General features: G+C 56.4%; 101 protein-coding genes and 1 tRNA gene (1 of these 102 running past the window's edge). 35 read left to right on the forward strand and 67 right to left on the reverse strand.

The window, feature by feature from the left end:
• Positions 1 to 335, forward strand: a 335-nt coding sequence (locus FPY71_RS18610) for a hypothetical protein (protein WP_210246317.1), incomplete at its 5' end; no start/stop codon positions are given.
• A 441-nt stretch (positions 336 to 776) separates the two neighbouring features.
• Positions 777 to 1223 (forward strand): DUF3597 domain-containing protein, encoded by a 447-nt coding sequence (locus FPY71_RS16195; RefSeq protein WP_149301381.1) that lies wholly within the window; start codon positions 777 to 779, stop codon positions 1221 to 1223.
• A gap of 22 nt (positions 1224 to 1245) precedes the next feature.
• On the opposite strand, the gene FPY71_RS16200 is transcribed toward FPY71_RS16195, so the two are convergent.
• Genes FPY71_RS16200 through FPY71_RS16210 form a run of 3 tightly spaced genes read right to left on the reverse strand, consistent with a single transcriptional unit; the run spans position 1246 to position 2262 of the window.
• Positions 1246 to 1590 carry a hypothetical protein gene (locus FPY71_RS16200; protein WP_149301382.1) on the reverse strand — a complete coding sequence of 115 codons (345 nt, stop codon included), beginning with the start codon at positions 1588 to 1590 and terminating at the stop codon, positions 1246 to 1248.
• 60 nt (positions 1591 to 1650) lie between these two features.
• Positions 1651 to 2061 carry a DoxX family protein gene (locus FPY71_RS16205; RefSeq protein ID WP_149301383.1) on the reverse strand — a complete coding sequence of 137 codons (411 nt, stop codon included), beginning with the start codon at positions 2059 to 2061 and terminating at the stop codon, positions 1651 to 1653.
• Positions 2062 to 2085: 24 nt separating this feature from the next.
• Positions 2086 to 2262 carry a YegP family protein gene (locus FPY71_RS16210; RefSeq protein ID WP_149301384.1) on the reverse strand — a complete coding sequence of 59 codons (177 nt, stop codon included), beginning with the start codon at positions 2260 to 2262 and terminating at the stop codon, positions 2086 to 2088.
• A 255-nt stretch (positions 2263 to 2517) separates the two neighbouring features.
• Here FPY71_RS16210 and FPY71_RS16215 point away from each other — a divergent pair, with 255 nt between their 5' ends.
• Positions 2518 to 3204, forward strand: a complete 687-nt coding sequence (locus FPY71_RS16215; RefSeq protein WP_149301385.1) for a FadR/GntR family transcriptional regulator — start codon at positions 2518 to 2520, stop codon at positions 3202 to 3204.
• 60 nt (positions 3205 to 3264) lie between these two features.
• Here the strand turns inward: FPY71_RS16215 and FPY71_RS16220 are convergent, their stop codons facing one another.
• The 5 genes from FPY71_RS16220 to FPY71_RS16240 form a co-directional block, all read right to left on the reverse strand.
• Positions 3265 to 4437: a beta-barrel domain-containing protein gene (locus tag FPY71_RS16220; protein WP_149301386.1), complete on the reverse strand. Its 1173-nt coding sequence runs from the start codon at positions 4435 to 4437 to the stop codon at positions 3265 to 3267.
• Entirely contained in the window at positions 4434 to 6539 is a 2106-nt protein-coding gene (locus FPY71_RS16225; RefSeq protein WP_149301387.1) for an ATP-binding cassette domain-containing protein, read from the reverse strand. Before FPY71_RS16225 ends, FPY71_RS16220 begins: the two co-directional genes overlap by 4 nt.
• Entirely contained in the window at positions 6536 to 8059 is a 1524-nt protein-coding gene (locus tag FPY71_RS16230) for a TolC family protein (RefSeq protein WP_149301388.1), read from the reverse strand. The genes FPY71_RS16225 and FPY71_RS16230 overlap by 4 nt, the downstream gene beginning before the upstream one ends.
• Positions 8060 to 8297: 238 nt before the next feature.
• On the reverse strand, positions 8298 to 8741 hold the full coding sequence (gene cueR / locus FPY71_RS16235; RefSeq protein ID WP_149301389.1) for a Cu(I)-responsive transcriptional regulator: 444 nt from the start codon (positions 8739 to 8741) through the stop codon (positions 8298 to 8300).
• Between the two features lie 25 nt (positions 8742 to 8766).
• Positions 8767 to 11013, reverse strand: a complete 2247-nt coding sequence (locus FPY71_RS16240) for a heavy metal translocating P-type ATPase (RefSeq protein WP_149301390.1) — start codon at positions 11011 to 11013, stop codon at positions 8767 to 8769.
• Between the two features lie 158 nt (positions 11014 to 11171).
• Between FPY71_RS16240 and cls the strand changes: the two genes are divergently transcribed.
• On the forward strand, positions 11172 to 12584 hold the full coding sequence (gene cls, locus FPY71_RS16245) for a cardiolipin synthase (RefSeq protein ID WP_246160640.1): 1413 nt from the start codon (positions 11172 to 11174) through the stop codon (positions 12582 to 12584).
• A gap of 18 nt (positions 12585 to 12602) precedes the next feature.
• Here the strand turns inward: cls and FPY71_RS16250 are convergent, their stop codons facing one another.
• Genes FPY71_RS16250 through bcsN form a run of 5 tightly spaced genes read right to left on the reverse strand, consistent with a single transcriptional unit; the run spans position 12603 to position 21297 of the window.
• Positions 12603 to 14693, reverse strand: a complete 2091-nt coding sequence (locus FPY71_RS16250; protein ID WP_149301391.1) for a tetratricopeptide repeat protein — start codon at positions 14691 to 14693, stop codon at positions 12603 to 12605.
• Positions 14690 to 15748, reverse strand: a complete 1059-nt coding sequence (locus tag FPY71_RS16255; RefSeq protein ID WP_149301392.1) for a family 8 glycosyl hydrolase — start codon at positions 15746 to 15748, stop codon at positions 14690 to 14692. The genes FPY71_RS16250 and FPY71_RS16255 overlap by 4 nt, the downstream gene beginning before the upstream one ends.
• Complete coding sequence (locus tag FPY71_RS16260) at positions 15745 to 18063, reverse strand: cellulose biosynthesis cyclic di-GMP-binding regulatory protein BcsB (protein ID WP_149301393.1); 2319 nt, start codon at positions 18061 to 18063, stop codon at positions 15745 to 15747. Before FPY71_RS16260 ends, FPY71_RS16255 begins: the two co-directional genes overlap by 4 nt.
• Positions 18060 to 20249, reverse strand: a complete 2190-nt coding sequence (gene bcsA / locus FPY71_RS16265; RefSeq protein WP_149301394.1) for a UDP-forming cellulose synthase catalytic subunit — start codon at positions 20247 to 20249, stop codon at positions 18060 to 18062. Before bcsA ends, FPY71_RS16260 begins: the two co-directional genes overlap by 4 nt.
• A gap of 43 nt (positions 20250 to 20292) precedes the next feature.
• Positions 20293 to 21297 (reverse strand): cellulose biosynthesis protein BcsN, encoded by a 1005-nt coding sequence (gene bcsN, locus FPY71_RS16270; protein ID WP_149301395.1) that lies wholly within the window; start codon positions 21295 to 21297, stop codon positions 20293 to 20295.
• 399 nt (positions 21298 to 21696) lie between these two features.
• On the opposite strand from bcsN, the gene tal reads away from it, so the two are divergent.
• Positions 21697 to 22653 (forward strand): transaldolase, encoded by a 957-nt coding sequence (gene tal / locus FPY71_RS16275; protein ID WP_149301396.1) that lies wholly within the window; start codon positions 21697 to 21699, stop codon positions 22651 to 22653.
• Between the two features lie 67 nt (positions 22654 to 22720).
• Here the strand turns inward: tal and FPY71_RS16280 are convergent, their stop codons facing one another.
• From FPY71_RS16280 to hslU, 3 genes are all read right to left on the reverse strand, one after another.
• Positions 22721 to 23722, reverse strand: a complete 1002-nt coding sequence (locus FPY71_RS16280) for a DUF1402 family protein (protein WP_149301397.1) — start codon at positions 23720 to 23722, stop codon at positions 22721 to 22723.
• 122 nt (positions 23723 to 23844) lie between these two features.
• The gene (locus tag FPY71_RS16285) at positions 23845 to 24984 is read right to left on the reverse strand and encodes a PQQ-dependent sugar dehydrogenase (protein WP_149301398.1); all 1140 of its coding nucleotides are present in this window, start codon (positions 24982 to 24984) and stop codon (positions 23845 to 23847) included.
• 66 nt (positions 24985 to 25050) lie between these two features.
• Positions 25051 to 26358, reverse strand: a complete 1308-nt coding sequence (gene hslU, locus FPY71_RS16290) for an ATP-dependent protease ATPase subunit HslU (protein ID WP_149301399.1) — start codon at positions 26356 to 26358, stop codon at positions 25051 to 25053.
• Between the two features lie 221 nt (positions 26359 to 26579).
• Between hslU and FPY71_RS16295 the strand changes: the two genes are divergently transcribed.
• Positions 26580 to 27302, forward strand: a complete 723-nt coding sequence (locus tag FPY71_RS16295) for a helix-turn-helix transcriptional regulator (RefSeq protein ID WP_149301400.1) — start codon at positions 26580 to 26582, stop codon at positions 27300 to 27302.
• Positions 27303 to 27312: 10 nt separating this feature from the next.
• Here the strand turns inward: FPY71_RS16295 and coaA are convergent, their stop codons facing one another.
• From coaA to hisB, 7 genes are all read right to left on the reverse strand, one after another.
• Positions 27313 to 28269 (reverse strand): type I pantothenate kinase, encoded by a 957-nt coding sequence (gene coaA, locus FPY71_RS16300; protein WP_149301589.1) that lies wholly within the window; start codon positions 28267 to 28269, stop codon positions 27313 to 27315.
• Positions 28270 to 28273: 4 nt separating this feature from the next.
• Positions 28274 to 28594 (reverse strand): phosphoribosyl-ATP diphosphatase, encoded by a 321-nt coding sequence (locus tag FPY71_RS16305; protein WP_149301401.1) that lies wholly within the window; start codon positions 28592 to 28594, stop codon positions 28274 to 28276.
• A 4-nt stretch (positions 28595 to 28598) separates the two neighbouring features.
• Positions 28599 to 29372 (reverse strand): imidazole glycerol phosphate synthase subunit HisF, encoded by a 774-nt coding sequence (hisF, locus tag FPY71_RS16310; protein ID WP_149301402.1) that lies wholly within the window; start codon positions 29370 to 29372, stop codon positions 28599 to 28601.
• A gap of 111 nt (positions 29373 to 29483) precedes the next feature.
• Positions 29484 to 30236 (reverse strand): 1-(5-phosphoribosyl)-5-[(5-phosphoribosylamino)methylideneamino]imidazole-4-carboxamide isomerase, encoded by a 753-nt coding sequence (gene hisA, locus FPY71_RS16315; RefSeq protein WP_149301403.1) that lies wholly within the window; start codon positions 30234 to 30236, stop codon positions 29484 to 29486.
• Position 30237: 1 nt separating this feature from the next.
• Positions 30238 to 30891, reverse strand: coding sequence for an imidazole glycerol phosphate synthase subunit HisH (gene hisH, locus FPY71_RS16320; protein WP_149301404.1), 654 nt, complete (start codon positions 30889 to 30891; stop codon positions 30238 to 30240).
• A 5-nt stretch (positions 30892 to 30896) separates the two neighbouring features.
• Positions 30897 to 31343, reverse strand: coding sequence for a DUF2628 domain-containing protein (locus FPY71_RS16325; RefSeq protein WP_149301405.1), 447 nt, complete (start codon positions 31341 to 31343; stop codon positions 30897 to 30899).
• Complete coding sequence (hisB, locus tag FPY71_RS16330; protein WP_149301406.1) at positions 31344 to 31952, reverse strand: imidazoleglycerol-phosphate dehydratase HisB; 609 nt, start codon at positions 31950 to 31952, stop codon at positions 31344 to 31346. It lies immediately after the preceding gene.
• A gap of 151 nt (positions 31953 to 32103) precedes the next feature.
• Between hisB and hslV the strand changes: the two genes are divergently transcribed.
• Positions 32104 to 32688: an ATP-dependent protease subunit HslV gene (hslV, locus tag FPY71_RS16335; RefSeq protein ID WP_149301407.1), complete on the forward strand. Its 585-nt coding sequence runs from the start codon at positions 32104 to 32106 to the stop codon at positions 32686 to 32688.
• 127 nt (positions 32689 to 32815) lie between these two features.
• On the opposite strand, the gene FPY71_RS16340 is transcribed toward hslV, so the two are convergent.
• Both FPY71_RS16340 and FPY71_RS16345 read right to left on the reverse strand, forming a co-directional pair.
• Positions 32816 to 32891, reverse strand: a tRNA-Ala gene (locus FPY71_RS16340).
• 138 nt (positions 32892 to 33029) lie between these two features.
• Positions 33030 to 33437, reverse strand: coding sequence for a TIGR02300 family protein (locus FPY71_RS16345; protein ID WP_149301408.1), 408 nt, complete (start codon positions 33435 to 33437; stop codon positions 33030 to 33032).
• A 269-nt stretch (positions 33438 to 33706) separates the two neighbouring features.
• Between FPY71_RS16345 and aroA the strand changes: the two genes are divergently transcribed.
• The 4 genes from aroA to FPY71_RS16365 all read left to right on the forward strand — a co-directional run bounded on the left by aroA (position 33707) and on the right by FPY71_RS16365 (position 38921).
• On the forward strand, positions 33707 to 35059 hold the full coding sequence (gene aroA, locus FPY71_RS16350) for a 3-phosphoshikimate 1-carboxyvinyltransferase (RefSeq protein ID WP_149301409.1): 1353 nt from the start codon (positions 33707 to 33709) through the stop codon (positions 35057 to 35059).
• Between the two features lie 401 nt (positions 35060 to 35460).
• Positions 35461 to 36087 carry a (d)CMP kinase gene (gene cmk, locus FPY71_RS16355; RefSeq protein ID WP_149301590.1) on the forward strand — a complete coding sequence of 209 codons (627 nt, stop codon included), beginning with the start codon at positions 35461 to 35463 and terminating at the stop codon, positions 36085 to 36087.
• Positions 36088 to 36391: 304 nt separating this feature from the next.
• Positions 36392 to 38107: a 30S ribosomal protein S1 gene (gene rpsA, locus FPY71_RS16360; RefSeq protein ID WP_149301410.1), complete on the forward strand. Its 1716-nt coding sequence runs from the start codon at positions 36392 to 36394 to the stop codon at positions 38105 to 38107.
• A 190-nt stretch (positions 38108 to 38297) separates the two neighbouring features.
• Positions 38298 to 38921 (forward strand): GNAT family N-acetyltransferase, encoded by a 624-nt coding sequence (locus FPY71_RS16365; RefSeq protein WP_149301411.1) that lies wholly within the window; start codon positions 38298 to 38300, stop codon positions 38919 to 38921.
• A gap of 72 nt (positions 38922 to 38993) precedes the next feature.
• Here FPY71_RS16365 and FPY71_RS16370 read toward each other — a convergent pair whose 3' ends face one another.
• The 7 genes from FPY71_RS16370 to FPY71_RS16400 form a co-directional block, all read right to left on the reverse strand.
• Entirely contained in the window at positions 38994 to 39617 is a 624-nt protein-coding gene (locus FPY71_RS16370) for a ribonuclease D (protein WP_149301412.1), read from the reverse strand.
• A gap of 186 nt (positions 39618 to 39803) precedes the next feature.
• Positions 39804 to 39953: a DUF1127 domain-containing protein gene (locus tag FPY71_RS16375; protein WP_149301413.1), complete on the reverse strand. Its 150-nt coding sequence runs from the start codon at positions 39951 to 39953 to the stop codon at positions 39804 to 39806.
• 206 nt (positions 39954 to 40159) lie between these two features.
• Positions 40160 to 40996, reverse strand: a complete 837-nt coding sequence (locus tag FPY71_RS16380; RefSeq protein WP_149301414.1) for a glycine betaine ABC transporter substrate-binding protein — start codon at positions 40994 to 40996, stop codon at positions 40160 to 40162.
• 61 nt (positions 40997 to 41057) lie between these two features.
• Complete coding sequence (locus FPY71_RS16385) at positions 41058 to 41900, reverse strand: ABC transporter permease (RefSeq protein WP_149301415.1); 843 nt, start codon at positions 41898 to 41900, stop codon at positions 41058 to 41060.
• Positions 41837 to 43120, reverse strand: coding sequence for a quaternary amine ABC transporter ATP-binding protein (locus FPY71_RS16390; RefSeq protein ID WP_149301416.1), 1284 nt, complete (start codon positions 43118 to 43120; stop codon positions 41837 to 41839). The genes FPY71_RS16385 and FPY71_RS16390 overlap by 64 nt, the downstream gene beginning before the upstream one ends.
• Before the next feature lie 233 nt (positions 43121 to 43353).
• Positions 43354 to 44388, reverse strand: a complete 1035-nt coding sequence (locus FPY71_RS16395) for a GlxA family transcriptional regulator (protein ID WP_149301591.1) — start codon at positions 44386 to 44388, stop codon at positions 43354 to 43356.
• A gap of 83 nt (positions 44389 to 44471) precedes the next feature.
• Positions 44472 to 45563, reverse strand: a complete 1092-nt coding sequence (locus FPY71_RS16400; RefSeq protein ID WP_246160641.1) for a glycosyltransferase family 4 protein — start codon at positions 45561 to 45563, stop codon at positions 44472 to 44474.
• A gap of 71 nt (positions 45564 to 45634) precedes the next feature.
• Between FPY71_RS16400 and FPY71_RS16405 the strand changes: the two genes are divergently transcribed.
• Positions 45635 to 46813, forward strand: a complete 1179-nt coding sequence (locus tag FPY71_RS16405; protein ID WP_149301417.1) for an NAD-dependent epimerase/dehydratase family protein — start codon at positions 45635 to 45637, stop codon at positions 46811 to 46813.
• Between the two features lie 72 nt (positions 46814 to 46885).
• On the opposite strand, the gene hmuQ is transcribed toward FPY71_RS16405, so the two are convergent.
• Both hmuQ and FPY71_RS16415 read right to left on the reverse strand, forming a co-directional pair.
• On the reverse strand, positions 46886 to 47215 hold the full coding sequence (gene hmuQ, locus FPY71_RS16410) for a heme-degrading protein HmuQ (RefSeq protein ID WP_149301418.1): 330 nt from the start codon (positions 47213 to 47215) through the stop codon (positions 46886 to 46888).
• 101 nt (positions 47216 to 47316) lie between these two features.
• Complete coding sequence (locus FPY71_RS16415) at positions 47317 to 49440, reverse strand: TonB-dependent hemoglobin/transferrin/lactoferrin family receptor (protein WP_149301419.1); 2124 nt, start codon at positions 49438 to 49440, stop codon at positions 47317 to 47319.
• A gap of 224 nt (positions 49441 to 49664) precedes the next feature.
• Here FPY71_RS16415 and hemP point away from each other — a divergent pair, with 224 nt between their 5' ends.
• The 8 genes from hemP to FPY71_RS16455 all read left to right on the forward strand — a co-directional run bounded on the left by hemP (position 49665) and on the right by FPY71_RS16455 (position 56961).
• Entirely contained in the window at positions 49665 to 49847 is a 183-nt protein-coding gene (hemP, locus tag FPY71_RS16420; RefSeq protein ID WP_149301420.1) for a hemin uptake protein HemP, read from the forward strand.
• A 10-nt stretch (positions 49848 to 49857) separates the two neighbouring features.
• The gene (locus FPY71_RS16425; RefSeq protein ID WP_149301421.1) at positions 49858 to 50784 is read left to right on the forward strand and encodes a heme/hemin ABC transporter substrate-binding protein; all 927 of its coding nucleotides are present in this window, start codon (positions 49858 to 49860) and stop codon (positions 50782 to 50784) included.
• A 26-nt stretch (positions 50785 to 50810) separates the two neighbouring features.
• The gene (locus FPY71_RS16430; RefSeq protein WP_188052389.1) at positions 50811 to 51881 is read left to right on the forward strand and encodes a FecCD family ABC transporter permease; all 1071 of its coding nucleotides are present in this window, start codon (positions 50811 to 50813) and stop codon (positions 51879 to 51881) included.
• Positions 51881 to 52666, forward strand: a complete 786-nt coding sequence (locus FPY71_RS16435) for a heme ABC transporter ATP-binding protein (RefSeq protein ID WP_149301423.1) — start codon at positions 51881 to 51883, stop codon at positions 52664 to 52666. The genes FPY71_RS16430 and FPY71_RS16435 overlap by 1 nt, the downstream gene beginning before the upstream one ends.
• A 117-nt stretch (positions 52667 to 52783) precedes the next feature.
• Positions 52784 to 53611 carry a lytic murein transglycosylase gene (locus FPY71_RS16440; RefSeq protein WP_246160643.1) on the forward strand — a complete coding sequence of 276 codons (828 nt, stop codon included), beginning with the start codon at positions 52784 to 52786 and terminating at the stop codon, positions 53609 to 53611.
• A gap of 141 nt (positions 53612 to 53752) precedes the next feature.
• A complete protein-coding gene (locus FPY71_RS16445; RefSeq protein ID WP_149301424.1) occupies positions 53753 to 54019 on the forward strand; it encodes a hypothetical protein in 267 nt (88 codons plus the stop codon).
• A gap of 256 nt (positions 54020 to 54275) precedes the next feature.
• Positions 54276 to 56450 carry a malate synthase G gene (locus tag FPY71_RS16450; RefSeq protein WP_149301425.1) on the forward strand — a complete coding sequence of 725 codons (2175 nt, stop codon included), beginning with the start codon at positions 54276 to 54278 and terminating at the stop codon, positions 56448 to 56450.
• A gap of 106 nt (positions 56451 to 56556) precedes the next feature.
• Positions 56557 to 56961, forward strand: a complete 405-nt coding sequence (locus tag FPY71_RS16455; protein WP_149301426.1) for a VOC family protein — start codon at positions 56557 to 56559, stop codon at positions 56959 to 56961.
• Between the two features lie 186 nt (positions 56962 to 57147).
• Here FPY71_RS16455 and FPY71_RS16460 read toward each other — a convergent pair whose 3' ends face one another.
• On the reverse strand, positions 57148 to 57921 hold the full coding sequence (locus FPY71_RS16460) for a L,D-transpeptidase (RefSeq protein ID WP_188052391.1): 774 nt from the start codon (positions 57919 to 57921) through the stop codon (positions 57148 to 57150).
• Between the two features lie 252 nt (positions 57922 to 58173).
• Between FPY71_RS16460 and FPY71_RS16465 the strand changes: the two genes are divergently transcribed.
• From FPY71_RS16465 to FPY71_RS16485, 5 genes are all read left to right on the forward strand, one after another.
• Positions 58174 to 58680, forward strand: a complete 507-nt coding sequence (locus FPY71_RS16465; protein WP_149301427.1) for an MmcB family DNA repair protein — start codon at positions 58174 to 58176, stop codon at positions 58678 to 58680.
• Between the two features lie 102 nt (positions 58681 to 58782).
• Complete coding sequence (locus FPY71_RS16470) at positions 58783 to 60537, forward strand: alkaline phosphatase (RefSeq protein WP_149301428.1); 1755 nt, start codon at positions 58783 to 58785, stop codon at positions 60535 to 60537.
• Positions 60538 to 60615: 78 nt separating this feature from the next.
• On the forward strand, positions 60616 to 61071 hold the full coding sequence (locus FPY71_RS16475) for a hypothetical protein (RefSeq protein ID WP_149301429.1): 456 nt from the start codon (positions 60616 to 60618) through the stop codon (positions 61069 to 61071).
• Positions 61072 to 61076: 5 nt separating this feature from the next.
• Positions 61077 to 61763 carry an ABC transporter ATP-binding protein gene (locus FPY71_RS16480; RefSeq protein WP_149301430.1) on the forward strand — a complete coding sequence of 229 codons (687 nt, stop codon included), beginning with the start codon at positions 61077 to 61079 and terminating at the stop codon, positions 61761 to 61763.
• A complete protein-coding gene (locus tag FPY71_RS16485) occupies positions 61760 to 63010 on the forward strand; it encodes an FtsX-like permease family protein (protein ID WP_149301431.1) in 1251 nt (416 codons plus the stop codon). The genes FPY71_RS16480 and FPY71_RS16485 overlap by 4 nt, the downstream gene beginning before the upstream one ends.
• A 169-nt stretch (positions 63011 to 63179) precedes the next feature.
• Here the strand turns inward: FPY71_RS16485 and FPY71_RS16490 are convergent, their stop codons facing one another.
• Complete coding sequence (locus FPY71_RS16490) at positions 63180 to 64643, reverse strand: NAD-dependent succinate-semialdehyde dehydrogenase (protein ID WP_149301432.1); 1464 nt, start codon at positions 64641 to 64643, stop codon at positions 63180 to 63182.
• Positions 64644 to 64659: 16 nt separating this feature from the next.
• Positions 64660 to 65862 carry an iron-containing alcohol dehydrogenase gene (locus FPY71_RS16495; protein WP_149301433.1) on the reverse strand — a complete coding sequence of 401 codons (1203 nt, stop codon included), beginning with the start codon at positions 65860 to 65862 and terminating at the stop codon, positions 64660 to 64662.
• 165 nt (positions 65863 to 66027) lie between these two features.
• Here FPY71_RS16495 and FPY71_RS16500 point away from each other — a divergent pair, with 165 nt between their 5' ends.
• Positions 66028 to 66369, forward strand: coding sequence for a hypothetical protein (locus tag FPY71_RS16500; RefSeq protein WP_149301434.1), 342 nt, complete (start codon positions 66028 to 66030; stop codon positions 66367 to 66369).
• 40 nt (positions 66370 to 66409) lie between these two features.
• Here FPY71_RS16500 and FPY71_RS16505 read toward each other — a convergent pair whose 3' ends face one another.
• A complete protein-coding gene (locus FPY71_RS16505) occupies positions 66410 to 66985 on the reverse strand; it encodes an ActR/PrrA/RegA family redox response regulator transcription factor (RefSeq protein ID WP_149301435.1) in 576 nt (191 codons plus the stop codon).
• Positions 66986 to 67191: 206 nt separating this feature from the next.
• Positions 67192 to 69633 carry an ATP-dependent helicase HrpB gene (gene hrpB / locus FPY71_RS16510; protein WP_149301436.1) on the reverse strand — a complete coding sequence of 814 codons (2442 nt, stop codon included), beginning with the start codon at positions 69631 to 69633 and terminating at the stop codon, positions 67192 to 67194.
• A 151-nt stretch (positions 69634 to 69784) separates the two neighbouring features.
• Here hrpB and FPY71_RS16515 point away from each other — a divergent pair, with 151 nt between their 5' ends.
• A complete protein-coding gene (locus FPY71_RS16515) occupies positions 69785 to 70543 on the forward strand; it encodes an SDR family NAD(P)-dependent oxidoreductase (protein ID WP_149301437.1) in 759 nt (252 codons plus the stop codon).
• Between the two features lie 65 nt (positions 70544 to 70608).
• Here the strand turns inward: FPY71_RS16515 and FPY71_RS16520 are convergent, their stop codons facing one another.
• The 6 genes from FPY71_RS16520 to FPY71_RS16545 all read right to left on the reverse strand — a co-directional run bounded on the left by FPY71_RS16520 (position 70609) and on the right by FPY71_RS16545 (position 79022).
• A complete protein-coding gene (locus FPY71_RS16520) occupies positions 70609 to 71205 on the reverse strand; it encodes an HdeD family acid-resistance protein (RefSeq protein ID WP_149301438.1) in 597 nt (198 codons plus the stop codon).
• Positions 71206 to 71545: 340 nt separating this feature from the next.
• Entirely contained in the window at positions 71546 to 72136 is a 591-nt protein-coding gene (locus FPY71_RS16525; protein ID WP_149301439.1) for a class I SAM-dependent methyltransferase, read from the reverse strand.
• A 27-nt stretch (positions 72137 to 72163) separates the two neighbouring features.
• Positions 72164 to 72880 (reverse strand): class I SAM-dependent methyltransferase, encoded by a 717-nt coding sequence (locus FPY71_RS16530; RefSeq protein ID WP_246160646.1) that lies wholly within the window; start codon positions 72878 to 72880, stop codon positions 72164 to 72166.
• Between the two features lie 197 nt (positions 72881 to 73077).
• On the reverse strand, positions 73078 to 74226 hold the full coding sequence (gene dnaJ / locus FPY71_RS16535; RefSeq protein ID WP_149301440.1) for a molecular chaperone DnaJ: 1149 nt from the start codon (positions 74224 to 74226) through the stop codon (positions 73078 to 73080).
• A 285-nt stretch (positions 74227 to 74511) separates the two neighbouring features.
• Entirely contained in the window at positions 74512 to 76443 is a 1932-nt protein-coding gene (dnaK, locus tag FPY71_RS16540) for a molecular chaperone DnaK (RefSeq protein WP_149301441.1), read from the reverse strand.
• Between the two features lie 293 nt (positions 76444 to 76736).
• Positions 76737 to 79022 carry a transglycosylase domain-containing protein gene (locus FPY71_RS16545; protein ID WP_149301442.1) on the reverse strand — a complete coding sequence of 762 codons (2286 nt, stop codon included), beginning with the start codon at positions 79020 to 79022 and terminating at the stop codon, positions 76737 to 76739.
• Positions 79023 to 79260: 238 nt separating this feature from the next.
• Between FPY71_RS16545 and FPY71_RS16550 the strand changes: the two genes are divergently transcribed.
• Positions 79261 to 80520: a hypothetical protein gene (locus tag FPY71_RS16550; protein ID WP_149301443.1), complete on the forward strand. Its 1260-nt coding sequence runs from the start codon at positions 79261 to 79263 to the stop codon at positions 80518 to 80520.
• Positions 80521 to 80593: 73 nt separating this feature from the next.
• Here FPY71_RS16550 and FPY71_RS16555 read toward each other — a convergent pair whose 3' ends face one another.
• The 11 genes from FPY71_RS16555 to polA all read right to left on the reverse strand — a co-directional run bounded on the left by FPY71_RS16555 (position 80594) and on the right by polA (position 92631).
• The gene (locus FPY71_RS16555; RefSeq protein ID WP_149301596.1) at positions 80594 to 81928 is read right to left on the reverse strand and encodes a bifunctional folylpolyglutamate synthase/dihydrofolate synthase; all 1335 of its coding nucleotides are present in this window, start codon (positions 81926 to 81928) and stop codon (positions 80594 to 80596) included.
• Positions 81929 to 81956: 28 nt separating this feature from the next.
• Entirely contained in the window at positions 81957 to 82829 is an 873-nt protein-coding gene (gene accD / locus FPY71_RS16560; protein WP_149301444.1) for an acetyl-CoA carboxylase, carboxyltransferase subunit beta, read from the reverse strand.
• A gap of 65 nt (positions 82830 to 82894) precedes the next feature.
• Complete coding sequence (gene trpA / locus FPY71_RS16565) at positions 82895 to 83728, reverse strand: tryptophan synthase subunit alpha (protein WP_149301445.1); 834 nt, start codon at positions 83726 to 83728, stop codon at positions 82895 to 82897.
• 8 nt (positions 83729 to 83736) lie between these two features.
• A complete protein-coding gene (gene trpB, locus FPY71_RS16570) occupies positions 83737 to 84957 on the reverse strand; it encodes a tryptophan synthase subunit beta (RefSeq protein ID WP_149301446.1) in 1221 nt (406 codons plus the stop codon).
• Positions 84954 to 85628: a phosphoribosylanthranilate isomerase gene (locus tag FPY71_RS16575; protein WP_149301447.1), complete on the reverse strand. Its 675-nt coding sequence runs from the start codon at positions 85626 to 85628 to the stop codon at positions 84954 to 84956. The genes trpB and FPY71_RS16575 overlap by 4 nt, the downstream gene beginning before the upstream one ends.
• Positions 85629 to 85700: 72 nt before the next feature.
• Positions 85701 to 86456 (reverse strand): M48 family metallopeptidase, encoded by a 756-nt coding sequence (locus FPY71_RS16580; RefSeq protein ID WP_149301448.1) that lies wholly within the window; start codon positions 86454 to 86456, stop codon positions 85701 to 85703.
• A gap of 108 nt (positions 86457 to 86564) precedes the next feature.
• A complete protein-coding gene (locus tag FPY71_RS16585) occupies positions 86565 to 86984 on the reverse strand; it encodes a DUF2852 domain-containing protein (protein WP_149301449.1) in 420 nt (139 codons plus the stop codon).
• Between the two features lie 133 nt (positions 86985 to 87117).
• A complete protein-coding gene (locus FPY71_RS16590; RefSeq protein WP_246160694.1) occupies positions 87118 to 88548 on the reverse strand; it encodes a polyhydroxyalkanoate depolymerase in 1431 nt (476 codons plus the stop codon).
• Positions 88549 to 88676: 128 nt separating this feature from the next.
• Complete coding sequence (locus tag FPY71_RS16595; protein ID WP_149301451.1) at positions 88677 to 88976, reverse strand: DUF1330 domain-containing protein; 300 nt, start codon at positions 88974 to 88976, stop codon at positions 88677 to 88679.
• A gap of 23 nt (positions 88977 to 88999) precedes the next feature.
• Entirely contained in the window at positions 89000 to 89701 is a 702-nt protein-coding gene (pyrF, locus tag FPY71_RS16600; protein WP_149301452.1) for an orotidine-5'-phosphate decarboxylase, read from the reverse strand.
• Positions 89701 to 92631, reverse strand: a complete 2931-nt coding sequence (gene polA / locus FPY71_RS16605) for a DNA polymerase I (RefSeq protein WP_149301453.1) — start codon at positions 92629 to 92631, stop codon at positions 89701 to 89703. The genes pyrF and polA overlap by 1 nt, the downstream gene beginning before the upstream one ends.
• Positions 92632 to 93222: 591 nt before the next feature.
• On the opposite strand from polA, the gene FPY71_RS16610 reads away from it, so the two are divergent.
• The 4 genes from FPY71_RS16610 to FPY71_RS16625 all read left to right on the forward strand — a co-directional run bounded on the left by FPY71_RS16610 (position 93223) and on the right by FPY71_RS16625 (position 96939).
• Positions 93223 to 94623 carry a dipeptidase gene (locus FPY71_RS16610; protein WP_149301454.1) on the forward strand — a complete coding sequence of 467 codons (1401 nt, stop codon included), beginning with the start codon at positions 93223 to 93225 and terminating at the stop codon, positions 94621 to 94623.
• A 140-nt stretch (positions 94624 to 94763) separates the two neighbouring features.
• Complete coding sequence (locus tag FPY71_RS16615; protein ID WP_149301455.1) at positions 94764 to 95399, forward strand: CDP-alcohol phosphatidyltransferase family protein; 636 nt, start codon at positions 94764 to 94766, stop codon at positions 95397 to 95399.
• Positions 95396 to 96010, forward strand: a complete 615-nt coding sequence (locus FPY71_RS16620) for a lysophospholipid acyltransferase family protein (protein ID WP_149301456.1) — start codon at positions 95396 to 95398, stop codon at positions 96008 to 96010. Before FPY71_RS16615 ends, FPY71_RS16620 begins: the two co-directional genes overlap by 4 nt.
• A complete protein-coding gene (locus FPY71_RS16625) occupies positions 96001 to 96939 on the forward strand; it encodes a phosphatidate cytidylyltransferase (RefSeq protein ID WP_149301457.1) in 939 nt (312 codons plus the stop codon). The genes FPY71_RS16620 and FPY71_RS16625 overlap by 10 nt, the downstream gene beginning before the upstream one ends.
• An 11-nt stretch (positions 96940 to 96950) precedes the next feature.
• On the opposite strand, the gene FPY71_RS16630 is transcribed toward FPY71_RS16625, so the two are convergent.
• The gene (locus FPY71_RS16630) at positions 96951 to 97262 is read right to left on the reverse strand and encodes a hypothetical protein (protein ID WP_149301458.1); all 312 of its coding nucleotides are present in this window, start codon (positions 97260 to 97262) and stop codon (positions 96951 to 96953) included.
• Between the two features lie 428 nt (positions 97263 to 97690).
• On the reverse strand, positions 97691 to 98209 hold the full coding sequence (locus tag FPY71_RS18790) for a serine acetyltransferase (protein ID WP_149301459.1): 519 nt from the start codon (positions 98207 to 98209) through the stop codon (positions 97691 to 97693).
• Between the two features lie 189 nt (positions 98210 to 98398).
• Here FPY71_RS18790 and FPY71_RS16640 point away from each other — a divergent pair, with 189 nt between their 5' ends.
• On the forward strand, positions 98399 to 98854 hold the full coding sequence (locus FPY71_RS16640; protein WP_149301460.1) for an Lrp/AsnC family transcriptional regulator: 456 nt from the start codon (positions 98399 to 98401) through the stop codon (positions 98852 to 98854).
• Between the two features lie 169 nt (positions 98855 to 99023).
• Positions 99024 to 102503: an indolepyruvate ferredoxin oxidoreductase family protein gene (locus FPY71_RS16645; protein ID WP_246160650.1), complete on the forward strand. Its 3480-nt coding sequence runs from the start codon at positions 99024 to 99026 to the stop codon at positions 102501 to 102503.
• An 86-nt stretch (positions 102504 to 102589) separates the two neighbouring features.
• Here the strand turns inward: FPY71_RS16645 and FPY71_RS16650 are convergent, their stop codons facing one another.
• The 9 genes from FPY71_RS16650 to FPY71_RS16690 form a co-directional block, all read right to left on the reverse strand.
• Entirely contained in the window at positions 102590 to 103024 is a 435-nt protein-coding gene (locus FPY71_RS16650; RefSeq protein WP_188052392.1) for a MarR family winged helix-turn-helix transcriptional regulator, read from the reverse strand.
• 124 nt (positions 103025 to 103148) lie between these two features.
• Positions 103149 to 104228 (reverse strand): DUF1513 domain-containing protein, encoded by a 1080-nt coding sequence (locus tag FPY71_RS16655; protein ID WP_246160652.1) that lies wholly within the window; start codon positions 104226 to 104228, stop codon positions 103149 to 103151.
• Between the two features lie 3 nt (positions 104229 to 104231).
• Complete coding sequence (locus FPY71_RS16660; protein WP_246160665.1) at positions 104232 to 105326, reverse strand: imelysin family protein; 1095 nt, start codon at positions 105324 to 105326, stop codon at positions 104232 to 104234.
• A complete protein-coding gene (locus FPY71_RS16665) occupies positions 105323 to 106906 on the reverse strand; it encodes a di-heme oxidoreductase family protein (RefSeq protein WP_149301463.1) in 1584 nt (527 codons plus the stop codon). Before FPY71_RS16665 ends, FPY71_RS16660 begins: the two co-directional genes overlap by 4 nt.
• A 40-nt stretch (positions 106907 to 106946) precedes the next feature.
• Complete coding sequence (locus FPY71_RS16670) at positions 106947 to 108224, reverse strand: imelysin family protein (protein ID WP_149301464.1); 1278 nt, start codon at positions 108222 to 108224, stop codon at positions 106947 to 106949.
• A 300-nt stretch (positions 108225 to 108524) separates the two neighbouring features.
• Complete coding sequence (locus FPY71_RS16675) at positions 108525 to 109067, reverse strand: invasion associated locus B family protein (protein WP_149301465.1); 543 nt, start codon at positions 109065 to 109067, stop codon at positions 108525 to 108527.
• Between the two features lie 98 nt (positions 109068 to 109165).
• Complete coding sequence (locus FPY71_RS16680) at positions 109166 to 110209, reverse strand: NAD(P)-dependent alcohol dehydrogenase (RefSeq protein WP_149301466.1); 1044 nt, start codon at positions 110207 to 110209, stop codon at positions 109166 to 109168.
• Between the two features lie 25 nt (positions 110210 to 110234).
• Positions 110235 to 111905, reverse strand: coding sequence for an alpha/beta hydrolase (locus FPY71_RS16685; protein ID WP_246160667.1), 1671 nt, complete (start codon positions 111903 to 111905; stop codon positions 110235 to 110237).
• Between the two features lie 46 nt (positions 111906 to 111951).
• A complete protein-coding gene (locus FPY71_RS16690) occupies positions 111952 to 113616 on the reverse strand; it encodes a thiamine pyrophosphate-dependent enzyme (RefSeq protein ID WP_149301468.1) in 1665 nt (554 codons plus the stop codon).
• A gap of 311 nt (positions 113617 to 113927) precedes the next feature.
• Between FPY71_RS16690 and FPY71_RS16695 the strand changes: the two genes are divergently transcribed.
• Positions 113928 to 115343: the 5' portion of an acyl-CoA carboxylase subunit beta gene (locus FPY71_RS16695; RefSeq protein ID WP_149301469.1), read on the forward strand. The gene runs 117 nt beyond the window's last position; only the first 1416 of its 1533 coding nucleotides appear in the window; it begins with the start codon at positions 113928 to 113930; the stop codon falls past the right edge of the window.

Genomic DNA, 115343 nt, shown 5'->3' on the forward strand with positions numbered 1-115343 from the left:
GCTCAACAAGCAGCGGCCTAGTTCCACAAGCAGCGCCGCGCCACAACCATCTGAAGCGTCAGCCGCGACCACGTCACCGGCAAATGCGCGCAGCCATCCTTAGATGGTTGCCTGCAGAGCCGTTGGCAAAGCACACCACAAAACCGCCCGGCAGAAAAACTTTGGGCTGGAAGAACCAAAGACACGTCCTCTCAAAACTGGGCGGCAACTCGGTCATACATGATGACGCTCAGCGCGCTAAAGCTATTCCCAGTGGAACGCCAAAACCCGACGACCAGACGCACTCTCCAGCTCAGATGACAGCCAGCGCGGTGCAGTTACCTGATTGGCTATGAGCGAATGGGCAATGTCAGGGAAAGTGCCACTCACGCAGGACCCAACGCCCGTCGCGATATCCGTCCGGCATGTTCCCCTCAGAGCTGTGCCTAGCCTTCGCCAAGCCACACAGTCAGACCCACTTCCTGTGTAATGGCAAACCCTCAAGCGTCGCAGGCAGCAATGCCGTAGCCCGCAGACCACGCCGCGTGACTATGACATCACACCAGAAATGTCGTAAACAACTTCCAGACATGCATACGCCCAGAGGCCGGCAGGATGACGATTCGATCCATCCGCCCAGTTGTCAGTGGTTCACCTGCCATGGCCAGCCATGGAGCCGAACCTACCAGCGGCATCGAAACTCTACCTCGTTCGGTTCCATTAGAGGCGAAGACCCTTGTCCCGGTCATTCCTCGGCCTACTATATCTGGGAACCCAACTTTGGCCGGAGATAACCAATGGGAATTTTTGATCGCATCAAGAATGCAATTTTCGGCGAGGCGCAGGCCGCTCCGGCGGAGAGTGCAGAGACCGCTGCTCCGGTTGAGCACACAACCAGTGCCCCTGCCGCCTCTGCAGCCCCGGCTGGCTTGTCCCCGGCATCAAGCGCCAGCGTTGCTCCTGATGCGATGGCAGCAACACCCGCAGCAGTCGATGTTTCTGCAATAATGGATCAAGCAGTCGCAAAGAGTGGGCAGAAGCTGGATTGGCGCCATTCGATTGTCGATCTCATGAAGGCGCTGGGACTGGACAGCAGCCTGACTGCCAGAAAAGAGCTCGCGTCCGAGTTTAATTACACAGGCGATATGTCAGATTCTGCGACCATGAATATCTGGCTTCATAAGGTTCTTTTGAAAAAGCTGGCTGAAAACGGTGGCACTGTTCCAGCCGAACTTCTGGACTAGGAAGACGAAAACGATAACGCGCTCACTCTGACGGGTCGAGCGCGTCATCCAACTGCCTGTGTTCCAACAGGTTATGATCTCTTCCCAGATAGCTGATGACATTTTCAACCAGCTCTATTGTGTAACGCAGCACGTCAAGCGGATCGATGCTCAAACGTCCGGCTTCGACGGCATGAACAAGCGCCTGCAGCAAATCTGCCTGCCACCCAAGCACCAGCTCGGCATCAACGTGATTGTCTATGCGCGCGTCCATAAGGGCGACAAACAATTCCCCGAGTTTCTCGGTGTCTTGCGCTGACAGTTCCTTCAAATTCCGGGTTTCAATAAAGTCATTGAGGATTCCGGCTATGATTGCTGCTCTTGTCAAATTGCCCTCCGGAGCCTTCGGCCCGAAGGTGTGTTGATCATCATCATGCCGGTCTCAATTTCAGGTTGCATCCATGCGCCGTGATTCTGCTGCGAGAACGGCGACCACGAGAAGACCACCAATCATTCCGATATGTTCCATTGCTGTGTGAAAAGCGATGGTTTTTGCAGGCTCATCGGTAATAGACCAGAAATGGTGCACAAGTGGTATGGTCAGCGCGGTGAAAATTCCCAGAGCACCCGCGCCAAGCCACGTCAAGCGATTAAGAATGATCAACGCTGATCCGACAAGCTGGACGACAATCACCGAAATACCGATTGCCTCGGGCGGATAAAGCCCGAATAATGCCATTTCGTTAACGGTGCCAGTAAAGTCAAAGAGCTTTGCCAGCCCGCTTGCCCAGAATGGAAAGGTGAGCACGATTCTTGCCAGCAATGCCATGGCAGGAGAACGAAGAACGCATTCGATCATCTTGCGCTGCTTTCAAAAAGAAACCTATTCCAGGTCTTCCACTGGCGCATCGGCTACATATTTTCTGATGGATTCAATAGAACGATGAGCCCCAGCCTTGGATGCATAACCTTCCGTAGAAAAAATAATCTCGGAATTATATTTGAAGCGAACCCGGAACTCGCCTTTACCGTCCTTATAAACTTCGAATTTGTGTGCCATGGTGTCCCCGCCCATTTAACTACAGGTATATATTTGAACGAGCACAGCAGCTTGTCAATTGCAGCGGTGGTGGAAGCTTTACCGATAAGGATATACGACCCCTGTCTTTTGACTGAAAATACAATGTGCTGAACCAAAGGAGAGTTGGATCAAATTGATCCCGAACATTCTTTTGCATCATTGGATTAAGTTCATTGGACAAGCAGGGTGCATTTACTGCAAAGCGAAGCCAGTCAATTTATATCGGACGCTCACATGTCGAATTCGATTTCCCAGACTGACGCTAGGCGACTCTATCAACAAGTTGCAGATCAGATCCGATCGCTCATCCAGGAAAAGGGCATCGAAATCGGCGGTCGTCTGCCGCCTGAAAGGGACCTTGCCCAGCAACTTGGCGTGTCGCGGCCTTCTCTGCGTGAAGCGCTGATTGCTTTGGAAATAGAGGGCACAGTTGAGATTCGAATGGGATCCGGCATCTATTACCTTGGCGAATCGAGCCAACCGACCAGACAGTATGGAGACAGCCCATCCGAATTGATGGAGGCAAGAATAGCGATAGAAACCGCAACAGCCTCAATGGCCGCTGCTCGCGCCGACGCCGCGGGAATAACCCGTCTGCGTGAGATACTGCGCCAGATGGAACTGGAGCTGGATGCGGGCAGAGCGCTTCTGGAGCTCGATCGGCGCTTTCATATTGAGATTGCAGTTCAGTCCGGCAATCCGGTCCTGGCCCGTCTGGTTGGCGAGATTTTCGAATCCCGCTTCAATCCTCTGTCGATACAGCTGCGGGAGCATTTCGACAATGATCAAAGCTGGCGCGCGGCATTCGTCGAGCATGGCCTGATTCTGGAAGCTATCGTGACAAAGGATGCTCTGCGAGCTTCTTCGCAAATGGCGGCCCATCTTCTGGCTTCCGGTCGGCGCTGGGAACGCGAGGCATAACCAGTCCCGCCGGATTGAAGAAGAGGGGGCGCAGAAACCACGCCCCCTTTGTGCGAAGGATTACTTTTCCTGCATGGCGCCACTGAAGGCGCGTACAATCGGCTTCAGCAGATAGCGCAGAACTGAGCGCTTGCCGGTCATGATATCAACCGTTGCTGTCATGCCCGGCTTGACGATGATCTGAGAACTTTTGGGGTTCTGCGACTGGTCGGCATCCAGAAGAACATGAATTCGGAAGTAAGACATGCTTTGCCCATTGGGCGCTGTGTCAGTTAGCGTGTCCGGGCTGATAAGCGTCAATTTGCCCACCAGCGAGCCATAAATCGAATAATCAAATGCATCGATCCGGACAATCGCTGGCAAGTCGAGTTTAAGGCTACCAACCTTTGTAGGGTCCACCTTGGCTTCAATCATCACGCCGCCATCAGATGGCGCAATCTGCATCAGCTCATCGCCGGGGCGCAGCACGCCACCCACCGTATTGATCCGAAGAAATTTGACCACGCCGTCCAGAGGTGCCTTCAGATCGGTGTGGCGCAGAATATCCTGCCGCTCATCAATCTTGTAGGCTGTGGAAGAAAGCTCTTCTTCAAGCTTGGCCACCTCGGCCCTTGCTTCCTGCACGGACTTGTTTTTGATTTCCGTCAGCTTGCCCTCAAGCTCCAGCACTGCGCGTTGCGCGCGCAGAAGGTCAAGCTTGCTGACATCGCCATCCTTCAGCAGCGCTTCGGTCATGCGCAGTTCTTCAACTGACATTTCCAGCGCCTGTTCCAATGTGCTGATGGAATCATCCAGGGCAATCTTGCGCTGCTCGAACAATCGCCTCTGGGAGTCTACAAATTCAGGATATTCCTTGACGGATTCCTCAAAAATCAGCGGCCCACTCACAGCTTCCGCCCGGGCACGGGTCAAAGCCGCCCGCAATGCTGCGCGGCGCGCCTTGCTCTCTTCGTATCCTGCGTTCGCCCTGCCGCGTTCCAGCACAGCAAGCTTTTGCCCGGCTTTTACAAACTGCCCTTCCTGAACAAGAATTTCAGAAACGACGCCGCCATCTACGGATTGAACGATCTGTGTCCGTTCATTGGGAATGATCTGACCGGTCGTTCGCACGGCTTCGTCGAGTTCAAAAACTGACGCCCATAAAACAAACAGAATCAATCCGGCCGCCAGAAGAAGCGACATCGGAAATCTGCGCTCTTTGGCATCATAGCTGCTGCTTTGTGCCCGGCTCATGCCGTTGCCCTTTCCTGAGTGGGTTGACCTTGGCTTTGTGCCATCTGTTGCAGATGCTTCAGCACAGCATCGCGCGGGCCATCAATGACGACGCGGTTGTTGTTGATCACCATGAGGCGAGACACCAAAGCCAGCATTTCCTGCTTGTGGGTAACGAGGATCATCGTGTCTTCAGCGCGCATGGAACTGCGCAGAGCCTGCAGCACAATTTCCTCTGACGCCTTGTCGATTGAGGCAGTCGGCTCATCCAGCAGCCAGATGCTGGGTTTGCGCAGGAAAATGCGAGTGAGGTTGACCAGCTGGCGCTGTCCGCCGGATAGGCCAATACCGCCTTCAAAAATTGGCTGCTGCAGGCCTTTCGGGTGCGAAGAGATGACAGAGCTCATCAAACCGGTGGCCCGCGCGGCTTCCATCACCACGTCATCGCCCGGATCCATCAGACCCAGCACAAGGTTTTCGCGCAAGGTGCCGGAGAACAGGCGACCTTCCTGTTGAAGATAGCCGATATTGTCAGCAAGAATCGGCTTTGACAGGTGCGAGAGATCGACATCATCCAGAAGAATTCTGCCGTTATGCGGCTTGTACATTCCGCTCAGCAGCCGCAACAGCGTTGTTTTTCCCGAGCCGATGGGACCAATGACGCCAATTTTTTCGCCCGCTTTGATTTCCAGCTTCTCCATCTGAATGGCAACCCGGTCGCCATAGTTGGAAGCGACATTTTCAAAGCGGTAATTGCCTTTGATGGATGGCAGGATGACCGGATGATCTTCTCCGTCGTGATCATCTTTGAGCGCCCAGAACCGGTCCAGACCCTGCAAAGCGGCGCGTACGTTTGACCATTGGACAAGCTGTGCCGGAATTGCGGCAACCGGTGCCAGCGCACGTCCGGCCAGGATGGAGCAGGCAATCAGGCCGCCCATTGTTACATGCCCGGTGCTGACGAACAGGGCGCCAGTGGCAACAATGCCGATGTAACACATCTGCTGAAGCGCGGCCGCCAGATAGGAGGCGTGCTCGGAAACATGCCGAATTTCAAGCTCGCTCTGCCGGGCATCATCTGTCACGCTCAGCCATCGAGACAGCATGCGCCAGCCGCCCTGACCGGACTTGATGGTTTCCGCGCCTTCGATGGATTCTACCAGCAGACCGTTTTTCAGATTGCTGGCATTGTTGGCAGCGCTGGCCAGCGCATCCATGCGTTTGCGATAGTAAAAGCCGATGCCCAGGCTGACCACCAGCATGAACAGCGGAATAAGGGCTATCCAGCCAACAATGGTGGCAATAATCAGGATGAAAAACAGCGCGAAAGGTGCGTCCACCAGCAGGTACGAGGCAACTGTTGTCAGAAACGCTCGCACGGACTCATAACCGCGCAGCTGCGCCGCGAGAGATTCAACGCTTTTTGGCATCTGGTCCAGGCGAATGGACAACAGCCGCATGTAGACAGCGCGGGTCAAATGCTGGTCCACAAGGTCCACAAGCCGCTCATAGGCGGCAGACCGGGCATATTTTGCCGCCAGTTCAAAGATAATGGCAGCGAAGACGCCTATGGTCAGAACCATCAGTGTTTGCGAAGCACCCGTCGGCACCACCCGGTCATAGACCTGCATGGAGTAAAACGACGTGGCGATGGCAATGAGGTTGATCAGAATGGTGCTGAGCATGATATCGCCCAGCGTTTTCCAATGGGAGAACACTTCGTCGCGGATCACATGAAAGATCGGACTTTTCGAAGCGCTGAACGGCTTTGCCAGGCGCATGCGGAAAATTTTTGCAGCAGGGTCTGGCTCCCAGACAACTTCTGCCCAACTCTGTTTTTCCAGGTCCACACGCTCTGTGACCCACTGACCCATGGCATTCTGGCCGCGCAGAAGCCGCCAACCTTCTGCGTCATGGATCAGTGCCGGCAGTGCGGCTGGATCAGGCGCGGTCAGGCGCTTGACCTTGGGCAGATGCATGCGCTTGGCAATTGCCTGCAACTGCTTCGCCGGTTCAGGGCTCGACTCTTCGGCGGCACTGACAGCTTCTGTCAGCGCCAACCTGTCAACAACTTCGCTTTGCAGCGCGGCAATGCGGGCCAGACTGGGAACAAGGGCGCTCACGAACGCTCACCTTTCGGGGTTGAAGTTTGGGGCTCAATGCCCTGTGCCAGAATCTTGAGTCGCCATTTCACGACAACGGCCGTTGCCTGTGCTTCCGCAAGCTGGGTTTTCATGTCCATGTGCTCGCGCGCGGCATTCATGACGTCGAGCCAGGTTTTGCGACCGGCAACAAATTGGCGGTCCCATGATTCCTTGGTCAGTTCGGTCGAGTTGACGGCGCTGATCAGGGTCTGGATACGGCTGTCAATCGAGCTGGCGATAACAATGTCGGAGCTCATCTGCTCAACCAGCGCCAGCTCACCGCTGCGAATGCCAAGCTTTGTGGCATCCCTTTGGTACTGCGCGCCCTGAATACCGGCAATGGATGAAAGTCCTGCGCCAAATTGCGTCTGAACACCGAGGAAAAATCTGTCAGCCGGTTCGTCGACCTGGCTGTAAAGATTTCCGTATTGCCGCTCGGCTCGCAAAAAAACCTCCGGCGACAGAACAGAGCGTGCCCGAGCCACGTTTTCGTCGGCTACGCGGACTTCCGCTTCCAGTTTCTTCAGCAACGGGCTTCCTGCCCGGGCGCTCGAAACCATTTCCAGACTGTCTGCAGGATTGAATGCCGGTGCTGGCGCATTTTCGCTCAACAGGGCTGACGAAATCGGTACGCCGGTCAGCTGGCTCAGGGATGCCAGAGACGTCTGTTCCTGTTGTTCCAGAACGGCAATGCTGACCAGCAACTGGTCGGTGCGGCTTTGCAACAGCACAAGGTCGCTTTCAGCGGATGCGCCAGCTTCAATACGCCTTACAATCTGCTCTTCCAGCGATTGATAAATTTCCTGAACGTCGTACATGGCTTGCCGCTTGAGCCGGGAGCCAAGCCACTCGCCATAGCGCTGAACAATGCCAAGGGCGACGCCCTGTCGCTCATTTGCGGAATCGGCGGCCGAAACATCAACGGCAGCTTGCGCGCGCCGGAAGTTGGAGACATTGCGTCCGCCCGCCCAGATGGGTTGTTGCAGGCGCAGCACGGTAACGGTGTCATTGCCCCTCATGGAAGGGTCATCGCTAAATGGCGCGTCTTCCAGCGTTACGGACGGTGTTGCGAAAAACTGCCAGCGGGCCGAATCCACTTCGGTTCTGGCCACATCTGTCATTCGCTCCTTGACCTTGAGCGAAGGGTTTTCCAGCATTGCAACGTCTATCAGTTCCTGAATGCCATACCGCCCGTTGGCCGGCTTTCGAACCGCATCGGTTTTCGCCGGTGCATTTCCTGCAAAGCTGGTTGTCTGCAGAAGCTCGTTAAACGCTGCCTGTTCTTCGGGAGAGCGTTCCGGTGGCGGCGGTGTTTTGTCCTTTCGCAGGCTACCAATAAATTTGACCGGCTTGCTCATCACCTCATTGGATTTGAGCGATGCGAGTAAATCGGGCTTCAGGGAGTCCAGCTTGAGGGAGTTGGCCTGACATCCTGTCAAAATCGCCAGAAGGACGATCATTGAAGGTGCCGCCAGCAAGGTGCAGCACTTATGAGCCACTTCGAATAATCCTATGTCCTGAAAATAACATCATATAGTTTATATAGTGAAAAATTTAAAAAGCGTATACGTTTTCCTTTGCAAATCAGCCCTTACGGCCTGGTTCGAGGATGCTTAAAAAGCGCAAGTCAATTCATACACCTATAAAATATGATGTAAACTATAAAGGATATATTTCAGCGCGGCAATAAGCCTTCTGCGTGTGGCGCCGCAGAGTATCAGCCCGCAGTGGTTGGTTTCAGCTGGAGCGGATACGGTTAACGGTTGCGTCTTTCAAGCCGGCTGTTCTTCCGGTTTCAGAGGCCAGATCGTATAAAATCGGGCAGTCTGGCCGGTCATCGCCGCAGCATTTGTCCGCCAGATCTCGCAACAGATCGACCATGGCCTGCATCTGACTGATTTTTTCTTCCAATTCGGCGATATGCGTTCCGGCAATCTGTTTTACATCGCGACTCGGGCGCGTTTTGTCCTGCCACAGCATCAACAACTCGCCAATATGCTCAATCGAAAAGCCAAGATTGCGCGCACGGCGGATGAATCCGAGAAGGTGGATGGTGCGAATATTGTAGATCCGATAGCCCGACGGACCGCGTTCCACCGGGTTGATCAGGCCGATTGACTCATAATAGCGGATCATTTTTGCCGAGACGCCAGAAGCCTCGGCTGCCTCTCCAATGTTCATGTTGCCGCTCCTGTTGTGTTCGTTTTTATGTTGGACGGGGTTGAAACTTGTTGAGTCGCAATGCGTTGCCAACAACAAACACGCTGGATAGCGCCATGGCGCCCGCGGCCAGAACTGGCGAAAGCAGCGGTCCGCCAAACGGATAGAGCAGCCCGGCGGCAACCGGAATCAAAGCTGCGTTGTAGGCAAATGCCCAGAACAGATTCTGGCGAATATTGCGCATAACTGCAGCGGAAAGCTCGATGGCATTGGAAATTCCGGCCAGCCCCGGCGACATCAGCACGACATCAGCGGCCTCTATTGCAATGTCGGTGCCCCCACCGACAGCTATGCCGACATCGGCCTCTGCCAGTGCTGGGGCATCGTTGATTCCATCGCCCACAAAAACGACTTTACCGTTTTCCTGCCGCAGTCTTTTAACTGACACCGCCTTGTGCGCGGGCAGAACCTCCGCTTCCACCAGGTCGATGTTCAACTGATGTGCAATGGCCTTCGCCGTTCGGCGGTTGTCGCCGGAAATCATCGCTACCTTCAGTCCCTCGCCATGCAAGCGGGCCACCGCCGCGCTGGCGCTCTCCTTGAGGCGATCTGCGACAACAATCAGGGCTGCTGGTCGGCCATCGATAAGCGCATAGATCGGGCTTTTGCCTTGATCCCCCATAATTGCGGCACGTTCGGCAAATTGCGAGAGGTCCGCGCCTTGCAAGGCCTGGAATGAGCCGACATGCACGTGCTTGCCGTCCACATTGCCCGAGACACCGCGGCCGGGATCAGCCAGAAATCCGGAAACCGGTGGCAGTTGCAGATTTTCACTCAAAGCGGCGGACACTATGGCACGGGCCACCGGATGCTCGGATTTTCCCTCAAGCGCGGCAATCAGTGCCAGAACTTCTTGCCGGTCAAATCCTTGTGCCAGAACAAGATCCGTCAATTCCGGCTGTCCCACGGTCAAGGTTCCGGTTTTGTCAAAGGCAACGATCCGCACATTTTCCAGGCTCTGCAAAGCCTCACCCCGGCGGAACAGTATTCCTGATTCTGCGGCCCGGCCTGTACCCGCCATAATGGATGTTGGTGTTGCCAGACCCATGGCGCATGGGCATGCGATGATCAGCACTGCCACGGCATTGACCAATGCAAGGGAAATCGATGGGCCGAATATCAGCCAGCAAACAAAAGTCAGCATCGCAGCGGCAATGACTACAGGCACAAACCACATGGTGACCTTGTCAACCAATGCCTGAATGGGCAATTTGCCACTCTGAGCGTTTTCAACCATTTGCACAATTTGCGAAAGAACCGTATCGCGGCCAATGGCCTGCGTGCGCACAGTCAGTGCTCCATTGCCGTTGATCGTGCCGCCCACCACGGAGGCATCAATCTCCTTGGCCACAGGTTCCGGCTCGCCGGTGATCATCGATTCATCAATAAAGCTGGAGCCTTCCACGACATGTCCGTCGACCGGAATTCGCTCACCCGGCCGCACTTCAACCAGATCGTCGATCATAATTTCTTCGAGCGGCAGACTCACGAATTTGCCATCACGAAGCACTCTGGCCTGCCTGGGTTGCAGCCCTACGAGCCGTTGAATAGCCGCAGATGTCCGTCCTTTGGCGCGGGCTTCCATGTATCGCCCTACCAGAACCAGAGTTATAATGACGGCAGCAGCCTCGTAATAAACAAAGACCGTGTTCTGCGGCAGAATTTGCGGGGCGAAAGTGGCGGCCAGGGAATAGGCATAGGCCGCGCCGCTGCCCAACATCACCAATGAATTCATATCAGGCGCACCGCGCATCAGGGCCGGCGCGCCGATGCGGAAAAACCGCCGACCCGGCCCGACCAGGATGAGGCTGGTCAGCACCCATTGAAACAGCCAACTGGTTTGCATGCCTATCCTGTCGTGAACAATATGGTGCAGGGCGGGCCACATATGACCGCCCATTTCCAGAATGAACACCGGCAATGCCAGAACAGCAGAAACCATTGCAGCGCGCCGAAGTGCTGCGGTTTCTGCTTCCCGCTCCCGGGCAATGCCGTCGTCAGCGAGGTCGTCCACCAGACGCGCTTCATACCCGGCATGGCGCACTGCCTCCACCAGACCATCAGCCTGCGCGCCGGATGTCAGAAGAATATGAGCTTTTTCTGTTGCCAGGTTCACACTGGCCTGCAGCACTCCCGGCACCGTGCGCAAGGCACTTTCCACCCGTCCCACGCAGGAAGCGCAGTTCATGCCGGATATTTGAAGGTCTATTGTGTCTGCCGTTTGCCCGCGCATTGCCAACCTCGTTTCATTCACGGACTATGTAGGGCTTCCAATGATGGTAAGGTCAAGCGCAATAGTTTTATCATTATCGACGCGGTAACGGTCGCAATCGGGACAATGCTGATTTAACGTTGCCAACCAACAGTTCAGTTTCGGAAGTGCGGCACATTTTGGACAATCTACCAACTCTCGGATCTCTTTATCTGCTGGCGGAATGGCTGGTGCGCATCATCATGCTGGGTGTCGCACCCATGCGGCGTTCTCCAGATGCCGCCAGAAGCTGGTTGTTGCTGGTATTTTTCCTGCCGGTCGTGGGCCTGATCCTGTTTCTGCTGATTGGCCGGCCAAGTTTTCCGCCTTGGCGCGGCGCGCGTTTTGCCAGAGCTGAACAGGGCAAGGATCGTCTGGTTGAGCGGTTGCGGCCGCTTATCGCGTCGGGGTTGCCGCGCCGGGAAATGGAGCTGACCAGCCTGGCAAACCGCGTCGGCGCTTATCCTGCCGTTTCCGGCAATCAGATCGAGTGGCTGGAAGATTATGACGCAACCATTGACCGGCTGGTGGCGGATATCCAGGCTGCACGCCGGGAAGTGAACATTCTCGTCTATATTTTCGCAAATGACAGCACAGGCCAAAAGGTCATTGATGCGCTTGCGGCGGCCGCGGCCAGAGGGGTGACCACAAGGGTTCTGATAGATGCTCTTGGCTCTCGCAGATGGATGAAGGACACACTGAAGGCCCTGCGTGCAGGGGGCGTTGACGCAAGGGAGATGCTGCCGCTCCGGCTTTTGCACGATCGAACCCGCGGCGACATGCGTAACCATCGCAAGCTGTATCTGATCGATGGCGAAATTGGCTATGCCGGCTCGCAGAACATTGTTGCGCGCGACTTCAAGCCGGGCGTTGTCAATCGCGAGCTTGTTGTTCGCATAACGGGCCCGGCGGTTGCCGAAATGTCGGCGATTTTCCATTCCGACTGGTACCTGGAAACTGAGGAAGCCCTTCCGGAACCGGACATTTCGCCACCGCATGAAAATGGCAGCATCGCCCAGCTTCTTCCTTCCGGGGCAGACTATCCGGTGGAAGGCTTCGAGACGTTGCTGGTGTCGCAAATCAACTCGGCACGGTCCCGCGTTATCATCACCACACCATACCTCATTCCAGATGAGGCGCTGATGAATGCGCTGCGCACCGCCGCTTTACGTGGTGTGGAAGTGCATCTGATTGTGTCACTGATTGCCGATCAGGTTCTGGTGGGACTGGCCCAGCGTTCCTACTATGCGCAGTTGATCCGGATCGGCGTGGAAATTCACCAGTATCGTGACTACCTGCTTCACGCCAAGCATATCAGTATTGACGGCAGGGTGGCCATTGTCGGCTCCAGCAACGTCGATATACGCTCGTTTCAGCTGAATGCAGAGGTCAGCGTGCTTTTGTTTGATGCCGAAGACGTCGCGGGTCTGGAAGCAATTCAGGATGCGTATATGGCCAATTCGGAACGGGTTGATCCGAACGAGTGGCAAAACCGTCCACGCATTCGCAAACTTCTGGAAAACTGGGCGCGCCTCATCAGCCCGCTGCTTTAACGGTTTTGTAAAGGTGGTCTACTGCGGTGTCGGGTTCATAGCCTCATTCACCGCAGCCAGGCCTCTCACGCCCTCGCGGTTGCCAACAGCAGCAATTGCTCGGAAGATCTGCCTTGCCTCGGGGTACCGCCGCAGTTTCATGTAGGAATAGCCACGCAGCACCATCAAATCGATTGGCTCGGGAACAATCCGGTTGCGCTGGTCCAGCACCATCAGGGTTTCAACGGGCCGGTCTGCATCAAAGAAGCCGGTGGCCCTCTGCGACAGGATCGCACTTTCAAGCTCCAGCCGCCGGTTCTGCGGCTGAGGAGCCTGGGAGGCGGCAGCCGACGCCCTGTCAACCAGCCCAAGGCGAAGATAAGCCAAAGTGAGACCGTAAGCAGCGTCTTGCCGAATGCTTGCGTCAGCCGTTGTTTTCAACGCAACGTCGAATGCCGGTGCGGCTTCCATCGGCCGGTTGGCGCGCATGAGGCACCAGCCACGGTTCAGAGCTGGCCGGGCAGCAAGACTTTCGGGCGGTATGAATGTCTGACATCCGGCATTGCCCGTATTTCCTGTTGGCGCCGCCCGCGTTTGTCGGGCAGCCGGGGCAGGCGCTGGTGCCGGATCTGGCGTTGCAGCGGGCGCAGCGGCAACAGGCGCGGGTGCGTAGGATAGGGCAGGCGAGGCGGGCGGAGGGGTGGGTGCAACTGGTGTGGAAGAAGCAGGCTGTGCCTCGCTCCAGTCCGTGCCGATATTTGCAATTCGCTCTGAACGCCCGGCCCAGGCGCGTTGAATAGCGGTCAGTCCGGCCTGATTGCCCAGCCTTTGATAGGTCAGCGCCAGCCCAAAGGCTGCCAACTCACCATCGGGCCGCCATTCAAGGCTTGTGCTGAACCACTGACCGGCAGTCTGAAACTGGTTTAATGCATAGGAATACCAGCCCAGCTGCTCTGCTGTGGCAGCGTCTTTGGCCTCGGCTACTTCCTTGACCATGTTGGCCAGAACGGGGGCTTCCAGAAAAACCGGCGGTTCTGTTGCCAGAAGATTGGCAGACGCAGCCAGATAAACTGCCCGGTCCTGTGGTGAAAGTGAGCTGTAAGGCCGCATGGTGGCTTCAGCCTCGACAAACTGTCGAAGGCCGATCAGCGACAGGGAAAGTCCGCGCGCAGCCTCGTCTGTGCTGTTGCGCTGACCTGCCAGTTCAAACCATTTTCGGGCGTCGGAAAAATCGTCATGCTGGAAGAAATACCAACCCAGCAAGAGCGGATCTGTATCCGTGTCTGCCTCTTCTGCCAGCTTTTCCAGCAAAGCTATGTCAGCGGGTGTGGCGTTGACGTCGCTATCCGCACCACCTGACGCAATTTTCTGCCGCACAATGTCGCCGCGTATTGCGGTGAATTCGCCGACACCATCGGGGCCTGTGCGCTCGAGGGTCAGGAGCTGGTTTAACTCCTGCTCTGACAGCAGTGGCAAGGCCATCTGCACGGTGGCTGCACGTTCCTGCGGATTTTCGCAGTTTGTCAGAATATAACGAAATGCATCCACAGCGCGACTGTCCCGGCCAGTGCCGGCAAAGGCTTTGGCAACGCGCCAGAGCACATCCACGTCTCCACATGTCAGCAGTTCGGGGTTTTCTGCCCCCAGCCGCACGACGGTCTCGTTCTGCTCCAGATCAGAGGCATTGATCAGCCTTTGCCTGGCATCCGCTGTGTCAAGCCGCGTAACAAGATCGGCAGGCGGTTGCCAGCCGGACTGCTGTTGCTGCCTTTCGGCAATGGCTTGCCGCGCCTCAGCGTATTTTCCTTCAGAATATAATTGCCACAGGCGGTCCAGTTGCGCATCGCTGGGCGCTGGAAATGCGGAAGGGTCGGCGGGAGGCGTCCAGTTAGGATAAAGTGATTTCAGCCGCGCAATCTCTGCCTGAAGACGCTGAGTGTCGCCTTGCCTGGCGAAATAACGCAGGGCCGTCTCATCAACCGTGACGGGGGCGGTTTGACTGGCGCCCGTGGGTGCTGGTGGGGCTGCTGTCTGAGAATCTGCCGAGCCAACCGATAAATAAAGCCCGGTGCCGAGACCCACAAAGGTCAGGACGCCAATGGCGGTGCTGGATAATCTGCGGCCTTTCATGGCAGACACTCCGGATAACGACTGACAGCAGAAGAAAGCGCCAGCAGATGCAGGGAAGAGGGATAATACAGCGTAGGCTGGAAATTCATAAACTCTTCGGGGAGTCTGGTTCCGTGCAGAACGCAATCAGCCAGCGCTGGAATGATACGGTAGCCAACATCGTTCAGCGTTTCGGTTACACTGTCTGATGTCAGATCTTTCAACACAACATTGCCATCCGGCGCCGTCATGGCTTTTCGCATTCTTTCCAGAAGTTCCGGAGACTGAATGTCACCACGTATCATATAGAGAGGGATACGAACGGCGTTGTAACCGAATTCGTCCTTGAAGCCCTTTGCCGAGCGCACGCGTGCGGCAATGGAAAGCCATTCGGGTGGCAGGTCACGATACGGGGTCATTGTTTTTTCGAGAAGTGCGATGCCGCTGGCGGAAACCGCCTGCCAGTCCGTTTCGGGTGCCAACTCGGCCAGAACCGGAAAAGCCTCAAATATCCAGTATGACAGGTTCACAACCGGTCCGTCGGGTCTGGCGGCCGCATCATAACCCGCATTGCCGGGCAACAGAACAGGCATGCCCTGCTGTTGTACGACCAGCTTGCTGCCGATTGCGCTGGCCAGTTCCCGCGCGGCCGCGGTCAAATCCGTGCGTTTCCACTGCTCGCCGGCAAGGCCCAGCGCATAAGCGATCAGTATGTCGCCATCCGTGGCGTTGTTCGGGTCTGTTACATGTGGCTTGGCGTTGGGGTCCCAGCGCCACATCACCAGCCCGTCATCGCGAAGCATCAGTTCTGTGCGCGTGAACGACCAGATCCGATCAAAATCTGTCTGCTTGTCGGCCAGAACGGCAAGCAACATGCCATAGCCTTGTCCCTCGCTGTGACTGATCTGGCCATTGGCGGTATCCACAACCCGCCCATTGGGCTGCACGAATGCATCCTGGTAAGCGCTCCACTGTTCATCCGTCACCGACGCGGCCAGTGCCGTGCCGCATATCAGGGTTGCCATTACCACACCCACGCGCAAAGCCCAGGCGACAGGATGCTGCCAGACTGTCATGTATGTCTTCCCAAACCTCGGGTCAGCAGCGTTGTGGCTATGCCCAGAACGATAAACAGAACCACCAGTACCAGAGTGTAGAACAGAATATTCTCGGAAAATGCGTTGGCGAAAATCAGACGCAAGTTGGAATAGGTCAGTGGCTGGGTGACAACGTAGCGAACGTTGGTCAAGGGCACATGATCGAATTCCTGACTTTCCAGGTTGTAGGAAATTGCCCGGCCTTGAAGTCCATGCCAGTTCTGCAACTGAACCAGCTTTTCCATGCCGTCCTGAATTTCTTCAACCTTGGGTGCAGTCACGACCAGCCATGCACCGCCATCATTGGGGCTTTCGCCCTGCGCAATAACCAGACCGCTTTGCGGATTTGGCGTAAATGGCTGGTCAGACCCCGGCATCAGCCGCAGCGCTTCAAAGGACAGGCCGAAACTGTCGGACAGCCAGTTTGTCAGTCTTTCCAGTGGCAGGTACCAGTTGGAGCCGACTTCGTTGCTCCAGCGGTTGATAGCATCCTCTGTCATACGTGAGGTGCCTGCCTGCGTCGAAGGTTCACCCCAGCTTGTCAGGTTGGTGGCAGTTACGCCCACCGCTGGCAGAACGGAAGACGGAAGCTGCTGCAGCGAGCCGATGAAAATGGCATCTCTGTCGGTCAGATTGGCCACTGGCACATCGGTATCAATATCGATAATGCGCCCGCCGGCCATAGCAATCTTTGAAATAAGGCTGGCGGTGGCAGACAGGACTTGAGGGCTTGAACGGTCGATGACAAGCGGCAATTTGTCGATTTGCCGGTTGTACGGGAAGCCCGTGCCGCGCATCGCGCCAAGATTGGGACGTGTGCCAATGCGGGCAAAATCGGGCATGACGAAGCGTGATGTATCGAACAGCGCAAACCGCACAGCATTGGAAGCCGTTGTGCCCGGTGCACATACGGTATCCTGCTCTGTCAGCAACACTGCTTCCAGCGTAATTTCGTTAAGGCCGGGCACAAAATGCTGCATGGTTATCTTAACGGGAAGCTGGCGCAGAACCTCGCCCTGCCGGGAGCCCAGAGGCACGGTCGTGGCCATATTGCCATTGACATAAATGTCGAAATGGCTGCCGGGCAGAATCTCCTGTGAATAGGCTGCATCCAGCAGCAACTGTGCTTCTCCATATGCCTTGGCATAAAAATCCGAGGGCACGCCGATATTGAAGCCGGTTCTGAAGCGTCGTCCTGAAAATTCGGACGTTGCTACGCCCGCAGATGACAGCTCGACGCTGGATTGGCCAAGAAGAAACGGCGCATCAGGCGCAGACCAGGAACTGTTGGACAATGTTGTCCGACGTATTGAAATTGGCCGGCGGTTTGGCGTCGTGACTTGCTGTACGGCCTGCCCGACATCGGCCCATGTCGGGCCCGTTATGATCAGAAGCGGCGATGTGCTGCCCTGCACGGCGGAAAATTCAATGGTTGGAGCGCTTCTTGCCTGCGGTGGCAGCTCGGGAATCAGGGTTGCCAGTCCGTCCGCGGTGCCAAACAACACGGTCAGTCTGCCGGGGCCCTCTGCTGCCGTCACCTCGTTGACAATGCGCGTCGACTGGCTTGGTTCACCGATCAGCAGTGCCAGACCTTGCGAAAGCTCAAGCAGCGGCAATGTCGCCAGGTTCTGCTCGGCTTGCGGAATAACGATGGTGATCTCGCTGCGCCCGGTGCTATCCACACCCACGGCACGCACATCGTCCAGTCTGCGCGGCCGGTTAGCGTCGCTGTTGGCAAAACGCAGATAGGTATTTTCCGGTGCAATTTCTGCCCACAGATCATAGGTGGAAGAAATGCTGCAATCTGTGCGATGGCGCAAAGACGAGTCGAAAGCGATGGTGTTGATGCCGGGCTTCAACACACCCGGCCCCAACGTCACCAGAACGTCCTTGATATTTTCAGAGGCGTTCGCTGCTTCTTCGGAAACCACAGTGCCGTTGATGGATACCCGCAGCACGGAAACTTCCGGCGCAACAAAAATTGCATTCAGATAGCCAAAATTCAAAGTGGCCGGTGATTCAGCCTGCTCCGGCGTCAGGTAAAATGTCCAGACGTGCCGGTCCATCTCTCCGGCGAGGGTCAATTGCTCAAAAGGAACCAGAAACCGCCGTGCGTCCTGAACGGGTGTGGGGGGCGGGGCAACGGTTACCGGCGCCGACGGCGGCGGCGTTTGTGGCTCTGTTTCTGCGGGCCGTTCGCCGCTCATGTCGAAAGGTGAGGACTGTGCCAATGCGGGCAGCGACAAGGCGCAGACGACAAACAAGGTGCCGAGTTTCAGAAGACGCCGGCTCATTGGGTTCGGGCCTGCAACTTTGCAGCATCCTTGCTGCTGCGTCCGCGTTCCTTGAACAGGTAGTAAAGCCCTCTTTGCGTTTGGAACAGAGCTATTTTCAGGAAGTGGAAAGTGCCGCGTATCACGCCGGGATTGGTGCGACGCTCGGCCTGCAGGCGCGCCCATTGGTCTGAACTGGCAAAAACCAGATCGGCTATCAGGTTGTGATCGGTCGCATGCTTGGGCTCGAAAAGGCAGCCGATGATGACATTGTTGCCCGCCTGTTCAATGTTTCGAACGCTGATTGGCAGAGCTGGTTCGCCAATGTCTCGGGCCGGTTTGAAATGCAGAATTGCATCGCTTGTTGTGGACGCACCTGCCGGCAACTGGCCGAAAAGCCTGACACGAGCGCCTGAAACGGACACATCCTCAATCGTGCCTGGCAGCGTTTTCCCGGCAAAATCAACATCGCAACGACGCTTGACGTTGATGCGCTGGGTCTGGCGCTTCGACGAGCGTTCAGACACGACGCCGAGCGCACAACCCGCGATAATCAGGTTCAAGAGGTTCCATCCACCCACAACCAGCGTCAGGTCGGCACGGTATGGCTCGGCATAAACACGGTATATGGTAACGCCAACAGCAATCAGCAGAATGAAGAATATGATGAAGAATGGCAGGCCGATTTCGGAAAGCCGGCTGTTGTTGATGGACTCATCCTTGGCGGTGACTTTGAACGTCGGCTTGCTGGGATTGAGCACGACCGATACTACGGCCGGCAGCAAGTGCACGGTCTGAACATATTCATACAGTTCGGAAATCCACGGCCAGCGATAGCGCCCGTACATGTAGTTCTGCATGACAAGATTCACGGCCATGTAGGTGAGGGTATAGGCCAAAAATTCCCCGCCTGATGCGGTGAAGATCTGCAGATCAAAAAACAGGTAGAACAGCGGAGCAATCAGAAAGATCGCCCGCGGAAACGGAAACAGCCAGAACAGTGTCGAGGATGTGTAGCAGAGGCGCTGTGGCAAAGAGAGCCCGCGCTTGAGTGGGGGGAAGCGATACCGCAGAATCTGCATCATGCCCTGTGCCCAGCGGGAACGCTGGCCGATAAAGCTGGCAAAGGTTGCCGGCTGCAGACCAGCGATCAGCGGCTTGTCGACATAGATGCTGTTCCACCCGCGTGCATGCAGTTCCACCGCGGTTTCACAGTCTTCTGTAATGCTGACACCGGAAAATCCACCGGTCGTTTCCAGCGCCGCACGGCGTAGCACCGCCGCAGAACCGCAGAAAAACGCAGCGTTCCATTTGTCCAGCCCACGCTGAATAACGCCATAGAACATCTCGTTTTCAGACGGCATGTGGTTGAACGTGCGCAGGTTGCGCTCAATCGGATCGGGATTCAGGAAGAAATGCGGGGTCTGCACCAGAAACAGTTTTGGATCTTCGCGAAAATAGCCAACTGTTTCCTTCAAGAAATCCCGCGCAGGAGCGTGATCAGCATCGAACACCACAATCAGCTGGCCTTCGGAATGGGCCATGCCATTGTTCAGATTTCCAGCCTTTGCGTGCTGGTTGCGCTCGCGCGTCAAATAGCGAGCGCCAAGATCTGCGCACAGTTTCTGCAGCCGGACATAGCGCGCTTCTGCAATCTGTGATGTTTCCGGGTCGTCGGAATTTCGCTTTTGCAGCGTTCCGCCGTCATCCAGCAACCAGACCGTCATTTTTTCCGGCGGATAGTCCATTGCCAGACAGGACGCCAATGTGTTGGCCAGCAGCTCTGCATCTTCATTGTAGGTTGGCACATACACATCAACTGTCGGCAACAATTCCGCAGGTTCTGCCTGGCGCGGTGGCCGTGGTGGCAAAGGCACGGAAACCACGAACAGGCTGAGAAACAGCATGAAAACGCTGTACATTTCAGCAAGATAGACAAGAAGGCCGGGTATGAAATTTTCGAGCTGATTGACGGGAGGCAAAGTGCTGGTTGTGCGCCAGTACACATAGCGAAGAACCACCGAGGTGCCCAGAGCCAGCGCCACCAGTCGCCAGCCGCCGTGGAGTTTCAGCGCTTTGATAACTGCCATTATGGTCAGCACAACGGCCACAGCAATCAGCTGCGTTTCCACGCTGACAGGCAGGGTAACAATCGTCAGCGCCAGAAATGCTGATATGACCCACAGGATGAAGGCGGCCACTGTCATGGAGTGACATCCCTTGAGAGTTTTATGGAGCATTCACCGCAGGTCAGTTGCATTCGACGCTGTCCCCACTCGCGCTGGGCAGGCACAACCTTGCAGCGGGCCTCGCATTGGTCGTTGTCGGCGGAGGTGGCGGTGCAGCGGCGGCCGGCTGCGGCGCCGCCGGGGCAGATGCTGCCGGTGGCAAAGGCACCGCTGGCCCGGTTGGTTGTGGCAGAGGCGCGGGGGTTACCGTCTGTTGCGCCGGTGCGCTTCTGGCTGCGGCGCGGCGCGCAGGCTGTGCCGGGGCGGCCACCGGGGCAGGTTCGGCATTGGGCAGCACTGAATTGAACCCACCGCCCGCAACCGGGAAGATTGGCTGACCAGACTTGCCCAGTCGTTCGTCGGGTCCCATCGGGTCACCGTAGGGGTTCCACTGAAAATTTCCGATAAAGGCGTTGATGGTAAAGCCATACATATATTGCAGAAGCTGCTCTTCGCTCTGATTGGGCGAACACAGGCGCATGCGAAGCTGTATGGTTCCCCGGGCACGCATGATCAAAGTCGTATTGTCGGTCCCGGTAATACGCTGCCATGTATAGATGCAGACATCGCCGGAACCTGCGCGTCCAACCGCATAGGAAAACGGGCCATACTGGTTCTGAACATAGGCACCGGCCTGGCGCATCGGAACACCGGGCAAAGCGGCATGAATTTCCTTCACAACCTCGGAAGATCGCAAGGGCTGATCGGAAAGTGTTGAGTCGTTTGCACCAGGGGCAGCAATACCGACCGGGGTGAAGAGGCTGACATTGATGTAGTTTTCGCCAGACTGTCCACCCTCTGCCGCCAAAATGATTTTCTGCTCTGTGGCGTTGCTGTAGCGCCGTTCCACCACACTCAGCATGGCGGGGCCGCCTGGGGCAGGGGTTATGAAAGCGCCTTCGGGTGGTACATAGCGATAGCTGGAGGCCAGTTCCGGCGTGGTCGTGGTGCACCCGGAAAGCATGGTGATTGCGCCAAGCAGGCAAAGCGCGGTCTGGTGCCATGGTTTAAGAGAATGCCAGCTCACGATGCTTTTACTCTCCTGTACGCGCTGCTCTGTGCGGACAATCCTTCACTATCAAGGGTTGCCAAAAAACCAAACCGGACACCCAAAAGGGGTACAAAGACCATGTATTTCGTGTTGTTGGCGTATAGTCTAGGTGTAAATTCCTGTCAGATGAAAAATACCAGTAGTTGTGCTATTGCTGACACGCACCCGGTAGGACCGATTCCAGGAAAAATTTTGGCGGTGCGGCCACTGAGGTGGTTCTGGCGGTTCCATTTGCAGACGCTATGGAATAAACCATGACAAGCAAATCTGGGGAGCGATTTCGCGTCCGAAATTGCAACTGGGCAACAAGATAGTGCCATTTTTAGCGGTATTCGAAAAATGGTCGCGATGTGATTTACGAAGGCACGAAATTCCATGACCAACAAGCTTGAACAACTGCGTGCAATGACAACAGTCGTTGCTGATACCGGTGATATTGAAGCGGTGCGCCGCCTGCAGCCGGTTGATTGCACGACCAACCCGACACTGGTGCTCAAAGCGGTTGCGCTGCCACAATTTGCAGACGCGCTGGATGAGGCTGTGCAGTGGGGCAAAGCCCAATCCCTGAAAGAAGATGCGCGCGTTGCCGCGGTTGCAGATCGGCTGGCAATTTCTGTTGGTGTTGCTCTGTCCCAAATCGTACCAGGTCGCGTTTCAACCGAGGTTGATGCAGACCTGTCTTTCGATACGCAAGCTTCCATTGCCAAGGGGCGGGAAATCATAGCCGCTTATGAGGCGCGCGGTGTTTCACGAGACCGCATTCTGATCAAGCTGGCGTCCACATGGGAAGGCATTCGTGCGGCAGAAGTTTTGCAGGGCGAAGGGATCGACTGCAACATGACGCTGATTTTCAACGCCCCGCAGGCAATTGCCTGTGCAGATGCCGGCGCATTTCTGATTTCGCCTTTCGTTGGCCGTATTCTGGACTGGCACGTCAAGCATACAGGCAAGACATTCACACCGGAGGAAGACCCGGGCGTGATCTCGGTTCGCAATATCTACAACTCCTTCAAGGCGCACGGCATCAAGACCGTTGTCATGGGCGCATCGTTCCGTTCGGCCGGCGAAGTCGAGGCACTGGCCGGCTGTGACAGACTGACAATCTCGCCAGCATTGCTGGATGAGCTTGCCAAGGATGAAGGCAAGCTTGAGCGTCGCCTTTCGCCGGACACATCGGGTGATGTGCCAGCGCGCAAAAGCTATGATGAGGCTGCGTTCCGCTGGGCTATGAATGAAGATGCCATGGCCACGGAAAAGTTGTCAGAAGGCATTCGGTCTTTCGCGGCCGATCTGGCCAAGCTGCGCAGCCTGGTGGCTGAGCGCCTGGCCTGAAATGAAAGAGGCGCTTTCGTTTGGTGACGAACGCGCCTTTTTTGAATGGCCTTGATGAAATGTGAGTTCAGGGCCGCGCTGCGGCAGAACCGAACAAGGCCCGGAGCTGAGCTTCTTTTTCGTTGACCAGCCAGCCATAATAATTCTCTTCCGGCAGGCGTGGCGCCTGCCGTGACGTTGCGCGTTGCCGGTTTTCCCGCGCCAGAGCCGCCGCCCGCCCGGCCGGATTGCCAACATTGTAAAGCGTGGCAACGACACCCGGATTCCTGGAAATATCAAACCGGGCGATATCGCGATAAGCCTTGATGGATGTGCTGATGACGGCGGCCATATAGGCCAGGGTTTTATCGGGGTCCATGATCGCTGCATAAACCTCGGCAGCGTTCGCCGGGTCCAGCTCTTTATAACCTGACGTTCTGTTCACAACATCCGACACGGACAGGGCGGTGAGTGGACTCAGCTGGCCCAGGCCGAAAGTCTGGCCGGCATAGTAGGGCTGGAAGAATACAACCGCAAAACGCTGGTCCGGAAAAGCCAGTCCGTCGACAGTACGGCCGCGATAATTGGCTTCGAAAACAGTTTCGCGGCAGGACCAGCGCCCGGCATCGGTTTTGGCGCTGTCGCACTCCTGAAATGCTGGTCTGCTCAGCAGCTCTGCAAGGGAAAGGTTTTTATATCCAAAGCGAAGATCAGATTTCAGATAGGCTGCCGCTTTGACATAATAGGTCTGCAACCGGTCCAGCGCATCAACATTATAGGTGTGCTCGCCAACCAGCGAGCCGGCAATATGAACCGGGTCGATGCCGTATTGCCGGGAAACCGCAGCTATCTTGTTGCGAAGGGCAGTGTCTGTCTTCAACAAATTATAGATACGATTGTACTTTACCTCAAACGTCGAATTGAGCTGATCTGTGCGGCGGTAGGAGCCGCTGGGAACCGGCGGTTGCTTGGCATGCCGGTTACCGGGCGGTGTCATGTCCAGGGCATAGACATTCGAGGTTGCAAAAAGGCACAGGGCCAGAAGGCAAATACGAAACAGCCCCAAGAGCTGGCATTGGGTGGCAAACATTGAAAACCGCTGGCAGAATTTCCGACGCCGTAGCAATATGCTGGCACTGACAGAAATTCCCTAGCATGTATCGTTGTTGACGTTCAATCTCCGGTTTTCGATATATCCCACCCAGCACAAGCTTAGGGAGCAGAGCGCAATTGCAAAATTGAGCCGGGGCCACCGCGTTGCTCGGCAATTGCATAGATGCTTCCGTCGGGCGCAATCGTGACATCGCGAACGCGCGTTTCCAGCGGAATGCGCTCTTCCGTCACGACCTTGTTATCCTGCACATGCAGCACAACAATTCCGCGCGAAACCAGCCCGCCGATCAGAAAAGCGTCATTCCATTCAGGGAATTCGTCGCCCTGATAAGCCACCATACCGGATGGGCCGATGACCGGTGTCCAGTAATAAACCGGCGGCTCCATGCCGTCCGCGGCAGTCTGCCCGTCGCCAATTTTTGCGCCTGAATATTCCAGACCATATGTGACAATGGGCCAGCCATAGTTCAAACCGGCCTGGGGCTGGTTCAACTCATCTCCGCCACGCGGCCCATGCTCGACGATCCACAAGTCTCCATCGGCATCAATCGTTGCCGCCTGGGTGTTTCTGTGGCCGTAGGACCAGATTTCAGGCAACGCACCTTCAGTGCCGATGAAAGGGTTGCCATTTGCCGGCTGACCATCCGCGGTAATGCGGAAGACTTTGCCCAGTCCACTGCCAAGCTCCTGCGCCTGTCCACGCACCTGGCTGTCGGAGCGGTCTCCTACGGTTACAAAAAGATTGCCATCGGGAGCAAACACCAGACGGGAACCGAAATGCGCATTGCCTCGGTATGCGGGTGTCTGGCGAAAAATAACCTGCACATCCTGCAACTGGCCGCCATTGTCGTTCCGGTCCAGACGGGCTTTGGCCACAGTGGTTCCGTTGCCGCTTTCCCGAGGTTCGGAATAGGAAAAGAAGACCGTGCTGTCGTTGGCAAAATCGGGACTGAGAGCCAAATCCAGAAGCCCGCCCTGTCCGCGGGCATCGACTTCCGGCACACCGTCAATCTCAACCACGGGTTTTCCGCTGGTGCTGACAATCAGCATCTGGCCGTTTTTGGCCGTCGCCAGAAGCTCACCATCGGGCAGAACTTCCAGTGCCCACAGGGCTGGCAGATCGTCCGCAACGACATTCACCGCTACGCGGGAGCTGACGTCGGGGGCTGGTGCATCTGAATTGGAAAAGGCAGGTGCGCACATCGCGCCTGATAGAAGAAGCAGTACCAAAGATCGCATGATTGTTTTCAAGAGTGCTTTCGCGGTGCGTAACCGCGAGAGCACCCAACTCCATGTTTGTCGGGGCTACAGGATGTAACTGGACAAATCCTTGTTGCCGGCAATGCCATCCAGCGCCTTGCGAACATACTCGGCATCAACAACATGCGTTTCGCCACCCTTATCCGGGGCCTCGAATGAGATATCGTCCAGCACGCGTTCCATGACAGTTTGCAGCCGCCTTGCGCCGATGTTTTCGACAGTCGAATTTAGGGAAACGGCCAGATCAGCAATGGCATCAATTGCATCATCGGTGATCTCAAGCTGCACGTTTTCCGTTAGCATCAGGGCAATATACTGCTTGATCAGCGAAGCTTCCGTTTCCGTCAGGATGCGCCGGAAGTCGTCTTTTGTCAGGGCCTTCAACTCAACGCGAATTGGCAGGCGCCCTTGCAATTCGGGCAGAAGATCCGACGGTTTTGAAACGTGAAATGCGCCGGAGGCTATGAACAATATGTGATCTGTTTTGACCGGACCGTGTTTGGTTGCGACGGTCGTTCCTTCAACCAGCGGCAAAAGATCGCGTTGCACGCCCTCCCGGCTGACACCAGCACCCGTACCACCTTCACGATTAACCACTTTGTCGATTTCATCGAGAAAGACGATACCGTTGTTTTCAACCGCGGCTATGGCGTCGGCAACCACCACTTCGCTGTCGAGCAGCTTGTCAGATTCTTCCGCAATCAGCAGCTCGTAACTGTCCTTGACAGACGTGCGCCGTTGCTTGGTGCGGTTCCCCAGCGCTTTGCCGAACATGTCTGAAAGGTTCAGAACCCCGATATTTGCGCCAGGCATGCCGGGAATTTCCATACCGCCCATCGGGTTGGAATTGTCGGCCAGTTCAACTTCGATTTCTGTTTCATCCATTTCGCCCGCGCGAAGGCGCTTGCGAAAACTGTCTCTGGTCGCGGGGGAGGCGGTTTTGCCCACCAATGCGTCCAGCACCCGCTCTTCAGCGCCATGGTGCGCCTTGGCGCGCACTTCCTCGCGCTTTTTCTCGCGGACCAGCCCTATGCCGATTTCCACCAGATCGCGCACAATCTGTTCAACGTCGCGCCCGACATATCCCACTTCGGTGAATTTCGTCGCTTCCACCTTGATAAAGGGCGCGCCCGCCAGTTTGGCCAGGCGACGCGAAATTTCGGTCTTGCCAACGCCGGTCGGTCCTATCATCAGAATGTTCTTGGGCATGACCTCTTCACGCAACGCGCCGGTCAATTGCTGCCGACGCCAGCGATTGCGCAGAGCCACGGCAACAGCGCGCTTTGCTTCATTCTGGCCAATGATGTGGCGGTCGAGTTCCGAAACGATCTCGCGAGGGGAAAAGTCAGACATGATCTCTTTTTCTAAGTCTGCGGTATGGCTACCGTTGATTACCGTATTACTAGATGGGAATAGCCATTGGCGTTCGCCACCCTCTCAACTCACTGACGTGAAAAGTTGGGTATGAACATCATTATCTGCCCGCAGCATGGTTACGCCGCAATCCCGATTTCGGCTAGTTTCGTAACGACAGTGATTTGGCATGTTCCGGCCATTTCCTTTACTGGGGTGACATGGCAGCTGAAGGACAAACCGTCTGGAGCCTTCTGACAGGTGTGCAACAACCTGTGGCTGAAACACGGCTTCAGGATCTGCTGACCTGCGTCGCGTCGCTTTACGGATATTCACATGCCGGATTTGTCACGCTGGATCGTGCTGGCAGTGAGCTGGAGCTGATTTTATCCAACTGGGATGAAGACTTTACCGCCGCGTATGAAGCACAGCATCTCAACCGCTATTCACCGATTGTGCGCGCGTTGAAGGCAGATCCCGAACCATTTGTATGGACGGTTGAATCGCTGTTTGGTTACGATCCGACAGAGCCTGAAACTTTTGAAGGGCCGGTGCAGTTTCTGCTGGGAGAACAGCTATGTGGCGGCATGTTTCTACCAGTCCACGGTTTGACCGGTTTTTGTGGTGCCATCAGCTTTCTGGGCGGGCGCAGTTCTCCCTCTACAGCAGAAATCAACGAGATGCGCTGCGCCGGATTTGCCTTGTTCGGAATGCTGGCGGCATTTCGGTTTGAGGAAAACCGACTGAACAATCCGTTGTCCCAGCGCGAAAAAGACTGCCTGAAACTGGCAATGCTTGGCAAAACCTCGTCAGAAATCGGCTCGATGATCAGCCTGTCAGAATACACTGTTTCCCAGCATTTGGCATCGGCGACCCGTAAAATGGGGGCTGCGAACCGCACCCATGCCGTGGCAATGGCGGCCCAGCTCGGATATCTCAGCTGAACGATTTCGGTTAAAGTTTGCGCAGAGCCACCTGTTCCACCATGTGGTTGCCGCCCTTGCGCAAAATCAGGTCGGCGCGCGGCCGGGTCGGCAGAATATTCTCATACAGGTTGCGGGCGTTGATATTGGTCCACAGCGATCCGGCAATAGCCATGGCCTCGTCTGTGCTGGTCTTGGAATATCGGTGAAAAAACGAGCCCTGCTGTCGGAAAGCGGTTTCCCGAAGGCGCATGAACCGCGAAATATACCATCGCCGCAAATCTGCCTCGTCAGCATCGATGTAGATGGACAGGTCAAAAAAATCCGAAACAAACGGCACCGCTTTGCCGTCTTTCGGCATTTCGCGAACCTGCAGAACATTCAGGCCTTCGAAAATCAGAATGTCCGGCCGGTCAACGGTGATGAATTCATTTGGCACGACGTCATAGACAAAGTGCGAATAGACTGGTGCACGGACTTCCGGTGCGCCAGCCTTGATGTCGGACAGGAATCGCAGAATTGCCGCCACATCATAGCTTTCAGGAAAGCCCTTGCGCTGCATCAACCCTTCAGCTTCCAGCACGGCATTGGGGTACAGGAAGCCATCAGTTGTAACCAGATCGACCTGCGGTGAATTGGGCCAACGCGCCAGCAGTTCTTTCAAAATACGGGCCGTGGTGGATTTTCCAACGGAAACAGAACCGGCTATGCCGATGATAAACGGGGTTTTGCGGCTGTCTGGCTGGCGAAGAAACAGTTGACGCTCGCGAAACAGCGTCTGCATGGATTCCACGTGCGAGGCCAGCAAACGCGAAATAGGCAGGTAAATCCGCGCGACCTCATCCAGGTCAATCGTGTCGCCCAGCGAACGCAGACGTTGCACCTCTTCTTCACCCAGGGTCAGCTGTTCGTTGGCACGAAAGGCTCCCCATTCCTGCGCGGAGTAGAAGCGGTAGGGCGACAGGCCGGAAGAGGATATCTTGTCCATGAGTTCAGGCGCCACGGCTGGCCTTTTCCTGCAGCCCGGTTACAGCAGTGCGGCGTTGAAGTTCGGCCTCGACAGTGGCCAGCGGAATGCCGCGCAGGTGCAGCAGAACAAGCAAATGGTACAGAAGGTCACACACTTCGCCGGTCAGTGCCTCATCGCCTTCCGACAAAGCGGCAATGATGGTTTCAACTGCCTCCTCACCCAGCTTCTGGCTGACTTTCGGCAGGCCTTTCTGCTTCAGAAGCGCCGTATAGGATCCGGTTTCACCCGAATTGGCCCGCTCTGCAATAATGGCTTCCAACTGTCTGAGGGAAAAATCTGCCATAGTTTTATCCATCCAGCCGCATGGCCAGCCCGGCAGCTGCCATATGCGCCTTGGCCTCACTGATTGTGTATGTGCCGAAGTGGAAGATCGATGCGGCCAGAACAGCAGAGGCGTGTCCATCCCGAACACCCTGGACCAGATGATCAAGGGTGCCAACTCCGCCTGATGCGATAACCGGCACGTCAACGGCATCGGCTACCGCTTTCGTCAGTTCGATATCAAAGCCAGAGCGGGTGCCATCCCTGTCCATTGAGGTCAGCAGAATCTCACCCGCGCCGAAGGCGGTGACTTGCCGGGCAAAGTCCACGGCATCAATGCCGGTCGCCTGCCGCCCGCCATGGGTGAAAATCTCCCAGCGCGGCGTGGCGGCCTCCACCCTTTTGGCGTCGATAGCCACGACAATGCATTGATTGCCGAACTTATCCGCCGCCTCTGCCACAAATTCCGGCCGCTTAACCGCCGCGGTATTGATGGCCACCTTGTCAGCACCGGCCAGGAGAAGCCGGCGGATATCGGCAACTTCGCGCACGCCGCCGCCAACCGTGACCGGCATGAAGCAGGCTTCCGCAGTGCGGGCAACCACATCCAGCAGGGTCTGCCGATTGTCTGAAGATGCGGTGATATCCAGAAAACACAGCTCATCCGCCCCGGCGGCATCATAAGCGCGCGCCGCTTCCACCGGATCACCGGCGTCAATCAGGTCAACAAAGTTCACACCTTTGACCACCCGACCGTCCTTGACATCAAGGCAGGGGATGATGCGTTTTTTCAGACTCACCGTCGGGGTGCTCCCGTCATCAGCAATTTGCACAAATGTGCATATGCGCCTTCAAGGCGATGTTTCGCAAGTTTTGTTAAAGCGTCGTGTTGCCGCTGAAACGCAACCGGTTCACCGGGAAATGGTCTGGCGATAGGAAAGAAGCTCCAGCGCCGCCGCAACGTCAATCCGGCCATCATAAAGCGCGCGACCTGAAATTGCGCCTTCCAGTCTGGACGCTTCGGGAGACGCCAGCCGCACAATGTCCTCCATGGAGGCAAGCCCGCCAGATGCAATCACCGGAATTGAGATGGCATCCGCAAGGGCAATGGTCGCATCCCAGTTGATTCCGGCCAGAATGCCGTCGCGGTCGATATCGGTGTAAATGACGGCGCTGACCCCGGCGTCTTCAAACGCCCTGGCCATTTCCGTTACGCCCAGTTCAGACGCCTGCGCCCAGCCCTCAACCGCAACCTTACCGCCCTTGGCATCAATGCCCACGGCAACACGCCCTGGAAACTGCGCCGCAGCCTGGCGCACCAGCGCCGGATCCCGCACAGCCACTGTGCCCAGAATCACGCGGGCCAGCCCTTTATCCAGCCAGCCAGCCACTGCGTCCATGGTGCGGATGCCTCCGCCCAGTTGAACCGCCATATCGGCGCCAACCGCAGCAAGAATTGACTCGACGGCATCGCCATTCACCGCTTGTCCGGCAAATGCTCCGTTCAAATCCACCACATGCAGTTTCTTGAAGCCCATATCCCGAAAAGCACGCGCCTGCGCCGCCGGATCGCCGTTGTATACGGTGGCTTCTTCCATCAGCCCCAGTTTCAGGCGCACGCAAGCGCCGTCCTTCAGGTCAATTGCCGGGAATAATTCGGGCATGTCATGGCTTCCATTGCAAGAAATTGGCAATCAGCTTCAGGCCCAGAGCCTGGCTCTTTTCCGGGTGAAATTGGGTCCCGGCCATATTGTCTCTGGCGACCATAGCCGTAACGGGCCCACCATAGCCCGTCGTGGCTACAACCTGTTCCGGCCTTTTGGCAACAAGCTGATAGGAGTGAACAAAATAAGCATGCAATCCATCCGGCCCTGTCGCAATGCCGTCCAGCAACGGGTGCGGAGAATCAGGGTCAATGGTGTTCCAGCCGATCTGGGGAATTTTCAGAGAAGTGTCATCCGGCGTGATGCGCTCGACATCGCCCGCAATCCAGCCAAGCCCCTCTGTTGTGGTTTTCTCAAGCCCGCGATCTGCCATCAGTTGCATGCCGACACAAATGCCCAGAAATGGCCGCCCGGCAGTTTCCACCGTCTCACGCAGGGCCTCAACCATACCCGGAACCTCATCCAGCCCCCGGCGGCAGTCGGCATAAGCGCCGACACCGGGCAGAACGATGCGGTCGGCTTTGCGCACAAATTCGGGGTCGCTGCTCAGGCTCACCTTTGCAGAAACACCGCTATCAGTTGCGGCGCGTTCAAATGCCTTTGCAGCCGAGCGCAGGTTGCCCGAGCCATAGTCAATAATCGCAATGGTCTGCATGAATATCAGGCTCCTGGCACATCCAGCAGGCTTTTTGCAGCCATGCGACGCAGGTGAGAATTGTCCACTGCCGATTCCGGCACAATCGGTGCCGGCAGGTTGCTGAAATACTGGATCTCCGCTTCTTCCAGACTGTCGGCATAGAGAGTTGCGCTTTCGCGAAAGCCGCGCCTGCGCAGTTTTGCAATGCGCCAGGCAGGGCCTTCGAGGGCAACCGCAAGGCCGAGGGTCAGTACGGCAAGCTGGGCGGCCAGCATTTCACCCGTCAGGCGGCCGGCAAGCGTCAGCGCGCCCACAGCGATGAAGTAAGCCGCGCTTGCCAGCCACAGCCGATGCACCAGCAGCCATATCAAGGGAAATATCAGAGCCAGCCACCGAAACCGGTCAGCGACAAATGTTGCGCTGTCCGGCCTCGCGGTATTTCCAGGCGTTAAAACAACATAGCGGGTCATTCAGGCCAGCATACCTTTGGTAGAGGGAACCCGGTCGCTTTGCCGGGGGTCTACCTCCAGCGCAGTGCCAAGCACCCGTGCCACAGCCTTGAAACAGGTTTCGGCAATGTGATGCGAATTGTCACCATACAGCGTTTCAATGTGCAGCGTCAGCCCCGCATTCTGGGCAAAGGCCTGGAAAAACTCCCGCACCAGTTGAGTGTCGAATGTTCCAATTTTTTCAGTTGGAAATGTGGTGCGGAACACCAGAAACGGCCTGCCGGAAACGTCAATTGCTGCGCGTGTCAGGCATTCGTCCATAGCAAGATCCAGCGATGCATAGCGCTTGATTCCGCGCCGTTCGCCCATGGCCTTGCGCACAGCTTGCCCCAGCGCAATGCCGACATCCTCCACCGTGTGGTGATCATCAATATGGGTGTCACCCTTGGCTTCGACCGTGATGTCGATCAGAGAGTGCCGCGCAAGCTGGTCCAGCATATGATCGAAAAAACCCACGCCTGTAGCAATGTCGGACCGGCCCAGACCGTCCAGTTCCACATTGACGCGGATGGCTGTTTCATTGGTGCTGCGTTCAACCGCGGCCACACGCCGTTCTGCCGTTTCACCCATCAGGTCCATCCTGTCAAAAACTCAACCTCGTAACCTGCTATAAGCGCATATCGCGTCGAGATAAAAGCCACCCCTTTGCGACAAGCGCAATTTGATCCCATATGAATGCTCAAGCCGGACACCGGCGAGCAAGTTTAAAGGGTTAAGACGAATGAATTTCGAGCGGCACGATCCGGCCACGATTTATGGCACCACAATTGTTACTGTTCGCAAGAATGGCAAAGTTGTTGTTGCTGGAGATGGCCAGGTATCGCTGGGCAATACTGTGATGAAGGGCAACGCGCGCAAAGTACGCCGAATCGGCAAATCCGGTCAGGTACTTGCCGGATTTGCCGGTGCGACAGCAGACGCATTTACTCTGCTGGAGCGGCTGGAAAACAAGCTGGAACAATATCCGGACCAGTTGATGCGCGCATCGGTGGAACTGGCCCGCGACTGGCGCACAGACCGATATCTGCGCCGTCTGGAAGCCATGATGATTGTGGCGGATAAGAATGTGACACTGACACTGACCGGTACAGGCGATGTGCTTGAGCCAGAGGGCGGCATTATCGCAATCGGATCGGGCGGCAACTATGCATTGGCCGCTGCGCGTGCCCTGGCTGACACGGACTTTTCTGCAGAAGAAATTGCCCGCCGCGCTATGCGCATTGCCGCAGAAATCTGCATCTACACCAATGAAAATCTGGTTCTGGAAAGCCTGGATTCAGATCAGCCTGCTGGCGCAGCAGTCTAGTCGCCGCCAAAGCGGTTGATTGCCTGCATCGATTCGGTTCGCCTGCAGCTTTGTGACCACGCTCTGGAGCAGGGCGAAGAAACAGCAAGGGCTGATTTCCCAACGGAAATCAGCCCTTGAAGAAAACTGGTGGAGCCAATCGGGATCGAACCGACGACCTCTTGAATGCCATTCAAGCGCTCTCCCAACTGAGCTATGGCCCCGCACCGCTTTCGAGGAAATCACTTTCCTGCGGCGTGTGGCGGGTTCGTATTGGAATGCCGTCAGAAGATCAAGCTCTATTTCGAGATTTTCACCACTGACGGCATTTGCAGGTCTCAGATCACGCGTCGCGTGTCAGATCAAACGTCGTCTTCGTCGTCGCGGCCGCCACCGATAATGTCGGCCATATCGTCATCCTCGTCCTCATCATCTTCGAGGAACGTGGAATCATCATCGTCGTCGCCAACTTCAAGGTCGTCATCATCGCCGTCAACGTCCGGCAGATCATCCTTGCTGTTGTCGTCGTCTTCCAAATCGTTGAGTGATACGGTTTCATCATCGGTTTCAATGACTTCCGTATTATCGGTTTCAGTATCCTCTGTCTTTTCGGCAACCCGGCGCGACGGTGCGGGCTTGATTGCTTCAAAAAACGACAGCGGATAGGTTTTGCCGGTAAAAGGCGAAACGATCGGATCCTTGTTCAGATCATAAAATTTCCGGCCCGTCTCGGGGCAGACCCGTTTGGTGCCGAGTTCTGGTTGCGCCATTCTGACCTCTTTACAATCGGTTTTGGATGAACCGGATCGGCCGGCTCCGTGCATGAACCGGCGTGACTGACAAGAAAAATATCCTTGCAATTTTCGTCGGAAAAATCGGTTGGTCCCTTACGGCCTTGCTGGCGTCTTGTCAAAGTCTGATGCACAAACCGCGAAATGCGGGTGACGTGACGTGACGTTGCATGATAACGCGGTGCAGTTGCCCAAGGTTGAAACTTTGGCAGAAAATTTCAAATGATGCAGGCTCTGGAAGGTGTGAAATGAGTGGACATGCAGGCAAGCCAAGACCGGTGCAAAGTGCGCGCAATGGCGCATTGAAGGGCACTGTAAGGATGCCGGGTGACAAATCCATTTCCCACCGGGCATTTTTGTTCGGTGCACTGGCATCGGGGCGCACCAGGGTAACCGGCCTTCTGGAAGGTGAGGATGTGCTGGCCACCGGCAGTGCGATGCGGCAGATGGGCGCGGTTATTGAGCGTGACGGGGAAAGCTGGGTCATTGACGGTGTGGGCAACGGCGCCTTGCTGGAGCCCCGCAACGTGCTGGATTTCGGCAATGCGGGCACGGGCTCGCGCCTGACCATGGGCCTGGTTGGCACCTATGATTTCACGTCTGTTTTCACGGGCGATGCCTCGCTTTGCTCGCGCCCGATGGGCCGGGTGCTGGATCCGCTGCGCCAGATGGGAACGCAGGTTCTGGCCTGTGCGGGTGACCGGCTGCCTCTGGCGATTCGCGGCGCGCGCGTGGCAGCGCCAATTACCTACCATGTGCCAATGGCTTCGGCTCAGGTTAAGTCCGCCGTGCTTTTGGCCGGGCTGAACACGCCGGGAGTGACCACTGTTGTCGAAAAGGTGATGACGCGTGACCACACGGAAAAAATGCTGGAGGGTTTTGGTGCCAGCATCAATGTTGAAGTTGACGCAATGGGCGTTCGCACAATCAGCCTTACCGGGCAGGGCAAATTAAACGCCGTCAGTGATTTCGTCGTGCCGGGCGATCCATCATCCGCGGCGTTCCTGATTGTTGCGGCGCTCATTGTGCCTGATTCGGACATTGTGATTGAAAATTCGCTGATGAATCCGACGCGCACCGGTTTGATTGAAACGCTGCGGGAAATGGGCGCAGACATCGAGGTTCTCAACCCGCGATTGGCGGGTGGTGAAGATGTGGCGGATCTTCGGGTGCGGCACAGTGAGCTGAAGGGCGTTATCGTGCCGGAAGAGCGCGCGCCTTCGATGATTGATGAATATCCGGTGCTTTCGGTTGCTGCGGCATTCGCGACGGGTGAAACGCGCATGACGGGTCTTGACGAGTTGCGCGTGAAAGAAAGCGACCGGCTGGCGGCTGTGGCTGCCGGGCTGGCAGTGAATGGTGTTCCGCATGTGGAGGGCAAGGACTGGCTGACAGTGACCGGTACTCCGGGTGGCCGTGGGATTGGTGGCGGCCGTGTGGCCACGCATCTCGATCACCGCATTGCCATGAGCTTTCTGATTTTGGGTCTAGCCAGTGAAAAGCCGGTGGCGGTGGATGACGACCGGATGATCGCAACCAGCTTTCCGGAGTTTTCCGGGCTGGTCGAGCGGCTCGGTGGCCATATAGAGCCGGCAGGATAACAGACACGATGAACAACGGATTTTGGTTGCTGGCTTTCGCGCTGGTATTTTTCGCACCATTATCCTTCATTTATGGTCGCCATGTTGCCGGCTCTCTGCACCAGAGAGGCGGTAACCTGCTTGTGGCGGGCCTGCAAAAGTTGCTGGCGCCTGCTGTTTTCGGCACAGCAATGCTGTACAGGCTGATCGCACCTGGAACGAGCCTGGAACCACGGGATATGGCAACGGGCTGGGCTACGCTGGACGCGGCCTTGTCGATAGTGTCTGCAATCGGTTCGGTTGCAGCCCTGGTGTTTTTCATAACCGTGCCTTTTGTTCTGGGCCGGTTGTTCGGGGTTATAGCTGCCTGGTGCGGCTTGTTTCGCATCGGGCAATCTGCCCGGCAGGGTGAAGGAGGCTGGATGCCACTGACAATTGCCATTGATGGCCCTGCCGCCGCGGGCAAAGGCACGCTGGCGAAGCGACTGGCGGAGCATTACAGCCTGCCTTATCTGGACACCGGCCTTTTGTACCGGGCTGTCGGCAAGCTGGCGCACGAGCAAGGCATCGATCTGGATGACCCGGAGGCAACAGGTGCCCTGGCGGCAAAGCTGGACACCAGCCATCTGGATGACGGGTCCCTTCGCGGCCGTGAGGCGGGTGAGCTGGCCTCCCGCGTGGCTGTGCATCCACAAGTGCGCAATGCGTTGATTGCATTTCAGAAAAACTTTGCGGCACGACCAGACGGCGCGGTGCTGGACGGGCGCGACATCGGCACGGTTATTTGTCCGGAGGCGCGGGTGAAGATTTTTGTCACCGCCTCACCGGAGGTTCGTGCGCGGCGGCGCACAGACGAACTGGTCGCCAAGGGTCGGCACGTGGATTACGATACGATTCTGGCTGAAGTGCGTGAACGCGACACGCGGGATGCAGGGCGCGCGACAGCACCGCTCAAACCGGCAGATGATGCTCACTTGCTGGATACAAGCAAAATGGATATAGAAACGGCATTCCGTGCGGCTTGCGAGTTGATCGACCGCGCCGCATAATGGGGTTTGAAAGGCTTTTGCGCCCTTCTTCCGCCTTATACCCGCGGAATACAGCAGCTTTGTTGGCACATTCAGTCTTTCTGCAAAGGCTAAAATGCCGGCCTTTCTGTTCCTGATCACGAAATTAATATTGCCGGCGTCCGGTCTGTTCGCGCCAGATGGACAAGATGTTCAACCAGATGTCTTGCCCATGCTTTCCCTGTCAGCCTCAGGCTTCAGGAAAGCAGGATCGGTCGCAGGTAAACGCAAACACCAACCAATTGGCGCGTGCCTGCCTTTACGGGCAGGTTTCCAAGGAGAACGAATGTCCAACGCACAAGTGTCGCGCGATGATTTCGCCGCGCTCCTCGAAGCTTCCTTCCATGAGCATGATGTCGCCGAAGGCGCCGTGGTCAAGGGAACGGTAGTTGCCATCGAAAAAGACATGGCTGTCATTGACGCCGGTCTTAAGGTGGAAGGGCGGGTAGCCCTTAAAGAATTCGGCCTGAAGGGCAAAGACGGCGAACTGAAAGTCGGCGACGTCGTCGAAGTTTATGTCGAGCGCATTGAAAACGCTCTGGGCGAAGCCGTCCTTTCGCGCGATAAGGCGCGCCGTGAGGAAAGCTGGGTCAAGCTTGAAGCCAAGTTTACTGCCGGCGAAAAGGTTGAAGGTCAGATCTTCAATCAGGTCAAGGGCGGCTTTACGGTCGATCTGGATGGCGCAGTTGCCTTCCTGCCGCGTTCGCAGGTGGACATTCGTCCAATCCGCGATGTTGGTCCTTTGATGAACAGCCCGCAGCCATTCCAGATTTTGAAGATGGACAAGCGTCGCGGCAATATCGTTGTTTCTCGCCGCACCGTTCTGGAAGAGAGCCGCGCCGAGCAGCGCTCTGAAATCGTTCAGAACCTTGAAGAAGGTCAGGTTGTTGACGGTATCGTCAAGAACATCACCGATTACGGCGCGTTCGTTGATCTGGGCGGCATTGACGGCCTGCTGCATGTCACCGACATGGCATGGCGTCGTGTTAACCACCCAAGCGAAATTCTGCAGATCGGCCAGTCGGTCAAGGTGCAGATCATCCGTATCAATCAGGATACGCACCGCATTTCGCTGGGCATGAAGCAGCTTGAGTCTGATCCTTGGGAAGGCATTGGCGTTAAATACCCAATGGGCTTCAAGGTTTCGGGTCGCGTTACCAACATCACTGATTACGGTGCATTTGTTGAGCTGGAGCCAGGCATTGAAGGTCTGATCCACGTTTCGGAAATGAGCTGGACCAAGAAGAACGTTCACCCAGGCAAGATCCTTTCCACCTCTCAGGAAGTGGAAGTGGTTGTTCTTGAGGTTGATCCGGTCAAGCGCCGCATTTCTCTGGGCCTCAAGCAGACCCTGCAGAACCCTTGGGAAGCGTTCCGTGACCAGTTCCCGATCGGCGCGATCGTCGAGGGTGAAGTCAAGAACAAGACCGAATTCGGCCTGTTCATTGGCCTTGATGGCGATGTTGACGGCATGGTTCACCTGTCGGATCTTGATTGGAACCGTCCGGGCGAACAGGTCATCGAAGAGTTCAACAAGGGCGACATGGTCAAGGCCCAGGTTCTTGACGTTGATGTTGAGAAAGAGCGCATTTCGCTTGGCATGAAGCAGGTTTCGGGCGATCCGTTCGTCAACGCTTCGGAAGCCGGCGATATTCGCCGCGGCGCGATTGTCACTTGTGAAGTGACAGCGGTTAATGAAGGCGGTCTGGAAGTTCAGATCGTTGACACTGACCTGACATCGTTCATCCGCCGTGCGGATCTGGCTCGGGACCGCGACGATCAGCGTCCAGAGCGCTTCAGTGTTGGCCAGAAGGTTGATGTGCGCGTGACGCAGTTCGACAAGAAGGCACATCGCATTGGCGTTTCGATCAAGGCATTGCAGATCGCTGAGGAAAAGGAAGCCGTTGCTCAATACGGTTCCTCTGACTCGGGCGCATCGCTGGGCGACATTCTTGCCGCAGCCATGAAGAACCGCGAAGATGGCGAAGGCGAAAGCGAGTAAGCTTTAGCTCAACCAGCTCAATATTGGCCCGTGGCGATCAATCGCCGCGGGCTTTTTTCTGCTCTGACAGGTCTTGAACAGCTCAGGCAGAAGATGCATTGCCGGAATTGCCCTCAGACGTTTTTCGTGGTTTGAAACATTGACCCGGGCAATTGGGCAGCCAAAGCAGCACTGTGAAAAAGGTTGGCGGATGACGAATTGGAACGAGCGTTTCGAAACCATACCGCGCGGAAAAATTGCAGCGGTCGCGACATCCATGGAATTGCGAATCCGTCCCAATCTGCGCCCGGAACGTGCAGATGCACCGGGCCATATCCGGCCTGTGCAAAAACCGGATATTGACTGGTATCTGGAAGTCTACCGGCGGGTGGGCGCAGACCATCTCTGGTTTTCCCGGCTGTTCATGGAGCGGGAAACCCTGGCGGCGGTGCTGGATGATTCCGCAACCTATGTTGCGGCGTTGACCATCGATGGCCGGGACGAGGGGATGCTTGAGCTGGATTTTTCAGAGGATGACATCTGTGAGATCAAGTATTTTGGTGTCACCCGGCTGTTGCAGGGAACAGGGGCGGCGCGTCGGCTGATGAACCACGCCATTACCGTGGCGTTTGACCGGGGGGTCAGCCGAGTGTGGCTGCACACCAACACTCTGGACCACCCGAATGCCATGAGCTTTTACCGCCGCACAGGCTTTGTCGCCTATGCGCAGCAGATAGAGATAGCGGATGATCCGCGGTTGCGCGGTGTTCTGCCAATGAATGCAGCACCGCATGTTCCGATGTTTCCGATCGAAGGCTGGCGCGACGAGGATTGATGAATTTCCGCAGAAACGGACTGGTTTCAATGGCTGACCGATGTGACGAAGCAATGAGCTGAAGCTTCGTCCTTACCGCGTGACCGAGTGGGAGAAGATATCTTCCTCTTCCCAGCCGAGAAGATCGAGCCTGGCACGGGTTGGCAGGTAGGCGAAAGAGGAGCGGGCTATATCCAGCCGGTCTTCGCGCTCCAGCTTTTTCAGCAGCACGCCCATCAGGTCATGCAGGTATAAAACGTCGGATGCAGCATATTCCACCTGAGCAGGCGTCAAGGTTTCGGCAGCCCAGTCAGAAGATTGCTGCTGCTTCGACAGGTCAACCCCGATCAGCTCTTTTGTCAGGTCTTTCAGACCGTGCCGATCGGTATAGGTGCGTGTCAGGCGCGAGGCAATCTTGGTGCAGAAAATCGGCGAGGTCATCACGCCAAAAGCGTGAAACAGCGCGGCAATGTCAAACCGCGCATAGTGAAAAATCTTCACCTTGTTAGGATCAGCCAGAAGGGCGGTCAGATTGGGCGCTTCCCGCTGGCCTTTGGCGATTTGCACAATATCGGCTGTGCCATCGCCGGGCGAAAGCTGCACAACGCACAGCCTGTCTCGCCGCGTATTCAGGCCAAGCGTTTCTGTGTCGATGGCAATAGCACCGGTGTAGCGGGAAATATCGGGCAGGTCGCCCTTGTGAACACGGATCGTCATAAACAGGCTTTCGCGGCAAATCGGGAACTTCACGATCTACAGCATCCTGCGTGATCCGTCACCCCGCCGTTTGCGGGCCAGGCGCTGCAAAGAAAAAGGGCAATGCGTCAGTTCGCATCGCCCTTTCGAAACAGGCTGTTGCCTGCAGTGTCAGATGCAGTGGGTGCCCACTGCTGGCCGGAGTGATTAATAGCGGCCAAATGCCACCGCACGGTTAATGTCGCCACGGTTGATGCCGATGTCGGCAAGCTGGCGGTCATCAAGTGCGGACAGTTCATTAATCACGCGCTGACGCGTGCGGTAGGATTTGAAGCGGTTGGTGATCTGCGACAGCATGATCTTTACTCCCAGTTGCGTTGAATTCGATAGGCATCATATAGACCTGCTACCTGCACATTAGGAGAGCAATTGCTGCACATCTGTTGTGCATCCTGTGCATGGGAGCGCCATAGAGCCGTCACGATTTCATGGTGAGTAAAGGGATTCGCCACCGGATGCATCGCGGTGCACATCCGGTGGCATTATGCTCAAATCACAAGCATTTATTTGCCGGTCCACTGGGCAATGATATCCGGATTGGCTGCAACCCATTCACGAGCGCTTTCTGCCGGGTTTTTGCCTTCTTCATTCTCCAGCATCAGCTTCTGTTCGTCTTCCAGCGTCAGCTTGAAGTTTTTCAGAATGGCGTGCACTTCAGGCATTTCAGTTGCCAGATCTTTGCGGGCCACGGTGTTCACCGTTTCTTCCCCGCCGAATGAGCCCTTTGGATCATCAAGATATTTCAGGTCCCACCGGCCGAACATCCAATGGGGTGTCCATGTCGTTACAACAATGTCCTCGTTACGGTCGATGGCGTCTTTCAGCGCCGCCGTCATGGTTGCGTCGGAACCATCCATCAGGTTGACCGAAAGATCATAGTCTTTGATCGCCTGTTCGGAAGCCTGCATCAGGCCAGCGCCGGGGTCGATGCCAATCACCTGATTCTCAACCAGATCGGCCTTGTCCTTCAGCTCTTCAATTGAGGTGATGTCGGTATAGGCAGGCACGGCCCAGCCGATCTTGGCGCCTTCAATATTCGGGCCAATCAATTCCACCTGGTCCTGCAGCTCATCATAATAGGCCTTGTGGGTTACTGGCAGCCAGGCCGCAACCATGGCATCAGCCTCACCTGTCGCAACGGCTTGCCACATTGCGGCAGCAGGCAACGGTGTCATGTTGACAGTGTAACCTTCGTCTTCAAGAACTGCCGCCAGAATATTGGTGGCCACCACCGCATCCGACCACTCGACATAAGCCAGATCGACGGTGCCCGATTGTGCATTTGCCGAACCGGTAAACGCCGCTGAAGCCAGCAGAATGGTGCTCAACATACGAATCATGGTTGTTTCCTTTTCGTGGTCAAAGATTTGTTTGCGGCAGCGCATTCACGCTGCCAAATGTTCAACTGGGCCGGGCGCGGTGCGCCATGGCCTGCGTGATGCGGTCCAGCACAACGGCGACAATGACAATGGCTATGCCTGCCTGAAAACCTGCACCGGCATCCAGCCGTTGAATGGCGCGCCAGACTTCGCGGCCAAGGCCGCCAGCGCCGATCATCGATGCAATCACCACCATCGACAGTGACAACATGATGGTCTGGTTTATGCCCGCCATAATGGTGGGCAATGCAAGGGGAAGCTGAACCTTGAACAGCTTCTGCATGGGGGTGGAGCCAAATGCGTCAGAGGCCTCGATCAACTCACGCGGCACCGAAAGAATGCCAAGAGCAGTCAGCCGGATGACCGGCGGCATCGAGAAAATGATCGTGGCAAAAACCGCAGATACCGAGCCAAGCCCGAAAAACGGAATGGCGGGAATGAGATAAACAAAGCTTGGCATGGTCTGCATCATGTCCAGAAGCGGACCAACAAGCTTCCAGACCCGTTTGGAAAGCGCGCAGATGATGCCGATTGGTATGCCAATGGTCAGCGCGGCCAGCGTTGCCAGCAGAACCAGAACAATGGTTTCCATAGTGGCCTGCCACAGCCGCAGGTTCCACAGGAACAAAAATCCGGCCAGGGAAAGCAGACCGACACGGCGGCCGGCAAGCCACCACGCAAGCAAAGCAATAACGGCGATCACCAGCAATGGTGGTGCCGATGTTAACAGCGCTGTGCCATTTTCAATCCATCCACGAACGATGCGGCTTGTGCCGCGCGTCACGTCGGAAAAATTTGTGGTCAGCCAGCTGAGGAGCTCGTCACTGTATCGGTCCAGCGGGAATTTGGGGACTGTCCAATCCATGGCGTCTCTCCAGTCAGTTCGTGTGTTTCTGCAATTCCGGTTGAACCTGAAATTGCACGTAAGGCCGCACTCTGAGTGATCAGGCCGAGATAGCGTCCGTCATCGTCCACAACGGCAATGCCCTCCGGCTCCTGCGCCAGCTTCGGCAGCACTTCTTTCAGAATTGTGCGGGCAGGTGCGGTTTGCACACCGCGAAGCATGAGGCTGGCAAGGGGCATGTTCTGCGATGTTGTTGCAGACAGCGCATCGCGGGAAACGCGCCCCACCGGCATGTTTCTGTCGCAGGTTACAATAAAGCCTTGCCCCTCCTTATCCTGAATGATCGGATAAGCCTCGCAAGCTTTGGATTGCTCAAACAGCCCGGGTATTCCGCGGCTGGCCAGATATCCCAGCGTTACAACCGATGAAACATCAATATGCTCGACAAAGCGCCGGACATAGTCGCCCTGCGGATTGAGAAGTATTTCCTCCGGATAGCCACTTTGCACAATGGCCCCATCCTTCATCAGCACGATGCGCCCGCCGAGGTGAATGGCCTCGTCCAGGTCGTGGCTGACAAAGACCACGGTTTTTTTCAAATTTCGCTGCAATGTGCCAAGCTCGTCCTGCATGTCCCGGCGAATAAGCGGGTCCAATGCCGAGAACGCCTCATCCATCAGAAGAATATCGGCGTTGACCGCCAGTGCCCGAGCCAATCCGGCGCGCTGCTGCATGCCGCCTGAAAGCTGACCCGGCAATTTGTCTGCCCAGCCTTTCAGGCCAACCAGCTCAATGGCTTCCAGCGCCTTTTGCCGCCGGATCTTACGCGCGACACCCTGAACTTCCAGGCCATATTCGACATTTTCGGCAATGGTGCGGTTGGGAAACAAGGCAAAATGCTGGAAAACCATGCCGAATTTTTCCCGGCGAAAGTCCACCAATTGCTGTTTCGTCAGGGTGGTCACTTCGGTGCCATCCACTTTGATGGACCCGCTGGTCGGCTCTATCAGCCGGTTGATACAGCGCAGCATGGTGGATTTGCCGGAGCCGGAAAGGCCCATGACCACCAAAATTTCGCCTTCATTGACAGTAAAGCTGACATTGTCGAGGCCAAGAACAGCGCCTGTCTCGTCATGGATTTCATCTTTACCGCGGCCAGCTTGCAGAAGCTTGAGACCTGCCTGGGCAGACTCGCCGAACAGCTTGATAATATTTTCGACGCGGATGCGTTCTTTCGTCATCGATGCTCCGTCGTTGCCGATAACAATCTCTGAAATGAGAAATGCGACCGATGGCTGGAGCAATTTCAAAAGATATGCGCTGCGGTTTTGCGCAGAAATTGCAACCAGTGCTCTAGGGGATCGTGACGGGAAGCCCGTCCGATAACGATGCCAGAACGGACACGGACAGGTATAAACCCGACAGAGGATAGATGAGCGTGCTTTAAATGCTCACAGGTAGGAAGTAACCTTCGCTACTGCACAAAATGCATATAGTCAACCGCTGAGGGATTGTGCAGTGCGCCTCTTTCCGCAGCACGTATGTCTCTGGGGGCAATTCCAAAGAACTGGCGAAATTGTCTTGCAAAGTGTGCGCCGTCGCAAAAACCTGCTTCACCGGCGATTTCCGTTACACTTTTTCGCGTTGTCTCCAGCAGACGTTTGGCATAGCGAAGCCTCAACTGCCGATAGGCAAGAGCAGGGCTCATTGCCAAAGTTTCATGAAACAACCGCTCCAACTGCCGGGTGGAAAGTTGCAGGCGATTGGCAATCACTTCCATCGAAAGCGGCTGCGCAACATGCTGGTCCATCATCAGAATGGCGCGACGCACCCGGTCGTCGGCAATGTCCTGAACAGCGGAATGCGGCTGCGCATCGGTTCCGGCGCGAGCATTTTGCAATTGCAGCACATGCAAGCCTTTTTGTGCAGCCTGCGGACCCAAATGCCGTTCCACCAGACAGGCTGCCAGATCGGCCACTCCGCTGCCGCCCGCACAGGTGATCCTGTCGCCATCTTCGATAAAAAGCCGGTCGGCCGTTGGCTGCTGGTCTGGGAACTCTGCTTCGAAATCAGCAAAATGGTACCAGGAAACGCAAGTGCGCCGCCCTTTCATCAATCCCGCTCTGGAAAGGATGAAGGATCCGGTGCACACGCCAATCAGCGTTGCCCCTGCCGCTGCCGCGGATTTGAGGTACTGCACAGAAAGCGGGTCAAGCGCTTCTCCGTTATGCAACAATCCGCCCACCACAACTATATAGTCAAATTGTGCGGGGTCGGTCAGCGGCGCAGTGCGCAGAATCTGCATGCCGCAGCTTGCCCGGATCGGCTCGGATCGGGCCGACATCACGCTCCAGCTGCAACGAATCTGCCGTGAGCGGTCGCCGTCATCTCCTGCAAGCCGCAGCACATCCACGAACAGAGATAAAGCAGACAGGGTAAAATGGTTTGCCGGCAAAAAACCGACCCGGAGAGCCGGTCGCTCGACAAAGCGCCTTGTGTTGGCTGTCATTTGAGAAGGCATAGCCGGACCTCGCACTGCCATTTTCAGACATCATTGCGCGATTGGCGGCAGATTTCCAGCCTGGAATGACTCTACTCTGCTGCCCTCATCTCGCCGTGACCAGCATCAGCCCATTTTTCTTTGGGAATGGTCATCAGATTGGTGCGAAACTGGGCCGTGCATTCCTGCCATGAAAAGCCTTCCGCGAACTTGCGGCAGCCTGCACGGTCGATTTTCAGAGCTTCCAAAGCGGCGCTGCGCAAATCTTCCGAAAGAACACCATGCGGTGATTGGCCGATAATGTCGGCGGGGCCGGGCACAGGAAACGCCGCAACAGGTGTTCCACAGGCCAACGCTTCAAGAATCACCAGCCCGAATGTGTCAAACCGCGATGGAAATACAAAAACATCAGCGGCGGAAAAATGCCGTGCCAGATCCTCGCCGGTGCGATAGCCAGTGAAATGGACTGCTGGATATCTGGTTTTCAGTGCTCCAAGCTGCGGCCCATCGCCGACGACCAGTTTTGTGCCGGGCAAATCCAGATCAAGAAACGCCTCCAGGTTTTTCTCCCGGGCAACGCGGCCCAGATACAGAAATATCGGGCGTGGCAAATCCAGAAAGTCCTTGTCGAACTGCGGGTCATCGCGACAGGGGTAAAAGGCCTTGGCATCGACCGCGCGGCCCCATGCCGCGATGTTGTGAAAACCACGCTCATCCAGCTGTTCTTCCAGCGTTTTTGTCTGCACCATGATGCGGTTGCCACCATTGTGAAACCAGCGCTGGACCGCATAGGCGAAGTCGATGCCACCGCCGATGCGCTTTTCCAGATAGTCACCATATTTGGTGTGAAACGATGTGGTGAATGGCAGTCCGCGTTTGCGGCAGTAATTTCGTGCTGCCAAGCCAATCGGGCCTTCCACAGGCACATGAATGGCGTCGGGCTGATAGTCCTCTATGATCCGGCCAATCTTGTGCCCGGGTGCCACCGCCAGGCGCACTTCCTTGTATCCCGGTGCAGGAACAGTGGGAAACATTCCGGGTTCAATAATTTTCACATCATCGCCACCTTCCCGCAACAAGCGGGCGGTAGTGTCGAAAACCCGCACCACACCGTTGATTTGCGGATGCCATGCATCGGTTGCGATCAGAATGCGCATGTTTTTACGACCTTTCAGTTCAACCATTGCGTTGTCGTATTGGTGGAGAATGCTACATCAGGTTTCAGCGGTGTGAGTTTTATGGAGCCGGGAATCACATGAAGGTTATTGTGCTTGGGGGGGATGGCTTTTGCGGATGGGCAACAAGCCTGCATCTGGCAGCAGAAGGCCATGAAGTTACTATTGTTGATAATCTGGTTCGCCGCCAGACCGATGTGGAACTTGGCGTCCAGAGCCTGACCCCGATCCGTTCGATTGAGGAGAGACTGGCCGCCTGGCGCGAAACCCGAAACGCCCCGATCGACTTTGTGCAACTGGACGTTGCCAAAGACTATGACAGGTTGGAGGCGCTGTTTGCGAGCATTCAGCCGAATGCGATTGTGCATTTTGCCGAACAACGTGCAGCGCCGTATTCCATGAAATCGCCTCGGCACAAGCGTTACACCGTGGACAATAATGTCAATGCCACGAATGCTGTCCTGTGCGCGATGGTTGAGGCGGTTCCCGATGCTCATCTGGTTCATTTAGGGACCATGGGGGTCTACGGCTACGGCAAGTCGAAAGGCATGACCATACCGGAAGGTTACATTGATGCGACGTTGCGCTCTCATGGTGCGCAGGCCGATGTCGAAATTCTGTATCCAGTTGATCCCGGTTCAATTTACCACATGACCAAGACACTGGATCAACTTCTCTTCCTTTACTATGCGAAGAATGACAGTTTGAAGATAACCGACCTGCATCAGGGAATTGTCTGGGGAACATCCACACCCGAGACTGATCTGGATGAGCGGCTGGTCAATCGTTTCGACTATGATGGTGACTATGGCACCGTGCTGAACCGGTTCTTAATGCAGGCGGCGATTGGCCATCCGCTCACGGTGCACGGCACGGGCGGGCAGACACGGGCCTTCATTCATATTCGGGATACAATTCAATGTATTGCGCTGGCACTCAAATCACCGCCGGAGCGGGGAGAGCGGGTGCGAATCATGAATCAGATGACGGAAACGCACCGGGTGCGTGACCTTGCCGCGCTGATTGCCGGGCTGACCGGTGTTCCGGTGGAGCAATTGGACAATCCGCGCAGGGAAATGCCGGAAAATGATTTGAAAGTTGCCAACAATTCGCTGTTGAAACTGGGGCTTGAGCCGACGCGACTGTCGCAGGGGCTGCTTTCGGAAGTTGTCGAGGTTGCCACCCGGTATCGCCACCGCTGCGATACAAGCAAGATTGTCTGCTCAAGCCTGTGGGTCAGGCCACAGGCAGCGGAGTAGGCGGATTGAATAAAATGGCCGGAAAGCGATGAGCTTTCCGGCCGGATAATTCACAGAAAAGTGCGTTTCAGTTCAGGCAGCGGCCTTGGCGCGCTCAATGGTCTGAATAACCTCAAATCCTTCAAACTCCGGATGGCCGGCAAAAAGCGGCTTGGACGAAGGCGCGCCGCGATGAGCGGTGCGGAAGGCTTCGGACTTGGTCCAGTTTTCGAAATCCGCCTTGGTGGCCCAGATGGTGTGAGACGAATACAGGGTGTAATCGTCGCGCTCAGGGCCTCTCAGCAGGTGAAACTCCACGAAACCCGGCAGGTCGGCCAGTTGCGAGTCGCGGTTGAGCCAGACGGCTTCGAAATCTGCCTCCGAGCCTTTGTTGACCTTGAAGCGATTCATGGCGATGAACATTGATGAAACTCCAGTTAAGCTAGCGTGTTGAAAGCCATTTCTGTTTGTATGCATTTGAATGGAAATGGCTTTGTTTCTGGTTCTGGCGAAATTTTCCGAACTTACTTCTTTGGTACGCCCAGCTTGAAGCTGACGCCAAACTTCGCTTCGAAACCCGGTGCGGCGGCCACATCGATGCTTGGGCCACCAGTATACTGCACATAGTCAAGGTCGAAGACATTTTTCAACGAAACGTCAAATCGTGTGTCTTCATTGGGTTCGTAGGCCAGGAAAAGGTCTACAAGATTGTAGGTGGAAGTGGCCATGGCCGGATCGCTGACATCGTTGACGCTTTTGGCATTAACCCACCGCCAGCGTGCGCCGTACGACAAACGGTCTTCGAGCGCGCGGAAGCCGATTGTCGTGGCCACCGTGGCAGGGAAAATACTGTCCAGCGGGTTGCCGGTTTCCTTGTCTTCGCCTTGCGTGTAGGTGCCTGCAACGCTGGTGAAGCCCCAGCCCCAGTCATAAGCGGCTTCAATTTCGGCACCGCGAATGCGCGCTTCATTGATGTTGACATAGGTTACCGCGTCCATCGGCAGACGGGCAAAGCAACGGCCGAATGGCCCAGGCGCAACACATGGGTTCAGCACACCCGGCCGGTCAATCGACTCCATGTCGATGAAGTCGTCCACATCATTCTGGAAAATGGCAAGCTTGGCGCGGAATGCATCGCCGTCCTGCAGAATATCATCATAGGAAAGGTTGATACCACCTTCCCAGGTGCGGCCAACTTCCGGCTTCAACGCCGGGTTGGGCAGAAACTCGAAGGCAGCCGGCGCTGGATGGAAGCCGGAAACCAGGGCTTCGGAAAGCGTGGGCGCGCGCAGCCCCTCTGCATAGAGGCCATAAACCTGAAAGCCCTGAATCGGGGTTACGCCAAGGCTGACTTTTGGAGAAAACCGCTCTCCCTTATTGTCGGGATTGGCCGCGCTTGAAAGGTCATAATGGTCGAAGCGACCACCGACCGTGAAGTCGATGAGGTCTTCATACTCAAACAGTGCCTGCACAAAGCCGCCATACAAAGTGCGCTCACCCGCCGGGTTGAACAGCGGTGTTGTGTCATAATCACTGGAGGTTTTTACATTGTCCTGAAACGCGTCCACACCGTAAGTCAGTGTTGTGCTGACGGTCGGCGACACATCGAATATCGACGAATTGTAGACATCAAACCCCGTGGTGGCGATGTCGACGGCGCGCCGATCGCCGGAACCATCCTGCAATTTCTGCCGGTAGTCCGTTTCGGTGCGATAAATGTTCAGGTTCAGGTCGACAAGCTGGGAATCAACGGGGTTGAACGTGTAGCCCAGCCGGTAGATGCTGTTGGTCACGTCGGTGTCACGTGGATCGCCACCGGCAGTCGCGGAATCAAATGTCGTGTCGTAGAGAATGCCGGCCAGTTCAAACTGGTGGCCCTCGGCTGGGCGGAAACGGGCCTTGAGCAAACCGCTCTGCACGTCAAAGCCGCTGTTGTCCACGGTGTTTCCCGCACCGTCATTGTAGTCGTTGTTCCGGCGCAACGCGAAGGCGCCGTAGATATCGGCATTGTCTGTCAGATAAGTGCCGGCCTCCAGATTGACCAGGCCGTTTGGCCCGTTGGTGCCGATGGTCGTGCCAAACCGCATGGCGGACTGTTCGTCCGGGTTCACCAGATCGTCAATACCCAAGGTGCGCATGGCAACTACGCCACCAATTGCGCCTGAACCATAGGCATTGGCAATCGGGCCGCGGATAACATCCACCCCTGCCAGAAGCGAGGGCTCAACATAGAAAGAGCCGCCCGCATTGTGCCCTGTGACCTGAAAGTTCTGGCGCGCACCGTCGATCATGACATTGACCCGGCCCGAATCCTGCAGGCCGCGGATATTGACCGAGGTTGCCGGGTCATCATCATATGGCGCAACAGACACGCCGGGAATGGTGGCCAGAACCTCATCAATCCGGTTCGGGTTGAAGCGCTCTATCTCGCTGCGCGTAACAATCGAAACGCCACCCAGAGTTTCAATCGGGCTTTGCAGACGGCGGTCTGAAAGAACGGAAACTTCATCCAGTTCAATCGTGCCGCTTGCGGCGCTGGGCGTCGCCACAGCCTGCGCCTGAGCATAAGCGGCGGGTGTCAGAGCCAAAGAGGCGGCGGTGAGCAACAGGGCGCGATAAAGCGCCTGAACGCGATTTTTGCACAGCATGACAGAACTTCGTTTTTCGAGTGAAGGGCTGGCTGGCGGATCGCGATTTTTAGCTGGCGACTCTTGCTGGCTGGCCACTATGAGAAATTTTTAATAGCGACTTGCCAGCGCTAAATATTATGATATTCGCAGTCAACTTTAATTCGCTAATTCAGCCAAGCGAACGTCATGAATGCGGCTTTGGCGCAACAGTTCGCCGGCCGGTATCGAGCGGGGATAACGCTATGACAGACGGGGATTCCAGGAATTTGCCATCACGGCAAAGCAGCCAGTTGGCCGGTTCCGACTCACAGCCGATTGACAGCCAATTGCTGTTTTCCAAAGGCCGTGAGGTTTTGATTTCGCATGAAGACAGCCTTTACCGGCTGCGTTTGACATCCAACAACAAGCTGATTTTGACCAAGTAGGGGTGGTTCGATGCGACACAATCCTGTTTCCCTGCTGTGCATGGCATGGCTTGTTCTTGCCGGTCCGGCCGCTGCTGTCGATGTGCAGGACGCCCATGATCGTGCGGTGAGCGTCACTGACGCTTCGCGCATTGTTTCCATTGGTGGTCCGGTGACAGAAATTCTCTACGCGCTCGGCGTAGGTGACAATGTGATTGCGCGCGACACCACATCGGTGTTCCCTGCCCAAGCACTGGAAAAGCCTGATGTCGGATATATGCGTGCCCTGTCGGCTGAAGGCGTGCTTTCGCTTGAGCCGACGCTGGTTCTGGCGGTTGACGGCTCCGGCCCGCAAGATGTGATCGAACAGCTCGAAGGCGCACAAGTTGCCTTTGTGAACATTCCCGACAGTCCTTCACCACAGGGCGTGGCAGACAAAATTCGCGCGGTGGCCCTGGCCGTGGGCAAGGTTGCCGAAGGTGAACAACTGGCACAGGCCGTGCTGGCTGATTTCGCCGCGCTGGATGAGGCGCTGAGCAATGTAGACAAGCCCGCGCGCGCCATATTTGTTCTGGGAATAACAAGCGGCTCGCCAATGATCGGCGGCACTGGCACATCGGCCGACGGTGTGTTGAAGCTGGCGCGCGCTGAAAATGTGTTGTCAGACATGAACGGCTTTAAACCCGGCTCTCCGGAGGCCATTCTGACAGCGCAGCCGGACGTTGTGGTGACCATGAACTCGCAGGCGCACGGGCTGACGAAACTGTCGGAAAACCCGGTATTTGCAGCCACGCCAGCCGGTCAGAACGAACGGGTCATCGGCATGGATGGCAGCTACCTGCTCGGCTTTGGCCCCCGGGCTGCGCATGCCGTGCGGGATCTGGCAGCTTCGCTCTATCCGGATATCAACATTCCGCAATTGCCGGACCGGCCATGGGTTGGGCCGATTGCTGAATGAGCGCGTCGACAGCAGGACAGCCGCAAATGACCACGCTCACCATTGCCGGAGATCGCACTGGGCTTGGCCGCCTGGTGATTATCATCTGCGCGGTTCTAACGGTGGTTTCCGCCTTGGCGTCATTGGCACTGGGCGCAGCCGGTATGAGCGTTGCCGATGTGCTGCACGTTCTGCAAACCGGCATGTTTGGTGACCGGGCAACTCTCAGTCCGGCGGCCGCGGCCATTGTGCTGGATATCCGTCTGCCACGGGTGTGCATGGCGCTGGCTGTGGGTGCGGCTCTGGCCCTGTCGGGTGCCATGATGCAGGGGCTTTTTCGCAATCCGCTGGCGGATCCGGGGCTGGTTGGTGTTTCCTCCGGCGCAGCGCTGGCTGCTGTCACCATTATCGTTCTGGGCGCCCATCTTGCCCCCGTGCTGCCGGAATTTCTGATGCGGCATCTTTTGCCCTTTGGCGCCTTTGCCGGAGCCATGGCGTCCACTGCGCTGATATACCGGCTTTCCACCGTGGATGGGCGCACATCAATTGCCACCATGCTGCTGATTGGCATTGCCCTGGGCGCGCTGGCCGGCGCCATAACCGGCATTTTGACCTTCATTTCTGACGATCAGCAGTTGCGGCAACTGACGTTCTGGTCGATGGGCGGTCTAAGCGGTGCCACTTGGGGCAAACTGCTGGCGGTTCTGCCTTTGATGCTGCCGGCATTTCTGGCTGCACCGTTTCTGGCAAAAGCGCTCAACCGCATGGCGATGGGAGAGTCGGAAGCTTTTCATCTGGGTGTTTCCGTGCAGTGGATGAAGCGGATCTGCATTCTGATCATTGCGGCAGCCGTCGGCTCTGCGGTTTCAGTGTCCGGCACAATTGGTTTTGTCGGCCTGGTCGCCCCACACCTGATCCGCACACTTATCGGACCTGACCATCGTTCATTGTTGCCGGCAGCGGCCTTGTTTGGTGCAGCATTGCTGGCAGCGGCAGACCTGGTGGCTCGCACCATTGTTGCGCCTGCCGAATTGCCGATCGGCATATTAACCGCGATCATTGGCGCTCCGTTTTTTCTTTACCTTTTGATGGGTCGTCGAAAAATGGGTCTGATGTGATGCTGGCTGCCAAATCGTTGCACAAGCGGCTGGGCGAGCGAGACATTCTTGCCGATGTCAGCGTTACGGTCCGGCCCGGTGAATTTGTTGCCATCATCGGCGCAAATGGCGCGGGCAAATCGACATTGATGAAAATTCTGTCGGGTGAACTCGCTGCCGACAGCGGTACGGTGCATTTGCTGGGTGAGGATGTTGCATCCACGTCGGCATCACGACTGGCGGCCATGCGTGCGGTCGTGCCACAATCTGCCGAAATGGCTTTTCCCTTCACCGCCTATGAGATTGTTAGGCTGGGCGCTGAGGCGGGTGGAGCATTGAACGCACAACACCCGCAAATCTGCCTGGCTGCGCTGGAGCAGGTGGACCTTGCAGCGATGGCCGGGCGCCTGGTGCCGACCCTGTCGGGAGGCGAGGCGCAAAGAGTCTATCTGGCCCGCGCCATTGCCCAGCTCATGGCAATGAAGGGAGCCCAGAGGTTTCTTTTCATGGATGAACCAACATCCAGTCTCGACCTGCAACACCAGGTTCACGCCATTCGCATAGGGCGAAAACTGGCAGGGCAGGGCGTGGGGGTTCTAGCCATTCTGCACGATCTCAACCTTGCATCGCTGGCGGCAACGCGCATCGTGGCACTTTGTGATGGCAAGGTTATTGCCGACGGTGAACCGGCAAAGGTGGTCGACGACACGCTGATCCGCCGTCTTTACAACATTGATATTGGCGTTAACGCCACACCCGGACCTGACAAACCGTTTGTTCTGCCGCAAGCCGCCACTGAAAGGTGAGCGCCTGCATGGCGCGGAATTAAACTCTCACGGTTTCGTGTAATGCACCGAATTTAAAACTTTTGGTTGTATTTACCGTCGATAATGCAATCTGAGCATTGGATTCAGAAGACGGGAATGACAAACATGTTCAAATGGGTAAAGCATATCTGCGCGAGCGGTATTCTTGCATCGGCGCTGATCGCCAGCCCCGCATTGGCGCAAAGCTGCGGTAATGATGCTTCCGGTTTCAACAATTGGCTGGCCGCTTACAAAACCAACGCCCCTGCCAGGGGAATTTCCAACCGCACAGCCAATGCGGCTTTGAACGGCGTGACCTACAATTCGGAAGTCATTCGGCTGGATCGCAATCAGCGCTCATTCCGACTGTCGCTGGACGAGTTCATGAAGCGTCGTGCGCCACCCTCATTTGTGCAGCGTGGCAAATCCATCATGCAGCAAAATGCCCGGCTGCTGAACGCGATTGAAAAACAATATGGCGTGCCAAAGGAAATTCTTGTCGCCATCTGGGGCATGGAAACCGGTTTTGGCGCCAATTCCGGCAACATGAATATTTTCCGGTCTTTGGCGACGTTGGCTTATGATTGCCGCCGGTCGGAATTTTTCACCGCTGAACTGGATGCCGCGTTGATGATTGTCCAGCGTGGTGACAAACGCCCAGAAGACATGAAGGGCGCATGGGCAGGCGAAATTGGTCAGACGCAGTTTCTCGCAACCAATTATCTGAAATATGCGGTGGATTTTGATGGGGATGGCCGCCGGGATCTGATCCGCTCCCGGCCGGATGTTCTGGCATCCACTGCCAACTTCCTGCGGCAGCATGGCTGGCGGCCAGGGGCTGGATACATGGAAGGCCAGCCCAACTTCGCCAGGCTGCGTGACTGGAACCGGGCCGGTGTCTACCAGAAGGCGCTTGCGCTTTTTGCCAGCCAGCTTGCTCAATAGCGACACGAAACTTTTCTGACGACAGGCGGTGACGAAGTTTTGACTAAAAATGCGAATTTTTTTCGCATTCAAGTCAACTTTTCACCGCCTTCGCGCGTTGTCCTACACAATCTAGTCTATTGTCGTATTCAGGATGAACCTATGTCGGATCAAGTAAAATTTTCGATGACACCCGCTATAGAAAGTGATTTTGCAACGCTTGATACTCTAACGCATGCTGCCGATTGTCTCAGAGACCGGCATTCGGAAGCAGCACTGCTCGTCGACAAGGCGGCAGAAAAAATTCTTCGCAAAATAGAACTGGCTTGCGAAACACTTGGTGTAGAGCTGGAGCGTCTTCCGGCCGTTCAGGAACGCCGTGGCCTTTCGCTCGTGTCCATTAATTCTGCCATCAGCGCAGACAGATAAGATCGGGCTTGAACTTGTTTCCTTTCAAGCCTCCTCTGCCGAGGGCAGCCTTTTGCGCTCAGCGGCAAAACTGGTTCCTGAGCCTGATCGCCTGATGGGGCGAGCATTGTTCTGGAACATTTCCATGTCTGCGAATTTTCGTGTTTGACAATCCCGGCGCTATGTCGGAAGGGCTTTCCTTCAGTTTCAAGTGCAACAGCCTTTCCCGGCCAGTCGGGTGGGTGGGGGCCGTGTTGCAGTGCGGAGGCGAATATTCATGTCGAACTACAGCGATGTTGCAGGTTTGAAGGTTGCTCAAGAGCTGAAGACCTTTGCCGAAACAGAAGCCCTGCCGGGAACAGGCATCAGCGCAGATGCTTTCTGGACCGGGCTTGCAGCGATTTTGAATGACCTGGCCCCCCGCAACAAGGAATTGCTGGCTGTTCGCACCGACCTGCAAAAACAGGTTGATGCCTGGTGCCGCCAGGCAAAGGGTGGAGCTGTGGATGGAGAAGCCTACGAGAAATTTCTCCGTGAGATTGGTTACATTGTTGCGGAAGGCGGCGCGTTCAGCGTTGAAACCGCCAATGTGGATGCTGAAATAGCCTCCATAGCCGGGCCGCAGCTTGTGGTGCCCGTCATGAATGCGCGTTATGCGCTGAACGCTGCCAACGGCCGCTGGGGTTCGCTCTATGACGCGCTGTACGGCACCGACGCAATCAGCGAGGCGGATGGAGCGGAAAAGGGCCGGGGCTACAATCCAAAACGCGGGGAAAAGGTTATTGCCTGGGCGCGTGATTTTCTGGATCAGTCGGTGCCGCTAGCCAATGCATCCTGGAAGGATGCGCAAGGCTTTTCAATTGCAAATGGCACTTTGACGGTTGCTCTTGCATCCGGCAGCACCGGGCTGAAAAGCCCGCAGCAATTTGCCGGCTATCGCGGCACGCCTGATGCCGCAACCAATCTGCTGTTCGTGACCAATGGCCTGCACAGCGATGTGGTCATCGACCGCACATCCACCATTGGTGCTGGCGATGCAGCGGGCATTAGCGACGTTGTGCTGGAAAGCGCTGTCACGACAATTCAGGATTGTGAGGATTCAGTCGCTGCGGTTGATGCCGAAGACAAGGTGGTTGTTTATCGCAACTGGCTTGGCCTGATGAAGGGCGACTTGTCGGAAACCTTCGAAAAAGGCGGGCAGACGGTTAACCGTACGCTCAACCCGGACCGGGAATATGTTGCGCCCAATGGCGAAAAGCTTGTTCTGCCTGGCCGTTCCCTGATGCTGATCCGCAATGTCGGTCACTTGATGACCAATCCCGCGGTGCTGCTGGCTGATGGGTCGGAAGCGCCGGAGGGCATCCTGGATGCAGTTTTCACATCCCTGATTGCCATGCATGATCTGAAAAGAAGCGGAGCCGTCAATTCTCGCGCCGGCTCTGTCTACATCGTCAAGCCAAAGATGCACGGACCTGACGAAGTGGCGTTTTCAGACCAGTTGTTCAGCCGTGTGGAACAATTGCTCGGGCTTTCGCCCAACACCCTGAAAATGGGCATTATGGACGAAGAGCGCCGCACGACGGTGAATTTGAAGGAATGTATCCGCGCCGCCAAAAAGCGCGTTGTGTTCATCAACACCGGTTTTCTGGACCGCACGGGTGATGAGATGCATTCCTCGATGGAACTCGGGCCGATGATCCGTAAGGGCGATATGAAAGCATCGACCTGGATCAAGGCCTATGAGGATCGCAATGTCGATACCGGTCTTGCCTGCGGGTTGAAGGGCCATGCACAGATTGGCAAGGGAATGTGGGCGATGCCGGATCTGATGGCGGCGATGCTTGAGCAGAAAATCGGCCATCCCAAAGCCGGCGCCAACACAGCATGGGTTCCTTCTCCCACTGCCGCAACGTTGCACGCCACCCACTACCATCAGGTTTCCGTGGCAGATCGGCAGGCAGAACTGGAGGGCAAAAGCCGCACCACTCTTGCCGATATTCTGACAATTCCGGTTGCCGTTCGGCCAAACTGGACACCGGAAGATGTGCAGGCCGAACTGGATAACAATGCGCAGGGCATACTGGGCTATGTTGTGCGCTGGGTTAACTCCGGCGTTGGTTGTTCAAAGGTGCCGGACATCAACAATGTCGGCCTGATGGAAGACCGGGCGACCTGCCGCATTTCGTCGCAGCACATGGCCAATTGGCTGCATCATGGCGTGGTCACCGAGGCTCAGGTGCTGGAAACAATGCAGCGCATGGCCAAGGTTGTTGACGAGCAGAACGCGGGTGATGACAGCTACGAGCCGATGGCACCGAACTACGATCAGTCAATTGCGTTTCAGGCTGCGCTTGATCTTGTGATCAAGGGGCGGGAACAGCCGAATGGCTACACGGAGCCGGTTCTTCACCGTCGCCGCCTGGAAAAAAAGGCGCAAGCGGCTGGCCTCTGAAGTGTTGCGCCGCCGTAGAAGCGAAATCGCTGCAACGGCACAAGAGCATTGAGCCTTTGCAGTAATTTGAGTTACCCTCTCTGCCATAATTGGTGGGGAGGGTATTATGAATGTTAAGATCATTCCGACACTGCGCTACAGAGATCCGCAGACAGCCATAGACTGGCTGACGGAAATTCTGGGCTTCTCGGCAGAAATGGTGATGGAGGATGAAGACGGCGCGATCGCTCATGCCGAACTTTCCTTTGATGGCAGTATGATCATGCTGGGCGCGGTGCGGGATGACGCATTTGGCGAAACGCAGGTCACCCCGGATGAGGCGGGTGGTGTAACGCAAAGCGCCTATATCATCGTTCAGAACCCCGATGCTCTCTATGAGCGTGTGGTTGCTTCTGGCGCGGAAGTAGTGTTCCCACTGCACGACAAACCCTATGGCAGCCGCGAATTTTCCTGCCGGGATTTTGAAGGGCATTTGTGGAATTTCGGAACCTACAATCCCTTTGTATCCTAGGGAGTTTCAGGCAATCCTTCGATTGCCTGAGATTTGGCTCTTTGTCCGTCGCTGAAACGGAAATGATTCAGCGGCAACCGCTTCATGCAGTTTGCCGGGTATAAAAATAGCCGGACACCTCCCCCGAAGTGCCCGGCTATGGCGGTCCCCCGCCTTGAAACTGTCCAGCCTTGCCAGAACCTGCGTTTAGCTGGCCTTGCGCTGCTGGCTTTCGGCAACGCGCTTCTGCTTCAGCGTTTCGCCCGGCATCAGAACAATGACCCGCGCCTTCAGCGGCACACGCTCATAAAGATCAAGCGCATCCTGATTCATCAGCCGGATGCAGCCGGAGGATACGGATTTGCCTATCGACCACCATTCCGGCGTGCCGTGTAGACGGTACAGCGTGTCCTTGTTGCCCTGCCACAGGTAAACCGCGCGTGCCCCAAGCGGGTTCTGCAGGCCAGGATTCATGCCCACTTCATTGCCATAGGGAGCCAGTTCCGGCCGCCGCTCGATCATTTCCTTGGGCGGAAACCATTTTGGCCAATGCTGCTTGTCGCGCACATAGGCTTCACCAGACCAGGAAAACCCGGCCTTCCCGATGCCGATGCCGTAACGCATGGCTGTGCCGCGCGATTCAACGACGTAAAGAAAATGGCTGCCGGTATCGACAATAACGGTACCCGCCGGAAAGCCTTCACCGTTGTAGACCACGCGCTGACGCAGAAACTTCGGGTCAATTTTCTCGACCGGAATGGCTGGCAGGTTGAAGCCACCATCCTGAACGGCTGCGTAGCTCAGTACATCAACCGGCCCGAGCGGTCCGCCAGAAAGCACCGAATTTTCCGAAGCAAAGGCCGTCGCTACAGGAGAGCCGCCGGGATTGATCGAGGCACGATCGCCCGTCGTGTTGCAGCCTGCGAGCCCAAGGGCCATGAAGGCAACGGCCAGCGGGAGAAAGACTTGACGTGAATACATTAAATTGGGTCCAAAACTGGCAGCCGGCAGGCTGGAATCAGGCGATTCGGCGCTTACCTGATGATTTATCGATAATTTGTTCGAATGGCCCTGACAATTGGTTCATTGATAACCGAAGATGGTTAACGAACTCTTGTTGCACCTGGGGCACAGCTTGGAATAGCGTGCAACATGACCGGTTTTGCACGGCTGTTCTGTCATGTGCTGCGAAATGGGTGCCAAACTCTTCCTGCCAAGCAATGGACGCTGACTATGCCGATTGTCTCCACGCAAAGCTATGAACCGCTGATAGATGGGCGGCAGTCGGCGCGGGCTATGCGGGTGCGCCGCGGGGTGCAACGTTTGATGAATGCGCAGGGACTTTCATCATTACCGGAAGTTGCGCTGACATCCGGCCGCCGGGCAGACCTCCTGTGCCTCGATGCCCGGGGCGAATTCTGGATTGTGGAAATCAAGACCTCGATTGCTGATTTTCGAATGGATAGAAAGTGGCCGGATTATCGCCAGCATTGTGACCGGCTGTACTTTGCCACCCATCCGGAGGTGCCGCAGGACATATTTCCGCAGGAATGCGGCCTGATTGTTTCCGATGGCTACTGGGCGGAAATTGTTCGAGAGGCCCCGGAGCACAAACTGGCTGGCGCCACACGCAAGGCACTGACCTTGCGGTTTGGCCGACTGGCAGCCGACCGTTTGCAAACTGCGGAATGGGTGGCCAATCCATTCATGACAGATTTGCCCGACGACACGGCAGTGTGAGTGATGGCGAGCTTATTGCAATTGTAACTTCCGGTTCAACTAAATGTCATGGCGCGGGTTTATGGGAGGGGCGCTCCTTTCAAGAAACCCTGCGAGTTCACCATGAAAAAACTGCTTCTTTCGCTCACTGCTGCCACCATGCTGGCAGGCCCTGCCGCGGCGGCCACACTCTATCCGCTTAACCGCGCAACCATTCTGGCCGGATCGCCCTTTGACTTTAAAGTCGAACTGGACGGTGTGCATCAGGCGGGGGATGTCACAGTGACTGTCAACGGCAAGCCCTATGCCGAAGTGTTCGGCAAGGAAGCTGAGTTTGTCGCGGAAGAAAAAGATGCAGATGACGCCGTTCTGGGCTCGGCGCTGCTGTTGCGCGACCTGATTATCGAAGATGCTGGCGATTACACGGTGGAGGTTTCTGCCGGGTCCGAAACGGCTTCGGTGACTTGGGAAGTTTACGGCACTGCCAACGAACCGGCCGTCAAAAACATCATATTTCTGGTAGGTGACGGGCTGTCCGTTGCGCACCGCACCGGCGCGCGCATCATGTCAAAGGGCATGAGCGATGGCAAAGCCAATGGTCGTCTGAACATGGACGAACTGGACCGCATGGCGTTTATCGGTACATCGTCCACCAGCTCCATTGCAACCGACAGTGCAAACACTATGTCGGCTTATATGACGGGCCATAAGTCCGCTGTTAATGCGCTTGGTGTTTATGCAGATCGCACGCCAGACAGCCTGGATGATCCGAAGGTTGAAACATTGGCAGAGGCGCTGCGTCGCCAGACCAACAAAGCCATTGGCGTGGTCACGACATCAGAGTTGCAGGACGCGACACCGGCGGCTGTTGCGGCACACACCCGCAAGCGCGGCGACAAGGCCGAAATCACCGCCATGTTGTTCGATGCCGGCCCCGAGGTTCTGATGGGCGGCGGCTCTGCCTACTTCCTGCCGCAGCAGACACCCGGTTCCAAGCGCAAGGACGATAATGATTATGTCACCATGTTCCGCGACGCTGGCTACCAGCTCGTTCTGGACAAGGAAGAGCTGGCAGCGGCAGGCGATGCTGACCAGAAATTGCTGGGCCTGTTTCACACCGGCAATATGGACACCACTCTGGACCGCGAAATGCTGAAAAAAGGCACAGTCGACAAGTTTCCGGCTCAGCCCGGCCTGGTCGCAATGACAGAAGTTGCGCTTGATCGTCTGTCCAAAAACACTGCCGGTTTTGTGCTCGTCGTCGAGGCTGCCAATATCGATAAAATGTCGCACCCGCTGGATTGGGACCGCGCACTTGTTGATACGATCGAGTTCGACAAGGCCATCGGCGTTGCCCGCGAGTTTGCTGCCGAAAATCCCGACACGCTGATTGTTGTCACGGGCGACCACACGCATGGCGTGTCGATTATCGGCACGGTGGATGATGAAATTGCGGGCGATGACATGCGCGAGAAGGTCGGCACCTATGCAGATGCCGGATTCCCTAATTACACAGACGAGAATGGCGATGGCTATCCGGACAGGATTGACCCTACGCGTCGTCTGGCAATGTTTGCCAACAACCACCCGGATTATTACGAAACTTTCCGCCCCAAGCTGGATGGCCCTTTCACCCCGGCCATTCAGAACGAGCAGAAACAGTATGTTGCCAACGAAGCCTATAAGGACGTTCCGGGGGCAGTGCTGCGGGAAGGCAATATTCCGCGCAGCGGCGACAGTGGCGTGCATGCGGTAGACGATGTTGTGCTGCAATCGACCGGTCCTGGCTCGGAAAATTTCCGTGGTTACATGGAACAGAGCGATGTTTACCGGGTCATGGCCGATGTTCTGGCGCTTGGCGTCAATCAGAAAAACTGACGCGGATTGAAAAGAGGGGGCGACGGTGCAAACCGTCGCCCCTTTTCGCAAATGCATTGTTAGGAAATCGGCACGGTGATGACGGCATATCTGACACGCAGAGCAGCACTTGGGTTGATGGGTGCTGTGCCACTGGCTTGGGCAGGAGTGCCTGAAGCAAAGGCCAATTCACAATTGGGGTTTGACGAGCTTTATGCCAGCTTTGGCGTGCTGGGCCTGGAGTTTTCAGAAAAGGTCAAGCAGTTGTCGGGTCAAACGACCTCGATCGCGGGATTTATGGCGCCGCCGCTGAAGGCAGAGTCGGATTTTTTTGTGCTGACAGAAATTCCCATGGCGCTCTGCCCTTTCTGTTCAACCGACGCAGATTGGCCGGACAACATTCTGGTGGTGTATCTGAATCGCCAACAGACCTTTGTACAGTTCAACCGCCCTATTGAGGCTTCCGGGGTGCTTGAATATGGGCCATGGCGTGATCCGGATACGGGCTTCCTGAGCCTGTTGCGGTTGCGGCAAGCCAGTTTCAAAGAGGTCTAGGGCCGATGCTGGGGCTGGAAATCGATGGACTGGAAATGCGATTTGCCGGCATGAATGCGCCAGCATTGTCCGTACGGCATCTGGCAATCGCGCCGGGGTCGCGCGTTGCAATAACCGGGCCGTCAGGATCTGGAAAAAGCACGTTTGTGAACGCCATCACCGGGCTTGAGCGCGTGGTGCATGGAACGGTGCGGTGGAATGAATGCAATCTGGCAACCCTGCCGGAACGCAAGCGTGATCAATGGCGTGGCGCAAATATCGGCCTTGTCATGCAGGAATTTCATTTGTTTCCCGGTCTTTCGGCAATGGAAAATGTGCTGCTGCCCGCCCGACTTGCAGGCGTGATGTCGGGTGGGTTGAAGGAAACAGCCTTGGGCCTTCTGAGTAAGGTGCGCATCAACCGGCCTTCGCAACTGGCAAATGGCCTGTCGCGCGGGGAAATGCAGCGTGTGGCGGTTGCCAGGGCTTTGCTGCGCAAGCCAGGAGTTGTGGTTGCGGATGAGCCAACCGCCAGTCTGGACAGCGAAAGCGGGACGCTGGTGGCGGATTTGCTGCTGGAGCTGACCGCAATCAATGGAACTACATTGATTGCTGTTTCGCATGATGACCGTCTGGTGCAGCGGCTGGACCGGCATTTGCGCATTCAAGACGGAGTTTTTGCTCCGCAAGGCGAGCGGGTGGCCGCAGAATGATGGGTTTTATCGGAGCTGATCTTCGACGGCACTGGGCTGGCAGTCTCGTGATAGTGCTGCTGGTTGCTCTTTCCGTTGGGCTAGGTGTCGCCGTAACGTTGCAGGAGCGTGCCCTTCGCCTGGGAAGTGCCCGTGCGGCAGACAAGTTTGATATTGTGGTCGGTGCACCGGGTAGCGATACGCAACTTGTTCTCTCTACGGTGTTTTTACAACCATCGCCTTTGCCACTGGTCGATGGCCACGTATTGCATGATCTGACGCAAGATCAGGGTGTCGCAATGGCCGCTCCCGTTGGCTTTGGTGATTCCTATCGCGATTATCCGATTGTTGGCACCACAACGGCGCTTGTCTCCGTGCTTGCCCCGCAACTTGCCGAGGGTCGGTCATTCGCAACACTGGGGGAGGCGGTGATTGGTTCGTCCGTTGCGCTGTCGGGCAGCACGGTTACGCCGATCCATGGTGCGGCGGGGCTGCCGGGTGAGGCTCATGCCGAGGTTGAATACACGATTGTCGGCCGCATGCCAGAAACCGGTACGGTTTGGGACCGGGCTATTCTGGTGCCGATTGCCTCTGTTTGGGCTGTGCATGGCATGGGTGAGCATAACCATGACCATGATGAGCACAGCCATAACGAAGCCAGTCATGAAGATGGGCATGATCATGCCGGCTTTGACCCGGCTGCGCCAATCAATGAAAGTTTTTCTTCCTACAGTGCAGGGGTTCCGGCAATCGTCGTTCGCCCAACCTCCATTGCTGATGCCTATCGGTTGCGGCAAAGCTACAGAAATGGCGAAACACAGGCAGTGTTTCCGGCAGAGGTCCTGACCCGGCTATATGCGACATTGGGAGATGCCAGAACCGTGCTTCTGGCAGTAACAGGGGTAACACAGGGTATTGTGGCCGCGGCACTGGTTCTGGTGGCGGTTTTGCATATTGGCCAGCGACGGCGGCAGATTGGCGCGCTTCGAGCTTTTGGCGCACCCGCACATGCAGTCTTTGCGCTGATATGGGGTCAGCTTTCCATTCTTGTTCTTGCCGGAATTGCGCTTGGGCTGTTGTTGGGCTGGCAAGGTGCGCAGCTTATGTCTTCCGTCTTTGCAGCGCAGAACGGTATGAGGCTGCCAATAGAATCGCACCGGGAAGATTTCCGCTATGTTCTGCTGCTTGTGACGTTCGCGGGCGTCATTGCTGCGGTGCCATCAGTCCTGGTTTACCGGCAGTCGCCGGCAGAAGCGCTGCGGTCATAGGCTTTTTACGTGTTCTTCAATCAACCGTAACGCTCCAGCACTTTCTGGCGCACTGTACTGCCTTTGAAGCGGGTCGGTTCAACCCGATATTCCAAGCGGGAATACGGCAGGCGGAGCCTTTTCCAAATGCACGAGAGTGCGCAAAAGGCCCTGCCTTGCTTCTGAGCCCTTAGAACTCGACGGCGTAATATTTCGCTTCCATGAATTCCAGAATGCCCGTTACACCGCCTTCACGGCCAAGCCCGCTCTGCTTCACGCCGCCAAATGGCGCCGCCGGATCTGACATCAGGCCACGGTTAATGCCCAGCATGCCAGCCTCAACATCTTTGCCGACCCGCATCGCGCGTTTCAGATCACCGGAATAGATATAGGCTGCAAGACCATACTCCGTATCGTTGGCAAGGCCGATTGCCTGTTCCTCGGTTTCAAACTTGTAGACCGGAGCCACCGGACCAAATATTTCCTCGTGAGCGATTGCGGCGTGGACCGGAACGTTCTGCAGCACGGTTGGCGGGTAGAAATAACCACTGCCGGGCAGGGGTGCGCCACCCGTCGTGGCCTGCGCACCAAGCTTGATCGCATCTGAAACCAGCTGATCGATTTTCTGCACTGCCTTCTGGGTGATCATCGGACCGCATTGCGTTTCAGGATCATAGCCAGTGCCAATTTTTAGCGCGGCCATCCGCTCGGTCAGGCCCTTCACAAATGCATTGTGAATGCCCGCCTGTACGTAAAAGCGGTTGGCTGCGGTGCAGGCTTCACCCGCATTGCGCATCTTGGCCACCATGGCACCATCAAGTGCCGCTTCCAGATCAGCATCGTCAAACACCACAAAGGGGGCATTGCCACCCAGTTCCATCGAGCAACTGACCACAGTTTTTGCCGCTTCTGCCAGAAGCACTCTGCCGATGCCGGTTGAACCAGTGAAAGACAATTTGCGAACGCGTGGATCAGCCAACATGGCATTGGTGACGCGGCCGGGTTTGGTGGTGGTGAGCACATTGACCACACCAGCAGGCACGCCTGCTTCCGCACCAAGCCGTGCCATGGCATAGGCAGTCAGCGGCGTTTCCGACGCCGGTTTGAGAATGACGGTGCAGCCGGCAGCCAGTGCCGGGCCAATTTTGCGCGTTGCCATGGCGGCAGGAAAATTCCAGGGCGTGATCAGGACGGAGATGCCAATGGCCTCGTGGTCAACAAGAATGTTGTGCGAGCCTGAAGGTGTGTGCCGATACTCGCCCGGAATTTGGGTTGCCTGCTCGGCATACCAGCGAAAAAACTCGGCAGCATAGGCCAGTTCGCCGCGGGCATCAGGCAGCGCCTTGCCATTTTCCAGCGATATCAGCGTGGCCAGTTCTTCGGCGTGGTCGCTCATCAAGTGAAACCAGCGGCGCAGTATTTCGGCCCGCTTGCGAGGTGGAGTTGCACGCCAGCCCGGTGCGGCCGCTTCAGCAGCGTCCACGGCGCTCAACGCATCCTCAACACTCGCATCGGCAACCTCTGCAAGTACATTGCCGGTGGATGGGTCAATGACCGGAATTCCGGAACCCTTATGCCATTTGCCGGCAATATAGAGGCCGTTCGCATGGAGGGCAGGGTCGCTGTAGCCGGAAAGTTTCGTATGCAGAGTCATAGATTCGGTCCTTGGACTATTTATCGAGCAGGGAGGCGTCGCCTTTGAAGGCGGCAGTGACGAGTTTGCGCATGTCAGGCAGAGGCAGGGGGCGGGGATTGTTCTGGATAAGCCGCGCAATGCCGCAACTCTGTTCGGCAACCCAGTCAATGCTGCCTTCATCCAATCCGAGATCACGCAGCGTTGGCGGAATGCCGATTTTCGCCAGCAGCGCTTCCACAGCGGGTATCACCTCATCGGCACTGCCCAAGCCGGTCACGCCGGCAATCCTGGCAAGTTCCGGCGCAATGGCTGGTGCGTTCCACCGCATGACATAGGGCAGCATGCACGCAACGCCGGCACCGTGCGCGGTGTGGGTAAGAGCGCCAACGGGGTACTGAATCGCATGTGCGGCCGCAACGCCTGCGACGCCGAAGGCAAGGCCCGCAAGTGTGGCGCCCATCATCACCTTTTCGCGCGCCTCACTGTCCTTGCCATTCGTGCAGGCGGCTTCCAGACCCTGCCACAAAAGTGAAATTGCCTGCAGAGCGAACTGGTCGGACATGGCGTTTTTGCCGATGAAAACCCGCTCCTGCGAAAGTCCGGCGATTGGTTCGCGACGCAGCGTTGTCAAAGCTTCAATAGCGTGGGTCAGCGCGTCCGCACCGGCAATCGCTGTCAGGCCGGGAGGGCAGCTCAGAGTCAGATCAGGATCACAGATCGATGCAGTGGGAATAATGTACGGGCTGGAAATTCCAACCTTGAGGCTGCGCTCCGCATCCGACACCACTGCCACAGGAGTGACCTCGGACCCTGTGCCTGATGTGGTGGGAATGGCGATGATCGGCATGACCGGCCCGGGAACATTGTATTCGCCGTAGTAATCCTGCGGTCGCCCGCCATGTGTCAGCAGCACGGCAATGCATTTCGCCATGTCGAGGCAGGAGCCACCTCCAATGCCGATGATGAGATCAGGCGCAAAATTGCGCGCTGCGTTGCTGCTGGCGATTGCTGACTCCACCGGAACATCCGGCAGGGTCGAGCTGTCGACCCGGGTGGCCAAGCCTGCGTCTTCCAATTGCTGCACCATTGCCAGAAGGTCCGGGTCAGCGGCAAGCCTTTCATCGGTCACCACCAGCGCACGTTGTCCGAGCTTTGATGCGATGAGACCAAGAGAACCTCGTTGGCCAGAACCGAAAATCAGCTCCCGCGGTGCTCTCATGGTGCCGAATAGCGTCATGCCGAACCTCTCCTCTGCCGACTCAGGATTCTGCTGACACTGACAAGAATTTCCGCCGGATATCAATGGAATCGTATACGATATCGTATTTGTCCAGGTATTCTATCGGCAACAGCTTCAGCTATGTCAACATTGAACCCGACAAATTCCAAGTGGCAATAAGGAGTGCATGAAAAGCAGGATAAGGTGGACCCGGAGAGCCTGGTCGGCAATCAACATTTGATAGTGCGCAGCGGCTCCGCGGCCCGGCACGATGCCTGCCTCAGTAAAATGCCCTGTTCAAAAATTTCTCAGACAAATGCCCATTCTCACAATGGGATACTGCCGATAATGGAATTGCCCGAACAGTCTGTGCAGAAAGCAATGAATTGGCACATTTTTCGGCCGCTATCAAAACGCGCGTCAGAAACGGTGGCTTGGCATTTCATGCCATGTTTCATCACATGGACCGTTCAAGCAGCCAACTGCTTTCAGTTTGAGCGCGAATTTTTTGTAAAAGGCGGTTGAACCAAGGGCCACGGGTGGGCTGACCGCCAGAGCAGCCCGCCTAACGCGGAGCGTTTTTGGCCAGGATCCGTTGCAAAGTCCGGCGATGCATGGATAGCCGGCGGGCGGTTTCCGAAACATTGTGGCCATACAACTCGAAAATGCGCTGAATATGCTCCCAGCGAACCCGGTCGGCCGACATGGGATTGTCCGGCGGCACAGCGCGGCTTTCATTATTCTGCAGCAATGCCGACAAAATATCATCCGTCGATGAAGGCTTGCACAAATAATCAACAGCGCCTTTCTTCACCGCCGACACAGCTGTCGCGATGTTGCCATAGGCGGTCAACACAACAATACTGGCCGTCGGGCGTTTTTCATGAAGCGCAGTCACCACTTCCAGGCCGCTTCCATCCGGCAGACGAAGATCTACCAATGCAAAACCGGGTGGCGAGGTCGTAACCTCGGCCATAGCGTCGTGCAGGGTAGACACCAGCCTCGGATGAAAACCGCGCTGTTCCATTATGCGGCCGAGTCGCTGTGCGAAACCGTGATCACTATCCACGATCAGCATCGAGGGATCGTTCCCCGGAATTCGCAGCGGCCGCGTTTCGGTGATAGGTGTCTCTAGATTCATCCATACGGTCTCCCGAGCAATTGTGCTGGGTACAACGAACGAATGTATCTAAGGGTTGCGAGAAATCAAACTTCGAGATGAATTTTCTACAACATTTCTAGGCTGGATACCGCAAATTTGTGTGACATCGTGACGATCAATAATTTTAAATAAAACAAAGAATTAAGGATTTTTATTATTCTTTGACATCCAACATTACACGCTGTTTATCGGCGTGGTTTGGCTCTTGCGGTGGCCACTGCCCGGGCCGGGTCTTCCGGCCATTCATGCTTGGGGTAGCGCCCTCGCAAATCTGCCCGAACGTCGCGCCACGAACCAGCCCAAAATCCCGGCAGATCCCGTGTGATCTGTATGGGACGATGAGCGGGCGACAACAGTTCCAGGGTCAAGGGCAGCATACCATCGGCAATAGCAGGGTGCTCGACCAACCCGAACAACTCCTGAACACGGATGGCCAGGATCGCCTGCCCGTTTTCATAGCGCAGCGGCAGCCTGTTGCCCGTCGGAGCTTCGAAATGTGATGGTGCAATCGTGTCCAGCCGCCGGGCAAGGTTGGCTGGCACTCTTGCCAGAAGCGCATCGGCCAACACGGCGGGGCTGATTTCAGCGAATTTCTGAAGACCTGGCAGAAACGGCATCAGCCAGTCTTCCAGACTGTCACTCAACGCGCCTGTCGACATATCGGGCCATGGCGCGCCCACTGTTTCGTGCAGGAAGGCCAGCCGGCCCAGAAGACGCTCGCCACCCTTGTCAAACGGCAAGGCTTCCACGCCAAGCTGGCGAATGCCCTGGATCAGCGCATCAGCAATGGCTGCCGGAGCTGGATTGGCCAACGGTGTCTCGGCCAGCATGGCCCGGCCAAGCAAACGCACGCGTCTCGCACGCACACTGCGGGTGGTAGTGTCGAAAGCAACGCGCTCTTCTTCAGTTATATGCGGTGCAAGCACGGATTCCAGAATATCGCGGCGCATGGCCGCCGCGGCGTGGATGCGTCCTGTTCTGGCCTGTCCCTGTAGCTCCGCCACCACCAAAGCCGGTGCATCCGCCAAAGTCCAGGCTTCATCAACCACGCCGCCCCGCCCATTGGACAAAAGAAAATGTCCGCGTGCACCCCGCGCAAGAGCTATTCGGTCCGGGTAAGCCAAAGTCAGCAGCACCGCGCCGTCTGCATGGTCGACGTCGCCTGCAGGCAGTTTTTGCCTGGCAAGTCTTTGCGCCAGCCCCAATGCCGCCTTTGCCCGAGGTGAGCGGTCGGTCCTGAAACGGCGATGGCGTTCCATCAGGTCAGGATCATTGCCACCCAGGCCCCGCTCTGTCAGCACAATGGCCAGTTCTGCCGCCAATTGTCTGGGTGCTCCCTCAGCGGCCCGCGCTACCATTGTGCCGAGGCGCGGCGGCAAAGCCAGATCGCGCACCGCCACGCCGCGCGGGGTCAACCGCCCTGTGGCATCGATGGCTCCCAGTTGCAAAAGCAGATTGCGCGCTTCGTTCAACGCGGCTTCTGGCGGTTTGTCCAGAAATGTCAGGCTGGCAGGGTCTGTTACGCCCCACGCGGCGCAGTCGAGTATCAGGCCCGACAGGTCGGTGGACAGAATTTCCGGCGGGTCGAAAGGCGGCAAGGCCGCCGTTTGCCCCGAATGCCAAAGCCGGATGGCCGTGCCGGGTGCGGTTCGTCCCGCGCGTCCGGCGCGCTGATCTGCTGCCGCTTTGGAAACCCGCACGGTTTCCAGCCGCGAAAGGCCAGTCGCCGGTTCAAAAACCGGTCTTCTGGCAAGGCCGCTATCAATGACGGTGTTCACGCCATCTATTGTGATGGAGGTTTCGGCAATTGATGTCGCCAGCACCACCTTGCGCTGCCCGTGCGGTGCAGGGCGGATAGCCAGATCCTGCCCCGCACTGTCCATTGCGCCGTATAAAGGTGCCAATATAATGTTGGCAGGCAGGCTCGGCTCCAGACGCTCTTTGACGCGCAGGATTTCGGCTTGCCCCGGCAGAAAGGCCAATATGCTGCCGGCCTGACTGGCCAGGGCGTCACGAACAGCCGCGGCAACGCTGTCTTCAATGCGTACGGTGCCACTGCGGTCACGATGCTCAATATTGACAGGAAAACTGCGCCCACTGCTTTCTATAACTGCGGCATTGTCCAGCAGGCTGGCAATTCGTGCGCCATCCAGTGTTGCAGACATGATCACGATTTTCAGATCATTGCGCAGGGCAGCCTGCACATCCAGCGCCAATGCCAGCCCAAGATCGGCATCCAGTGAACGTTCGTGAAACTCGTCGAACAAAATGGCTGAAACGCCCGCAAGGTCGGGGTCTGCCAGCACCATTCTCGTAAAAACGCCTTCGGTGATGACTTCGATGCGGGTGCGGTCCGAAATTCGAGTGTCCAGCCGCATTCGCCAGCCGACTGTTTCCCCCACTGTCTCATTCAGCAGGAATGCCATTCGGGAAGCGGCAGCACGCGCTGCAATTCGGCGTGGCTCAACCAGCAAAATGCGGCCGGAACTATAGGGTCGGTCTTTCAGGAACAGTGGCACCAGGGTGGTTTTTCCCGCACCCGGCGGCGCAACCAGAACAGCCTTGCCCTGTTGCTTCAGCACAGTGTCAAGCTGCGGCAAAATAGCCGTTACGGGCAAGTCAGACATGATACATTCTCAAATGTTGCAGGCAGTAATCCTACCCCAATTGGCCGTTTCGCACAGTGACGTCAAAGCCAATTCGCATTTCGCCAAGATACAGCTTCTCTCTCTTGCCCTTATCTGCGATTAAAAGGTGAGTTTATTGGTGGGAAAATCGATGTCTGACAATCAAGTGAAAGATGCGCGGCGAACGCTGGTGTTGACCGGGGCCTCCCGCGGGATAGGCCACGCGACTGTCAAACGCTTCTCGCGTGAGGGGTGGCGGGTGATCACATGCTCACGGCAGGATTTTTCCAACGATTGTCCGTGGCCGGCCGGGCCGGAAGACCATATTCGAGTGGACCTTGCCAATTCGGACGATATTGGCCACGCAATATCCGAAATTCGACGCCGCCTGGAAGATAATGGCGGCAGGCTGGACGCGCTCGTCAACAATGCGGCGATTTCACCCAAGATGGAAGGTGGCTCGCGGATGGATTCCATTCGCACCCCCATGCATGTCTGGCGCGATGTGTTTCAGGTGAACTTCTTTGCCCCCATCATGCTGGCGCGCGGCCTCTATACCGAATTGCGGCAGGCAGGGGGTTCGGTTGTCAATGTGACATCGATTGTTGGCAGCCGGGTGCATCCCTTTGCCGGTACAGCCTATGCAACGTCCAAGGCCGCATTGGCCTCCCTCACGCGGGAGATGGCGGCAGATTTTGGCCCTGCGGGCATCCGCGTTAACGCGATTGCGCCCGGGGAGATTGACACTGCCATTCTTTCTCCGGGCACAGACAAGATCGTCGAAACCATTCCGATGCGCCGACTGGGCAAAACAGCGGAAGTTGCCGATATCATTTTCTTCCTCAGTTCAGGCCAGTCATCTTATGTGAATGGCGCCGAAATCCACATCAATGGTGGCCAGCACGTTTAACGGCCCAAGTGCGTTGCATCGGATCGAAAGACCATCCGCAACGCACTGCTTCAACGGCAGATGTTTTACGCCGCGCTATCTTTGCGGGCTTCCAACGCGCCGAACAAAAGGCCCGTGCCGGAAAAGATGAAGGAAATGCCAAGATAGACGCCAACGGCCCAGATTGCCGTTCCCGGCAAACCAAGAATAAGCAGAATTGCCAGTCCAAGGTTTAGAATACCGGTGAGGATCAACCCCCATTTGCCGGCCTTGCTGCCGGTGAATGCGCGCGCCAGAGCAAATTCCAGAAACGCCGAGATGATGAAATAGGTGGCCAGCATCCAGGTCAGCGTAATGGCCCCGGCGAAAGGATCATAGACAATAACAAAGCCAAGTATTGTTACCAGAACCGCAAGTGCAAGGCTGGACCAGAAACCGGCGTGCTTGCGCGCCTGAAAAGCGCCGACAATGCCGAAAATGCCACCAATGATCAGCAGCCAGCCGAAAAACAGGGTTGAGGCCAAAGTGGCCGCAAAAGGTGCAACCAATGCCAGAATGCCGACGATGAGCATCAGCGCACCTTGAAAAGCATAAGCCTTCCAATGATCATGCATTTGCCGACGAAAGTCTTGTTGAAGTCTTTCTGCCGTGGATTGAAATGAACCATCTGCAGGAACTGTCATCGCTTGTGTCCTTTTCAAAGGAGCAGAAGCTGCTCCGCCAATCAACCAGAGCCTTTCATGTGATCTTTCGATCAGCCGAAATGCCTGATGCTTTGTTTTGCCGCATTACCCACCCGCTGAAGCGCTTTGCCTTCAACGGGAAATGCCTTGATGTTCAGAACTTTTCACGCCTGGTTTAAAAGCGCCTGTGCTCTGCCCCGTTCTTCTTGCTGAAAACCGTTCAGGAATTGCGATTGCCTGACCCTGTGCAGCAATTGACGCAGAGAATGATCTATATTTTCATTTTTTCAAGCATATTTATTGCTTAATAAAAATATATCCGGCCATGAATATGGTTAATCTATCTGTTAGTGTTATCTCTGGAATAAATCCAGACCCGTGCGGGCGGTATATTGTTCCAGATCACCCGTGAGCAGGTAACATCAAAAAATCCGGAAACCGGCTTTACTGGCGGTTTCCACAAATAGGAAAGCTGGGTCAGCTTGCCGCCGGGTGTCATCCGGGTGAAATAGCGTTGCAACAAGGCTTGCCGCTCGGCTTGCTTCATGTTCACTATTGGAATGGCGAACAGGATTGTGGCGAATTTCTCCGCCCCTCCATCGCCCAGGGTGGCATCCAGATCAAACCCGTCGCCATTGATAACGGTGATTCCGGGAAAGCGCTGTTTCAGAGCTTTGGCGAAGTCTGCATCATATTCGATGGAAACTATTCGCGCCGGATCCACGCCTGCACGCAAAAGCGCCTTGGTTACGGCGCCAAGGCCCGGTCCCAGTTCCAGAATTCGGCCCGGCAGATCAATTGTCGAGTGCGAGACCATTTCATCGCAATATTCGTCGGATGAGGCTGCCACTGCGCCCATTTTAACCGGGTGCCGCAACCATGTGCCAAAAAACTTGGCCCAATCACCTCTGGTCTTTTGCATTTCACTCATGGTCTGGCTCTTGGCTTGAATAGACGTTCAGGTGGAAAGTGCAGGGTCCGGACCAATGTCACGGTGGTAAACCAGAATTCGTGCAGGAGGCAGGTTCAATTTTATCCAGTTGGACTTTTCCATCCGCGCATTGATTCGTTCCGGCAGAACCGGCGCACGCCGCGCATAGGTGAACTGAATAAAACGGCCGCCGGGCTGCATCAGCGTGAGATAGGTTGAGATTGCCGCTTCGCGCTGGTGGTCGGGTCGGGTCATCAAGGGCAGGCTGGATACCACGGCCCGGATTGTGCGCCCGTCAAGCGCCTTTGCCAGCGCAGGGCCTGGCGCATAGGCATCAGACTGCACGATGTGCGCTTCCGGCAGACGCGAATGAAGAAGTTTGCAGAATTGCGCGGAATATTCGAGCAGGACCAGCTTGTTTTCAGGTATGCCCCGCTCCAGAAGGCAGCGCGTGACAACCCCGGTGCCAGGTCCCAATTCCAGCACAACCTCGTTTTCACCGAGCGGCAGGGGCACGTAGCCCGCCATCTGGCGGCCCAGCGCCACGGAAGAGGGAAAGATGGCGCCGGTCATCAGCGGCTTCTTCAACCAGCCCGCCAGAAACCGCGACATGTCCACCGCCTGCGAGTTTTTTCGCGTATCGGCAATACCGCCCAGCACTTTTGCTGGAAGCGCCTTAAAGCGCCTGGAAAAGACAGGTGGGTTCTTGAAGTCCATCAGCACCAGAATCTCGGATCGGTCCATTGCAAGCGGTTCGGGCAGCCGGAGGCACGACCTGATCCGCTCATCGGTTCCTGCTTTGCGTCTGCGCGTGGGCGGCGAAAGTGCCGCTTGCACTCGCTGTAGCAGAGCAGTGCTATTTTTTCGCGACAGTAGTCATTCAACTGCCTGACGGAAGCCCATAGACCGAACTTTTTGGATTTTTCCTGCTGATTGGTGGTTCAACTGTCGCTCAGACCGCTGAGAAATTCCTTCATTCGGGAGAAGAAACCGGTCGATTGCGGCGAGTTTTCCGAAGAAGATATTTTCTCAAACTCTTCCAGCAATTCGCGTTGGCGGCGCGAAAGATGCTGCGGCGTTTCGATCGTGACCTGAATGAAAAGGTCGCCGACCTGTGTCGAGCGAAGAACCGACATGCCCTTGCCGCGTATCCTGAACTGGGTGCCAGCCTGCGTACCCTCCGGCACTTTGACGCGGTTCTTGCCACCATCCAGTGTGGTGACTTCAAAAGAACCGCCCAAAGCAGCGGTTGTCATGGAAACCGGCACCTTGCAGTGCAGATCGGCACCATCCCGCTGAAAGAACGGATGGCCACGGACTGACAGGAAAATATAAAGGTCACCCGCAGGGCCGCCGCGCAGGCCGGCCTCACCCTCTCCTGAAAGGCGAATGCGTGTGCCATCTTCAATGCCGGCAGGAATGTTGACCGAAAGATTGCGTTCCTGAGGTCTGCGCCCTGAGCCGCCGCATTTCTGGCAAGGATCGGCGATGATGCGACCATTGCCATGGCAGGTGGGGCAGGTCCGCTCCACGGAGAAAAAGCCTTGCGAGGCGCGAATGCGCCCGGCACCGCCGCACGTGGGGCATGCACGAGGCGAAGTTCCCGGCTTGGCACCTGAGCCGTTGCACGGCTCGCACTGAATGGTGGTCGGAACGCGAATTTCAGCGCTTTTGCCGGTGAACGCTTCCTCCAGTGAGATTTCCATGTTGTAGCGAAGATCAGAGCCGCGCTCGCGGCCATTTGTCGGGCCGCGGCCGCCCCGGCGAGACCCGTGCATCTGGCCGAAAATATCTTCGAAAATATCGGACATGGAGGACGAAAAGTCCGGGCGGAAACCGCCGCCAGCCTGCCCACCGCCATTCTGAAATGCAGCATGGCCGAAGCGGTCATAGGCGGCGCGCTTCTGCGGGTCTTTCAAAACCTCGTAGGCTTCACCAATTTCCTTGAACTTTATTTCCGCCGCTTCATCACCGGGATTGCGGTCGGGATGATACTGCATAGCGAGCTTGCGAAATGCCGACTTTAGAATTTTGCCGTCGCATGTCTTCGTGACACCGAGCATTTCGTAGTAATCGACCTTTACGGACACTGCTGCACCAATCCAAAAATCTAGCTATCGGGAATAACGAAGGCATCTGCCTTTGACTATCACATAGGAACGACCGCACCGCGTTACCACAGGCACGGCCGCCGATAAAGACGATCTATATCATTGTGCCCGCTCTGATAAATCAAAACGGGCACAATGCTTACCTGAGGTTTTAGAGCGTTTCATGTGATCTTCCGACCACCTGTCCCTCTCCAACTCTGTTTTGTCGCATTGCCCTGCCGTTGAAGCTCAAGCGCCTCAACAGGAAATGCGCCGGAGCCTTGATCAGGCAGACTTCTTGCGGTCGTCGTCCTTGACCTCTTCGAAGTCGGCATCGACAACATCGTCGCGGCCGTCACTGCTCTGTGCAGAAGCGCCAGCTTCCTCGCCATCGCCGGCGTCTGCCTGTGCAGACTCATACATGGCCTGACCAAGTTTCATGGAAACCTCGGCCAGCTTTTCGCTCTTCGACTTGATAGCCTCGGCGTCGGCGTCGGCATTTTCCAGCTCTGCCTTCAGATCAGCAATAGCGGTTTCAATCGCCTTGCGGTCGTCTTCAGAAACCTTGTCGCCGTAATCCTTCACCGACTTTTCGGCCGAGTGAATCAGGCTTTCTGCCTGATTGCGCGCCTCAACCGCTGCGCGGCGCAACTTGTCCGCATCGGCATTGGCCTCAGCATCCTTGACCATTTTTTCAATGTCGGCGTCAGACAAACCGCCCGATGCCTGAATGGTAATGCGCTGCTCTTTGTTCGTGCCCTTGTCCTTGGCGGAAACATTGACAATGCCGTTGGCATCAATGTCAAAGGTCACTTCAATCTGCGGCACACCACGTGGTGCTGGCGGAATGCCTTCCAGGTTGAAACGGCCCAGAGACTTGTTGTCAGCCGCCATTTCACGCTCGCCCTGGAACACCTGAATTGTCACGGCATTCTGGTTGTCGTCAGCGGTGGAGAACACCTGGCTCTTTTTGGTCGGAATGGTTGTGTTGCGGTCGATAAGCCGTGTGAACACGCCACCCAGAGTTTCAATGCCCAATGACAGCGGGGTTACGTCCAGCAACAGAACGTCCTTGACGTCGCCTTGCAGAACGCCGGCCTGAATGGCCGCGCCCATTGCCACAACCTCGTCCGGGTTCACGCCTTTATGTGGCTCCTGTCCGAAGAAGTTTTTCACCACTTCCTGAATCTTTGGCATGCGTGTCATGCCGCCAACCAGCACAACCTCGTCAATGTCTGCGGCGGTCAGGCCAGCATCCTTCAACGCAGCCTTGCAGGGCTGCACAGTGCGCTGAACCAGCTCGTCCACCAGGCTTTCAAACTTGGCGCGGGTCAGCTTCAGCGTCAGGTGCTTGGGACCAGTCGCATCAGCGGTGATGAATGGCAGGTTGATTTCAGTCTGCGTTGCCGAAGACAGCTCAATCTTGGCCTTTTCAGCAGCCTCTTTCAGGCGCTGCAGGGCAAGCTTGTCGTTCTTCAGGTCAATGCCTTGTTCTTTCTTGAACTCGGCCGCCAGATATTCAACCAGACGCATGTCAAAATCTTCACCACCAAGGAATGTATCGCCATTGGTGGACTTAACTTCAAAAACGCCATCGCCGATTTCCAGAATGGAAACGTCAAACGTGCCGCCGCCCAGATCGTAGACAGCAATGGTCTTGCCGTCGTTCTTTTCCAGGCCATAGGCCAGCGCTGCCGCTGTCGGCTCGTTGATGATGCGCAGAACTTCAAGTCCGGCGATCTTGCCGGCATCCTTGGTTGCCTGACGCTGGGCATCGTTAAAGTAGGCGGGAACCGTAATGACGGCCTTTTCGACCTTCTCACCCAGATAGGCCTCAGCGGTTTCCTTCATTTTCTGAAGAATCATTGCCGAAACCTGCGATGGCGAATACTTGCCGCCTTCCGCTGCGACCCAGGCATCGCCATTGTCGGCCCGCACGATCTCATAAGGAACAAGACCCTTGTCCTTCTGGGTCATCGGATCGTCATATGTGCGGCCGATCAGGCGCTTGATGGCGAAAAGCGTGTTCTCAGGATTGGTAACGGCCTGGCGCTTGGCGGATTGGCCGACGAGACGCTCGCCGTCATCCAGAAAAGCAACGATGGAGGGCGTTGTACGCGCGCCTTCCGCGTTTTCAATAACCTTCGCCGTTTTGCCGTCCATTACGGAAACGCATGAATTGGTTGTGCCGAGATCGATACCAATCACCTTGGCCATAAGTTTCTCCTTCGTTAGCGAACCGCCCGGACCCTCATGGAGGCGTTCCGGCCTGCGATTCCTTGTGCGTTATATATGTTCCGGCAACCATGCCACAGAGGCCGGGCTGTCAGGCTGTCAGCTATATATGAACGGTGATTTCGCCATGCAAGGAGTTGAATCACTTCGCAGTGAACGAAGATGACTTTCTTCAGGGCATTTCGCGTCGAAACGATATCTTTTCAACGGCAGGACTGTGCGGCGGAACAGAAAGGCATGGCCATCAGGGCGATCATGAGATCGCCAGAATGGGTCTACCCGCCAAACAGCCCGCGAAACAGCGAACGATCGCTTGCACGGCCCTGGTTGACCGGACCTTCGAGCACTGCATCCGGAGGCAACTGATCCTGCCGGACAATACGGGCAGGCTCTCCGGGGGCCGGCTGATATTGCGGCTGAGGCTGCTGGGCCTGCTGGCTCTGCCCGGCCAGCGGCGCTTGCGGCAATACATTGCCGTACTGGTCAAGAAGATTGCCATATTCGTCGACATACACCGCGGCAGGGTTGTTGCCGTAAGGGTCATTGGCCGCCATCGGAGCTTCCTCCTGACCACCGATCACATAATCGCCCGGCAGAGTCATGGGGGGCAGGTCGGCATGAGCTTCCACCATGAAGCTTTTCCAGGCATCAGCGGGCAAGGAGCCGCCAGTCACCTTGTTCATGGGCTTGCCATTATCATTGCCCAGCCAGACACCTGTGGTCAGATTGGCCGTATAGCCAATGAACCAGGCGTCTTTAAAATCCTGCGTGGTGCCGGTTTTTCCGGCAACCTGCCAGCCGGGCAGCTGGGCCCTGCGGCCGGTACCCGATGTGATAACTCCGGTCAGCATGGCATTCATCATTGCTGCAATATCTGACGTAACAATAATCGGCGGGATTTCGGCTGGACGTTCATACAGCACCTCGCCATCCATAGTGGTTACGCGGTTGACCAGATGCGGCGTTGCGCGATAACCGCCATTGGCGAAGGGTGCAAAGGCACCGGTCAGTTCCAGCAGCGAAACTTCCGAGGTTCCCAGCGCAATTGAGGCATTTTCCGCCATGGGAGCGGTGATGCCCATGGTGGTTGCCGTTTCAATCACGGTTTTCGGGCCAAGTTCGGCGGTAAGCTGAGCCGCCGTGGTGTTCAGGGACTGTGCCACAGCCTGTGCCATGGTTACCGGTCCGCGAAACTTGTTGTCGTAATTGGAAGGTGACCAATTGCCGATGGTGGTCGGCTGATCCATCATCATGCTTTCCGGCCGCCAGCCAAATTCCAGCGCGGTTTCATAAACAAATGGCTTGAAGGCCGAGCCGGGTTGACGCCGCGCATCCACAGCGCGGTTGAACTGGCTTTCGGCGTAGTCCCGGCCCCCGACAATAGCGCGAATTGCGCCAGTGCCATCTATGGCCACAAGCGCACCTTGCGTCACATTCTGCCGCGCATTGTCGATTGTCTCGCGAATGGCTTCCTCAGCGGCCTTTTCCAGCGGCAGCTCAATGGTGGTTTCCACCACCACATCCTGTTTCACCTCACCAACCAGAGTTCTCAGGTCACGCATCACCATGTCTGCGGCGTAGTGCTCGGCACCGGTCCAGAAACTGCGGGCCTGTGTCGGCTGCTCTGCGCGGGCCGCTTCAAATTCTGCCTGATTGATGAAGCCGGAATCCAGCATGGATTGCAGGACGACATCGGCACGGGCCTTGGCGCCCTGGGGGTCGCGCACGGGCGACAGGCGGGAAGGGGCCTTCAGGACACCGGCAAGCAGCGCCGCCTGACTGAGTGTCAGCTCATCAGCATTCTTGTCAAAATACCGCCGCGCGGCGGCCTGAACACCGGTTGCGCCCGAACCGAAATAAACGCGGTTCAGATACATTTCCAATATCTGATCCTTGGTGAAACGCTGTTCCAGCCAGAGCGAGAGAATGGCTTCCTGTATCTTGCGCTGAATGGTCTGTTCCGGAGTCAGGAAAATATTCTTGGCCAATTGCTGCGTCAGGGTGGAGCCGCCCTGCACCGTATCGCCAGCCTGCATATTTTCGACAAAGGCGCGCACAATGCCAATCGGATCAACGCCGAGATGTGAATAGAAGCGCCGGTCTTCAATCGCAATAACGGCCTTTGGCAGATAAGGGCTGATCTGGTCCAGCGCCAATGCTTCACCGCCGGTCAGGCCTCGATTGGCCATCAGATCGCCCGTTACGGAGACAATGCGCACGTTGGGTGGGCGGTCCGGCACAACCCATGCCTCTTGCGGCAGGGTGATGGCGAAATAGCCAACGACACCGGCCACGGCCACCATGCCCCAGAAGGCCAGCATAAAACCAAGGCTGACGAGCCGTCCAAAAAAACTGCGTTTGCGGCGCCCGCTCCCGCCATTCCCGCCGCCACCGGAACGAGCATTTCGCTTTTTACGCGGCATTTTTTCCCGTTCTCCGGATTTCCAGGCGCCAGGCGCGGCACGGTCATCGGCGGAAACACGCAGCCCGCCATCATCGCTGGTGCGACGTGAGCCAGAAAAACTTGGCTCGATACGCGGCTCTTTCCGGCCTAAACCCATAATGTCTCCTTCGTCCGCGCCCGATCATTGCATTTGCGGCTTGAACCGCCGTTGCAGGGTAAATATGGCGGTTTAACGAGTCGTTATGAAATACGACAAAGCCCTGTTGTATTATTGCCATGGTCTACATGAACCCAGGATTACAATTGTGTTTCTCGAACCATCCTGGGTTTATTGTGTGTCGCGCTGCTTTGGTCACAATCACCGGAAAACGCGTCCGGAATTGGAGTGGACCAGAATGCAGCCGAAAACATCCGGTCCGGATCTAGCCAATCTGACGGCGCAACTCAACGAACTTCGTGAAAAAGCTGGTCAGCTGTTTATGGCTGGCCGTTTTGCCGATGCTCTGGAAGTGGCGCGCCAGGGCTTGGGCATTTTGTATTGGCCACCCTTTGTCGAGCAGGAAATCTGCTGCCTTTCGCGCCTTGGACGCTATGATGAGGCGATGCAGATTGCCGAGCACCTGCCCGAAGACAAACGCAGCGCGAATTTTTTTGACATTCTTTCAGAGATTTATGGCGAGCTCGGAGTGCTCGACAAGGTGCGCTTGTATGGTAGCCGCTCACTCGCAATGAAAAACCAGCAGACCCTGGCGGATCCAGGCCACGAGCTGCCCCGGGAAACGCCGCCACGTTTTGATCCGCAAGCGATTAACATCATTGCCTTCTCACTTTTTGGCGACAAGGCGCGGTATTGCGAATGCGCAATATTGAATTGCCAAGCTGTTGCCCAGATGCTTCCCGGCTGGACATGCCGCTTTTACGTGGATGAGACTGTTCCTGACGATGTGTTGCGCCGTATCGCCGCTGCGGGTGGCGAGTTGTGTGTGCTTGAAACGCATGTCAGGCAGATCGTGCATCCACTGATGTGGCGCTTTGTCGTGGTGGATGACGAAAAGGTGGCACGATATCTGATCCGCGATGCGGATTCGGTCATTGCCCCGCGTGAGGTTGCGGCAATCGCGGAATGGCTGGCCTCAGACAAGTGGTTCCACGTCATGCGGGATTCGACCACTCATTCCGAGTTGATTCTGGCGGGCATGTGGGGTGGCTGCGGCGGCATCGCGTGGAACATGCAGGCAGAAGTGCCGATGTTCATGGCCGCGGGCGAATATGCTGCCACCCATGCTGACCAGCATTTTCTGCGCTTTCGGGTCTGGCCCACCATGCGCAAAAGCGTCTTGTCGCACGATGAAATTTTCGACTATCCGGGCAACCGCCCATTTCCGCCCTGTAATGCGCCGAGACGCTGGCAGGATGATCATGTCGGAGCGAATTTCGGTTTTCCGCAGATCAGCGGAGAGGTGGATGTGCCGGATGGAACCGCGCTGGACTGGACCCTGCTGAACGAAGCGGGTGATGCGGTGTGCAGCTATCGGGTGCTTGTGCAGTCAGGAAGCTGGGAGGCATCATTGCCATTTTCCTATGCCCGCAAACTGGCCGATGGAATATGGAAAATCCGCGCGCTTCCCAGACTTGACCCGGCGATTGTCCACTAGGTTGATTTTGCGCGATGCATCCTGGCGGGTCGTTGCTCAGTGAACGCCATTGTCCAAACGATCATCGAACAATCTAGACAGGGGCAATGTCGCTTTGTTTCAGGACATCACCGACAAGGTAGAGAGACCCGCAAATCAGAATTCGCGGTGCGGGCTCCGACTGCCAGCCGGTGGAAATAAGTCTGATCGCTTCTTCCACACTGTCGCACGGCTCGGCTTCCAGTCCGGCGTCCAGCGCGGCGTCGGCCAGTTCGTCCGGGGACATCCCGGCGTCTGATGACGTGATGGGAACCGTAAACACATGCCGCGCCATTCCGGCGAAGGCCTCGAAAAAGCCAATCGGCTCCTTTGTGTTCAACATGCCGGCAATCAGAAACAAAGGCCGTTGGATCCTGTCTTCCATCTCGGCAATGGCTTCTGCAACCACAATGCCCGCTCCGGGATTGTGTCCGCCATCGAGCCACAATTCCGAGCCGGCGACTGCGAGATCAAACAGTCTGCCGCGTCCTATCCGCTGCATTCGCCCCGGCCAGTTGGCATTTACCACCCCGGCTTCAATGGCGGAATCGGACGGGTCAAACCCGCCGGCCCTGAGCGCGGCAATTGCCAATGCAGCATTGGAGAGCTGGTGCCTGCCGATCATTGCGGGCAGTGTCAAATCCAGAAGGCCACGCTGGTCTTGGTACACAAAGCGGCCATGCTCCTGATAGGCAATGAAGTCTTCACCAAAAATCTGCGGTGGAACACCCGTCCGTTCGGCATTCGTCCGTAAAACTTCCCGGGCATCATCACTTGGCTGATGGCCGATCACCGCCGGAACACCGGGTTTGAAAATGCCGGCCTTTTCAGCCGCAATCAGTTCCACCCGGTCGCCAAGATAGGCCTGATGGTCCAGCGAAATGCTGGAAACAACACTAACCGCTGGATGATCAATGACATTGGTTGCGTCAAAGCGTCCGCCAAGGCCAACTTCCAGCAGCACGGCATCCGCCGGATGCTGAGAAAACAAAAGAAAAGTAACCGAGGTCAGAATTTCGAAAACGGTGATCGGCTCATCACCATTGGCCGCAACTGCCTGCCGAATTGCCGCTGCGAGAACTTCGTCTTCAACAAATTGCCCAGTCTCGCCTTTGCGGCCCAGCCTGTAACGCTCGCGCCAGGAAACAAGATGTGGCGAGGTGTGAACATGCACCGCCGCGCAACCGGCCTCCAGAATGGCACGCGCAAAAGCTATGGTTGAACCTTTGCCGTTGGTGCCTGCGATATGAAGCACCGGAGGCAGCCGGTTTTGCGGGTCTCCCAGGGCTGCAAGCAGGCGCCTGATGCGTGTCAGCGCCAGATCGAAGCCCTTGGGATGCTTCAACATCAGAGAGGTGATTTCTGCATCCGCAAGCGGATCGGCGGTCATTGTCATGCTGCCTCTGGCCGTGCCGCAATCAGGCGGCGGTTGCCGTAGTGACGGGTGTGTGCGTCAGAATCTTCAGCAGACGGGCAATTGTCGGTTTCAACTCATGGCGGTGAACCACCATGTCCACCATGCCATGCTCCATCAGATACTCAGAGCGCTGGAACCCTTTGGGCAGTTTTTCGCGAATGGTCTGTTCGATAACGCGGGCACCGGCAAAACCGATCAATGCGCCCGGTTCCGCAATGTGTACATCTCCCAGCATCGCGTAAGATGCTGTCACGCCGCCAGTGGTCGGGTTCGTCAGCACAACGATGTAGGGAAGACCTGCATCCTTGACCATGTCGACCGCAACAGTGGTGCGCGGCAATTGCATCAGCGAAAGGATGCCTTCCTGCATGCGCGCGCCGCCGGAGCCGGCAAACAAAACCAACGGGCGGTAAAGATGAACTGCTTTTTCTGCGGCCGTCACAATGGCTTCGCCCGCTGCCATGCCCAATGAACCGCCCATGAAGGCAAAGTCCTGAACGGCGGCAACGATCGGCAGCGCCTCAATCTCGCCGGTGGCAACAATAATGCTGTCTTCCATACCGGTCTTCGAGCGGTAGTCTTTCAGCCTATCTGTATAGCGTTTGGAATCGCGAAATTTCAGCGGGTCAACCGCCACTTTCGGCAGTTCAACAGTTTCAAATGAGCCACCGTCAAAGAAATGCTTCAACCGCTCGCGTGCGCTGATTTTCATGTGCACGCCGGACGATGGCACCACCCACTGGTTTGCCTCCAGGTCCTTGTGAAAGACCATTTCGCCGGTTTCCGGGCATTTGATCCAAAGATTTTCCGGCGTTTCCCGTGGTCCGAGAAGGCTGGTCAATTTGGGGCGAACGTAATTGGTGATCCAGTTCACGCGAAGAACCCTCTGTTCTGTTCGCAATTTTGGCGATGCATCGAAACTGTCATATCGGCTTTAATTCAGGCCAGAGCAAGCCGTGACTTGCGAACGCCATCTGCCAGCTCACGCACAATCGTAAAAACAGCTTGTGTGGTTGCGTCTTTGTCAACGCCGGAATTCACGGAATGTTCAATCGCTGAAACCAGCGCAGAACCCACAACCACGCCATCGGCAACTTTGCCCAGCGCAGCGGCCTGCTCTCCGTTGCGCACGCCAAAGCCCACTGCAACAGGCAGCGTGGTGCTGCTGCGAATGCGGTTGATGGCGGCGGCAACTGTTGCCGTGTCGGGGGCGGCTGTGCCGGTTATGCCATTGATCGACACGTAATACACAAAGCCCGAAGTGTTTTGCAGCACAGCGGGCAACCGTTTTTCGTCTGTGGTCGGCGTGGCAAGGCGAATAAAGTTCAAACCGCCTTCAAGCGCAGGCAGACACAGTTCATCGTCCATTTCCGGTGGCAGATCCACGACAATCAGTCCATCAACGCCAGCATCTTTGGCGTCGGCGACAAACTTTTCCACGCCGTAAATGTAAATCGGATTGAAGTAGCCCATCAAAATGACAGGGGTTGCATCGTCTTCCTGACGAAACTCCGCCACCGTTTCCAGCGTCGCTCTCAGCGTTGCGCCAGATTTCAATGCCCGCAACCCGGCTTTCTGAATTGCCGGGCCATCTGCCATCGGGTCAGAAAATGGCATGCCAAGCTCTATCAGGTCTGCGCCTGCCGCGGGCAAGCCACGCATCAGAGCCAGGGCAGTTTCACGATTGGGGTCGCCTGCCATCAAAAAGGTCACAAGTGCAGGGCGACCTTCAGCCTTCAATGCGGCAAAGCGGCTGTCAATACGGGTGTTCATCTGCGTTTTCAAAGCTCCACGCCCAGCATTTCGCCAACGGTGTGGACATCTTTGTCACCGCGACCGGACAGATTGATGAGGATGATCTGGTCTTTGCTCATGGTCGGAGCCAGCTTCATTGCTTGCGCCACGGCATGGGAGGATTCCAGCGCCGGTATTATGCCTTCCAGCCGCGTCAGCAGTTGAAATGCCTCCAATGCCTCATCATCCAGAATTGGCACGTAATTCACCCGGCCGGTGTCGTGCAGCCAGGAATGCTCCGGCCCTACGCCGGGATAGTCCAGCCCGGCGGAAATCGAGTGACCATCCAGAATCTGGCCGTCGGCATTTTGCAGAAGATAGGTGCGGTTGCCGTGCAGAACGCCGGGGCTGCCAGCGGTCATGGATGCGCAATGCTCTACTCCGTTCAGCCCGCGTCCACCGGCCTCAACGCCGATAATGCGCACATCGCCATCATCAAGGAATGGATGGAAAAGGCCAATCGCGTTGGATCCGCCACCAACTGCGGCAATGATCGCGTCAGGCAAGCGGCCTTCGCGCTCCAGAATCTGCTGGCGTGCTTCCTCGCCGATCACCTTTTGAAAATCGCGCACCATTTCCGGGTAAGGGTGAGGCCCGGCGGCTGTGCCAATCAGATAATAGGTGTCGGCAACATTGGTGACCCAGTCGCGCAACGCCTCGTTCATTGCATCTTTCAAGGTGCCATGGCCGGAACTGACCGCATTGACCTTGGCGCCCAGCAATTTCATGCGGAACACATTCGGCGCCTGGCGGGCAACGTCGGTTGAGCCCATATACACCACGCAGGGCAGGCCGAAGCGGGCGGAAACCGTGGCGGAAGCAACGCCATGCTGACCTGCTCCGGTTTCGGCAATGATACGGGTTTTTCCCATCCGCCGCGCCAGCAAAATCTGCCCAAGGCAATTGTTGATCTTGTGACTGCCGGTATGGTTCAGGTCTTCCCGCTTGAGATAGATTTTCGCACCACCAAGATGGGCGGTCAGCCCCTCGGCAAAATACAGGCTGGACGGCCGGCCGGCATAGTGGACGGAAAGCTCCTGCAACTCTCTGGCAAAAGCTGGATCATTTTTGGCGTCGTCATAAGCGGCCTGCAATTCCAGAATCAGCGGCATCAATGTTTCGGCGACAAATCGGCCGCCAAAAATGCCAAACCGGCCATCGGCATCCGGTCCTCTGCGAAAAGAATTGGCCTTGAGATTGTCGTTCATGACGCTCGCTTCTGTTCCATTGAGTGCATGGCCTCTTCAAAGGCGCTAAAAAAACCGTTGATCAAACCTGCGTCCTTGACGCCGGGTTCACTTTCAACGCCCGATGAGACATCCAGACCGTACGGGGATATGGTTTGCAGTGCCCGGGCAATGTTGTTGGCGTTGATACCACCGGAGAGCATGTAATCAATCTTCGGGTCAAGACCAGTTAAAATCGACCAGTCAAATGCCACGCCATTGCCGCCCGGCAACAGGGCGTTCTTCGGTGGGCGGGCGTCCAGCAGCAGCCGATCTGCCACGGTTTGATATTTTGCCACTTCCTGCAAATCTTCCGCGGAGCCGATTGCCAGCGCCTTCATGACCGGCAGTCCGGTCATGGCAGCCACTTCTGCCGTTCGCTCTACGCTTTCATGCCCGTGCAACTGCAATGTATCCGGGCGAACCTTCGCAGCAATCGCGCTCAGTGTGGCATCGTCAGCGTCCACCGTCACAATCGTCACCTGCGCGCGGCCACCGACATAGGCAGCCAGCATTGCCATATCGTCAATGGCCAGATGGCGTGGGCTGGGCGCAAAATGCACAAAACCGACTTCCTTGCCTCCGCACGACAGAACGGTGTCGATCATCTCTCGACTTTTCAGCCCACAGATTTTTACGTGCGGATGACGCAAGTCATGATCCTTCCAGCAAACCCACTGCTTATCGCCCGCAATGACGAACAGGTAAAGGCGACTCTTGTATGTTCAAAATCGTATGGCCTGCAATTGCTGGCCATTGGTTTTCAGCCACGCCATTGCACTGTCAGTCTGCGGGCACAATTGGTGGCACAAAGCCCAGAAACGAGGGCTATGGTTCATTTCGACAAAATGGGCAACCTCGTGCGCCGCCAGATAGTCCAGCACGGCGGGTGGCGCCATGATGATGCGAAATGAAAAGCTCAGGCCCCGGGCGTGAGTGCAGGAGCCCCAGCGCGTGGTCGTATCCTTCAGCGTCATGGATGCCGGCCGCATGCCCACAGCCTGCGAATGCCTGTCCACGGAAGATTGCAATTGCTTGCGTGCTTCGCGCACCAGAAAATCCTTGACCCGCCTTGGAAGATGCATGGCTTCGCCGCCCACATGGAGACGAAAATGCCCTGCTTCGCAATTCTCCAGCCTGGTTGCCCGAAGGCCCGGCTCGTGCAGTATTTCCAACCGCTTACCGCGAAATGGCAAAACGCCGCCATGCGCAACCTGTGGCACATCCTGCCGCTCTGCCAGCCTTTGGTTCACCCAATCCTGATGACGATCCAGAAATGCCAGAACGGTTTTGCGCGCGGTGCGCCGCGGAATGGTAACTGCAACGGTGCCGGTCGAAGTGATTTTCAAAATCAAACGTTTGGCAGTTGGATGCTCTCGAAAATCAACCGGCACATTTTGCCCGCTGATCAAGAGATTTTTCGGGTATTTCTCTCGGGATGGCAGGTGTCGCGTTAAAAAGGCGGGAAGAAAACCGTTCATGCCGCCTCCTTTGCCGGATGCCCCCGGTGCCACTTGCAAAAAAGTGCCACTCACAAAAAAGCCGCGGCGAATGCGCCACGGCTTCCATTCAGAACGAGTATACGCAAGCTAGCTTACATCGACAACATTGCCGTCGTTTTTGTTGCGATCCCGCATGAAGCGGTCAAACTCTTCTTTGTCTTTGGCGCGCCGCAACTCGCGGGCATAGGTTTCAAACTCGTTGCGGGCATCGTCCAGCCGCTGGCGCTCGGCATCCAGCCGTGCCAGCTCCTGGTCGCGCCAGTCATCAAACGCGACATTGCCGGTCCGGCTGGCGGCAAACGGCACATTGGCTTTCGAGCGGCGAAAACCGCACATAACCCGGTCTGTCGAGCGACTCACGTCGGAGCGAAATGCTTCCAGACGATCACCCCACAAAATATACGCAAGGACAGCAAGACCGAGTGGCCAGTAAACGATGAATCCGAGCACCATCAGCGCGATGGTGGCTGGCGTCCACGCCGGTCGGATCAAGGCTTGCGAGGTCATAAGGCAGGCTCCATCGTAAGAGGAAGGGCGGCGTCATGCCGCCTCTCATCTGAGATGGGAATTCAGATTGCCTTGTTCAATCAGCGTGTTGAGATTCTTCAAAGAAAAATCTCGACACAATCCTTGCCCGCGTTCAGCGTCGGCGCCCGCGAGTCGACGGTGTGCGCTTGGGGGCGGCGCGTGACGCTGGCTTTTGCGGCGTTTCAGCGGGCTTGTCATCAACCGCCTTCTCTGCGGCAATTTTCTTGTCGGCAACCAGCGTCTGTGCTTGCGCTTCGGCCCTGGCTCTGGCCTCAGCCTGCTTTTGCTCGTCAGCAGCCTGCTTGCGTGCCTTTTCGGCGCGCCATTCCCTGGCGGGCTGGCCATGTGTCAACATGAAATCCACAATGCGCGGGCAAATATCCGCGCGGAACCGGGAGCCATTGAACACGCCGTAATGGCCAACGCGCGGCTGCATATAATGAACCCGCATGTCGTCAGGAATGTTCACGCACAGATCTTGCGCAGCCTTTGTCTGACCAAGGCCCGAAATGTCATCATTCTCGCCCTCGACTGTCATTAGGGCCGTTTCCAGAATGGCCTTGGCATCCACTCTTTCGCCGCGGTGCAAAATTTCGCCTTTGGGCAGTGAGTGCTTGATGAAAACCTCTTCCACCGTTTGCAGGTAGAATTCAGCCGTCAGATCCATGACAGCCAGATATTCATCGTAAAATGCCCGGTGTTTGTCGGCCCCGTCACCATCATCCTTGACCAGGTGCCAATAGAAATCCTTATGCGCGATAAGGTGGCGGTCAAGGTTCATCGACATGAAGCCGGAGAGCTGCAAGAATCCGGGATAAACATCCCGCAAGAATCCCGGCTGTGGGAACGGAACTTTCATAATCACGTGTTCACGGAACCAGTCGATGCCTTTTTGCTCGGCCAACCGGTTCACTGCAGTCGGGTTCACCCGTGTATCAATCGGCCCACCCATCAGAATCATTGAGGATGGCTGTGCGGGGTCATTCCATTTCGCCATCTGCGCAACGGCCATCAAAACAGGCACCGCAGGCTGGCAGACGGCCATGACATGGGTGTCCGGCCCAAGATGGCGAATCATTTCAATGACATAATCCACGTAGTCATCAAGATCGAACTGACCGTCTGACAATGGAACCTGCCGGGCATCTTCCCAATCGGTGATATAAACGTCAGCCGATGGCAGCAGGGCTTCCACTGTGCCGCGGAGCAGAGTGGCGTAGTGGCCCGACATTGGCGCAACAATCAGCACCCTTGGGTCCGGCTTGCGTTCGGCTGGAAGATCTCTTGCGAAATGCAGCAGACGAGCAAAGGGCTTTTGCCAGACGGTGGTCTGTTGCACTGCCACACGTGCACCGCCCACAAACGCCTCGTCAATGCCAAATTCCGGCTTTGCGTAAATGCGCGTGGAACGCTCGAACAGCTCCGCCATCGCAGCCGTTGTGCGGCCAAAATGCGTGCGCGACAACGGGTTGAGCGGGTTCTGGTAAAAACTGCGCGTCGCCTCTGCCACGGCGCGATAGGGCGCTAGCATGGCGTGGTTCATTTCATAAAGCTGGTACAAGTGACATACCCCTGCGTTTCGTGAGCGACCATAGAGCGATAGCCGCACTATGACGCGCATTTCGCAGGTGCAAAATGATCCTCTGAAAGCAATACGTCAATCTTTCAGATTCAGACGACCGGTTCGACACCCTCGACAATGATCAGTTCAGCCTCGGCCACTTCACGCCGGATTGCCAGTGCTTCCTGATATTCAGGGCTGTTGAAGCATGCGAGAGCATCTTCCACGCTTGGAAATTCAATAACCACATTGCGGCTGCGGGCCGCACCTTCCAGCTCATGAAATGCGCCGCCGCGCACCAGAAACTTTGCACCATGCCGTTCAAAGGCTGGGGAAGAGGTTGTGACATAGTCTTTGTACCGCTCATGATCACGAACATCGGCGCGGGCAATCCAATAAGCTTTCGGCATTACAGCACTCTCCCCTGAGGTTTCTATCGCATTTCAGCAAGTATGGCGGCCACAGCCTCTCGTGGATTTTGCGCACGCAGAACCGGGCGTGCGACAACCAGATGTGAGGCACCGCGCGCCAGTGCATCGGCAGGAGTGACGATGCGCTTCTGATCATCAGCGCTGGCAAAAGCGGGGCGAATGCCCGGCGTCACCAAGGCCATATGCGGACCGACAATGTTGCGTATGGCGCCGGCTTCTTCAGCAGAGGCAACCAGACCGCCAATTCCCGCTTCCTGTGCCTGCCGCGCGCGCTGTGCCACCAGTTCAGACACGGTGACAGAGTAACCGGCCTCGGTCAGATCCGCATCATTCATCGAGGTCAGCACGGTCACACCGAGCACCGTAAGGTCTGTTCCCTGAGCAGCCTTTGCAGCGGCGCGCATGACCTGCGGATAAGCGTGGATTGTCAGCATGGAAGCACCAAGGCCAAGTGCGCTTTCCACGCCTTTTTCCACGGTATTGGCAATGTCCAGCAGCTTCATGTCGAGAAAGACTTTTTTGCCGGCATCTGCCAACTCACGGACCAGCGGCAGCCCGCCTGCCAGCGCCAGTTGAAAGCCAATCTTGTAGTAGCTCACGCTGTCGCCCAGAAGTTCCACCATGGCCTGAGCGGCTGCCCGGTCCGGCAGGTCCAGCCCGACAATCAGGCGGTCATCGGCAATCGCCTGTGTGCTTTGCACCATCAATGTGCCTCATCCCAGTTTGTTGCTGCCCGCGCATCCACCACCAGTGGCACGGACAATTGAACTGCAGGATCTGCAGCCTGCTCCATGACGTGCCGGATAACAGGAATGGTTGCGGCAACCTCGTCTTCAGGCACTTCAAAAATCAATTCGTCATGCACCTGCAGCAGCATGGCTGCGGAAAGCCGCTGCTGCGCCAGTGTTGGCTCCATCCGCACCATGGCGCGGCGGATAATATCTGCCGCTGTGCCTTGAATCGGTGCGTTTATGGCGGCGCGCTCGTTAAAGGCCCGAACAGAGGCGTTGGCGTGGCGGATATCCGGATAGTGCGCACGCCGGCCAAACAGGGTTTCCACATAGCCGTCGGCCTTGGCGCGCGCTTTGGTTTCGTCCATGTAAGCGCGAATGCCCGGGAAACGCTCAAAGTACCGTCGGATGTAAAGCCCTGCTTCTTCCCGAGGTATGGAAAGCTGCGCTGCAAGACCAAAAGCCGATATTCCGTAGATAATGCCGAAATTGATGGCCTTGGCCCGGCGGCGAACCGCCGGTTCCATACCTTCCACCGGCACGCCGAACATTTCCGAAGCGGTCATGGCGTGAATGTCGATGCCCTGCTGGAATGCCGTTTTCAATTGGGTGATGTCGGCAATATGCGCCAGAATGCGCAGCTCAATCTGGCTGTAATCGGCCGACACGAGTTGAAATCCCGGGGCTGCAACAAAGGCAGTGCGAATGGCACGGCCTTCTTCTGTGCGCACCGGAATATTCTGCAGGTTGGGTTCGGACGATGACAAGCGACCGGTTGTGGTGGAAGCCATGGAATAGGACGTGTGGATACGCCCGGCAGGGTCCATATGCAGCGGCAGGGCGTCCGTATACGTGCCTCTCAGCTTGGTAATCTGCCGCCAGTCGACAATCTTGCGCGGAAGGTCATGGCCCTCTGCCGCCAGATCTTCCAGCGTGCGGGCATCGGTGGACCATTGCCCTGTGCGAGTGCGTTTGCCACCGGGCAGACCCAGCTTGCCGAACAGAATTTCACCCAGTTGCTTTGGTGACCCCGGGTTGAAATTCTCACCGGCCAATCGGTGAATTTCTTCTTCCAGCCCAGCAGCTTTCTGGGCGAAATTGCCGGAAAGCCGTGACAATATCTGCCGGTCCACCCGAATGCCGCGTTCTTCCATGCGGGAAAGTACCGGAACCAGCGGCCGTTCCAGTCGCTCATACACATGAACCAGGCCCTCGGCTGCGAGGCGCGGTTTCAGCACCTGCCAGAGCCGCAAGGTTACATCGGCATCTTCTGCCGCATATTCCGTAACCTTGTCGATTGCGCAGGCGGCTATGGCCTTCATACCTTTGCCGCTGCCGCACAAATCTTTGTAGCTGATAGGCTTATGGCCCAGAAATCTTTCTGACAGCTCATCCATGCCGTGACCTTCCAGCGAGGACGAGGCGTCCAGCGCGTAAGAGATCAGCATTGTGTCGTCAAAAGGCTGAATGGCGATGCCCCGGCGCAGCATGACCAGATAGTCATACTTGAAGTTCTGACCGATTTTCAGAACTGAACGGTCCGTGAGCACGGGGCGCAACTTTTCCAGAACAGCCGTTTCGGCAAGCTGCATGCCCAGCGCTGCGCGGTCGGCTTCGCTGTCGCCCAGAAGATCGCCGGAATTTGCGGCCACGTGACCAATCGGCACATAGGCGGCCTCGCCGGGCGCCACTGCAAAAGACAGGCCGATAAGGTCGGCATGCATGGCATCCAGTGCGCTTGTTTCAACGTCAAATGCCAGAAAGCCGGTTTCATAGGCCCGCGCGATCCAGCGATCCAGCGTTTCCACATCGCGTATGGTTGCATAGGCCGTGCGGTCAAAGGCCAGCGCCGCCATTGCCTCACCACGCCCGGCAGCAAGCGTCGCCGGTGTCAGGTTCAGTGTGGCGCCAACAGGCCTGGCATCCGGCGCCGGTTTGGTCGCGGCATCCAGGTCAGGGCCGCGGGCAGGTTCTGAAACGTCAATCTGCTGCGTTGCCACCAATGCCGCATCGGCGCCGAGGCGCGCTGCAACCCGCCGTGTCAGCGTGGTGAATTCCATGGCTTTCAGATAGCCAATCAGCTTGTCCGCCTCCGGATCGCGCACGGCAAAGTCAGCCAACGGCACATCCAGCGGCGTATTGATTTCCAGTGTAACCAGACGTTTGGAAAGGCGGGCCTGTTCGGCAAAGGCCAGAAGATTCTCCCGCCGTTTTGCCTGCTTGATCTCTCCGGCGCGCTCCAGCAGAGTTTCCAGGTCGCCAAACTCTTCAAGAAGCTGCGCGGCCGTCTTGGGCCCAATTCCCGGAACACCCGGCACATTGTCCGATGCGTCACCGACCAGCGCCTGCAGGTCGATCATTTTTTCCGGCAGGACGCCAAATTTTTCCAGCACTTCGGCGGGGCCGAGACGTTTGTCCTTCATTTGATCGTACAGCGTGACGTTAGGGCCAACCAGCTGCATCAGGTCCTTGTCTGATGAAACAATTGTCACGTCGCCGCCCGATTCCTGCGCCTGTCTGGCATAGGTTGCAATCAGGTCGTCGGCTTCAAAGCCCTGCTTTTCAATGCATGGAAGGTCAAAAGCGCGCACCGCTTCGCGGATCAGGGCAAACTGCGGCACCAGATCCTCTGGCGGAGGCGGGCGGTTGGCTTTGTACCCATCATAAAGCGCATTGCGAAAGGTTGTGGAGGAGTGGTCAAAAATCACCGCAAAATGCGTTGGCGCCACCCCCACAGACGTGTCGCGTGACTCTTCCAGAAGCTTCCACAGCATGTTGCAGAAACCGGACACAGCCCCCACAGGTATGCCATCCGACTTGCGGGTGAGGGGTGGTAACGCGTGGTAGGCCCGGAAAATATAGGCCGAGCCATCGACGAGGAAGAGGTGATCGCCCTTTTGCATGAAACGCTCCTATCGCGCTGCATCAACCTTGTCCATGTGTGTCGTTGAAAAGCTTCAGGCCTGAAGCTGCCATGGAATCGGCCTACTTCTAAAGGCTTACTAAATTTTAACATTGTTGAAAATTGAAGAAGAGATGAGGCTTGACTAGAAATTTAGCTTTAAAAACAACAGCTTATACAATCCGTCCAAGGTCGGAAAGATTGGGTTACCAAACCGTAATATGAATTTTCACGAAAGCGTGATCGCGCGCCCTTGAACCAACGACAGGGAAGGCGCATTTTACTACCAACGACGCGACGAATAGCGTCGTGTTCGGCCAGAGCTCGTCCCCCGCTTTTGTGCCGAATAGATGAGTGGATGCCCCAACCCCCCTCTCGGGTATCCGCTTAATGCAGAGAGAGCCGTCGCGACAATCCCCCTCCAGTCCGCGACGGCTCTTTTTTATTATTTTACCTATATTTTTAACAAAATTTTAATCTCTGTTGCCGGTTTGCAATAGCGCACCATGCTTGCACAAAACCGCTACGCACCCTCTCCAATATTGCTATAGACACGTCACTGCCTTCTGTCTGGAAGAAAGGATCTGTCTGAATGGCCAGTCTGGATAATGTGCTCTCCAATCTCGACCGCAATCTCGACACATCAGTCGAGCGCTTGAAAGCGCTTCTTCGCATTCCGTCGATTTCCACCGATCCGGCATTTGCCGCAGATTGCCGCGCGGCCGCCGAGTGGCTGGTGGCCGATCTGCTCGATCTTGGATTTGATGCCTCGGTGCGGGAAACGGCGGGCCATCCGATGGTCATTGCGCACCACACGGGTGCCGGGGCGGATGCGCCACATGTCCTATTTTACGGCCATTATGACGTTCAGCCAGTCGATCCGGTAGACCTGTGGGACAACGCGCCGTTCGATCCGCAGATTGTCACCATGCCGGATGGATCGAAGCGGATAACCGGGCGCGGCTCGGCCGATGACAAAGGCCAGTTGATGACCTTTGTTGAAGCCTGCCGCGCATATATTGCTGAAACCGGTACATTGCCTTGCCGTGTGACAATCTTTCTGGAGGGAGAGGAGGAGTCGGGTTCACCATCGCTCATTCCCTTCCTGGAAGAGAACCGGGAAGAGTTGTCGGCCGGCGTTGCGCTGATTTGCGACACCAATATGTGGGACAGAACCACACCGGCTATCTCCACAGGGCTGCGCGGCCTTGTGGGGGAGGAAGTTGTTGTCAGCGCTGCATCCATGGACCTGCATTCGGGTTATTATGGCGGGGCGGCGGCCAATCCAATTCATATTCTGGCAAAAATTCTGGCTGAACTGCACGATGAAGATGGCCGGGTCACGCTGCCGGGCTTTTACGATGCCGTTCGTGATCTGCCCGCGGATGTCCGCGAAATCTGGAACAATCTGGGATTTTCCGAACAAGAATTTCTCGGGGGTGTCGGGCTTTCAATTCCGGCCGGAGAAAAAGGCCGTTCGGTTCTGGAGCAGACGTGGTCGCGGCCAACCGCAGAGGTGAACGGAATTGAAGGCGGGTATACGGGGCAGGGCTTCAAAACCGTCATTCCAGCCCAGGCGCGCGCCAAGGTTTCATTCCGGCTGGTCTTTGATCAGGACCCGCAAGTGGTAAGGCAGACCTTCCGGGAATTTGTCAAAGCAAGGATTCCTGCCGACTGCCGGGTCGAGTTTCATGAACATGGCGGTTCAGGCGCGATACAATTGCCGTTTGACTCTCCGTTGCTGACAGTCGCCCGGAAGGCATTGTCGGATGAATGGCCAAATCCCGCCGTGATGATCGGCATGGGTGGTTCCATCCCCGTGGTAGGAGAGTTCCGCAAACGCTTGTCCATGCCCTCATTGCTGATCGGATTTGGTCATGGCGATGATCGGATACATTCGCCCAATGAAAAATATGAAATGACATCCTTCCATCACGGTCAACGGTCGTGGGCAAGGGTGCTTCATGCGCTGGCTCAGGCAGATGTCGATTGAGCAAGGCACTGCCCTGCCGTTGAAACGGTGCCGTTTCAACGCAAAGTGCTTTAAACTTCAATCAAGGGTTTAACTCTCTGCATCTTTCAATTACGCCGGAACAAAGGAAATCTTGTTCCGGCGAAAGGTGGCTTCACCCAATGGTTCAGCAGTCGCAACAGCGTCGGCCCTTGGCCTCACGCAATACGGGATGGGCAAACAGGCTGGCGCGCCTGCTGCTTGCCACTCCGATAACGCCCAATATGATTTCGCTTTTCGGCATCGGCTTTGCCGCTATCGGCGCAGCATTGCTGGCTTTTGCGCCAATGACGCCATGGCTGTTTCTAGTAGCGGCAGTCATGGTTCAGTTGCGGCTTCTGTGCAATCTGCTGGATGGCATGGTTGCGGTGGAGGGTGGCCGGCACTCTCCAACGGGTGCACTGTACAACGAGGCTCCTGACAGGGTTGAGGATTGTTTGCTGCTGATCGGGTGCGGCTATGCCGCCCTGCTTCCGGAACTGGGCTATCTTGCGGCCATCGGGGCGGTTGCCACGGCCTATGTCAGAGCATTCGGCGCTTCGCTTGGTCTGGGCCAGGACTATCGCGGCCCAATGGCCAAGCCTCATCGCATGGCGGTTCTGACAGCCGGTGCAGTGCTGGCTTTTTTTGAAGTCAGCTTCAATGGAACTCTTTACACCATTCAGATCGCGCTAGCCGCTATACTGTTTGGAACAGCCATAACCTGTGTGCGGCGGCTCAGTGCAATTGCCTCAGGCCTTCGAGAGCAAGGGCAATGATCGGCGGTTTATTGGTTGGATTGGCGCGTTTTCTGGTTGGCGGGCAACCTGAATGGCATGGCAGCGCACCGTCATCCCGCTCGCGCATTTACTTTGCCAATCACGGCAGTCATCTGGACACTGTGTTGCTTTGGGCGGCCATACCGGCAGGACATCGTGCAACAACACATCCAGTTGCTGCGGCAGATTATTGGGGCCGCAACCGCCTGACACGCTACATTGCGATCGGCATTCTAGGCTCCGTGCTGGTGGATAGACGCGGTCAGGCTTCCGGTGTTGATGTTTTGAAACCGCTGGAAGACGAACTGCAACGCGGGGATTCTCTGATCATTTTTCCGGAAGGGACCCGTGGCTCGCAGGCGCTGCCCGGCCCATTCAAAAGCGGCTTGTACCGGCTGGCTCTCAACCATCCGCAAACAGAACTCATTCCGGTTTATCTCGAGAATTTGTCACGGGCTTTTCCACGTGGCGCATTTTTGCCAATCCCGGTTTCTTGCCGGGTCCGCTTTGGCCCGGCGATGCAACTTCTGCCAGATGAGTCCAAGGAAGATTTTCTGGAAAGGGCCAGACAGGCCGTAACTGATCTTTCGGGAGATGCGGCATGGACATGACCCTGGTCTGGCTGGTGGGCGGTCTGGTTGTTCTGCTGACCGCCGCGACGTTGATTGGCCGTGTTGCTGCAACAAGGGCGAAAAGCCCTGAAGCAGTGGCAACTGCAGCAAACCTCAACCAGCGCATTCGTTCCTGGTGGGTTATGGTTGCAGTGCTTTCAGCGGCATTCGCTTTTGGCCAGACGGTGACTCTTGTGCTGTTTGCATTGACGTCATTTTACTGCTTGCGAGAGTTCATTTCGTTGACTCCCACGCTGCCAGCTGATCATTCGGCTCTGGCGTTCGCCTTTTATGTCTTCCTGCCGCTGCAATACATTCTCATCGGCATTGATTGGCAAACCCTGTTCAGCATTGCCATCCCGGTTTATGCATTCCTGCTTCTACCGGCGCTGGCAGCATTGAAACAGGAAACCGCCGGGTTTCTGGAGCGCACGTCAAAAGTGCAGTGGGCCCTGATGCTGACAGTTTATTGCATCAGCCATGCCCCTGCTCTGCTTTTGCTGGATATTCCGGGCTATGCCGGAAAAGAAGTCCTGCTCCTGTTTTTCCTGATCTTTGTCGTTCAGGCCAGCGATGTCCTGCAATATGTGTTTGGAAAACTCTTTGGCCGGCACAAGATCGCGCCTGTGGTCAGCCCCAATAAAACTGTAGAAGGCTTTGTCGGGGGTGGGCTGGCGGCAATTCTGTTGGGAGCGTGCCTGTTCTGGATTACGCCATTTTCGCCTTTACAGGCAGCGGGCATGGCGTTTGCCATCGTTATGGCGGGCTTTTGTGGCGGGTTGGTTTTATCAGCGGTCAAGCGTTCAATGGGTGCGAAAGACTGGGGCAGGATGATCGAGGGTCATGGCGGCGCGCTGGATAGAATGGATTCGGTCAGCTATTCCGCACCGTTGTTTTTTCATCTGACGAACTACTTTTTTGTGTCGTGAAATGAATGGCCCTAAGCTCGACACTGACGCAGTTCCTGCCCTTCCTGTGATCTTGAAACGGGTATGATGCAGACAGCCTGGGACAGGGTGTAGATCAGAGCCTTTCTTTCGCTGATCAGTGACGCGCGGATTGCAACGACGAAATCGTCCGGCGCATCGTGATTTTCCAGTGTCTTCACCGTGATTTCAATTGCCCTGTTGACGGCTTCGGCCAGCGGAAACTCCATGGCTGCTTCAAAGGCAGCATTCTCGTAAGTTGCTGAAATCCAATCATGAAACATCTCCCTCGCTTCTGCGCTTGTTTCAATCAGTGACCACATCATTCTGTCTCACCTTGCCTTAAAAAGATATCATCTAAATTAGTAACGATATTCTCCCTAAAAACTCAATCAAAAGTATAAACTGCGACAACACGCCGCATCAAGTCTAAAATTGGCGGATATCAGAGTTGTGTCGAAAAAATCAGTGATCAAAGACGTGCCAATATCCGGCGATCAAGATTTTTAACATGATGATGAAATTTTTCGCACAATGATCATATGGGAATTAATTAAAAAAAATTATTATCTTACTATTGTGCAATTTGATCTTGGTATACAATTCGAAGTTGATTTGAGAAAAGACGCGTTTCGGTTGATTGTCTTCCTGCCGGAATGCGGGCGTTGATAAGTTTCGTCGGATATTGACGGATTGCAGAGGTTGCACTTCAACCCGTCGATAACCATGGGTGTAAGCAAGTTGAAAAGATGTCTTACATCTTCATGCGGATGACGCGCGCGGGTACGCCGGCAGCAATGGCCCCCGGTGGAATATCGCGCGTGACAACAGCATTTGCGCCAATAACCGCGTGTTCGCCAATTGTAACGCCACCAATGATCTTAGCACCTGCGCCAATATCAACATGGCCGGCAAGCCGGGGTGCGCCGTTTGGACCGATCGCAAGCGTTACTTGTTGCAGGATCAGGCAGTTGGCACCAATGACGGCATCGGGATGCAGAACAATGCCGTTTGGATGCGGCAGGAGCAAACCACCACCGATGTCAGTGCCAAGCTGAATTTCGGCCTGGGTGATAACTGTCCAGAATCGATGTTCCAGCACCCACCATCGGCGCGCGATGGCAGCACCAACCCCTCGTTTCTGTCGCAATGCCTGGTGGCGGCGTACAGTGCGCAGCAATCGGCGTGAAGGGTCCCACAGGCGAGACGGCTTTTCCCTGCTCCAGTCCGGTTCTGTTGCGGAAATCTCTTCCGTGTGACGTGCGTCTGGCATAATGGGCTCACTCTTTGACGGCAGGGTAAAAACGCGGGTTGGGAATTGCCGCATGAACAGGAATTTTCGTGCCAGAATGCACAAGGTGCAAGGTGAGTCCATGCAACTTTTTACGGTATTGTCGAGGCTCATTAGGATTCTGCCGCAAATGACAAGCAGCAATTGGAATGACACAAGGAACGAGGCGTGATGCTGGATGCGACGGATCTGCGAATATTGCGCGCCATGCAGGATGACCCGGAAGGCTCGGTTGAGAGCATCGGTCGTGCGGCTGGTTTGAGCCACACGCCCTGCTGGCGCCGCATCCGCCGGATGCAGGCCGAAGGGATACTGGGCGAGCGTCGTTATCGGATTAATGAAAAGGCAATTGGCCTTGGAGTGACGGTGATGACGATGATCAAGCTGAGCCGGCAGGACGAGGTGGCCCTGGAGGCCTTTGAAAAGGCGGCACATGAAATGCGTGATATTGTGGACTGCTACCTTGTCACTGGTCGCTATGATTTCGTGCTGACAATACTGACGCGCGATACAGAAAGCTTTGAGACTCTTTTGAAAACCAAATTGTCCAAACTGCCCCACATTGCGGAAATGAATTCGACAGTGGTGCTGCGCAAAGCAAAGAGCGGTGGCCCGTTACCAATTTAAACATAATGCGATTTTATCCTATAAATGGTATTATCAATAGGATTGGTGTCCTACATAGCGGGGGTTCTCTTCCAAAAACAAGAAAAGTTCTCATCTAACACTTCAGTTAGAATCGTTTGAGAGAAGCGCGGGGCATACCCGCCGCCCAAACGACACGGGAGGTATGGCCATGGCCGATACAGGAGAACTCGACCGTAAATATTCTGCCACCGATGGGCAGGTGTTTATGAGCGGCACACAGGCGCTTGTGCGCTTGCCATTGGTGCAGATGCGGCGGGATCGGGCGGCAGGGCTGAACACCGGTGCCTTCATTTCGGGTTACCGCGGATCTCCTTTGGGTGGCTATGACCAGCAATTGTTCAAAAGCCGCTCAGTATTGGCCAGCGAAGGCGTGGTGTTCCAGCCCGGCATCAATGAAGACCTGGCAGCCACCGCCGTTTGGGGTTCGCAGCAGGCTGGCGTTTCGCCAGGCTTCAAAAAAGACGGTGTCGTGGGCATCTGGTACGGCAAGGGGCCGGGCGTGGACCGGTCCGGAGACGTGTTCAAGCATGCCAATGCGGCCGGGTCTGCGCGCCATGGCGGTGTGCTGGCCATTGCGGGTGATGATCACGGTGCCAAATCTTCCACCGTTCCGCATCAGTCCGACCACGCTTTCATGGCGGCGGTCATGCCAATGCTCTACCCTTCCTCCATTCACGAATTTGTCGAGTTTGGTCTCGCCGGAATCGCCATGTCGCGCTATTCAGGCTGCTGGGTCGGCATGAAGGTGATTGCCGACACGGTGGAAACCACAGCGTCGGTGGACCTTTCCGGCGAACAGAGACAATTTGTCATTCCGACCGATTTTGAATTGCCGGCCGATGGGCTGAACCTGCGTGTTCCGGATGACCGGTGGATGCAGGACAACCGGCTGCAAACCTATAAGGCATATGCTGCGATTGCCTTTGCCCGCGCCAACCGGCTGGACCGCGTAACGCTTGATTCCGACAATGCGCGTCTTGGCATTATTGCCTCAGGCAAGGCCTATGAAGACGTGCGTCAGGCGCTGCGTGAACTGGGCGTGGATGAAGATACGGCGCATCGTGCCCGGCTGCGGCTTTACAAGGTTGGTATGCCCTGGCCGCTGGAGCCCGCGGGCGTTCGTGAATTTTCTGTCGGGCTTGAGGAAATTCTCGTCATTGAAGAGCGGCGGGAAATCATTGAAAACCAGATCAAGCAGCAGTTGTTCAACTGGCGCGCGGATGTGCGCCCGCGGATCATTGGCAAATTTGATCACCATGACAAGCCGGTCCTTTCGCTGGCGGAGGAACTGTCTGTTGCCACTGCGGCCATTGTTATTGGCGAGCGCATACTGGCCATGGGCGATCTGGATGCGGAGCACCGCGATTACATCGAACGTCGGATACAGCATTTCAAAGCAAGGCGTGATGCGTCGCGCCAAACCGTGCCGCCATTGACGCGCACGCCGTTCTACTGCTCCGGCTGCCCGCACAATTCCTCCACCAAGGTTCCGGAAGGTTCCCGCGGTCTGGCCGGAATTGGTTGCCATTTCATGGTGACCTGGATGGGCCGTTCGTCGGAAACATTTTCGCAAATGGGTGGCGAGGGTGTTGCATGGGCGGGTATTGCTCCCTTCACCGATGAAAAGCACGTCTTCGTCAATCTGGGCGATGGCACCTATTTCCATTCCGGTATTCTGGCGGTGCGTCAGGCCGTGGCAGCCGGTGTCAACGCAACCTACAAAGTGCTGTACAACGACGCTGTCGCCATGACCGGGGGACAGGAGGTCGACGGCAATCTTGACCCGGTCAAAATCACTCATCAGCTCTATCAGGAAGGTGTTTCGCCCATAGTTCTGGTGTCGGAACAGCCACACACCTACGCCACGGCGCAGCTTCCTGCCGGCACACAGATACGTCACCGGGATGAAGTTGAAGCGGTGATGCGCGAAATTCGCGAGCAGCCGGGAGTTTCGGCCATTGTTTACGACCAGACCTGCGCGGCGGAAAAGCGCCGCCGCCGCAAGCGCGGTTTGATGCCCGATCCGGATACACGAGTGCTGATCAATCCGGCAGTGTGCGAAGGTTGCGGCGATTGTTCTGTTCAGTCCAACTGCATGTCGGTGGAACCACTTGAGACGGATTGGGGTCGCAAGCGGCAGATCAATCAAAGCTCGTGCAACAAGGACTATTCCTGCGTCAAAGGCTTCTGCCCATCTTTCGTTACGCTGGATGGCGCCAAACCGAAAAAGCGCAATGCGCGCGGACAGCTTGATCTTTCGGCAGTGCCGGAGCCCTTGGTGCCGGAACTGACTGGAGCCTACAACATCGCCATTACCGGGGTAGGCGGCACGGGTGTGCTGACCATTGGCGCGATTCTGGGCATGGCCGCGCATCTGGATGGCAAGGCGCCCATGTTGCTCGACATGGCAGGTCTGGCGCAAAAGGGTGGCGCGGTTCTCAGCCATGTGCGCCTTGGTCCAAAGGCAGAGGACGTTGCCTGCCCGCGCATTGTAACCGGCAGTGCAGATTTGTTGATAGCTGCAGATGATGTGGTGGCAGCTTCCAAGGAGAGTTCGAACCTTCTGGCGGTTGACCGCACACGTGCTGTGGTCAACACACATTTGACGCCGGTTGCCCAGTTTGTCCGCGATCCGGATTTCGATTTCCGCCGAACCCTGGTGGGCAACGCCATTCGCAAATCTGTGTCCAAAGACAGTCACTTCATCAACTTCACCGAGATGGCGGAAGTTGTTGCCGGTGACGCGATAGCCACAAACATCATGATGCTGGGTTATGCCTGGCAGCAGGGCCTTGTGCCTCTGTCACTCGACTCGATTGTCAAGGCTATCCGCATCAATGGCGTGGCCATCAATGCCAATCTTGACGCATTCGGCTGGGGCCGACTGGCCGCGGCAGAACCGCAAAAACTGGCAGAAATGGTTGCCGGCACCCGTGTGCCGCAAGAAAATCTGGCAACAATGAGCACGGAGCGGCTGATTGAAAGCCGCATTCAGTTCCTGACCTCTTATCAGAATGTGGCATTGGCCAACCGCTATCAGGCCATGGTGGAAAAGGCTGCCAAGGTGGACGAAGCCATCGACGCCCATGGCCGTCTGCTGCGCGCTGTGGCTCAGAACTATGCCAAAGTGCTGAGCTACAAGGATGAGTATGAAGTGGCCCGGCTCTATACGGATGGCCGTTTCGCCAAGCTGATTGCCCAGGAATTCACCGGAGTGCGTCGGCTGAACTTCCATCTGGCGCCGCCAATGCTGACCGGCACCGATTCAAACGGTCGCCCGAAGAAACGCACCTTCGGTCCATGGATCATGCCGGTATTCCGGATGCTGGCCAAAGCCAAAGGGTTGCGTGGCACCAGGCTGGACATTTTTGGCTACACGCACGAGCGGCGTGGCGAGCGGGCGGCAATCACTCGATTTGAAGGTGATTGCGCCAGAGTTTTCGATGCGATCCATTCCGGCAACAAGGAAATTGCGGTTGAGCTTTTGAATCTTCCGGATCAGGTGCGTGGATTTGGCCCGGTGAAGGAAACCAAGCTCGCAGATGCCTTGAAGCGACGTGATGAATTGTTGCGGCTGTTTTCGGACGCTAAGGTCGTCGCTGAAAAACCATTGCTACCGGCGCAATAGACCGGACACAGTGCTGGAGCATTTGTTGAAGAATGCTCCAGCACCAAGTCTTTAAACTCTTATGACACGGTTTTTCGAAAGGTCGTCTAAGGTTCAAGACGCAGCAGAATTCGCGCCAGATCCTGCCGGTCGCGCTTTGTCAGTTCCTGAAAACACTCACGGGCGGTGTCCAGTTCAGCCTGTTGCAATTCCGGCAATAGCTGGTTTGCGCGGTCCGTGGCGGCAAGCCAGTGCGCACGGCGGTCAGCAGCATCGCCCGATCGCTTGATCAGCGCCTTTGCCTCCATACGCTCCACCAGACGTGACATACCGCTTCGGCTCATACCCAGCTTTTGCGCCAATGTACTGGGCATGATGCTGCCTGCCTGTGCAATGGCGTGCAGTGCGGTCCACTCATTGCCGGAAATATTCAGCGGCAAAAGCTTGTCGTCGAGCGCACGTTCCAGAAAATTTGCAAGGCTTTTAAACCGCAGTTTCAGCGACAGGTCTGATAGCGGATCTTGATCTTTATTTTGTGCCAATGGTTTTGTCCTGAAAGACGCGCATAAGCCTGAATGAAATTTGCACAATATTATTGAATTTAAAAGATCAACTTTTGGAGGAGCGGAAGCAGGGCGTTTTTCGCTAAGCTATTGAAACATTTACTTAAAGACGCACCAGATGCTGATCCCAGGCCAAAGGGCTGATTGTTTGCGCAAGCAGTCCGCCATAGCTGGAAGCCGCAATTGTGCCGGTTGCGGGTGCCACGCCTGCGGCATCCTGTATCTTGCGTTGACCAATGATCGCGCCAGTCCGGCTGTTGAGCAGAAGCAGAGTTCCGCCTTTTGGCGAAGCGAGTCCGACGATATTTTCGCGCCGGTTGACAGCGATGGCCCCGATATAATGCCCCAGCGCTTCGGTTACCGGCTCAGGCAGGTCGATAAATTGAATATCATCGCCTTCGGCAAAATAGCCGGTCAGCGGTGGATGATCATTGCGTGACCCTTCATACTGACACGCAAACCAGATACGGCCCTTGTCTGCCAGATCAATATGGCGGGTTGAAAGGCGGGAAAGGGCAGGGGGCAGGCTGTGCTTCTGCACCAGAGCGCCACTCTGCGCATCCACCAACACAAGCGATGGTTGCATTTCGTCAAGATTCAGCTTGGTGCGACCGAAATCGGGATGCGTGGCAATGCCACCATTGGCGATAATCAGTCGTGTGCCGTCATCGCTCACGCTCATATCATGTGTGCCAATACCATAGGCATCAAGCTCGCCAATCCGCGCAAAGTCATTGCGCGCATCGTATACTCCGATAACGCCGCGATTTTCTGCAAAGTGGTTTTCACTGGCGTAGAGCAAGTGGCCATCAGGCGAAAACTTGCCATGGCCATAAAAATGGCGCTCCGGTGGAGTGTGGATAATGGTGACTGGCTTTGCGAGCACCGCATCAAAAATCATTGCAAAGGTGCCAGGGCGCCGGGCAAAGGCTGCACAGCGGCCGGTGGCCTGACACGTTGCAAGACCATGAGCACGGGCCGGAAGCGCAATCCGTGCAACGATTTCACCACGCTCGGTTGCGGTTGCAATGCCGTAGGAGCCATCGGGAGCGCGAAATCCTGCCGCATACACTGCGTCAGCGCGAGTCAGCGCCATTAATTGCCTGTCGGGCAAAGCAGACAAAAAGGCCGCGCCAGCAGCAGCCATGAAACTGCGCCGGTCAATGAGCGCGCTTCGGGCCAAGTGTCAGTCTCCGTCCGAGAAAGAGAATCCGGCGGCAAGGCCAATTGCGCCACCAAACTCGTCGTTAAACCGCAGGATCAGGTCTTTGGAGCTCAGCAGAAGATAATCCAGTTTGCCGCGCTGGGCGCTGTCTGCCAGCGCTGTCTCAATGTCCGGGTTCAGCGTGGTGATGGTATTCTGCATTGCATTGATGAGAAAGTGGATGGAGTCACGGGTGCCCAATGAATCATTCGGCACCAGATCGGCCATTCTCGAACTGTCATAAAGTGCCTGCAGGCCGGCCAGGTTGCCACTGAGCATGACCCATGTATTGCCGCTGCGCCAGAACAGCGCCTGTTTGGGGAAGGCCGTTCTGTCCGGCCCGCGATAAAAACTTTCAATTCGCTGGTCTCTTGCGGCCTCCGCTCCATGCACAAGAACGCCCAAAAGCGCGGTCATTGCCTCTTGCGCGTTGCGAAATTCCGGATTTTGCTGCCCGGGAGTTTTCCAGTCCCTGGCAATACCGTCCGGGTCATCCCAGGCGTCTGACAACTCATGAGCTATATCGTGAATATTCCGGGCAATGGCCGCGCCATACTGGCAGCGAAAACCAGCCGGAGGCTGCGCAAGTTCATCTGCCCCGGTGCCATAGAGCAGAAACTCCAGAGCGCCCAGGCCCTGCACAGCCACACTTTTACCGGCCAGCCCTTCCACAGTGGTCGCGGCAGGGTCCGGCTTGGCCAAAAGGCCCTGCACCTGCTTCAAACCAATGCTTTTGCGGTCCGGATAATACAGGATTCGCTCGAAGCGATGCCCCTCAATGGCGGGCCCCACTCGAAGAATTTCAATCTGTGACCATGTGCCGATGGTGGTTTTAAAAGCGTCCCGCGCCTGTGCAAGATTGCCTTGTGATGGCGCCGAGCACAGATTTCGCATGGCCTCATCCAGCACTGCACTGGCCTGAAAAAAATTTCTGTAACCGGGTCGGATAAAATCATCCACCGCCCTTTCCATCACCGCAACAATGGCCGCGTCGTTCGGAGTTGAGACGGGCTGTTCCTGTGCAATGGCCGTGCCATGCCAGAAAAAGGCGAGAAGCAGGAGGACGACGCGCATCATAGCGACTCCAGAAAGCGGATCAGGGCTTCACGCTCCTGCCGAACCATTTGCGCAAAATTGTTGCGGGCTGCCTCTGCCTCACCGCCATGCCAAAGTATGGCCTCGGTCAGATTTCTCGCCCGGCCATCATGCAGAAAAAACGTGTGATTGTTCACCGTTTCCGTCAAGCCAATTCCCCATAGCGGTGGTGTGCGCCACTCACGCCCGTTGGCAACGCCCACCGGCTGGCCATCGGCCAGATCTTCACCCATGTCATGCAGCAGAAAATCGGAATAAGGCCAGATCAACTGGAACGACTGCGCCTTGTTGGCGGCATCACGCCTTGTTACGAATTTTGGCTGATGGCACGAGGTGCAACCTGCCTGGTAAAACAGTTCCTTGCCTTGCAGAACCTGCGGATTGTCCACATCGCGCCGTGCCGGCACAGCCAGATTTTCCGAGTAGAAGCTGATAAGGTCCATGACCGGGTCAGGCGCTTCCGTGTCGCCGAGCCGCGCCTGCACACCGTTAGGCCGCGTCAGGCAGTCGGTCTGCGCGGCTGTGCAATCCCCGTAATGGCGCGGCACGTCCGGGCTGGAAATTCCAATGTCTCCCGCCAGCGCGCTGGAGCTTTGATCACGCACATTGGCATTCTGTGCTTTCCAGCCAAACCGGCCCAGCGCCAGTTCTCCGGTCCTGTGATCGCGGACAATGGCCGCTTTGCCGGAAATACCATCCTGATCCGCATCTTCCGGGTCAGCAAGCGCCAGAATGTCGGCTTCGTGTATGGCCTCTATCAGGCCCATGCCAATCATCGGATTGGCAATGCGGGGGGAAAATGTCGTATCGGGATGCAGCGGGCCATAGTTCAGCCCGGTGATGCTGTATGCAGGATGCCGCAACGAAACGATCTCACCGTCCGCCAGTTCGAAAGGCCTTTCCTCATAGGAAATTGCCATGCGCCCTTCGCCAGCCAATCCAGCAACTGCCAGGTCCTGCAGTTGCTCCCCGTAAACCGGATCGGGAAAATTAAGTTGCAGATAGTCGGCCAGAGCCTGTTCTTCCTCAGGTGTGGCAGCGGGGCGCGCCAGTCGCAGAAACATGGACGTTGCATCGGCGGAATTTTCTGGAGGATGGCCGCGCCCGTCCTTCAAATGGCAGCTTTGGCAGGCGCGCGCATTGAACAGTGGGCCCAGCCCGTCAGACGCCTGAGTGGATGAGGGGGATGACACCCAGAACTTACGGAAAAGCGCATTGCCAAGTTTGAATTGTTCTTCCTCGGCAAAAGTAATGTTGGCTGAAGGATGCGAAAACGCATCGCCATTGACGATGGCGGTGCTGGTTGCAGCACCGCCTTGCATGGCTTCAAAACGCTCGGTCGTGGAAAAATCGCTCGCGGGTCGGACAATTTTCTCAACCCGCGCCTTATCCTTCGGGTTCAGGTCTGTTCTGCCTGAAACTGCCAGTACATCCTCACATTTGTGATCGCTCCGGCAAGCAACTGCAGGAAATGGCTCGGAATCTTCGGCTTTGACCAAAGTGGGACAGAGCAAAAAGGCGCCGAAAAAACAAGGCGCCAGAATCAGCGTTTTTATCTGCATTACAGATGAGCCGCAGCTCTTGCGCTGCGGCTCTCCTTTTCTATTCGAACACTGCGTTCGGATTGTCGAGACTGTCAGAGCCTTCGATTGAGATTGCGCCGATATTCAACGCCGCCACCACGCGCTCAATTGTTCTGGTCTGGTCAATCAGCCCGTCAATGGCGGCCTGCACGGCTGCGTTGCCCGCTTCATTGCCTTCGCCAATCTGCTGATCATAGGCTTCACCTGCTTCCGCACGGGCAACAACAGCGCTCATTGCCGTATCGGTCACATCCAGCTTGCCAAGCATTTCCGTGTTAAGGTCGGCATCCTTTTCAGCAATCAGGTCGGAAAGGGATGGGCCGGAAAGCTTCGTACCATCAACGCGCGTGTAATCGCCCGTATAGGCGGATGCGATGCCAACCGCGTCGTAAAAATGCGAATTGTGCGTGTTGTCAGAAAAGCAGTCATGCTCTTCTTCCGGATCGTGAAGAAGGAGGCCAAGCTTCATCCGCTCACCGGCCAGTTCGCCATAGGACAGCGAGCCCATGCCGGTTACAATAGCGGTCAGGCCAGCAGCGGGGTCAGAAACAACAGCTTGTGTCGCCGCGCCATCGGCCTGCCAATTCGCCACCATCTCTTCCAGATCGGCAATCAGCAGTTCCGAAGCCGCCTTCAGGTAGGCAGCGCGCCGCTCGCAATTGCCATTCGTGCAGTTGGCCGTGTCAAAATCGGTGTATGGCCGGTCGCCCGCGCCCGCCTCGGTGCCGTTCAGATCCTGCCCCCAGAGCAGGAATTCAATGGCGTGGTAGCCAGTCGTCACATTGGCCTCAACCTCGCCAGCCTCCTGCAGACTTTCCAGCAGGGCAGGGCTGATGTCGGAAAAGTCGAGATCCTGCCCGTTGATGCTCAGCTTTGGATTGGCAATGACATTGGCGACATAAAACTCGTTGCTGTCGCTTTGCGTGCCGTAAGAGGCATCAACATAGTCGATCAGCCCTTCATCCAGCGGCCATGCATTCACGCGGCCTTCCCACTCATCCACAATGACATTGCCAAAACGGTAAACTTCCGTCTGCTGATATGGCACGCGGGCCGCTATCCACGCGGTACGAGCCGCTGCAAGTGTCTGTGCGCTGGGTGTGGCGATCAAGGCGTCAATTGCCTGATCAAGTGTTTTGGCCGTTGTCAGCGAGTCCTGATATTTGGCCAGAGCGAGCGCCGCATAATGCTCAACCACGGCCTGCGGCTGAGTTTGCGCCGCTGCTGGCAGGACGCCAAGCGCGGTTGTCGCGGTGAAAAGCGCCAGACAGGCACCAATGACGGACTTGCGTACCATTTTCAATCTCCTCATGCCGCTTCATCAAGGCTGAAAGCTGCATAGGCTAATGGCTCAAACATATTGTTGTGTCAAATTATCATATATAGAATTGTTCCAGGAAAACAATCAGCATATGTGCCGCAATCAGCAGCAAGTGGCAAAGAGCAATTTCGCCAGTCGATCGACTGAACAAAATTGCTCCAACCAATTGAATTCAATTGAGCATTTCATGCGAGGATTCGCTTATGAAAAGCTCTTGAACTCTCTGCTAAGCCGCAGTGTCCGGCTTTTGAAATGCAACCATTTCAGGGAAAAGCTTCACTTTGAAAGTTCCTGAACCCGGTTCAGGGCTGCGTTGAATCCTTTGAGTGAGATTTGCAGCTTTGCATCTTCGGCAGCTCCCATAGGCCGGGCAGCAAGCTGAAGAAGCTTGCCGGTCTTCAGTGCCGCAAGCTTTTCGGCATCAAAGTTCAACGGCACCATACAGCCCTGCGGAAGGCAAGTTGAAAATGCACCTTTTTCCAGGGGCGTGGCTTCGTCGATTGCCATAGTTACGCCTTCAGACAGTTGAAGGCCGAATGGAAGCAGCAGGACGCCCGTTGCTGTCTCAGCGGAAGATTGCAACTGAATTGCCAACGCGCGCTGCCCGGACTTCTGGTCGTTCTGAATCTGGGCTAGCGAGCAGGCTTTGCCGTTGGGACCGTTCAGGCAGGTAACGATCCATTCGTCGTAAGTCTCGTTGATCGACGTTGCACCGTTTGGCAAACCTGTGGTGGCGTTCTGCGCCAGCGCCGGTGTGTGTGGAAAAGCGCACAGAGCCGCAGGTATGGCAAAGCGAGCGAGTTTGGTTGCAAAGCCCATAAAGTTCCAATCTTTCGAATTCAGAGCGAGGTGTACAGGGTTAACTGTAAAATTACTAATAGATGACCGTTATAATGTAAACTATAAGATATCTATCTCTATCGCAGTTTGATTTGCAGCTTCACATCGGTTGGCCTGCCCTCGGCCGCGCGTTGAAAGGCCTCGATCGAGCGGGAGAAGTCAAAGGTTTCCGAGATCAGGGGTTTCAGATCGACCTTGCCAGCGCCAATCATTTGAATGGCGCGAGGATATTGGTGAGCATAGCGAAAAATGGTCTCAAACCGAATTTCCCGGGTGGATGCCGTTGCCCAGTCGATCAGTGTGGGCTCAACTGGCATGCCGACGACAATGACTGCGCCACCCGGTCGCGGCAGTGACAAAAGTGTTTTCCATGCGCCGGCAGAGCCACTGGCTTCAAAAACCACGTCGGCGCCCCATTGATGGGTCAATTCATCAACCACAGACTGCAGGGGGCGTTCCTTGATGTTCACCGGTACAATACCCGCATAGCGACCGGCAATTTCCAGTTTCTCTGCCATCATATCTGCAATGACAACGGTAGAGCAGCCGCCCGCAAGAGCGGCCAGCGCAGTCATAATGCCAATCGGACCGGCGCCAATAACAACCGCCACGTCTCCCGGAGCAATGCGAGCTTTTTGCGCGGCCTGCAACCCCACGGCAAATGGCTCGATCATTGCGCCTTCAGCAAAGCTGACATTGTCCGGAAGCTTGAATGTATAGGCAGCCGGATGCACCACTTGTGGCGTCAAAACACCGTGCACCGGCGGGGTTGCCCAGAACGTCACTGCCGGATCCACGTTATAAAGCCCGAGGCGTGAGGCGCGCGATTGCGGATCCGGAATGCCGGGTTCCATGCATACGCGGTCGCCCGGTTTCAGGTGAGAAACTCCGGCACCAATCTCCACCACCGTGCCAGCGGCTTCATGTCCCAGAACCATTGGCTCTTCAACAATGAAGCTGCCAATTTTGCCATGGGTATAATAGTGGACGTCCGACCCGCAGATGCCCACGGTGTCTATGGCAATTTTAACCATGCCCGGGCCGGTGACGTCCGGCAGATCAATGTCTCGCAGCGAAAGCTCGTTGCGGCGTTCAAGAACAAGGGCCTGCTGCATGACCATTTGGCGTCTCCGGTCTGTTCAACCGCTATTCAAAGCGGGCGGCATGGTGTTTCTTCAGGCGGTCCAGCTCCTCCGGGGAAAGAGGTGGCGGACTTGTGACTTCCATCCAGGCATCGATGTAATGCTCGGGCGCATAAATGTGGCCATAACCTATGGGTGTGGTTGTTGCCAGCATCATATCTACTGCCAATTGCAGCATTGTTACGACAGGAAACCACCTCAGTTCCGGTGAGACATCCGGACCTCTTGGACTCTTCATCCAGTCCGGTTCGCGATAGGCGCTGGACGGCGAAAAAAACGTCACCGGATCGCTTGCATATTGCAGATAGACGATCCGCACCGGGCCCCATGGGGCGCTGGCGTTTTCAAGATTGTTTTTCTGCCCGGTGAAGCGGATGATTGCTCCGTCACGGAAGCTTGGCAGCCACTCGGTTGTGCTGGGCAGTCGCTCATTCGTTACTTTGCGCCATGTGTAACTTGGAAACGGCGGGCCCGCCCATAATGCACCTTGGAACGGGTCGGCAATCACCTCGAACAGATCCGTGGAAAGCTCGGAGTTCATGGCTCCAAGGCTCAGCCCATACAGATAGAGGCGGGGACGCTCCCCGGGGGGCAAACCGGTCCAGTGTTCATAAACTGCCTGAAACAGCGCGCGACCCGCTTCTGCACCGTAGCCCGGTTCGATCAGCAAAGACAACCAACTGGAAAGATAGGAATATTGCATCGCGACGGATGCAATGTTGCCGCGATGCAGGTATTCCAGCGGGTCCATCGCTGCAGGATCCACCCAGCCGGTCCCTGTGGGAACAACCACAACCAGCACCTCGCGTTCAAACGCGCCGGTGCGCAGCATTTCCTGCAGGGCGACAGCCGCACGCTCCTGCACCGTTTCCCTTGTATTCAACCCGACATAGGTGCGCAGAGGCTCCATGGCCGGTTCGGAAAAGAACGCCCCAATTTCCGCTGCATCCGGCCCGGTCGCTATGAATTCACGGCCGCGTGCGCCCAGGCTTTCCCAGGCTATCAGCGACTGGCTGCTGCCCGTCTTCATGGGGTCTGCCGGTGGCGGGGTGTCGGCGTCGATGTAACTGTCCAGCTCTCTGAATGAGCTATCGACCAGATGTAAGGTCTGTCGGAAAAGCACACCCTCAATTGCACCCCAGAACAGCGCGATGGCAACGGCCGCTGCCAGCACATTTGCCACACGGCGCGGCAGAACACGCTGCAGATAGGCTGATGCACGGTGAACGACGCCGCTGAAAAGCCGCGCGAGTGCCAGCCAGACCAGAAACACCAGCGCGGCAATCAAACCGGTGCGGAAAGGATGCGCCGTGTCCACTGGCGGCATCTGCATCAAGGCGCGAATGGAGTTCTGCCATTCGGCCGCCTTCCACAGGCACAGAACCGCTAATGCCGCAACCAGAAGCGCAGTGAGCAGGCGCAGCCACAGGGCAATTGAGCGCCTGGGTGTTGGCAATTGCAGATACAGCCAGAGCCAGACTGCAAAAACGCCTGCGGCATAGCCAACGGCAAATGCCGTGCCGGAAAGCACGCCTTGCACCATGTAGCTGCGAGGAATGAGACTGGGCGTCAGCGATGCCGCAAGACAAATCCCGCCAATGAAAATGCCCGTTGTTGACAGGCGCTTGAACCAGTGGCGGGGAATGTTTCTGCCTGCCAGATCAGATTGCGTCACTTTTTCCCCTTCCACCCAAGTCCGTTGGTTCCGTGCACCAATCCGTTTATTTCTGCATCGCCGCTGCTCTGATCTGGCTCAATGTCTGGCGCGGTGTCAGAGATTCCTTGTCAATAATCAGTTCCAGCACCGCACCGTTCGGCGCGGCTGTGGCGCGGTCAAATGCGGCGGCAAAGCCGGCAGTGGTATCCACCCTTTCGCTGTGGAAGCCAAAAGCCTGCGCCAGTTTGACGAAGTCCGGATTGGACAGGTCGGTTGCGGAAACCCGGCCTGGAAAATGCCGTTCCTGATGCATGCGAATGGTGCCGTAGGTGCCGTTGTTCAGCACCAGAACCACCGGCGCCGCACCAGACTGAGAGGCCGTCGCCAGTTCCTGGATGTTCATCTGAAAATCACCATCACCGGCAAAACACAGAACCAGCCGCTCAGGCGCAGCAAGCTTGGCCGCAACTGCGGCAGGCAGGCCATAGCCCATGGCCCCGCTTTGCGGTGCCAACAGGCGACCGGCAGTTTTCAACGGCAGGAACTTGCCGGGCCAGGTCGCAAAATTGCCGGCGCCGTTTGTCACAATCACATCATCCGGCAAGATCTGACGCAGATGCGCCATCACGGCTGCCATATCCACCGGGCCTGGCTGCTGCGGACATTCCAGCGCGGCTACAAAAGCATCTCGCCCACTGGCACGCCAGGCCTCGCGGCCGGGGGAAAGTGCCAGCGATTGATCCGCCAAGGCCGCAAACAAAGTGTTGGGTCCGCTGTGCACCGGCAAATTCGCCTGGTAAATCTTGCCCAGTTCGCTGTCTGCAGCATGGGCGTGTATCAGAAATTGTGGTGTGTCCGGTGCGCTGAACAGCGAATAATCGCCTGTTGTCATTTCGCCGAACCGCACCCCGCAAGCCAGAATGACATCGGCCTCGCGAATCATTTTCTGCACATGCGGTGCCATGGCAATGCCGGCTTCGCCGATGTAATTCTGGGAGTGATTGTCGAACAGGTCATTGAACCGGAATGCGCTGGCCACCGGCAATCCATTGGCGCTGGCAAACTGATGCAAGGCATTGCGTCCAGACTCTGTCCAGCGGCTGCCACCTGCCAGAATCAGCGGGCGCTCCGCCTTGCCCAGCCGCTCGGCAATCTGCGCAATTTCGGCTGGCGCTGGTGCTGGCTCCGGCACAATGACCTTTCGCCCTGGCGTGACGTCAGCCATATCGCTCAGCACATTTTCAGGCAGGGCAACCACCACGGGCCCCGGGCGGCCCGAAAGCGCGGTGGCAAATGCGCGCGACATGATTTCGGGAATGCGCTCCACATCCTCAATCTCGGTGACCCATTTGGCCAAGGGGCCGAAATAGGCGCGATAATCCACTTCCTGAAATGCCTCGCGTCCACGCACACTCATCGGAATCTGCCCAATGAAAAGGATCATCGGCGTCGACGCCTGCATTGCGGCATGAATGCCGATGGAGGCATTTGTTGCGCCCGGACCGCGTGTCACAAACGCTATGCCGGGCTGGCCGGTCAATTTGCCATGCGCTTCGGCCATGAAGCTGGCGCCACCCTCATTGCGGGTATTCACAAAACGAATCTGCGGCGAACAGTCGTAAAATGCATCCAGCACTGCCAGATAGCTTTCTCCCGGAACTCCAAAAACATGGGTAATGCCTTGCGCCGATAGACAATCGACCAGAATCTGCCCGCCACTGCGTTTCATAATTTCACTTTCTCCGTATGACCCATGACTTATTGCGTGTGCAAAAGCGCAAAACAAGGCGTCATGAGGGCAGATTGCATGCTGGTGGTGGCGAAAGATACTGATAAACAGCAAACTGCAAAACAGCTTGTGCGTCACGAATTGCAGCGAAGCAAAACACGGTGCACTTTCGGGCGTCGACGAAAATGCCATCAGAGCATTCCCCGCTGATACGGAGCCGTTTCAGCGGAAGGACAGGGCGGCAGAACAAAGAGGTAGAGCAGCCCGGGTGTTCGAATGATCACGGGGCACGCTCTGGAATGGGGAGGACTATGCGGGCCATTCTCGAACAATTGGACGCACGCCGGGCAGAGGCACGGGCGGGCGGCGGCGAACGAAGGATTATCGCTCAGCACGCCAAGGGCAAGTTGACCGCGCGCGAGCGTCTCGAGGTGCTTCTGGACGAAGGTTCGTTCGAAGAATTCGATATGTATGTGACACATCGGGCAACCGATTTTGGCATGGCCTCGCAGAAGGTTGCGGGCGATGGCGTGGTCACCGGCTGGGGCACGATCAACGGCCGCCTGGTCTATGTGTTCTCGCAGGATTTCACCGTTCTTGGCGGTTCCCTGTCGGAAACCCACGCCGCCAAAATCTGCAAGATCATGGACATGGCTGTGCGCAACGGTGCGCCGGTGATTGGCTTGAACGATTCCGGCGGCGCGCGCATTCAGGAAGGTGTTGCCTCACTTGCCGGCTATGCGGAAGTGTTTCGCCGCAATGCCGAGGCATCAGGCGTGGTGCCGCAAATTTCGCTGGTCATGGGTCCGTGTGCGGGCGGCGCGGTCTATTCCCCTGCCATGACAGATTTCATCTTCATGGTGCGTGACTCGTCCTACATGTTTGTCACCGGGCCGGACGTGGTTAAAACCGTGACAAATGAAACGGTAACGGCAGAAGAGCTGGGTGGTGCGCGCACCCATACGCGCAAATCATCCGTGGCCGACGGCGCATATGAAAACGACATTGAAGCGCTGGAAGGCGTGCGTCGGTTCTTTGACTTTCTGCCGCTGAACAACCGCGAAAAGCCCCCGGTTCGCACGTTTTTTGACGATCCGGAGCGGCTGGAAATGCGGCTGGATACTCTGGTGCCGGACAATGCAGCCAAACCTTACGACATGCGTGAACTGGTGCTGGCGCTGGCAGATGAGGCAGATTTTTTCGAGGTTCAGGCAGATTTTGCCCGCAATATCCTGATCGGCTTTATCCGCATGGAAGGGCAGACCGTGGGCGTGGTGGCCAACCAGCCAATGGTGCTGGCAGGATGTCTGGACATTGACGCATCCCGCAAAGCTGCGCGTTTCGTGCGTTTTTGTGATGCCTTTTCCATTCCCATCCTGACTCTGGTGGATGTGCCGGGCTTTCTGCCGGGCACTGCGCAGGAACATGGCGGCGTCATCAAACACGGAGCCAAGCTGCTGTTTGCATATTCGGAAGCAACCGTGCCTATGGTTACGCTCATCACGCGCAAGGCCTATGGCGGCGCCTATGACGTCATGGCGTCCAAGCATATCGGAGCGGATATCAATTATGCCTGGCCCACGGCGGAAATTGCCGTGATGGGTGCAAAGGGTGCGGTTGAAATTCTCTATCGTTCAGAACTGGGCGATGCTGAAAAAATTGCGGCCCGCACCGCGGAATATGAGGCGCGCTTTGCCAACCCGTTTGTTGCGGCAGAGCGTGGCTTT

It is taken from the genome of Aureimonas fodinaquatilis, from assembly GCF_008369445.1.
Classification (GTDB): domain Bacteria; phylum Pseudomonadota; class Alphaproteobacteria; order Rhizobiales; family Rhizobiaceae; genus Aureimonas; species Aureimonas fodinaquatilis.

Coding starts and splice junctions, on each gene's coding strand:
- FPY71_RS16195 (WP_149301381.1), top strand. CDS start 777: ATGGGAATTTTTGATCGCATCAAGAATGCAATTTTCGGCGAGGCGCAG.
- FPY71_RS16625 (WP_149301457.1), top strand. CDS start 96,001: ATGGACATGACCCTGGTCTGGCTGGTGGGCGGTCTGGTTGTTCTGCTG.
- FPY71_RS16445 (WP_149301424.1), top strand. CDS start 53,753: ATGTCGGATCAAGTAAAATTTTCGATGACACCCGCTATAGAAAGTGAT.
- FPY71_RS16490 (WP_149301432.1), bottom strand. CDS start 64,643: ATGACTCTGCATACGAAACTTTCCGGCTACAGCGACCCTGCCCTCCAT.
- FPY71_RS16580 (WP_149301448.1), bottom strand. CDS start 86,456: ATGAACGGTTTTCTTCCCGCCTTTTTAACGCGACACCTGCCATCCCGA.
- FPY71_RS16640 (WP_149301460.1), top strand. CDS start 98,399: ATGCTGGATGCGACGGATCTGCGAATATTGCGCGCCATGCAGGATGAC.
- trpB (WP_149301446.1), bottom strand. CDS start 84,957: ATGAACGACAATCTCAAGGCCAATTCTTTTCGCAGAGGACCGGATGCC.
- FPY71_RS16205 (WP_149301383.1), bottom strand. CDS start 2,061: ATGATCGAATGCGTTCTTCGTTCTCCTGCCATGGCATTGCTGGCAAGA.
- FPY71_RS16250 (WP_149301391.1), bottom strand. CDS start 14,693: ATGAAAGGCCGCAGATTATCCAGCACCGCCATTGGCGTCCTGACCTTT.
- FPY71_RS16380 (WP_149301414.1), bottom strand. CDS start 40,996: ATGATTCGTATGTTGAGCACCATTCTGCTGGCTTCAGCGGCGTTTACC.
- trpA (WP_149301445.1), bottom strand. CDS start 83,728: ATGAACACCCGTATTGACAGCCGCTTTGCCGCATTGAAGGCTGAAGGT.
- hrpB (WP_149301436.1), bottom strand. CDS start 69,633: ATGTCTGACTTGCCCGTAACGGCTATTTTGCCGCAGCTTGACACTGTG.
- FPY71_RS16345 (WP_149301408.1), bottom strand. CDS start 33,437: ATGGCGCAACCAGAACTCGGCACCAAACGGGTCTGCCCCGAGACGGGC.
- cmk (WP_149301590.1), top strand. CDS start 35,461: ATGCCACTGACAATTGCCATTGATGGCCCTGCCGCCGCGGGCAAAGGC.
- FPY71_RS16530 (WP_246160646.1), bottom strand. CDS start 72,880: ATGGACCGATCCGAGATTCTGGTGCTGATGGACTTCAAGAACCCACCT.
- FPY71_RS16280 (WP_149301397.1), bottom strand. CDS start 23,722: ATGTTTGCCACCCAATGCCAGCTCTTGGGGCTGTTTCGTATTTGCCTT.
- pyrF (WP_149301452.1), bottom strand. CDS start 89,701: ATGGTGCAAAGCACACAGGCGATTGCCGATGACCGCCTGATTGTCGGG.
- hmuQ (WP_149301418.1), bottom strand. CDS start 47,215: ATGTTCATCGCCATGAATCGCTTCAAGGTCAACAAAGGCTCGGAGGCA.
- FPY71_RS16405 (WP_149301417.1), top strand. CDS start 45,635: ATGAAGGTTATTGTGCTTGGGGGGGATGGCTTTTGCGGATGGGCAACA.
- FPY71_RS16220 (WP_149301386.1), bottom strand. CDS start 4,437: ATGAGCCGGGCACAAAGCAGCAGCTATGATGCCAAAGAGCGCAGATTT.
- FPY71_RS16690 (WP_149301468.1), bottom strand. CDS start 113,616: ATGAAACGCAGTGGCGGGCAGATTCTGGTCGATTGTCTATCGGCGCAA.
- FPY71_RS16430 (WP_188052389.1), top strand. CDS start 50,811: ATGACCACGCTCACCATTGCCGGAGATCGCACTGGGCTTGGCCGCCTG.
- FPY71_RS16305 (WP_149301401.1), bottom strand. CDS start 28,594: ATGGCAGATTTTTCCCTCAGACAGTTGGAAGCCATTATTGCAGAGCGG.
- hisA (WP_149301403.1), bottom strand. CDS start 30,236: ATGCCCGAATTATTCCCGGCAATTGACCTGAAGGACGGCGCTTGCGTG.
- polA (WP_149301453.1), bottom strand. CDS start 92,631: ATGCAAAAGGGCGATCACCTCTTCCTCGTCGATGGCTCGGCCTATATT.
- FPY71_RS16255 (WP_149301392.1), bottom strand. CDS start 15,748: ATGACAGTCTGGCAGCATCCTGTCGCCTGGGCTTTGCGCGTGGGTGTG.
- coaA (WP_149301589.1), bottom strand. CDS start 28,269: ATGGACAAGATATCCTCTTCCGGCCTGTCGCCCTACCGCTTCTACTCC.
- FPY71_RS16210 (WP_149301384.1), bottom strand. CDS start 2,262: ATGGCACACAAATTCGAAGTTTATAAGGACGGTAAAGGCGAGTTCCGG.
- FPY71_RS16215 (WP_149301385.1), top strand. CDS start 2,518: ATGTCGAATTCGATTTCCCAGACTGACGCTAGGCGACTCTATCAACAA.
- FPY71_RS16295 (WP_149301400.1), top strand. CDS start 26,580: ATGGCAGCTGAAGGACAAACCGTCTGGAGCCTTCTGACAGGTGTGCAA.
- FPY71_RS16425 (WP_149301421.1), top strand. CDS start 49,858: ATGCGACACAATCCTGTTTCCCTGCTGTGCATGGCATGGCTTGTTCTT.
- FPY71_RS16615 (WP_149301455.1), top strand. CDS start 94,764: ATGGTTCAGCAGTCGCAACAGCGTCGGCCCTTGGCCTCACGCAATACG.
- aroA (WP_149301409.1), top strand. CDS start 33,707: ATGAGTGGACATGCAGGCAAGCCAAGACCGGTGCAAAGTGCGCGCAAT.
- dnaK (WP_149301441.1), bottom strand. CDS start 76,443: ATGGCCAAGGTGATTGGTATCGATCTCGGCACAACCAATTCATGCGTT.
- FPY71_RS16550 (WP_149301443.1), top strand. CDS start 79,261: ATGCAGCCGAAAACATCCGGTCCGGATCTAGCCAATCTGACGGCGCAA.
- hisB (WP_149301406.1), bottom strand. CDS start 31,952: ATGGGTGAAACGGCAGAACGGCGTGTGGCCGCGGTTGAACGCAGCACC.
- FPY71_RS16675 (WP_149301465.1), bottom strand. CDS start 109,067: ATGGGCTTTGCAACCAAACTCGCTCGCTTTGCCATACCTGCGGCTCTG.
- FPY71_RS16390 (WP_149301416.1), bottom strand. CDS start 43,120: ATGACGAAAGAACGCATCCGCGTCGAAAATATTATCAAGCTGTTCGGC.
- FPY71_RS16595 (WP_149301451.1), bottom strand. CDS start 88,976: ATGCCGAAAGCTTATTGGATTGCCCGCGCCGATGTTCGTGATCATGAG.
- hslV (WP_149301407.1), top strand. CDS start 32,104: ATGAATTTCGAGCGGCACGATCCGGCCACGATTTATGGCACCACAATT.
- FPY71_RS16475 (WP_149301429.1), top strand. CDS start 60,616: ATGACGGCATATCTGACACGCAGAGCAGCACTTGGGTTGATGGGTGCT.
- FPY71_RS16630 (WP_149301458.1), bottom strand. CDS start 97,262: ATGATGTGGTCACTGATTGAAACAAGCGCAGAAGCGAGGGAGATGTTT.
- tal (WP_149301396.1), top strand. CDS start 21,697: ATGACCAACAAGCTTGAACAACTGCGTGCAATGACAACAGTCGTTGCT.
- FPY71_RS16450 (WP_149301425.1), top strand. CDS start 54,276: ATGTCGAACTACAGCGATGTTGCAGGTTTGAAGGTTGCTCAAGAGCTG.
- hisH (WP_149301404.1), bottom strand. CDS start 30,891: ATGCAGACCATTGCGATTATTGACTATGGCTCGGGCAACCTGCGCTCG.
- FPY71_RS16525 (WP_149301439.1), bottom strand. CDS start 72,136: ATGAGTGAAATGCAAAAGACCAGAGGTGATTGGGCCAAGTTTTTTGGC.
- FPY71_RS18790 (WP_149301459.1), bottom strand. CDS start 98,209: ATGCCAGACGCACGTCACACGGAAGAGATTTCCGCAACAGAACCGGAC.
- FPY71_RS16385 (WP_149301415.1), bottom strand. CDS start 41,900: ATGGATTGGACAGTCCCCAAATTCCCGCTGGACCGATACAGTGACGAG.
- rpsA (WP_149301410.1), top strand. CDS start 36,392: ATGTCCAACGCACAAGTGTCGCGCGATGATTTCGCCGCGCTCCTCGAA.
- FPY71_RS16555 (WP_149301596.1), bottom strand. CDS start 81,928: ATGACCGCCGATCCGCTTGCGGATGCAGAAATCACCTCTCTGATGTTG.
- FPY71_RS16375 (WP_149301413.1), bottom strand. CDS start 39,953: ATGCTGTCGCAGATCACCAACCGCTTCAAATCCTACCGCACGCGTCAG.
- FPY71_RS16435 (WP_149301423.1), top strand. CDS start 51,881: ATGCTGGCTGCCAAATCGTTGCACAAGCGGCTGGGCGAGCGAGACATT.
- FPY71_RS16400 (WP_246160641.1), bottom strand. CDS start 45,563: ATGGTTGAACTGAAAGGTCGTAAAAACATGCGCATTCTGATCGCAACC.
- FPY71_RS16545 (WP_149301442.1), bottom strand. CDS start 79,022: ATGGGTTTAGGCCGGAAAGAGCCGCGTATCGAGCCAAGTTTTTCTGGC.
- FPY71_RS16645 (WP_246160650.1), top strand. CDS start 99,024: ATGGCCGATACAGGAGAACTCGACCGTAAATATTCTGCCACCGATGGG.
- FPY71_RS16680 (WP_149301466.1), bottom strand. CDS start 110,209: ATGGTCATGCAGCAGGCCCTTGTTCTTGAACGCCGCAACGAGCTTTCG.
- FPY71_RS16495 (WP_149301433.1), bottom strand. CDS start 65,862: ATGACGCTATTCGGCACCATGAGAGCACCGCGGGAGCTGATTTTCGGT.
- FPY71_RS16610 (WP_149301454.1), top strand. CDS start 93,223: ATGGCCAGTCTGGATAATGTGCTCTCCAATCTCGACCGCAATCTCGAC.
- FPY71_RS16485 (WP_149301431.1), top strand. CDS start 61,760: ATGATGGGTTTTATCGGAGCTGATCTTCGACGGCACTGGGCTGGCAGT.
- FPY71_RS16670 (WP_149301464.1), bottom strand. CDS start 108,224: ATGGTACGCAAGTCCGTCATTGGTGCCTGTCTGGCGCTTTTCACCGCG.
- FPY71_RS16505 (WP_149301435.1), bottom strand. CDS start 66,985: ATGAATCTAGAGACACCTATCACCGAAACGCGGCCGCTGCGAATTCCG.
- FPY71_RS16260 (WP_149301393.1), bottom strand. CDS start 18,063: ATGAGCCGGCGTCTTCTGAAACTCGGCACCTTGTTTGTCGTCTGCGCC.
- cueR (WP_149301389.1), bottom strand. CDS start 8,741: ATGAACATTGGAGAGGCAGCCGAGGCTTCTGGCGTCTCGGCAAAAATG.
- FPY71_RS16480 (WP_149301430.1), top strand. CDS start 61,077: ATGCTGGGGCTGGAAATCGATGGACTGGAAATGCGATTTGCCGGCATG.
- FPY71_RS16470 (WP_149301428.1), top strand. CDS start 58,783: ATGAAAAAACTGCTTCTTTCGCTCACTGCTGCCACCATGCTGGCAGGC.
- FPY71_RS16395 (WP_149301591.1), bottom strand. CDS start 44,388: ATGACAGCCAACACAAGGCGCTTTGTCGAGCGACCGGCTCTCCGGGTC.
- bcsA (WP_149301394.1), bottom strand. CDS start 20,249: ATGACAGTGGCCGCCTTCATCCTGTGGGTCATATCAGCATTTCTGGCG.
- FPY71_RS16620 (WP_149301456.1), top strand. CDS start 95,396: ATGATCGGCGGTTTATTGGTTGGATTGGCGCGTTTTCTGGTTGGCGGG.
- FPY71_RS16325 (WP_149301405.1), bottom strand. CDS start 31,343: ATGACCCGCTATGTTGTTTTAACGCCTGGAAATACCGCGAGGCCGGAC.
- FPY71_RS16465 (WP_149301427.1), top strand. CDS start 58,174: ATGCCGATTGTCTCCACGCAAAGCTATGAACCGCTGATAGATGGGCGG.
- FPY71_RS16585 (WP_149301449.1), bottom strand. CDS start 86,984: ATGACCTCGCAAGCCTTGATCCGACCGGCGTGGACGCCAGCCACCATC.
- FPY71_RS16660 (WP_246160665.1), bottom strand. CDS start 105,326: ATGATGCGCGTCGTCCTCCTGCTTCTCGCCTTTTTCTGGCATGGCACG.
- FPY71_RS16515 (WP_149301437.1), top strand. CDS start 69,785: ATGTCTGACAATCAAGTGAAAGATGCGCGGCGAACGCTGGTGTTGACC.
- FPY71_RS16455 (WP_149301426.1), top strand. CDS start 56,557: ATGAATGTTAAGATCATTCCGACACTGCGCTACAGAGATCCGCAGACA.
- hemP (WP_149301420.1), top strand. CDS start 49,665: ATGACAGACGGGGATTCCAGGAATTTGCCATCACGGCAAAGCAGCCAG.
- FPY71_RS16440 (WP_246160643.1), top strand. CDS start 52,784: ATGACAAACATGTTCAAATGGGTAAAGCATATCTGCGCGAGCGGTATT.
- FPY71_RS16520 (WP_149301438.1), bottom strand. CDS start 71,205: ATGACAGTTCCTGCAGATGGTTCATTTCAATCCACGGCAGAAAGACTT.
- FPY71_RS16240 (WP_149301390.1), bottom strand. CDS start 11,013: ATGCGCGGGCAAACGGCAGACACAATAGACCTTCAAATATCCGGCATG.
- FPY71_RS16415 (WP_149301419.1), bottom strand. CDS start 49,440: ATGCTGTGCAAAAATCGCGTTCAGGCGCTTTATCGCGCCCTGTTGCTC.
- FPY71_RS16365 (WP_149301411.1), top strand. CDS start 38,298: ATGACGAATTGGAACGAGCGTTTCGAAACCATACCGCGCGGAAAAATT.
- FPY71_RS16460 (WP_188052391.1), bottom strand. CDS start 57,921: ATGTATTCACGTCAAGTCTTTCTCCCGCTGGCCGTTGCCTTCATGGCC.
- FPY71_RS16590 (WP_246160694.1), bottom strand. CDS start 88,548: ATGAACCACGCCATGCTAGCGCCCTATCGCGCCGTGGCAGAGGCGACG.
- FPY71_RS16285 (WP_149301398.1), bottom strand. CDS start 24,984: ATGCGATCTTTGGTACTGCTTCTTCTATCAGGCGCGATGTGCGCACCT.
- FPY71_RS16665 (WP_149301463.1), bottom strand. CDS start 106,906: ATGCAGATAAAAACGCTGATTCTGGCGCCTTGTTTTTTCGGCGCCTTT.
- hslU (WP_149301399.1), bottom strand. CDS start 26,358: ATGTCTGACTTTTCCCCTCGCGAGATCGTTTCGGAACTCGACCGCCAC.
- FPY71_RS16370 (WP_149301412.1), bottom strand. CDS start 39,617: ATGACGATCCGTGTTCACAAGGGCGACCTGCCCGATATTTCCCGCTAC.